This is a genomic window from Mycolicibacter heraklionensis (genome assembly GCF_019645815.1).
In the GTDB taxonomy this organism is placed as follows: Bacteria; Actinomycetota; Actinomycetes; order Mycobacteriales; family Mycobacteriaceae; genus Mycobacterium; species Mycobacterium heraklionense.
Genome location: NZ_CP080997.1, coordinates 4230806 through 4344462, shown reverse-complemented (window position 1 = coordinate 4344462; position 113657 = coordinate 4230806). Strand labels below are relative to the sequence as shown.

Annotated in this window: 105 protein-coding genes and 1 tRNA gene (2 of these 106 running past the window's edge); 70 read left to right on the top strand and 36 right to left on the bottom strand. The window is 68.1% G+C overall.

Annotation, left to right across the window (positions count from 1 at the left end; all coding sequences use genetic code 11):
- A protein-coding gene (locus tag K3U94_RS20645) for a cytochrome P450 (RefSeq protein WP_109519655.1) crosses the window boundary here: on the top strand, positions 1-438 show its final stretch. The gene continues 795 nt to the left of window position 1, outside the view; only the last 438 of its 1233 coding nucleotides appear in the window; its start codon lies off the left edge, out of view; the stop codon is at positions 436-438.
- A gap of 64 nt (positions 439-502) precedes the next feature.
- Here the strand turns inward: K3U94_RS20645 and K3U94_RS20640 are convergent, their stop codons facing one another.
- Both K3U94_RS20640 and K3U94_RS20635 read right to left on the bottom strand, forming a co-directional pair.
- Positions 503-1504 carry an NAD-dependent epimerase/dehydratase family protein gene (locus K3U94_RS20640; protein WP_047320566.1) on the bottom strand — a complete coding sequence of 334 codons (1002 nt, stop codon included), beginning with the start codon at positions 1502-1504 and terminating at the stop codon, positions 503-505.
- Positions 1504-2304 carry a crotonase/enoyl-CoA hydratase family protein gene (locus tag K3U94_RS20635; RefSeq protein WP_047320565.1) on the bottom strand — a complete coding sequence of 267 codons (801 nt, stop codon included), beginning with the start codon at positions 2302-2304 and terminating at the stop codon, positions 1504-1506. Before K3U94_RS20635 ends, K3U94_RS20640 begins: the two co-directional genes overlap by 1 nt.
- Positions 2305-2373: 69 nt before the next feature.
- On the opposite strand from K3U94_RS20635, the gene fadD19 reads away from it, so the two are divergent.
- A complete protein-coding gene (fadD19, locus tag K3U94_RS20630; protein WP_047320564.1) occupies positions 2374-4026 on the top strand; it encodes a medium/long-chain-fatty-acid--CoA/3-oxocholest-4-en-26-oate--CoA ligase in 1653 nt (550 codons plus the stop codon).
- Positions 4027-4090: 64 nt separating this feature from the next.
- On the top strand, positions 4091-5506 hold the full coding sequence (locus K3U94_RS20625; protein ID WP_047320563.1) for a WS/DGAT/MGAT family O-acyltransferase: 1416 nt from the start codon (positions 4091-4093) through the stop codon (positions 5504-5506).
- A 3-nt stretch (positions 5507-5509) separates the two neighbouring features.
- Here the strand turns inward: K3U94_RS20625 and K3U94_RS20620 are convergent, their stop codons facing one another.
- Together K3U94_RS20620 and K3U94_RS20615 are read right to left on the bottom strand one after the other, a co-directional pair.
- A complete protein-coding gene (locus K3U94_RS20620; RefSeq protein ID WP_047320562.1) occupies positions 5510-7063 on the bottom strand; it encodes a succinic semialdehyde dehydrogenase in 1554 nt (517 codons plus the stop codon).
- A gap of 42 nt (positions 7064-7105) precedes the next feature.
- Positions 7106-7894: a serine hydrolase gene (locus tag K3U94_RS20615; RefSeq protein ID WP_230987253.1), complete on the bottom strand. Its 789-nt coding sequence runs from the start codon at positions 7892-7894 to the stop codon at positions 7106-7108.
- A 109-nt stretch (positions 7895-8003) separates the two neighbouring features.
- Between K3U94_RS20615 and K3U94_RS20610 the strand changes: the two genes are divergently transcribed.
- Positions 8004-8231 carry a ribbon-helix-helix domain-containing protein gene (locus tag K3U94_RS20610; RefSeq protein ID WP_230987251.1) on the top strand — a complete coding sequence of 76 codons (228 nt, stop codon included), beginning with the start codon at positions 8004-8006 and terminating at the stop codon, positions 8229-8231.
- A complete protein-coding gene (locus K3U94_RS20605; RefSeq protein ID WP_350355360.1) occupies positions 8207-8644 on the top strand; it encodes a type II toxin-antitoxin system VapC family toxin in 438 nt (145 codons plus the stop codon). Before K3U94_RS20610 ends, K3U94_RS20605 begins: the two co-directional genes overlap by 25 nt.
- A gap of 102 nt (positions 8645-8746) precedes the next feature.
- Here the strand turns inward: K3U94_RS20605 and fadD17 are convergent, their stop codons facing one another.
- Positions 8747-10264, bottom strand: coding sequence for a long-chain-fatty-acid--CoA ligase FadD17 (gene fadD17, locus K3U94_RS20600; RefSeq protein ID WP_220694854.1), 1518 nt, complete (start codon positions 10262-10264; stop codon positions 8747-8749).
- Between the two features lie 29 nt (positions 10265-10293).
- Between fadD17 and K3U94_RS20595 the strand changes: the two genes are divergently transcribed.
- Positions 10294-10767 carry a nuclear transport factor 2 family protein gene (locus tag K3U94_RS20595; RefSeq protein WP_220694853.1) on the top strand — a complete coding sequence of 158 codons (474 nt, stop codon included), beginning with the start codon at positions 10294-10296 and terminating at the stop codon, positions 10765-10767.
- Between the two features lie 18 nt (positions 10768-10785).
- Here the strand turns inward: K3U94_RS20595 and K3U94_RS20590 are convergent, their stop codons facing one another.
- Together K3U94_RS20590 and K3U94_RS20585 are read right to left on the bottom strand one after the other, a co-directional pair.
- On the bottom strand, positions 10786-11883 hold the full coding sequence (locus K3U94_RS20590; protein WP_220694852.1) for an acyl-CoA dehydrogenase family protein: 1098 nt from the start codon (positions 11881-11883) through the stop codon (positions 10786-10788).
- A 34-nt stretch (positions 11884-11917) separates the two neighbouring features.
- The gene (locus tag K3U94_RS20585; RefSeq protein ID WP_125078923.1) at positions 11918-13096 is read right to left on the bottom strand and encodes an acyl-CoA dehydrogenase family protein; all 1179 of its coding nucleotides are present in this window, start codon (positions 13094-13096) and stop codon (positions 11918-11920) included.
- A 192-nt stretch (positions 13097-13288) separates the two neighbouring features.
- On the opposite strand from K3U94_RS20585, the gene K3U94_RS20580 reads away from it, so the two are divergent.
- From K3U94_RS20580 to K3U94_RS20520, 13 genes are all read left to right on the top strand, one after another.
- Complete coding sequence (locus tag K3U94_RS20580) at positions 13289-13483, top strand: ferredoxin (protein WP_047320557.1); 195 nt, start codon at positions 13289-13291, stop codon at positions 13481-13483.
- A gap of 79 nt (positions 13484-13562) precedes the next feature.
- Entirely contained in the window at positions 13563-14474 is a 912-nt protein-coding gene (locus K3U94_RS20575; RefSeq protein WP_047320556.1) for a 3-oxoacyl-ACP reductase, read from the top strand.
- A 240-nt stretch (positions 14475-14714) separates the two neighbouring features.
- Positions 14715-15479, top strand: coding sequence for an MlaE family ABC transporter permease (locus K3U94_RS20570; protein ID WP_046286802.1), 765 nt, complete (start codon positions 14715-14717; stop codon positions 15477-15479).
- A 49-nt stretch (positions 15480-15528) separates the two neighbouring features.
- The gene (locus K3U94_RS20565; RefSeq protein WP_047320555.1) at positions 15529-16371 is read left to right on the top strand and encodes an MlaE family ABC transporter permease; all 843 of its coding nucleotides are present in this window, start codon (positions 15529-15531) and stop codon (positions 16369-16371) included.
- A gap of 40 nt (positions 16372-16411) precedes the next feature.
- On the top strand, positions 16412-17584 hold the full coding sequence (locus K3U94_RS20560; protein ID WP_047320554.1) for an MCE family protein: 1173 nt from the start codon (positions 16412-16414) through the stop codon (positions 17582-17584).
- Complete coding sequence (locus K3U94_RS20555; protein ID WP_047320553.1) at positions 17584-18621, top strand: MCE family protein; 1038 nt, start codon at positions 17584-17586, stop codon at positions 18619-18621. The genes K3U94_RS20560 and K3U94_RS20555 overlap by 1 nt, the downstream gene beginning before the upstream one ends.
- Positions 18608-19666, top strand: a complete 1059-nt coding sequence (locus tag K3U94_RS20550) for a virulence factor Mce family protein (RefSeq protein ID WP_047320620.1) — start codon at positions 18608-18610, stop codon at positions 19664-19666. Before K3U94_RS20555 ends, K3U94_RS20550 begins: the two co-directional genes overlap by 14 nt.
- Complete coding sequence (locus K3U94_RS20545) at positions 19663-20997, top strand: MCE family protein (protein ID WP_047320552.1); 1335 nt, start codon at positions 19663-19665, stop codon at positions 20995-20997. The genes K3U94_RS20550 and K3U94_RS20545 overlap by 4 nt, the downstream gene beginning before the upstream one ends.
- On the top strand, positions 20994-22181 hold the full coding sequence (locus K3U94_RS20540; protein WP_047320551.1) for an MCE family protein: 1188 nt from the start codon (positions 20994-20996) through the stop codon (positions 22179-22181). Before K3U94_RS20545 ends, K3U94_RS20540 begins: the two co-directional genes overlap by 4 nt.
- A gap of 6 nt (positions 22182-22187) precedes the next feature.
- The gene (locus tag K3U94_RS20535) at positions 22188-23885 is read left to right on the top strand and encodes an MCE family protein (protein ID WP_047320550.1); all 1698 of its coding nucleotides are present in this window, start codon (positions 22188-22190) and stop codon (positions 23883-23885) included.
- The gene (locus tag K3U94_RS20530) at positions 23882-24553 is read left to right on the top strand and encodes an Rv1363c family protein (protein ID WP_047320549.1); all 672 of its coding nucleotides are present in this window, start codon (positions 23882-23884) and stop codon (positions 24551-24553) included. Before K3U94_RS20535 ends, K3U94_RS20530 begins: the two co-directional genes overlap by 4 nt.
- Positions 24550-25038 (top strand): hypothetical protein, encoded by a 489-nt coding sequence (locus tag K3U94_RS20525; RefSeq protein ID WP_047320619.1) that lies wholly within the window; start codon positions 24550-24552, stop codon positions 25036-25038. Before K3U94_RS20530 ends, K3U94_RS20525 begins: the two co-directional genes overlap by 4 nt.
- Before the next feature lie 17 nt (positions 25039-25055).
- Positions 25056-25595: a hypothetical protein gene (locus K3U94_RS20520; protein WP_047320618.1), complete on the top strand. Its 540-nt coding sequence runs from the start codon at positions 25056-25058 to the stop codon at positions 25593-25595.
- A 4-nt stretch (positions 25596-25599) separates the two neighbouring features.
- On the opposite strand, the gene K3U94_RS20515 is transcribed toward K3U94_RS20520, so the two are convergent.
- Together K3U94_RS20515 and K3U94_RS20510 are read right to left on the bottom strand one after the other, a co-directional pair.
- Complete coding sequence (locus K3U94_RS20515) at positions 25600-27105, bottom strand: alpha,alpha-trehalose-phosphate synthase (UDP-forming) (protein ID WP_230987250.1); 1506 nt, start codon at positions 27103-27105, stop codon at positions 25600-25602.
- Entirely contained in the window at positions 27106-27279 is a 174-nt protein-coding gene (locus tag K3U94_RS20510) for a hypothetical protein (RefSeq protein WP_164517933.1), read from the bottom strand. It lies immediately after the preceding gene.
- 99 nt (positions 27280-27378) lie between these two features.
- Here K3U94_RS20510 and K3U94_RS20505 point away from each other — a divergent pair, with 99 nt between their 5' ends.
- From K3U94_RS20505 to K3U94_RS20495, 3 genes are all read left to right on the top strand, one after another.
- Entirely contained in the window at positions 27379-28311 is a 933-nt protein-coding gene (locus tag K3U94_RS20505) for an enoyl-CoA hydratase (protein ID WP_047320547.1), read from the top strand.
- Between the two features lie 164 nt (positions 28312-28475).
- Complete coding sequence (locus K3U94_RS20500) at positions 28476-29297, top strand: SDR family oxidoreductase (RefSeq protein ID WP_047320546.1); 822 nt, start codon at positions 28476-28478, stop codon at positions 29295-29297.
- Positions 29297-30217 carry an SDR family oxidoreductase gene (locus tag K3U94_RS20495; protein WP_082134184.1) on the top strand — a complete coding sequence of 307 codons (921 nt, stop codon included), beginning with the start codon at positions 29297-29299 and terminating at the stop codon, positions 30215-30217. Before K3U94_RS20500 ends, K3U94_RS20495 begins: the two co-directional genes overlap by 1 nt.
- On the opposite strand, the gene K3U94_RS20490 is transcribed toward K3U94_RS20495, so the two are convergent.
- On the bottom strand, positions 30153-31169 hold the full coding sequence (locus K3U94_RS20490) for an Lrp/AsnC family transcriptional regulator (RefSeq protein WP_082134183.1): 1017 nt from the start codon (positions 31167-31169) through the stop codon (positions 30153-30155). The genes K3U94_RS20495 and K3U94_RS20490 overlap by 65 nt on opposite strands.
- A 98-nt stretch (positions 31170-31267) precedes the next feature.
- Here K3U94_RS20490 and K3U94_RS20485 point away from each other — a divergent pair, with 98 nt between their 5' ends.
- The gene (locus tag K3U94_RS20485) at positions 31268-32698 is read left to right on the top strand and encodes a M28 family peptidase (protein WP_125078922.1); all 1431 of its coding nucleotides are present in this window, start codon (positions 31268-31270) and stop codon (positions 32696-32698) included.
- Positions 32695-33708, top strand: a complete 1014-nt coding sequence (locus K3U94_RS20480; RefSeq protein ID WP_125078921.1) for an alpha/beta hydrolase family protein — start codon at positions 32695-32697, stop codon at positions 33706-33708. Before K3U94_RS20485 ends, K3U94_RS20480 begins: the two co-directional genes overlap by 4 nt.
- A gap of 19 nt (positions 33709-33727) precedes the next feature.
- Here K3U94_RS20480 and K3U94_RS20475 read toward each other — a convergent pair whose 3' ends face one another.
- Positions 33728-35329, bottom strand: coding sequence for a flavin-containing monooxygenase (locus K3U94_RS20475; RefSeq protein ID WP_125078920.1), 1602 nt, complete (start codon positions 35327-35329; stop codon positions 33728-33730).
- A gap of 100 nt (positions 35330-35429) precedes the next feature.
- Here K3U94_RS20475 and K3U94_RS20470 point away from each other — a divergent pair, with 100 nt between their 5' ends.
- Together K3U94_RS20470 and K3U94_RS20465 are read left to right on the top strand one after the other, a co-directional pair.
- Entirely contained in the window at positions 35430-36206 is a 777-nt protein-coding gene (locus K3U94_RS20470) for an SDR family oxidoreductase (protein WP_047320614.1), read from the top strand.
- Between the two features lie 23 nt (positions 36207-36229).
- Positions 36230-37051 (top strand): IclR family transcriptional regulator, encoded by an 822-nt coding sequence (locus K3U94_RS20465; RefSeq protein WP_047320543.1) that lies wholly within the window; start codon positions 36230-36232, stop codon positions 37049-37051.
- 5 nt (positions 37052-37056) lie between these two features.
- Here K3U94_RS20465 and K3U94_RS20460 read toward each other — a convergent pair whose 3' ends face one another.
- Complete coding sequence (locus K3U94_RS20460; protein WP_125078919.1) at positions 37057-38148, bottom strand: acyl-CoA dehydrogenase family protein; 1092 nt, start codon at positions 38146-38148, stop codon at positions 37057-37059.
- 64 nt (positions 38149-38212) lie between these two features.
- Between K3U94_RS20460 and K3U94_RS20455 the strand changes: the two genes are divergently transcribed.
- Positions 38213-39034 carry an acyl-CoA dehydrogenase family protein gene (locus tag K3U94_RS20455; protein ID WP_220694851.1) on the top strand — a complete coding sequence of 274 codons (822 nt, stop codon included), beginning with the start codon at positions 38213-38215 and terminating at the stop codon, positions 39032-39034.
- On the opposite strand, the gene K3U94_RS20450 is transcribed toward K3U94_RS20455, so the two are convergent.
- On the bottom strand, positions 38951-40402 hold the full coding sequence (locus tag K3U94_RS20450; RefSeq protein ID WP_125079653.1) for a wax ester/triacylglycerol synthase family O-acyltransferase: 1452 nt from the start codon (positions 40400-40402) through the stop codon (positions 38951-38953). The two genes, K3U94_RS20455 and K3U94_RS20450, sit on opposite strands and share 84 nt — an antisense overlap.
- A gap of 135 nt (positions 40403-40537) precedes the next feature.
- Between K3U94_RS20450 and K3U94_RS20445 the strand changes: the two genes are divergently transcribed.
- From K3U94_RS20445 to K3U94_RS20430, 4 genes are read left to right on the top strand one after another with little or no spacing between them, the layout of a single operon-like run.
- Complete coding sequence (locus K3U94_RS20445) at positions 40538-41503, top strand: alpha/beta hydrolase (RefSeq protein WP_230987248.1); 966 nt, start codon at positions 40538-40540, stop codon at positions 41501-41503.
- Entirely contained in the window at positions 41494-42291 is a 798-nt protein-coding gene (locus K3U94_RS20440; protein WP_125079654.1) for an SDR family NAD(P)-dependent oxidoreductase, read from the top strand. The genes K3U94_RS20445 and K3U94_RS20440 overlap by 10 nt, the downstream gene beginning before the upstream one ends.
- A gap of 4 nt (positions 42292-42295) precedes the next feature.
- Positions 42296-43105 carry a glucose 1-dehydrogenase gene (locus K3U94_RS20435; protein ID WP_220694850.1) on the top strand — a complete coding sequence of 270 codons (810 nt, stop codon included), beginning with the start codon at positions 42296-42298 and terminating at the stop codon, positions 43103-43105.
- 8 nt (positions 43106-43113) lie between these two features.
- Positions 43114-43974, top strand: a complete 861-nt coding sequence (locus K3U94_RS20430; protein ID WP_047320538.1) for an alpha/beta fold hydrolase — start codon at positions 43114-43116, stop codon at positions 43972-43974.
- 80 nt (positions 43975-44054) lie between these two features.
- Here K3U94_RS20430 and K3U94_RS20425 read toward each other — a convergent pair whose 3' ends face one another.
- From K3U94_RS20425 to K3U94_RS20415, 3 genes are all read right to left on the bottom strand, one after another.
- A complete protein-coding gene (locus K3U94_RS20425) occupies positions 44055-45251 on the bottom strand; it encodes an IS481 family transposase (RefSeq protein ID WP_220694849.1) in 1197 nt (398 codons plus the stop codon).
- Between the two features lie 112 nt (positions 45252-45363).
- Positions 45364-45438: transfer RNA gene (locus tag K3U94_RS20420), tRNA-Thr, on the bottom strand.
- Positions 45439-45472: 34 nt separating this feature from the next.
- The gene (locus tag K3U94_RS20415; RefSeq protein ID WP_047320537.1) at positions 45473-46216 is read right to left on the bottom strand and encodes a hypothetical protein; all 744 of its coding nucleotides are present in this window, start codon (positions 46214-46216) and stop codon (positions 45473-45475) included.
- Positions 46217-46324: 108 nt separating this feature from the next.
- Here K3U94_RS20415 and K3U94_RS20410 point away from each other — a divergent pair, with 108 nt between their 5' ends.
- A complete protein-coding gene (locus K3U94_RS20410) occupies positions 46325-47044 on the top strand; it encodes a response regulator transcription factor (protein WP_047320536.1) in 720 nt (239 codons plus the stop codon).
- 69 nt (positions 47045-47113) lie between these two features.
- Positions 47114-48571 carry a sensor histidine kinase gene (locus K3U94_RS20405; RefSeq protein ID WP_047320611.1) on the top strand — a complete coding sequence of 486 codons (1458 nt, stop codon included), beginning with the start codon at positions 47114-47116 and terminating at the stop codon, positions 48569-48571.
- Positions 48572-48574: 3 nt separating this feature from the next.
- Here the strand turns inward: K3U94_RS20405 and K3U94_RS20400 are convergent, their stop codons facing one another.
- Positions 48575-48979 carry an HIT family protein gene (locus K3U94_RS20400; protein ID WP_164518020.1) on the bottom strand — a complete coding sequence of 135 codons (405 nt, stop codon included), beginning with the start codon at positions 48977-48979 and terminating at the stop codon, positions 48575-48577.
- Positions 48980-49091: 112 nt separating this feature from the next.
- Here K3U94_RS20400 and K3U94_RS20395 point away from each other — a divergent pair, with 112 nt between their 5' ends.
- Positions 49092-49622 (top strand): YceI family protein, encoded by a 531-nt coding sequence (locus K3U94_RS20395; protein ID WP_047320609.1) that lies wholly within the window; start codon positions 49092-49094, stop codon positions 49620-49622.
- Between the two features lie 139 nt (positions 49623-49761).
- Here the strand turns inward: K3U94_RS20395 and K3U94_RS20390 are convergent, their stop codons facing one another.
- The 10 genes from K3U94_RS20390 to K3U94_RS20345 all read right to left on the bottom strand — a co-directional run bounded on the left by K3U94_RS20390 (position 49762) and on the right by K3U94_RS20345 (position 59001).
- Positions 49762-50889: an NDMA-dependent alcohol dehydrogenase gene (locus K3U94_RS20390; protein ID WP_220694848.1), complete on the bottom strand. Its 1128-nt coding sequence runs from the start codon at positions 50887-50889 to the stop codon at positions 49762-49764.
- 133 nt (positions 50890-51022) lie between these two features.
- Positions 51023-52264, bottom strand: coding sequence for a cytochrome P450 (locus tag K3U94_RS20385; protein WP_047320608.1), 1242 nt, complete (start codon positions 52262-52264; stop codon positions 51023-51025).
- 77 nt (positions 52265-52341) lie between these two features.
- Positions 52342-53082, bottom strand: a complete 741-nt coding sequence (locus K3U94_RS20380) for a glucose 1-dehydrogenase (protein ID WP_047320607.1) — start codon at positions 53080-53082, stop codon at positions 52342-52344.
- A 43-nt stretch (positions 53083-53125) separates the two neighbouring features.
- Positions 53126-54208, bottom strand: coding sequence for an NAD(P)H-dependent amine dehydrogenase family protein (locus K3U94_RS20375; RefSeq protein ID WP_047320534.1), 1083 nt, complete (start codon positions 54206-54208; stop codon positions 53126-53128).
- A gap of 26 nt (positions 54209-54234) precedes the next feature.
- Positions 54235-54780, bottom strand: a complete 546-nt coding sequence (locus K3U94_RS20370; protein ID WP_047320533.1) for a nuclear transport factor 2-like protein — start codon at positions 54778-54780, stop codon at positions 54235-54237.
- Positions 54781-54783: 3 nt separating this feature from the next.
- The gene (locus K3U94_RS20365) at positions 54784-54993 is read right to left on the bottom strand and encodes a ferredoxin (RefSeq protein ID WP_047320532.1); all 210 of its coding nucleotides are present in this window, start codon (positions 54991-54993) and stop codon (positions 54784-54786) included.
- Between the two features lie 11 nt (positions 54994-55004).
- Positions 55005-56360 (bottom strand): lanosterol 14-alpha demethylase, encoded by a 1356-nt coding sequence (gene cyp51, locus K3U94_RS20360; protein ID WP_220694847.1) that lies wholly within the window; start codon positions 56358-56360, stop codon positions 55005-55007.
- The gene (locus tag K3U94_RS20355; protein WP_047320530.1) at positions 56357-57184 is read right to left on the bottom strand and encodes an SDR family oxidoreductase; all 828 of its coding nucleotides are present in this window, start codon (positions 57182-57184) and stop codon (positions 56357-56359) included. The genes cyp51 and K3U94_RS20355 overlap by 4 nt, the downstream gene beginning before the upstream one ends.
- Positions 57185-58402, bottom strand: a complete 1218-nt coding sequence (locus tag K3U94_RS20350; RefSeq protein WP_220694846.1) for a cytochrome P450 — start codon at positions 58400-58402, stop codon at positions 57185-57187.
- Positions 58399-59001: a TetR family transcriptional regulator gene (locus K3U94_RS20345; protein ID WP_047320528.1), complete on the bottom strand. Its 603-nt coding sequence runs from the start codon at positions 58999-59001 to the stop codon at positions 58399-58401. The genes K3U94_RS20350 and K3U94_RS20345 overlap by 4 nt, the downstream gene beginning before the upstream one ends.
- Before the next feature lie 182 nt (positions 59002-59183).
- Here K3U94_RS20345 and K3U94_RS20340 point away from each other — a divergent pair, with 182 nt between their 5' ends.
- The 11 genes from K3U94_RS20340 (at position 59184) to K3U94_RS20290 (ending at position 76885) form a co-directional block, all read left to right on the top strand.
- Positions 59184-60653: an aldehyde dehydrogenase gene (locus K3U94_RS20340; protein ID WP_220694845.1), complete on the top strand. Its 1470-nt coding sequence runs from the start codon at positions 59184-59186 to the stop codon at positions 60651-60653.
- Between the two features lie 31 nt (positions 60654-60684).
- Complete coding sequence (locus K3U94_RS20335) at positions 60685-61437, top strand: SDR family oxidoreductase (protein WP_220694844.1); 753 nt, start codon at positions 60685-60687, stop codon at positions 61435-61437.
- A complete protein-coding gene (locus K3U94_RS20330; protein ID WP_220694843.1) occupies positions 61434-62297 on the top strand; it encodes an NAD(P)-dependent oxidoreductase in 864 nt (287 codons plus the stop codon). The genes K3U94_RS20335 and K3U94_RS20330 overlap by 4 nt, the downstream gene beginning before the upstream one ends.
- Positions 62298-62307: 10 nt before the next feature.
- A complete protein-coding gene (locus tag K3U94_RS20325) occupies positions 62308-62733 on the top strand; it encodes a carboxymuconolactone decarboxylase family protein (RefSeq protein WP_047320525.1) in 426 nt (141 codons plus the stop codon).
- A complete protein-coding gene (locus K3U94_RS20320) occupies positions 62730-63605 on the top strand; it encodes an SDR family NAD(P)-dependent oxidoreductase (protein ID WP_220694842.1) in 876 nt (291 codons plus the stop codon). Before K3U94_RS20325 ends, K3U94_RS20320 begins: the two co-directional genes overlap by 4 nt.
- A gap of 1013 nt (positions 63606-64618) precedes the next feature.
- Positions 64619-66451, top strand: a complete 1833-nt coding sequence (locus K3U94_RS24180) for a hypothetical protein (RefSeq protein ID WP_220694841.1) — start codon at positions 64619-64621, stop codon at positions 66449-66451.
- A complete protein-coding gene (locus K3U94_RS24175; protein WP_220694840.1) occupies positions 66390-68945 on the top strand; it encodes a PE family protein in 2556 nt (851 codons plus the stop codon). Before K3U94_RS24180 ends, K3U94_RS24175 begins: the two co-directional genes overlap by 62 nt.
- A gap of 21 nt (positions 68946-68966) precedes the next feature.
- Positions 68967-69200, top strand: coding sequence for a hypothetical protein (locus tag K3U94_RS20305; protein ID WP_220694839.1), 234 nt, complete (start codon positions 68967-68969; stop codon positions 69198-69200).
- Positions 69140-74851, top strand: a complete 5712-nt coding sequence (locus K3U94_RS24170; RefSeq protein WP_267878328.1) for a PE family protein — start codon at positions 69140-69142, stop codon at positions 74849-74851. Before K3U94_RS20305 ends, K3U94_RS24170 begins: the two co-directional genes overlap by 61 nt.
- Before the next feature lie 135 nt (positions 74852-74986).
- Complete coding sequence (purD, locus tag K3U94_RS20295) at positions 74987-76255, top strand: phosphoribosylamine--glycine ligase (protein ID WP_047318156.1); 1269 nt, start codon at positions 74987-74989, stop codon at positions 76253-76255.
- Positions 76256-76285: 30 nt separating this feature from the next.
- Complete coding sequence (locus tag K3U94_RS20290; protein WP_131721472.1) at positions 76286-76885, top strand: hypothetical protein; 600 nt, start codon at positions 76286-76288, stop codon at positions 76883-76885.
- Positions 76886-76903: 18 nt separating this feature from the next.
- Here K3U94_RS20290 and K3U94_RS20285 read toward each other — a convergent pair whose 3' ends face one another.
- Together K3U94_RS20285 and K3U94_RS20280 are read right to left on the bottom strand one after the other, a co-directional pair.
- Positions 76904-78676 (bottom strand): hypothetical protein, encoded by a 1773-nt coding sequence (locus tag K3U94_RS20285; protein WP_220694838.1) that lies wholly within the window; start codon positions 78674-78676, stop codon positions 76904-76906.
- A 250-nt stretch (positions 78677-78926) separates the two neighbouring features.
- Complete coding sequence (locus tag K3U94_RS20280) at positions 78927-79769, bottom strand: alpha/beta hydrolase-fold protein (protein ID WP_220694837.1); 843 nt, start codon at positions 79767-79769, stop codon at positions 78927-78929.
- A gap of 79 nt (positions 79770-79848) precedes the next feature.
- Between K3U94_RS20280 and K3U94_RS20275 the strand changes: the two genes are divergently transcribed.
- From K3U94_RS20275 to pntB, 3 genes are all read left to right on the top strand, one after another.
- Entirely contained in the window at positions 79849-80466 is a 618-nt protein-coding gene (locus tag K3U94_RS20275) for a TetR/AcrR family transcriptional regulator (RefSeq protein WP_047318159.1), read from the top strand.
- 126 nt (positions 80467-80592) lie between these two features.
- On the top strand, positions 80593-82116 hold the full coding sequence (locus K3U94_RS20270) for a Re/Si-specific NAD(P)(+) transhydrogenase subunit alpha (RefSeq protein WP_220694836.1): 1524 nt from the start codon (positions 80593-80595) through the stop codon (positions 82114-82116).
- 35 nt (positions 82117-82151) lie between these two features.
- A complete protein-coding gene (pntB, locus tag K3U94_RS20265) occupies positions 82152-83573 on the top strand; it encodes a Re/Si-specific NAD(P)(+) transhydrogenase subunit beta (protein ID WP_047318161.1) in 1422 nt (473 codons plus the stop codon).
- On the opposite strand, the gene K3U94_RS20260 is transcribed toward pntB, so the two are convergent.
- On the bottom strand, positions 83570-84256 hold the full coding sequence (locus K3U94_RS20260) for a TetR/AcrR family transcriptional regulator (protein WP_047318162.1): 687 nt from the start codon (positions 84254-84256) through the stop codon (positions 83570-83572). The genes pntB and K3U94_RS20260 overlap by 4 nt on opposite strands.
- A 78-nt stretch (positions 84257-84334) precedes the next feature.
- On the opposite strand from K3U94_RS20260, the gene K3U94_RS20255 reads away from it, so the two are divergent.
- Genes K3U94_RS20255 through K3U94_RS20245 form a run of 3 tightly spaced genes read left to right on the top strand, consistent with a single transcriptional unit; the run spans position 84335 to position 87562 of the window.
- Entirely contained in the window at positions 84335-84889 is a 555-nt protein-coding gene (locus tag K3U94_RS20255; RefSeq protein ID WP_220694835.1) for a hypothetical protein, read from the top strand.
- Between the two features lie 25 nt (positions 84890-84914).
- Entirely contained in the window at positions 84915-86333 is a 1419-nt protein-coding gene (purB, locus tag K3U94_RS20250) for an adenylosuccinate lyase (protein ID WP_220694834.1), read from the top strand.
- Positions 86334-86338: 5 nt separating this feature from the next.
- Positions 86339-87562 (top strand): cytochrome P450, encoded by a 1224-nt coding sequence (locus tag K3U94_RS20245; RefSeq protein WP_220694833.1) that lies wholly within the window; start codon positions 86339-86341, stop codon positions 87560-87562.
- 20 nt (positions 87563-87582) lie between these two features.
- Here the strand turns inward: K3U94_RS20245 and K3U94_RS20240 are convergent, their stop codons facing one another.
- Complete coding sequence (locus K3U94_RS20240) at positions 87583-88218, bottom strand: hypothetical protein (protein ID WP_220694832.1); 636 nt, start codon at positions 88216-88218, stop codon at positions 87583-87585.
- Between the two features lie 75 nt (positions 88219-88293).
- Between K3U94_RS20240 and K3U94_RS20235 the strand changes: the two genes are divergently transcribed.
- The 6 genes from K3U94_RS20235 (at position 88294) to K3U94_RS20210 (ending at position 95596) form a co-directional block, all read left to right on the top strand.
- On the top strand, positions 88294-89190 hold the full coding sequence (locus tag K3U94_RS20235) for a phosphoribosylaminoimidazolesuccinocarboxamide synthase (RefSeq protein WP_047318167.1): 897 nt from the start codon (positions 88294-88296) through the stop codon (positions 89188-89190).
- 5 nt (positions 89191-89195) lie between these two features.
- A complete protein-coding gene (locus K3U94_RS20230) occupies positions 89196-91304 on the top strand; it encodes a S9 family peptidase (protein WP_434084882.1) in 2109 nt (702 codons plus the stop codon).
- A 10-nt stretch (positions 91305-91314) separates the two neighbouring features.
- On the top strand, positions 91315-91803 hold the full coding sequence (locus tag K3U94_RS20225; protein WP_047318169.1) for a glutathione peroxidase: 489 nt from the start codon (positions 91315-91317) through the stop codon (positions 91801-91803).
- Entirely contained in the window at positions 91803-93146 is a 1344-nt protein-coding gene (locus K3U94_RS20220; protein ID WP_047318170.1) for a DUF2254 domain-containing protein, read from the top strand. Before K3U94_RS20225 ends, K3U94_RS20220 begins: the two co-directional genes overlap by 1 nt.
- A gap of 61 nt (positions 93147-93207) precedes the next feature.
- Positions 93208-93921, top strand: coding sequence for a DUF2334 domain-containing protein (locus K3U94_RS20215; RefSeq protein WP_047318171.1), 714 nt, complete (start codon positions 93208-93210; stop codon positions 93919-93921).
- A gap of 19 nt (positions 93922-93940) precedes the next feature.
- The gene (locus K3U94_RS20210) at positions 93941-95596 is read left to right on the top strand and encodes an FAD-binding dehydrogenase (protein ID WP_220694830.1); all 1656 of its coding nucleotides are present in this window, start codon (positions 93941-93943) and stop codon (positions 95594-95596) included.
- 106 nt (positions 95597-95702) lie between these two features.
- Here K3U94_RS20210 and K3U94_RS20205 read toward each other — a convergent pair whose 3' ends face one another.
- On the bottom strand, positions 95703-96341 hold the full coding sequence (locus tag K3U94_RS20205) for an MBL fold metallo-hydrolase (RefSeq protein WP_220694829.1): 639 nt from the start codon (positions 96339-96341) through the stop codon (positions 95703-95705).
- A gap of 85 nt (positions 96342-96426) precedes the next feature.
- Here K3U94_RS20205 and purS point away from each other — a divergent pair, with 85 nt between their 5' ends.
- Together purS and purQ are read left to right on the top strand one after the other, a co-directional pair.
- Positions 96427-96666, top strand: coding sequence for a phosphoribosylformylglycinamidine synthase subunit PurS (gene purS / locus K3U94_RS20200; RefSeq protein WP_024441898.1), 240 nt, complete (start codon positions 96427-96429; stop codon positions 96664-96666).
- Positions 96663-97337, top strand: a complete 675-nt coding sequence (gene purQ / locus K3U94_RS20195; protein WP_220694828.1) for a phosphoribosylformylglycinamidine synthase subunit PurQ — start codon at positions 96663-96665, stop codon at positions 97335-97337. The genes purS and purQ overlap by 4 nt, the downstream gene beginning before the upstream one ends.
- Positions 97338-97360: 23 nt before the next feature.
- On the opposite strand, the gene K3U94_RS20190 is transcribed toward purQ, so the two are convergent.
- Both K3U94_RS20190 and K3U94_RS20185 read right to left on the bottom strand, forming a co-directional pair.
- Positions 97361-98155 carry a family 1 encapsulin nanocompartment shell protein gene (locus tag K3U94_RS20190; RefSeq protein WP_047318175.1) on the bottom strand — a complete coding sequence of 265 codons (795 nt, stop codon included), beginning with the start codon at positions 98153-98155 and terminating at the stop codon, positions 97361-97363.
- On the bottom strand, positions 98152-99177 hold the full coding sequence (locus K3U94_RS20185; RefSeq protein ID WP_220694827.1) for a Dyp-type peroxidase: 1026 nt from the start codon (positions 99175-99177) through the stop codon (positions 98152-98154). The genes K3U94_RS20190 and K3U94_RS20185 overlap by 4 nt, the downstream gene beginning before the upstream one ends.
- Positions 99178-99229: 52 nt before the next feature.
- Here K3U94_RS20185 and K3U94_RS20180 point away from each other — a divergent pair, with 52 nt between their 5' ends.
- The 10 genes from K3U94_RS20180 to K3U94_RS20135 all read left to right on the top strand — a co-directional run bounded on the left by K3U94_RS20180 (position 99230) and on the right by K3U94_RS20135 (position 110866).
- Positions 99230-100498, top strand: coding sequence for a M18 family aminopeptidase (locus K3U94_RS20180; RefSeq protein ID WP_220694826.1), 1269 nt, complete (start codon positions 99230-99232; stop codon positions 100496-100498).
- Between the two features lie 22 nt (positions 100499-100520).
- Entirely contained in the window at positions 100521-102815 is a 2295-nt protein-coding gene (purL, locus tag K3U94_RS20175; RefSeq protein ID WP_220694825.1) for a phosphoribosylformylglycinamidine synthase subunit PurL, read from the top strand.
- Between the two features lie 10 nt (positions 102816-102825).
- Positions 102826-104523, top strand: a complete 1698-nt coding sequence (locus tag K3U94_RS20170; RefSeq protein ID WP_220694824.1) for an alpha/beta hydrolase — start codon at positions 102826-102828, stop codon at positions 104521-104523.
- Positions 104524-104586: 63 nt separating this feature from the next.
- Positions 104587-105429, top strand: a complete 843-nt coding sequence (locus tag K3U94_RS20165) for an alpha/beta fold hydrolase (protein WP_220694823.1) — start codon at positions 104587-104589, stop codon at positions 105427-105429.
- A 3-nt stretch (positions 105430-105432) separates the two neighbouring features.
- Complete coding sequence (locus K3U94_RS20160; protein ID WP_220694822.1) at positions 105433-105837, top strand: sterol carrier family protein; 405 nt, start codon at positions 105433-105435, stop codon at positions 105835-105837.
- 51 nt (positions 105838-105888) lie between these two features.
- Positions 105889-107406, top strand: coding sequence for an amidophosphoribosyltransferase (gene purF, locus K3U94_RS20155; RefSeq protein WP_047318182.1), 1518 nt, complete (start codon positions 105889-105891; stop codon positions 107404-107406).
- Between the two features lie 133 nt (positions 107407-107539).
- Positions 107540-108805, top strand: coding sequence for an aromatic ring-hydroxylating oxygenase subunit alpha (locus K3U94_RS20150; protein ID WP_220694821.1), 1266 nt, complete (start codon positions 107540-107542; stop codon positions 108803-108805).
- Between the two features lie 14 nt (positions 108806-108819).
- Positions 108820-109140, top strand: coding sequence for a hypothetical protein (locus K3U94_RS20145; protein WP_434084937.1), 321 nt, complete (start codon positions 108820-108822; stop codon positions 109138-109140).
- An 8-nt stretch (positions 109141-109148) separates the two neighbouring features.
- Positions 109149-110399 carry a metal-dependent hydrolase family protein gene (locus tag K3U94_RS20140; RefSeq protein ID WP_220696885.1) on the top strand — a complete coding sequence of 417 codons (1251 nt, stop codon included), beginning with the start codon at positions 109149-109151 and terminating at the stop codon, positions 110397-110399.
- Between the two features lie 14 nt (positions 110400-110413).
- Positions 110414-110866 (top strand): MarR family winged helix-turn-helix transcriptional regulator, encoded by a 453-nt coding sequence (locus K3U94_RS20135; RefSeq protein WP_047318184.1) that lies wholly within the window; start codon positions 110414-110416, stop codon positions 110864-110866.
- An 8-nt stretch (positions 110867-110874) separates the two neighbouring features.
- Here the strand turns inward: K3U94_RS20135 and K3U94_RS20130 are convergent, their stop codons facing one another.
- Both K3U94_RS20130 and K3U94_RS20125 read right to left on the bottom strand, forming a co-directional pair.
- Complete coding sequence (locus K3U94_RS20130; protein ID WP_047318185.1) at positions 110875-112086, bottom strand: cytochrome P450; 1212 nt, start codon at positions 112084-112086, stop codon at positions 110875-110877.
- Positions 112083-113249 carry a spirocyclase AveC family protein gene (locus K3U94_RS20125; protein ID WP_220694819.1) on the bottom strand — a complete coding sequence of 389 codons (1167 nt, stop codon included), beginning with the start codon at positions 113247-113249 and terminating at the stop codon, positions 112083-112085. Before K3U94_RS20125 ends, K3U94_RS20130 begins: the two co-directional genes overlap by 4 nt.
- 99 nt (positions 113250-113348) lie before the next feature.
- Between K3U94_RS20125 and K3U94_RS20120 the strand changes: the two genes are divergently transcribed.
- Positions 113349-113657, top strand: partial view of a TetR/AcrR family transcriptional regulator gene (locus K3U94_RS20120; RefSeq protein ID WP_047318187.1) — the 5' portion only. Its footprint extends 294 nt past the window's final position; only the first 309 of its 603 coding nucleotides appear in the window; it begins with the start codon at positions 113349-113351; the stop codon falls past the right edge of the window.

Below are 113657 nucleotides of genomic sequence, written 5' to 3'. Positions count from 1 at the left end.
GATCTGCTGCAGCGCGATCCCGATCGGGTGCCGGTGGCAATCGAGGAGATGCTGCGGTGGACCTCGCCGGTGAAGAACATGTGCCGCACCCTGACCCAAGACACGGAGTTCCACGGCACGCAGCTGCGCGAGGGCGAGAAGATGCTGCTGCTGTTCGAGTCGGCCAACTTCGACGAGTCGGTGTTCGACGAGCCGGAACGCTTTGACATCACCCGAGACCCCAACAGTCACGTGGCATTCGGCTTTGGCACGCACTTCTGCCTGGGCAACCAGCTGGCCCGGCTGGAGTTGCGGCTGATGACGCAGCGGATCCTGCAACGGCTCCCCGATCTGCGGCTGGCTTCCGACGACACGTTGCCGCTGCGTCCGGCGAACTTCGTCAGTGGCCTCGAGTCGATGCCGGTGGTGTTCACCCCGAGCAAGCCGGTGCTGGCCTGACGCGACCTTCACGCCCAGCGTGTACTCGGACCGAGAAATTCGCCCTCCCGAAAAGGCGGGCTGATTACACGTTCGGCGAGCAGGGAGGCGTCGCAGGGACCCGCAGCGACTCGATGATCGCCTCGGTCGGTGACCGCCAGGCCAGGCCCAGATCGGCCAGCGTGGCCGAGTCGTCGGTCGGGGTGGCCGAGGTCAGCAGCCAGGCCGCCTCGTAGCTCAGCGACTCGGGCAGCGGCAGCAGCTTGCTGGCCAGGTCGCTGACCCGCCCGATGCCCTTGAAAACGCTGGGAGCAATAGGGATTCGCCGCACCGGCTTGCCCAGGCCCTGTTCCACCGCGGCGATCATCTCGTCGAAGCTGACCATGATCCCGCCGCACAGGTAGCGGTGCGGACCGCGGCCGGGCCGCATCAGCGCCTCGTGCACCAGCCCGATGTCGCGCACGTCGACCATCGCCATGCCGCCGCGCACCACCGGCGCCACCCGATACTTGACGATCGGCGCCCAGCCCCGTTCGGTGACGCCGGGCGCGGTGTGAAACGCCGGGCCGACCACGCTGGAGGGATAGGTGACCACGACCGGGGCGCCCTCGTCCTGCAGCCGGCGGGCCACCCGCTCGCCGTAGGCCTTGGTGCGGGCGTACGCGCTGCGCCCGGGCACCGTGGGCGAATCAGGGCCGATGATCCCGTTCGGCGGCGGAAAGAGCGCGCTGTAGCTGCTGACCGACACCACCGGGTCCAGACCGGCGGCCACGGCACGGGTCAGGATCGCCTCGGTGGCGTGGGCGTTGATGTCCCACATCAACTTTTCCTGGCGGTCGTTGGTCCCGACCACCCCGGCGGCGTGCAGCACCGAGTCGCAGCCGTCCAGCAGTGCGGTCACCACCGCGGTGTCGCGGATGTCGCCGTCGAGCACCTCCAGTGCGCCCAGGTCGCGCAGCCGGGGAATGACGGGCTCGTCAGCGCAGCCCGGGGCGACCAGCAGCCGTACCGAGTGTCCGGCTTCCAGCAGTGTCTTGACAGTGTGGGCGCCGAGGTAGCCGGTGCCGCCGGTGACTGCGACGCGCATCAGCGGTTCTTGAACTCCGGCTTGCGCTTCTCGGCGAACGCCCGCGGGCCTTCCTTGGCGTCCTCGCTCAAGAACACCTTGATGCCGATCTTGGTATCGATCTTGAAGGCGTCGTTCTCGTGCAGGCCCTCGGTCTCGTGGATGGTGCGCAGCATGGCCTGCACCGCCAGCGGCCCGTTGTTGTTGATCTGCTCGGCGATCTCCAACGCCTTGGTCAGCGCCTGACCGTCCGGCACCACGTGGCCGATCAGGCCCATGTCGAGCGCCTCGGCGGCAGTGATGTGCCGACCGGTGAACAGCAGGTCACAGGCCATGGTGTAGGGAATCTGGCGAACCAGCCGCACCGCGGAGCCGCCCATCGGGTACAAGCTCCACTTGGCCTCGGAGATCCCGAACTTGGCGCTTTCACCGGCGATGCGGATGTCGGTGCCCTGCAGGATCTCGGTGCCCCCGGCGATGGCCGGGCCTTCCACCGCGGCGATCAACGGCTTGGTCAGCCGGCGGCCCTTGAGCAGGCCGTCGATACGCGACGGGTCGTAGCTGCCGTCTTTGAAGGAGTCGCCCGGCGCCTTCTTGTTGGCCGCCTTGAGGTCCATGCCCGCGCAGAAATAACCACCGGCGCCGGTCAGGATGCACGAGCGGATCTCGTCGTCGTTGTCGACACGGTCCCAGGCCTCGACCATGATCGCCAGCATTTCGCCGGAGAGCGCGTTGCGGGCCTCTGGCCGGTTCAGGGTCAGGATCAGGGTGTGTCCGCGCTGCTCAATGAGGGCGTGGGGCTGTTCTGACGACTCGCTCACCGGCGTCCGCCTTTCCGGGTGGGAACCTCGACTTGAAATCGAAATGTAACACGTTCTAGTTTGTGTGTTGTGGCTCTCAACATCGCCGACTTAGCCGAACACGCCATCGACGCCGTACCGGATCGGGTTGCCCTGATCTGTGGGCCTGACCAGCTGACCTATGCGCAGCTGGAGGAGAAGGCCAACCGGCTGGCCCATTACCTGATCGACCAGGGCGTCAAGAAGGACGACAAGGTCGGCCTGTACTGCCGCAATCGCAACGAGATCGTCGTCGCGATGCTCGGCATCATCAAGGCCGGCGCCATCCTGGTCAACGTCAACTTCCGCTACGTCGAGGGCGAACTGCGCTACCTGTTCGACAACTCGGACATGGTTGCGCTGGTGCACGAGCGCCAGTACGCCGACCGAGTGGCCAACGTGCTGCCCGACACCCCGAACGTCAAGACCATCCTGGTGGTCGAGGACGGCTCCGATCTGGACTACCAGCGCTACGGCGGCGTGGAGTTCGAGGCCGCCCTGGCGCAGGGATCGCCGGAGCGTGACTTCGGGCCGCGCAGCGCCGACGACATCTACCTGCTCTACACCGGCGGCACCACCGGGTTCCCCAAGGGCGTGATGTGGCGCCACGAGGACATCTACCGGGTGCTGTTCGGCGGCACCGACTTCGCCACCGGTGAGCCGATCGCCGACGAGTACGACCTGGCCAAGCAGGCCGCCGCCAACCCGCCGATGGTCCGCCACCCGATCCCGCCGATGATCCACGGCGCCACCCAGTCGGCGACCTGGATGTCGCTGTTCAGCGGCCAAACCGTGGTGCTGGCACCGGAATTCGACGCCGATCAGGTGTGGCGCACCATCCACGACCACAAGGTCAACCTGCTGTTCTTCACCGGGGACGCGATGGCGCGCCCGCTGCTGGACGCGCTGTTGGCCCATCAGGATGCCGGTAACGAGTACGACCTGTCGTCGCTGTTCCTGCTGGCATCCACCGCGGCGCTGTTCAGCCCGAGCATCAAGGAACGCCTGCTGGAGCTGCTGCCCAATCGGATCATCACCGACTCCATCGGGTCGAGCGAGACCGGTTTCGGCGGCACCAGCATCGTCGCCAAGGGTGAAGCGCACACCGGCGGCCCCCGGGTCACCATCGACAAGACCACCGTGGTGCTCGACGAGGACGGCAACGAGGTCCAGCCCGGCTCCGGCGTGCGTGGCATCATAGCCAAGCGCGGCCACATCCCGGTCGGCTACTACAAGGACGAGAAGAAGACCGCCGAGACGTTCCGCACCATCAACGGCGTGCGTTACGCGATCCCCGGCGACTTCGCGCAGGTCGAGGCCGACGGCACCGTGACCATGCTGGGCCGTGGGTCGGTGTCGATCAACTCCGGTGGCGAGAAGATCTACCCCGAGGAGGTCGAGGCCGCCCTCAAGACCCACCCCGACGTCTTCGACGCACTGGTGGTCGGGGTGCCCGACCCCCGCTACGGCCAGCATGTGGCCGCGGTGGTTCAGGCGCGCGGCGACGCCCGGCCCTCGCTGGATGAGATCAACGCCTGCGCGCGCACCGAGATCGCCGGCTACAAGGTGCCCCGCAGTCTGTGGTTCGTCGACGAGGTCAAACGTTCTCCGGCCGGCAAACCCGACTACCGCTGGGCCAAGGAGCAGACCGAAGCCCGCCCCGCCGACGAGGTGCACGCGAAGCATGTGGCGGCCGAGAGCTAGATTCACCGAATCTTTTGACGGTGAGCCGCTCCCGGCGAACCGGTGTCCGGGCTAGTCTCTGTCGATGCAGCGACTTTCGGGCGTCGACGCGGCGTTCTGGTCCGCCGAAACGGCGGGCTGGCACATGCACATCGGTGGGTTGGCGATCTGCGACACCACCAATGCGCCGAACTACAGCTTCGAGCGGGTTCGCCAGCTTCTGATCGAGCGATTACCGCAATTGCCGCAGCTGCGTTGGCGGGTCACCCCTGCTCCGCTGGGGCTGGACCGGCCGTGGTTCGTGGAGGACGAGAATCTCGACATCGACTTCCACCTGCGTCGCATCGGCGTTCCCGCCCCGGGCGGGCGGCGCGAGGTCGAGGAGCTCGTGGGACGGCTGATGTCCTACAAGTTGGATCGGTCGCGCCCGCTGTGGGAGATGTGGGTGATCGAAGGCGTCAACGGCGGCCGGGTCGCGACCCTGACCAAGATGCATCACGCGATCGTCGACGGCGTGTCCGGCGCGGGACTGTTCGAGATCATGTTGGACGTCACCCCTGAGCCACGGCCGCCGGACCCGGAGGCGATCGGGTCATCCAATGGCTCCGCCATGCCCAGCTACGAGCGCCGTATCGTCGAGGAGTTGGTCAACGTCGCGGTGAAGACGCCGTACCGCATCGGCCGGCTGCTGCAGCAGACCGTTCGCCAGCAGATCGCCACCGTGGGACTGGGGCTGCCCCGCAAACCACCGCGTTACTTCGACGCCCCGGTGACCCGGTTCAACGCCAGCGTGTCGCCGCACCGGCGGATCAGCGCCACTCGCATCGAGCTGGCCCGGATCAAGGCCGTCAAGGACGCCTACGGGGTGAAGCTCAACGATGTCGTGCTCGCCATGGTCGCCGGCGCCGTCCGTGAGTACCTGCGCGAGCGCGGGGAACTGCCAGACAAGCCGCTTGTCGCCCAGATCCCGGTATCGACCCGCACCGAGGAGAGCCAGGGCGAGGTCGGCAACAAGGTCAGCTCGATGACGGTATCGATGGCGACCGACATCGAGGGAGCGGCCCAGCGGCTCAAGACGATTCACGCCAGCACCCAGAGCGCCAAGCAGATGGCCAAGGCGCTGTCGGCGCACCAGATCATGGGACTGACCGACACCACCCCGCCGGGGCTGCTGCAGCTGGCCGCCCGTGCCTACACCGCGACCGGGCTGTCGAATCGGCTGGCTCCGATCAACCTCGTCGTCTCCAACGTGCCGGGCCCGCCGATTCCGATCTACATGGCCGGCGCGGAACTGGAGTCGCTGGTGCCGCTCGGCCCGCCGGTGATGGACGTGGCGCTGAACATCACCTGCTTCTCCTACCGCGACCACCTGGACTTCGGGTTCGTGACCACCCCGGAAGTCGCCGAGGACATCCACAAGATGGCCGACGCGATCGAGCCCGCACTGGCCGAGCTGGAGCGCGACATCGACCGGGGGAAGAACCGCACCGGCCGGCGCTGAGCGCTACCGGCCGGGCAGCGCCTGCACCGCGCGGATCATCGGGGTCAGCAGCTTCTGCCACACCGGGGCCGAAATGCCCAGCGGCGGATCCAGATTCAGGATCCGGGCGGTGGAGACCGTCTGCGACTCGGTGTACTTGAGGATTCCGTCGGCGCCGTGGCGACGGCCCACCCCGGAGGCCTTCATGCCGCCCATCGGCGCGGCGGTGCTGCCGAAGGCCAGCGCGTAGCCCTCGTCGACGTTGACCGTGCCGGAGTTGATGCGCGCGGCGATCGCCTCACCCTGGGACTTGCTCGCGGCCCACACGCTGGCGTTGAGCCCGTATTCGGTGTCGTTGGCCTTGGCGATCGCCTCGTCGACGCTGTCGACGGGGTAGATGGAGACGACCGGGCCGAACGTCTCGTTGCGTCCGCACTCCATCTCGTCGGTGACGTCGGTCAGCACCGTCGGCTCGTAGAACAGCGGCCCGATGTCCGGGCGGGCGTTTCCACCGGCGATCACCTTGGCGCCCTTGGCCTTTGCGTCGTCGACGTGGTTGGAGACGGTCTTGATCTGGTCTTCGGAGATCAAGCTGCCCATATCGGCGGTGAAGTCATACGCGGCCGAGAGCTTCATGGCGCGCACCTGCTCGGCGAACTTCGCGGCGAACTCCTCGGCGACGTCGCGCTCGACGTAGATCCGCTCGATCGAGATGCACAACTGCCCGGCGTTGGAGAAACAGGCGCGGGTGGCGGCCTTGGCGACTTCGGACAGGTTGGCGCCCTTGGTGACGATCATCGGGTTCTTGCCGCCCAGTTCGGCGGAGAAGCCGATCAGCCGGGAACCGCACTGCTCGGCCAGGGTGCGGCCGGTGGCGCTGGAGCCGGTGAACATCAGGTAGTCGCACTGCTGCACGATCGCGGTGCCGACCACCGATCCCGGGCCGGGCACCACCGCGAACAACTCGCGCGGCAGGCCGGCCTGATACAGCAGTTCGGCGTTGGCCAGCGTGCAGTACGGGGTCTGGCTGTCCGGCTTGACCACCACCGCGTTGCCCGCCAGCAGGGCGGGGATGGCGTCGGAGATCGACAGGGTCATCGGGTAGTTCCACGGCGCGATCACGCCCACCACACCCTTGGGGTGGTGGTTGATCACGGTCTTGACGATGCCGGGCAGCAGCCCCGGAACCCGCTTGGAAGCCAGTAACTTGGTGGCCTGGCGCGCGTAGTAGCGCGCGTTGAGCATGATGTCGAGGATCTCCTCCTGGGCCGCTGACCGCGCCTTGCCGGTTTCGGCCTGGCAGACGTCCATCAGGAAGTCCCGGTTGGCGATCACCAGATCGCGGTAGCGCTCGATGATCGCGCTGCGCTCCTTGACGCTGCGCGCCGCCCAGGTGCGCTGGGCCTCGCGGGCCTTGGCGAACGCCGCCGTCACGTCCTCGGCGTTGCCGACCGGGATGGTGGTCAGCGGCTTACCGGTGAAGACCTCGTCGATGGTCTTCGACTGCCGCGCGTCGATGTCGGCGATGGCGGACAGTTGACGCAGCCGGTCGAAGTCTGCGGCGGATGGGGCGGGCATGGGTGTCTCCTACTCGCGGGTAACACGTGGCTAGCGGCCAACCTACCCCGCGCAGCGGCCACCCGGTAGCTCGGCGGCATGGGCACTGAGCCACTGGGTCATCTGGTTGAGCGCCGCGATCCCGGATCCGAAGCTGCCGTCTTTGGGTTCGGCGGCCAGCGCCACCGCTAGGTCGCCGGCCGGTGCGTGCACGATGCCGAACTGCCGCACCAGGTAGCCGCCGCCCTGGCCCGGACCCCAGCCGCCCTTGGTCGGGGCGCCGATGCTGGCCAGGCCCCAGCGCTGATCGGGAACCGTGTTCTTCATCAAGCTGTAGACGGGTGCGGCAGCGGGCATGCACGGCAGGTGGGCGGCGAACACGGCCTGGCGGTTCAGCGGCCACTGGGTCTGGCCGAACGCGCTGAACTCAGGCCGGAGTCGCCGGGATTCGACCGCGGTGCCGGTGTCGCCGCCGGCCCGCAGCACGGCCTGCACCTGTTGGGCGGCCTGCGGCGCCGGCCCCAGCGAGGACCACAACTGCTCGGCGGCGTCGTTGTCGGATGCCGTGACGGCCTTGGCGGCCAGCTCTTGGGCGTTCGGGCGGTTGGCGTGCAGCGCCGCGATCGCCAGCGGCACCTTGATGGTCGACCAGGCGACGCCGTTCTGCAGGGACCCGAGCGTGCCCACCTGGTTCTGGCCGACCGGGGCATAGGCGATGCCGACGTTGCCAGGGATGGTGTTGGCCAGCTGCGCGAAGCTGGCCTGCAGGGGCTCGGCGGAGGCGGGGGAGGCCAGCAGCAGGGTCAGGGCGGCGGCTAGGGCCGCGACGAGAACTCGGCGGGCAGCGGGCATTGATTCAGTATTGCGTGCGGGGGCCCAGAACCGTGGCGGCTGACGGGGTGTCGCCGCGGGTTGTGGATGCCCCGATGCGGAGATGGTGACCGAAGGTATGCTGGCATACATGAAACGGACGACGGTCAAGATTCCAGATGCGCTGGATGCTCGTCTGCGGCATGAGGCCCGCCGACGGAATTTGACCATCTCGGAGGTCAGCCGTGAAGCACTTGAGGCGTACCTGGGAGAGCCCGGTGGCCGTCGGCGCCTGAATGCAGCAGCTGCCGGCCGTAGCGGCCGTAGCGATGTCTCCGATCGTATCGAGGAGATATTGGCTGCCGAGGTCGGACGATAGCGGCAATTGTCGTCGACGCGGGTCCGCTGTATGCCTACGTCGACGCGGACGACGCCCACCATTCGTCAGCGCTGGAGCTTCTGCAGACCCATCCGGGCCCGTTGATCGTCCCAACGCTCGTCATCACCGAGGTGGTCTATCTACTGGGTACCCGGCTGGGCGTCGAGCCTGAAGTGCGATTCCTCGGCGACTTGGCCGGTGGCGCGTTCACCGTCGAGCCGGTAGCGGCGGCGGATTGGCTACGTATCGCCGAACTTGTTGCGCAGTACCGTGACCTGCCGCTTGGCACCGTAGACGCTTCCGTGGTGACCACCGCAGAACGGTTAGGCATCAACGAGATCGCGACCGTCGACCATCGTCACTTCACTGTCGTCCGTCCGCGCCACATCGAGTCCTTCACTCTGCTTCCGTGAGTTTTCGGCGCCGCCATCGCCCTGTATGTCTGCGGACCGGTAGCCGCTACCAACGCTGATATCAGACGATCCGCCTTCTGGGGATCGCGAAAGTCCCTGCGACTACCGCGAGATCCGGTACACCGGATCGGCGCACTCGGTGCCCTCGGCGGACAGCACCCGCTTGAGCACCTTGAACGTCTCAGTGCGCGGCAACTCGTCGGCCACCCGCACATAGGACGGCCACTGCTTGGGACCCAGATCGGGCTGTTCGGCCAGGAAGGCACGGAAGTCGTTGGGGTCAAACGAGGCTCCGCGGGCCAGCACGAGCGCGGCCATCACCTGATCGCCCACCGTGGGGTCTGGGATGGGATATACCGCTGCTTGGGCGACGGCGTTGTGGCGCAGCAGGATCCGCTCGATCGGTGCGGTGCCCAGGTTCTCGCCGTCCACTCGCATCCAGTCGCCGAGCCGGCCGGCGAAGTAGGCGTAGCCGGCCTCGTCACGGTAGGCCAGGTCGCCGGAGTGGTAGATCCCGCCGGCCATCCTTTGCGCCTCGGCCTCGGGATCGCGGTAGTAGCCGCGGAATTGGCCACGCCCACTGGCATTCACCAACTCCCCGACCACGCCGGGCGGGCACTCCTCACCCGTCTCGACGTCGATGATGGTGTTCCCGTCGATCAGCGGTCCCAGCGCGCCGGCCGGGGTGTCCGGGGTGCGTCCGATCGCCACCCCGCCCTCGGTGGAGCCAAAGGCGTCGATCACGGTGCACCCGAACCGAGCCGCGAACCGCTCCAGGTCCCGGGGCGCACCCTCGTTGCCGTAGAGCAGTCGCAGCGGGTTGTCGGCGTCGTCGGGCTGGGCCGGAGTGGCCAGCACGTAGGACAGCGGCTTGCCCACGTAGTTGGCGTAGGTCGCGCCGAAGCGGCGCACATCGGGAATGAAACCGGAGGCGGAGAATTTGCGGCGCAACGCGATCGACGCGCCAGCGGCCACCGCCACCGACCAGCCCGCCATCACCGCGTTGGAGTGGAACAGCGGCATCGACAGATAGCAGACATCCGACGGCCCCAATCCGAACCGCTGCGAGAGCATCACCCCCGGGAACGCCGCCTTCCACTGGGTGCAGCGCACCGCCTTCGGGTCGCCGCTGGTGCCCGAGGTGAAAATCAGCATGAACAGCTCGTCGGGGTCGGCGTCCCGGAATGTCACCGGGGTGTCGTCATAACCGGCCAATTCCGCAGCCCACGAGGGTGATTCGACATCGATCATGCCGGGGATCGTGACGTCGGCGGTGTTGTCGGCCAGCACCAGCTGACAGTCCGCGTGGGCCACATCGCGCTCCAGGGCGGCGCCCCGGCGGGTGGGGTTCAAGCCCACCGGCACGATCCCGGTCAGCGCGGCCGCCACCAGCATCATCGAGAAGAACGGCGTATTGCCCAGCAGCACACCGACATGCGGCGGCTTGTCCGGATCGAGGCGGGCTCGCAGCGCGGCGCCCAATTGCGCCCCCGCCGCAATGTGGTCGCGCCAGCTGACGAACTCGTCGTCGTAATAGACGCCGCGGTCGTCCGCGTCGGCCACCCGCGCCAGCAGTGCTGTGACGGTGGACTGTTCGTCTACGAGGGTCGGTGCTGACATGGTGGTCAGATTAGTGCTGCAATAGGGCGGTGACTGATTTCGAGGCCATAGACGCCATCAAGCAAGTCAAGTACCGCTATCTGCGGGCACTGGACACCAAGCACTGGGACGACTTCGCGGCCACGCTGACTGAAGACGTCACCGCCGACTACGGCAAGTCGATGGGCAGCGATCACACTTTCACCGACCGCGACTCGCTGGTGGAGTTCATGCGGACCTCCCTGCCGGGGAACCTGATCAGCGAGCACCGGGTCAACCACCCCGAGATCACCCTCGCCGGCCCGGACAGTGCCACCGGCATCTGGTATCTGCAGGACCGGGTGATCATGCCCGACTACAACCTGATGCTGATCGGTGCCGCGTTCTATCACGACACCTACCGAAGAACCGCCGACGGCTGGAAGATCAGCTCCACCGGCTACCAGCGCACCTATGACGCCACCGTGCCGCTGACGGACATTCCCGGGTTCAAGGTGACATTCGGGGATGCGCTGAACCGCTGAAGCGTCCCGCCCGGCCAACTACGCCGGCGTCTCGGCCAGTTCCCGGCCGATCGCCAGCAGCTGACCGGTGGCGCCGCCGAGCGCGAACTCGGTCTGCTTGGCGGCCAGGAAGTAGCGGTGGATCGGGTGGTCGATGTCGATGCCGACCCCGCCGTGAATGTGAACGATGCTGTGCGCCACCCGGTGTCCGGCCTCGGCTGCCCAGAACGCGGCGGTGGCCACCTGGGTGGTCGCCGGCAGACCCTCACTGACCCGCCACGCCGCCTGAGTCAGCGTGAGCCGCAGCCCCTTGACGTCGATGTAGCCGTCGGCCAGCCGCTGCGACACGGCCTGGAAGCTGCCGATCGGCTTGTCGAACTGCTCGCGCTCGCGGGCGTATTCCGCGGTCAGGGCCAGGCCGCGCTCCAGCACCCCCAACTGGTAGGCGCTGTGGCCCAACGCCGCCACGCTGGTCAGGTGGTCGAGCACCTCGGCGCCGCCGACCAGGCGACCGGCCTCCACCTCGACCCCGGACAGCTCCAGGTGGCCCACGCTGCCCCGCCCGGTGGTGGCCAGCGACGTCACCGTCACTCCGGGATCGGCGGCAGCGACCAGGAACACCGCTGCGCCCGAATCGGTTTCGGCCGCCACCAGGAAGGCGTCAGCCACCGAGGCGAAGCCGACCTGGGTGCGGGTGCCGGTGAGGCGGAAGCCGCCGTCGGTGGTGGCCGCCCGGACCGGGCCCTCGCCCATGTCGCCGTCGAGGGCGGCGGTGAGGATCTTCTCGCCGGCCACGGCCGGGGCGCCCCAGGCCTGCTGCAGCTCGGCCGAGCCGAACTTGGCCAGCGTCCCGGCGGCCAGCACCACCGACTCCAGGTAGGGCACCGCGGCAAGCTGACGGCCGAGTGCGGTCAGGATCGACGTCTGTTCGAGCACGCCGAACCCGCCGCCGCCCAGCGACTCGCTCGCCGCGCTGGACACGACGTCGGCGTCGATGAGCTTGCGCCACAGCTCGGTGTCGAAGCGCCCGTCCAGACCGTCCAGCTCACGCTGGTGCTCCGGGGTGCACACCGCGTCCACGATGGTGCCGACCAGGCCCGAGAGGTCGTCAGATGCTTCGGTAGTGGTGAAGTCCATGGGTACTTGCCTCCAAAGTCTTTGGGGTGTTTGGTCAGCGGTTTCGGGGCAGGCCCAGGGCGACCATGCCGATGATGTCGCGCTGCACCTCGTTGGTGCCGCCGCCGAACGTCAGGATCAAGCACGCCCGGTGCATCCGTTCCACCCGACCGCGCAGCAGCGCGCCGAGGGAATCCTGGCGCACCGTGGCGGCGGTGCCGAGCACCTCCATCAACAGGCGGTAGGCCTCGGTGGCCAACTCGGTGCCGAACACCTTGGCCGCCGAGGCGTCCGCCGGGGACGGCGCGGCCTTGTCGGCGGAGGCCAGCTCCCAGTTGATCAGCTTGAGCACTTCGACCTTGGCCAGCACCCGGGCCAGGTTGAGCTGGACCCACTGCGAGTCGATGATCCGGTTGCCGTGGGCGTCTTTGGTGTTCTGTGCCCACTCGCGGACCTCTTCGAGAGCCAGGAAGATCGGCTGGGCCGACACCAGGGCAACGCGCTCGTGGTTGAGCTGGTTGGTCACCAGCTTCCAGCCCGCGTGCTCTTCGCCGACCAGGTTGGTCACCGGCACCCGCACGTCCTGGTAATAGGTGGCGCTGGTGTCCGGGCCGGCCATGGTGGGTACCGGGGTCCAGGAGAAACCCTCGGCGCTGGTGGGCACGATCAGCATCGAGATGCCGCGGTGCTTCTTGGCCTCCGGGTTCGTCCGGGCCGCCAGCCACACGTAGTCGGCGTAGGCGATCAGCGACGTCCACATCTTCTGGCCGTTGATGACGTACTCGTCGCCGTCACGTACCGCGGTGGTGCGCAGCGAGGCCAGGTCGGTGCCCGCGCCCGGTTCCGAGTAGCCGATCGCGAAGTGCAGCTCGCCGGCGGCGATCTTGGGCAGGAAGAACTTCTTCTGCTCTTCGGTGCCGAAAGCCATGATCGTCGGCGCGACGCTGTTGATGGTCAGAAACGGCACCGGGGCGCCGGCGACCGCGGCCTCGTCGGTGAAGATCAGCTGATCCATCGTCGAGCGTGCCTGGCCGCCGTACTCCTTCGGCCAGCTCAGCGTCAGCCAACCGTCGTGCCCCATCTGGGCGACGGTCTCGCGGTAGACGTTGCCGGTGCCGTACTCGCCCTGCGTCGAGCTCAGAGCCTCGCGGCGCTCTGGCGTCATCAGCGTGGTGAAGTAGGACCTCAGTTCGCTGCGCAGCTCTTCTTGTGCCGGCGTGTAGCTGATCTGCATCAGGGGAGTCCTTCGCTGGTGATCGGTGTCACGATAAGATTCTGTTCGACAGCCCGTTGTAACACGTTCTAGTCCCGGGGTCCAACGGCCCTAGCGCCTCGTGTGTGAAAGCTGTCGGATCGTATGGTGACACTAGTTGACGACGACGGTCGGAAATGCTCCGCCGGCGCACGGTTTTTACAGGAGAATGTCATGCGAGTTGAAGTAGATCTGGATCGTTGCGAGGGCAACGCGATTTGCGTCGGAATCGACCCCGAGCTGTTCGATCTCAACGACGACGAGCAGGCAGAGGTCAAATTCGCTCCGGTCCCGGCCGACCGGGAAGCCCACGCCGAGCAGGCCATCGCCGAGTGCCCGCGGGCCGCGCTGCGCCGCGTCGACGACTAGCCTCCCACTGGCAACGACTAGAGGTATTCATAACCGCCGGTGACGACGAGTGCGCCGGTGACGTAAAGGAGCGGCGTACATGACTGACAACGCGATCGACCTGACCGGCAAGGTCGCAGTGGTGACCGGCGCGGCCGCCGGCCTGGGCCGAGCAGAGGCGATCGGGTTGGCCCGCTCCGGGGCGACGGTGGTCGTCAACGACATCGCGTCGGCGCTGGAGTCCTCGGACGTCATCGACGAGATCGCCGCGGCTGGCGGCAAGGGTGTGCCGGTGGCCGGTGACATCAGTCAGCGGTCCACCGCCGACGAGCTCGTCAGCACCGCCGACGGCCTGGGCGGGCTGAACATCGTCGTCAACAATGCCGGGATCACCCGGGACCGGATGTTGTTCAACATGTCCGACGACGACTTCGACGCCGTGATCGCAGTCCACCTTCGTGGACATTTCCTGCTGACCCGAAACGCGGCCGCCTACTGGCGGCAGAAGGCCAAGGACAGCGATGGGACCGTTTACGGCCGCATCATCAACACTTCCTCGGAGGCCGGCCTGATGGGTCCGGTCGGGCAGGCCAACTATGGCGCGGCCAAGGCGGGGATCACCGCGCTGACGCTCTCGGCCAGCCGGGCGCTGAGCCGCTACGGCGTGACTGCCAACGCGATCTGCCCGCGGGCCCGCACCGCGATGACCGCCGATGTATTCGGCGAGGCCCCGGAAGGCGCTGCGGGAGATGTCGATCCTTTGTCGCCCGAGCACGTGGTGACATTGGTCCGGTTCTTGGCATCGCCGGCCTCGGCTGCGGTCAGCGGTCAGGTTTTTGTGGTCTACGGACCTGAGGTAACCCTGATGGCCGCGCCGACCGTGGAACGGAAGTTCGGCGCGGACGGGCAGGCGTGGGATCCAGCCGTGTTGTCCGACACGCTGGCCAATTACTTCGCCGGCCGTGACCCGGCCCGGACGTTCTCCGCGTCCGAACTGATGTCCGGCGATTAGAACAAAATTAGAACGCGTTACAGCGAGACGTGGGTCACAATCCGCTGTGACCAGCGCGGATATCTCGGGAATCCCGCCGAAACGTGTCCTTTGACACTGAGAACGTGTTCTAGTTAGTATGATCCGGCTCACGCAGTGCGGCGTCTGAATTGCACGAATGACGCCGGTCGCAGGAGGTTGCCGGATACAGTTTTGCGACCACCGATGCCCCGGAAGCCCGACCTGAGGGAAGGACGTGTCTTGATCGAACAGCTCACGGTTCCGGCTCGGGCCGTGGGCGGGTTCGTCGAGATGTCCCTGGAGACCTTTCGGGCGATGTTCCGCCGGCCCTTCCAGTACCGTGAGTTCCTCGACCAGACCTGGATGATCGCCCGGGTGTCGCTGTTGCCGACAGTGCTGGTCGCGATCCCCTTCACCGTGCTGGTGGCCTTCACCCTCAACATCCTGCTGCGCGAGATCGGCGCTGCCGACTTGTCCGGTGCCGGAACCGCGTTCGGCACCATCACCCAGTTGGGCCCGGTCGTCACCGTGCTGGTGGTGGCCGGCGCGGGCGCGACCGCTATCTGCGCGGACCTGGGCGCACGGACCATCCGCGAAGAGATCGACGCGATGCGGGTGCTCGGTATCGACCCGATCCAGCGATTGGTGGTGCCCCGGGCCCTGGCGTCGACGTTCGTCGCCTTGCTGCTCAACGGGCTGGTGTGTGCGATCGGCCTGGTCGGCGGCTATGTGTTCTCGGTCTTCCTGCAGGGCGTCAATCCCGGTGCCTTCATCAACGGGCTGACCGTGCTCACCGGGCTCGGCGAGCTGGTGATGGCCGAGATCAAGGCGCTGCTGTTCGGCACGGCCGCCGGTCTGATCGGGTGTTATCGCGGGCTGACCGCCAAGGGCGGGCCCCAGGGCGTAGGCAACGCGGTCAATGAGACCGTCGTCTACGCCTTTATTTGTCTGTTCGTCATCAACGTCGTCATGACCGCGATCAGCGTCCGGGTGCTGGTCAAATGAGCCCGCGAGTGCTCCGGCAAGCGAAGAACGAGCGAGTGGGAGTCGAGCCATGAGCTACGACGCCACATTGCGGTTCCGGCGGATGTTCCGCGGGGTGCCCAAGGCCGTCGACACCTTCGGCGAGCAGGCCCTGTTCTACGCCGAATCGATCCGGTACGTCCCCAACGCGCTGACCCGGTACCGCAAGGAAACCGTCCGGCTGATCGCCGAGATCACCATGGGTACCGGCGCGCTGGCCATCATCGGCGGCACGGTCGGGGTGGCCACCTTCCTCACCCTGGCCTCCGGTGGAGTTATCGCCGTCCAGGGCTTCTCTTCGCTGGGCAACATCGGCATCGAGGCGCTGACCGGCTTCCTGTCGGCGTTCCTCAACGTGCGGATCGTTGCGCCGGTGGTCGCGGGGATCGCGCTGGCCGCCACCATCGGGGCCGGCACCACCGCCCAGCTCGGCGCCATGCGTGTCGCCGAGGAGATCGACGCCGTCGAGTCGATGGCGGTCCATGCGGTGTCCTATCTGGTGTCCACTCGGCTGGTGGCGGGCCTGATCGCGATCATCCCGCTGTACTCACTGTCGGTGCTGGCCGCCTTCTTCGCCGCCCGGTCCACCACGGTGTTCATCAACTCGCAGTCACCGGGCCTCTATGACCACTACTTCGACACCTTCCTGATCCCCACCGACCTACTGTGGTCCTTCCTGCAGGCGATCATCATGTCGGTCGCGGTGATGCTGGTGCACACCAACTACGGCTTCAACGCGGCCGGCGGCCCCGTCGGGGTAGGCATCGCGGTCGGTCAAGCCGTGCGGACGTCGTTGGTCGTGGTGGTCGTCATTACGCTGTTCGTTTCACTTGCCGTCTACGGCGGCTCTGGCAACTTCAACCTCTCGGGCTAGCAAGGGAATACAGGTGCAAACGGGATCGACGCGTACCCAGGTGAGGCTTGCTGCGGCAATCCTCGGTGCGATCCTGCTTGCCGCCACCGTGTTCACCTACCTGTCCTACGTGTCGGTGTTCAGCTCCACCGATAAGGTCACCGTCACCTCGCCGCGCGCCGGCCTGGTGATGGAACAGGACGCCAAGGTCAAGTACCGCGGTATTCAGGTCGGCAAGGTCAAGTCGATCAAGTACTCCGGCGACCAGGCCAAGCTGTTCCTGGCCATCGACAGCTCCGCGATGCGCCAGATCCCGTCGAACGCGGCGGTGCATATCGCCGGCAACACCATCTTCGGGGCCAAGTCGGTGGAGTTCGTTCCGCCGCCGGTGCCCTCGGGTGCGACGCTGCGCAACGGCGCGAACGTGCAGGCATCCGACGTGCAGCTGGAAGTCAACACCCTGTTCCAGAAGCTGACCGACGTGCTGGACAAGATCGACCCGGTTCAGCTCAACGGGTCGGTCAGCGCGCTGGCCGAGGGCCTGCGGGGCAACGGTGACAACCTGGGCGGGCTGCTCTCCGGGCTGAACAGCTACCTCGGAAAGTTCAATCCGAAACTGCCCCAGTTGCAGTCGGGCTTCGCCAAGACCGCGGTCGTCGGCAACATCTACGGAGATGCCGCCCCGGACCTGGCGACGACCATCGACAACGTCCCGGCGATCAGTAAGACCCTGGTCGATCAGCGGGAGAACCTGAACAAGGCATTGCTGGCGACCACCGGGCTGGCCAACAACGGCTACGACACCTTCGCCCCGGCCGCCGACGACTTCATCGCCGGGATCCAGCGCTTCCGCGCCATGACCAGCCTGCTCGCCGAATACTCGCCGGAGTTCGGCTGCCTGTTCAAGGGAATTCAAAATGCCATGGAGCGATTCGGTCCGTCGCTGGGCGGCACCAAGCCGGCTTTGTATGTGCAGTCCAGCTTCATCCCGGGCGTACCGGCCTACACCTACCCGGAGAGCCTACCGGTGGCCAACGCGACCGGCGGACCGAACTGCCGCGGCTTGCCGGACATCCCCAGCAAGCAGTACGGCGGCTCCTGGTTCCGCTCACCGTTCCTGGTGACCGACAGCGCCTACATCCCGTTCCAGCCCAACACCGAGGTCCAGTTCGACGCACCCTCCACCGCGCAGTTCCTCTTCAACGGCGCCTTCGCGGAACGGGATGAATACTGATGAGTCCGCGCAGCACCCTGGTCAAGGTCACCATCTTCGCCGTCGCCATGCTGTTGGTATCGGCCGGTCTGGTGGTGGTGTTCGGCGAATTCCGGTTTGCCTCGAACCACACCTACCACGCCGATTTCGCCAGCGCTTCCCGGCTCAAAGGCGGCGAGGACGTGAGGATCGCCGGTATTCCGGTGGGTACGGTGAAACGCGTCGAGTTGACGCCGGACAACAACGTCAGTGTCACCTTCGACGTGGACAAGCGCTACCAGATCTACGACTCGACCCGCGCGCTCATCCGCTACGAAAACCTGGTCGGCGACCGGTATCTCGAGATCGCCTCGGGCGCCGGGGAACTGCACAAGCTGCCGCCCGGCGGCACCATCGCCCGCGACCACACTCAGCCCGCCCTGGACCTGGATGCACTGTTGGGCGGGATGCGCCCGCTGCTCAAGGGCTTGGACGGCGGAAAGATCAACGAGATCAGCAACGCCCTCATCGAGCTGCTGCAGGGCCAGGGCGGTGCGCTGTCGCAGATGCTGGCCAGCACCAGCTCGTTCACCACCACGCTGGCCTCCCGCGACCAGCTCATCGGCGACGTGATCAACAACCTGAACACGGTGCTGACCACAGTCGACGACAAGAGCGAACAGTTCGACGCCACCGTCGACCGGCTACAGCAGCTGATCACCGGCCTGGCCCTGGGCAAGGATGCGATCGCCGGCGCGATCGGGCCGCTGGCCTCGGTGGAGAACGACCTCACCGACACGCTGCGCCGCACCCGTCGGCCACTGCAGGGCGTGCTCGAGAACGCGCGGCCGCTGGCCACCGTGCTGGACAAGCGCAGGCAGGAGCTGAACGACGTCATCGACCCGCTGGAAGAGAACTACCTGCGGCTCAACGCACTTGGCGCCTACGGCTCCTTCTTCAACATCAACTACTGCACCGTCGCCCTGAAGCTCAACGGCCCCGCCGGCAGTGACATCACCTTGCCCATGGGCGGCCAGAACGACACGAGCAAGGGGAGGTGCTCTCCTGTCAAAAATTGACGGCGTAAACCCGGTTCGCACGGGTACGTTGGGCATCGCACTGGTGGCATGCCTGGTCTTGGTGTCCTTCGGTTACACCAGCCTGCCGTTCTGGCCCCAGGGCAAGAACTACCACGCCTACTTCGCCGACGCCGGCGGCATCATCCCCGGTAGCGACGTGACGGTCTCCGGTATCCGGGTGGGCAAGGTCAAATCGGTGGGACTGGCCGGAGCCAGCGCGAAAGTGGATTTCACCGTCGACCGCAAGGTCCGGGTGGGGGACCAGTCGCTGGCCGCCATCCGCACCGACACCGTGCTGGGTGAGAAGGCCCTGTCGATCACTCCTGCCGGCGGCGGTTCGGTGACCTCGATCCCGCTCGAGCGCACGCGTGCCCCGTACACCCTCAACAACGCACTGCAGGACCTCGGCGGCAACGTCCGCGATCTGGACAAGCCGCGCTTCGAGGAAGCGCTGCAGGTGCTCACCGACTCCATGCGCGAGGCGACCCCGCAGCTGCGCGGAGCGCTGGACGGGGTGGCTTCCCTGTCGCGCAGCCTCAACCGTCGCGATGAGGCGTTGGGCCAGTTGTTGTCGCACGCCCAGGTTGTCACCGGTGTGCTCAACCAGCGCGCTGCCCAGGTGAACAGGCTGGTGCTCGACGGTAACCAGCTCTTCGCTGCGCTTGATGAGCGCCGGCAGGCGCTCGGCGCGCTGATCGGCGGCATCGACGATGTGTCGCAACAGCTTTCCGGAGTCGTGACCGATAACGAGAAAGGGATCGGTCCGACCTTGAAGAAGCTGAACCTGGTGCTGGACAACGTGATCGAGCGCAAGGATCGGATCGCCGGCGCCCTGGAGCGGCTGCCCGGATACGCCACCACACTCGGTGAGGTGGTGGCCTCGGGTCCGGGCTTCCAGATCAACCTGTACGGCCTACCGCCGCCCACGATGTCGGAGGTCATGGTCGACATGTTCTTCCAGCCGGGCAAGCTGCCCGACAGCTTGGCCGATTACCTGCGCGGGATGATCTCCGAGCGCACGATCATTAAGCCGAAGTCACCATGACACGCCGAACTTCACGCCTCGTCCTCGCCGGCCTGCTGGCGGTACTGTTGGCCGCCGCGGCATACGTGGTGCTGCCCGCGCAGCGCAGCTACCGCATCACCGGCTACTTCGCCTCGGCGGTGGGCCTCTACCCGGGTGACGACGTCCGGGTGGTCGGGGTTCCGGTCGGCCGCATCGAGTCCATCGAGCCGCGTGCCGAGAACGTCAAGATCACCATGTCGGTGAGCAAGGATGTGCCGCTGCCGGCCGACGTGCATGCGGTGCTCATGGCACCGAACATCGTCTCCGCGCGGGTCATTCAGCTGGCCCCGGCCTACACCGAAGGTGACAAGCTCGCCGACGGATCGGTACTGAGTGAAGACCGCACCGCGGTCCCGGTCGAATGGGACGAGGTCAAGCAGGAGCTGACCCAGCTCAGCTCCCAGTTGGCACCCGAGCAGGGCAAGCTCAACGGGGCACTGAGCGCCTTCGTCAACCAGGCCGCCGACACCTTCGACGGCAACGGCGACTCGTTCCGCAACGCGCTGCGTGAACTGTCGGCGATCACCGGGCGCCTCGGGGACTCGCGCACCGACCTGTTCGGCACCGTGAAGAACCTGCAGGTACTGGTCGATGCGCTCTCCGGCAGCAACGAGCAGATCGTGCAGTTCACCGACCATGTCGCGGCGGTGTCGGCAGTGCTGGCCGAGAGTTCGGTCGACCTGGATGTCACGCTGGGCACGCTGAGCCAGGCACTGCGCGACGTTCGCGGTTTCCTGCACAACAACAATGACGCGTTGATCGCCCAGGTCAATAAGCTGGCGGAGTTCACCAAGGTGCTGTCCGACCAGAGCGACAACCTCGAACAGGCGCTGCACATCACCCCGCACGGCCTGGTGAACTTCTACAACATCTACAATCCTGCGCAGGGGACCTTGAGCGGGCTCCTGTCGCTGCCCGACTTCGCCAATCCGGTGCAGTTCATCTGCGGCGGCGTCTTCGACGTCGGTTCGGTGCCCGACAACTTCAAGCGGGCGGAGATCTGCAAGGAGCGGATGGGACCGGTCATGCGGCGCTGGTCTATGAACTTTATCCCGTTTTTGTTCCACCCGGTCAACTCGATCACCGCCTACAAGGGCCAGATCATCTACGACACCCCGGCCACCGAGGCGAAGTCTCAGACGCCGGTGCCGTACCTGAAGTGGCTGCCGGCTCCCGGTGTCACGCCGCCGAGCACCGAAGATGTCGCGGCCCTGTTCCTGCCGCCGCCCGCGCCGGGGCAGCTGGGCAAGGCGCCCGGCCCGACGGGTCCGGCTCAGCCCGGTGCCGGTGCACCACGGGAGGGCGGATGAGCGTGAAGTCTCTTGGCGGCGCGCTGCACCGGGTCGGCCGCCGCGGTGCGGTGCTCGGTGCCGGGGCGTTGGTGTTGTCCGGTTGTCAGTTCGGCGGGCTGAACTCGCTGAACATGCCGGGAACCGCAGGCCATGGTCGCGGCTCCTACAGCATCACGGTGCAACTGCCGGACGTCACCACGCTGCCGCAGAACTCGCCGGTGATGGTCGATGACGTCACGGTCGGCAGTGTGTCGGGGATTCGGGCCGTGCAACGGCCCGACGGCAGCTTCTACGCCGCGGTCAAGCTGTCGCTGGACGGCAATGTGCACCTGCCGGCCAATGCCATCGCGAACGTCGCGCAGACCTCGCTGCTGGGTTCTCAGCACATCGAGCTGGCCGAGCCGACCGACCAACCTCCGGTCGGCACCCTCGCCCGAGGCGATGAGATTCCGCTCAGCCGGACCGGGCGCTACCCCAGCACCGAAGAGGTGCTGTCGTCGTTGGGTGTGGTGGTCAACCAGGGCAATCTCGGTGCGGTGCAAGACATCACCGAAGAGGCCCACGCCGCGGTCGCCGGCCGGGCCGGTACCTTTGCCGAGCTGGTGCCGAGGCTGGCCGAACTGACCGCCTCGCTGGACCGCCAGGCACGCGACATCGTCGCGGCGGCTGAGGGGCTGAACCGGGTCGGGGCGACCTTGGCCCGTAGCGCTCCCAGCCTGGCGCGGGCGCTGGACACCATGCCCGCGGCATTGGCGGTGCTCAACGACAACCGCAGCAACATCGTCGACGCGTTCGGGGCGCTGCAGCGGCTGGCCGTGGTCGGAGCGCGGATCATGAGCGAGACCAAGGAAGACTTCGCCGCCGACATCAAGGACCTGTACCCGGTCATCAAGGCGTTCGCTGACAACGCCAACGAGTTGGTGACGGCGTTCCCGTTCATCCCGACGTTCCCGTTCCCGTCGATGTATCTGCGTAACGCCGTGCGTGGCGACTTCCTCAACGTCTACGTCACCTTTGACATGACACTGCGTCGATTCGGCGAAACCGTGTTCACCACCGGCGGTTTCGACCCGAACATGCCGCACATGCACGACGTTCTGAACCCGCCCGATTTCTTGATCGGAGAGATGGCGAACCTGTCCGGACAGGCCGCCGACCCGTTCAAGATCCCGCCCGGAACGGCTCCCCACTATGAGGAATGACCTGCGATGCTGACCCGCCTCGTTCGAATCCAACTCGGGATCTTCGCCGTGGTCACCGTGCTGGCCGTCGGTGCCATCTCGATCCTCTACCTGCACGCGCCGAGCCGGATCGGTATCGGCACCTACAAGGTGACCGCCGACTTCATCGGTGGCGGCGGTATCTACCAGAGCGCCAATGTCACTTACCGCGGCGTGACGGTGGGCCGGGTGGAATCTGTTCAACTCAGCGACCACGGCGTCGACGCCGCAATGCGGCTCAACAGCAGTACCAAGATCCCCGGGAACGTCACCGCCACCGTCAAGAGCATGTCCGCGATCGGTGAGCAGTACATCGACCTCGTGCCACCCGCCGGGGATGCGGCCGCAGGCGCGTTGCGCAACGGCGCGCGCATCGGCCAGGACCGCACCGCTATTGGTCAGGACATCGCCGGACTGCTCGACCAGGCGCAGTCGCTGGTCAACAGCGTCGCCAACAGCCGTCTTCGCGATCTGCTGCGCAGCGCGTTCGAGGGGTTCAACGGCTCCGGGCAGGAGCTGGCGCGAATGATCGCCTCGTCGCGGCAGCTGGTCGACGAGGCCAACGCCAATTTCGACGCGACCTCGGCATTGGTCGACCAAGTCGAGCCCTTCTTGGACGCCCAGATCCGCAGCGGTGACGACATCAGGAAACTGGCACGGTCGCTGGCGGCGGTCACCACCGAGGTGCACAAGGCCGACCCGCAGCTCCGCGAGGTGCTGCAGACCCTGCCCAGCGTCGCCGACGAGGCCAACACCACTTTTGACGGAATCCGCGCGTCCTTCCCCACGCTGGCGGCCAGCATCGCCAACTTCGGTCGGGTCGGGGTCATATACCGTAACTCCATTGAGCAGGCGTTGGTGGTGTTCCCCGCGCTGATGGCGGCACTGATCACCGTCGCCGGCGGCGTGCCGATGGATGAAGGCGTGAAGCTGGACTTCAAGATCGACATGCACGACCCGCCGCCATGCACGGTCGGCTTCCTGCCGTTCACCGAAATGCGCACACCGGCCGACGAAACCGTCCGGGAACTGCCCAAGGACCTGTACTGCAAGGCCGCGCAGAACGATCCGACCGCGGTCCGTGGTGCCCGCAACTACCCCTGCATGGAATATCCCGGCAAGCGGGCGCCCACCATCCAGCTCTGCCGCGACCCGCGGGGCTTCGTCCCGATCGGCAGCAACGCGTGGCGCGGGCCGCCCGTCCCGTATGACACTCCGATCACCGATCCGCGGATGCTGACGCCGATGAACAAGTTCCCCTACATCCCGCCGTCGGCGGACTACGACCCGGGACCGCCGGTCGTTGCGCTGCCGCCGGGCGTGCCCGCGGGCCCCGGCCCGGCTCCCAACCCGCCGTTCCCGCTGCCGTACCCGCCGAATCAGCTCGGACCCAACCCGCCGGCGCCGTGGCCTTACTACGCGCCGCCGGATCAGAACATGCCGACCAGCCCGGGGGGCAACGGCGGCCTGCCCGCCTATGGCCGCGACCCCGCGCCGGGACCGTCGCCCGCGCCCGCTCCGGGACCGTTGCCCGCCGAGGCAAACGGTGTCGCGTACAGCACCTACGACCGGTCCGGAAAGTTCGTGGATCCGGCCGGCAACAGCGGAGTGTTCGTCTCCGGCTCGGACAAGTGGCTGCCCGCGGAGAACTGGGCTGATCTGATGCTTGCGCCGAGGCAGACGTGAGCGGACCCGACGACGCGAAGGTCCGGCGCCGGGCCTCGCGGGCTGCGGGACCAGCGGGTGATGCCGGCGAAACGACGCCGAGCGCCGTACGTATTCCGGCACCGAGCCGCGCCGCCGTGCGGGCGGTCCGGCCGGCCGGACCGCCCGCACGGCGGCGGCCCAACGCCCGCAAGACCGCGCGGCTGGCGGGTGCGGTCGGACTGGCGGCGTCGGTCCTGCTGGGTGGGCTGGTCGCCACGCTCGGGGTGCAACACCGGCATGCCGACGCGGCGCAGCAGCGCGACCAGCGATTCATCGACACCGCGGTCCAGACCGTGCTGAACATGTACACCTATACGCCCGACACCATCAGTGATCAGGTGGACCTGTTCGTGGCGGGCACCAGCGGCCCGCTGCGCGACACCATGGCCGCCAACGCCGAGAACCTCAAAGCGTTGCTGCGCGAGACCAAGCACAGCTCGGAAGCCGTCATCAACGCCGCGGCTCTCGAAGGAGTCGACGATGTCGCGGCGAACGCTTCGGTGTTGGTGGCGATGCGGGCTACCGCCACCGATGTCGATGGCGTCAACAAGCCGTCGCAGCCCTACGCGTTGCGGGTGATCGTGCACGAAGACGACGCGGGCAACATGACGGCCTACGACCTCAAGTGGCCGGACGGCAGCCGATGACGCGCCGGTGGATATGGCTCGCGGTCCTGGCCGGGGTACTCGCGGCGTTCGTGGGTTTCGGTGCCGCGGCGGGATCGCTGTATTGGAGCAGAGTCGAGACGCGCGGAGAGCAGGCGGCGCGCTCGGAGTTGGTCAGGCTGACCGCCGACGAGATCCCGAAGGTGCTCGGTTATGAGTACAAGACCGTGGAGCGCAGCCTGACCGAGACCTACCCGATGTTCACCGGGGATTACCGCCGCGAATTCGAGGCTCGTGCCGTGAACGAGATCATCCCGCAGGCCCGCGAGAAGCAGTTGGTGAACCAGGTCGACGTCGTCGGCGTCGGCGCCATGGCTGCGCGCCGGACCTCGGGATCGGTACTGGTGTTCGTCAACCGCACCGTGACGGGCAAGTCCAAGGAGAAGTACTACGAGGGCAGCCGGCTGCGGGTCGACTTCCGCAAGATCGACCGCAAGTGGCTGATCAGCAATATCGTGCCGATCTAGCTGAAAGGATGAGCGCCATGGGGAAACTCGTTCGTGGTCTGGTCGCCTTGGCTGCGGCGATGACGGCGGCCACCGGGCTGGCAGTCCAGGCCGGCGCCGACGACGATGCGATTCCGGAAGGCACGCTGGAGGGCATCTACACCTACAACGACGGTGCCAAGACCGCGACCTGGAAGATCTATCCGCTGTGCGTCCCCACCGTCGGCGATGGCCGGGTGCCACTGCACTTGGCAGTGGGTTGCAAGCTGCAGGTCGAGAGCAACGGCCCGCCCGGACAAGCCGGGGCCTACCGGCTGGCCAACGGCCAGTGGACCTACAAGACGCCGCTACTGGCGGGCACCCGGTGCTCCGACGGCAGCACCGCCGGCAGCGACGAGATGTACCAGTTCGACGTCTCCCTCCGCGGTACCTACACCACCGCGCACAATGCGGTGTGTGGTCTGCAGCCCGGGTTGGAGAAGCGCGCGTTCACGCTGACGTTCGTGTCGCCACTGCCGTACCCGGTCATCCACTACCCGCTGACCTGTCAGGACAACCCGGTCCACCTGTGTAGCTGAGTTACTACTCCGCGGAGTCGGCTAGCGCGCCGAGGAAGGACCGGGCCCAGCGGTCCACGTCGTGGGCCAGCACCTGACGGCGCAGGGCCCGCATCCGTCGGCGCCCTTCCTCCGGGGTCTGGTTGATCGCAGCCTCGATGACGTCCTTCACGCACTCGAGGTCGTGTGGGTTGACCAGGTAAGCTTGACGCAATTCCGCTGCGGCGCCGGTGAATTCGCTGAGGACCAGGGCGCCGCCCAAGTCACTGCGGCACGCCACGTATTCCTTGGCGACCAGATTCATCCCGTCGCGCAACGGGGTGACCAGCATGACGTCGCTGGCCACGAAGAATGCGATCAGCTCGTCGCGCGGGACCGGGCGGTGCAGATAGTGCACCACCGGATGGCCGACCTCGCTGTACTCGCCGTTGATATGGCCGACTTGGCGTTCGATGTCGTCGCGCAGGATTTGGTAGCTCTCCACCCGTTCCCGGCTCGGGGTCGCCAGTTGCACCAGCACGGTGTCGTCCCGCTTGGCACGTCCCTCGGCCAGCAGTTCGTTGAACGCCTTGAGCCGGACGTCGATGCCCTTGGTGTAGTCCAGGCGGTCCACGCCGAGCAGAACCTTGCGAGGATGGCCCAGTTCGGCCCGAATCTCCTTGGCGCGCCGCCGGATCCCGCGTTCCCGCGCCTTGCGGTCGAGTTCGCCGGAGTCGATCGAGATGGGGAAGGCCCCGACGCGTACCGTGCGCTCGGTCAGCCGCACCTCGCCGAACCGGCTGCGCACCCCCACCGAACCCCGCGAGGTGACGGCGCCGGCCAGATGGCGGGCCAAGAACAAGAAGTTCTGGGCGCCACCGGCCAGGTGAAAGCCGACCAGGTCGGCGCCGAGCAGGCCGTCGACGATCTCGGCGCGCCATGGCAGCTGCATGAACAGCTCCACCGGCGGGAACGGGATGTGCAGAAAAAAGCCGATGGTCAGGTCGGGCCGCAGATCCCGCAGCATCTTGGGTACCAGCTGCAGCTGATAGTCCTGGACCCAGACCGTGGCGCCCGGCGCGGCGGCTCGCGACGCGGCCTCGGCGAAGCGGCGGTTGACGTCGACGTAGCGGTCCCACCACTGCCGGTGGTAGATCGGTTTGACGATCACGTCGTGATACAGCGGCCACAGGGTGGCGTTGGAGAAGCCTTCGTAGTACTCGGCGATATCGGTGGCGTCCAGCGGAACCGGATGCAGCCGCAGGTCTTCGACGTCGATCGGCCCTTCGGGCGCATCCTGGCTGCCGGGCCAGCCGACCCAGGCGCCCCGGCGCTTACGCAGCAGGGGCTCTAGCGCGGTGACCAATCCGCCGGGGCTGCGCTTCCACGCCGTCGTGCCGTCCGGGAGTACCTCGATGTCGATCGGCAGCCGGTTGGCCACCACGACGAAATCGGACTCGCCCGGTGGAGCCGGCGGGCCCCCGGGCCCATGCGACGGTCCCAGTTTCGGCTCTCCTTCGTCGAGCCTCGCTGAACCGCCGGCCTCCGGCATTTACGCCCCGTTCTTGTCGGGTGTTGCGGGCCCGATTCCCAGCATGGACAGGAACACCCGACACTCGTCGGCGTCCTCGGCGTAGGCGGCAACCACTCGCCGGGCCTGGCGCGCGGTGCTGTCGGCCAGGGGTTCCACGTCCTCGATGTCGGCGGGTTCGGATTTAGCAGGCATGACTTGACTCTAGCGAAGTGCGCGCTGTGTCACACCTGGCTCGGGCAGCTCAGGCCTGCCGCCGTAGCCTGTGATGCGAATACGACGAGGGCGGAGGCAATGGTCACATCGGACACCGCATCGGATCAGGCCGGCGACACGTCGGATCGCCTGGTCGACTACGAAACGCTCGACAACGGGCGCATCGCCCGGATCTGGCTGAACCGCCCCGACGTGCACAACGCGCAGAATCGCACCCTGCTGGTGCAGCTCGACGAGGCATTCGGCCGCGCCGAAGCCGATGACACCGTCCGGGTGGTGATTCTGGCTGCGCGGGGCAAGAACTTCTCGGCCGGCCACGACCTGGGGTCCGAGGCCACCTTGCTCGAGCGGCGCCCCGGACCGGCGCAGCACCCGACGTTCCGATCCCATGGCGCCACCCGGGAGCCGATCGTGGAGAAGACGTATCTGCAGGAGTGGCACTTCTTCTTCCAGAACACCTGCCGGTGGCGGGACCTGCGCAAGATCACCATCGCGCAGGTGCAGGGCAACGCCATCTCGGCCGGCCTGATGTTGATCTGGGCCTGCGACCTGATCGTGGCCGCCGACAACGCCCGGTTCTCCGACGTGGTCGGGGTGCGGCTGGGCATGCCGGGTGTGGAGTACTACGCCCACCCTTGGGAATTCGGCCCCCGCAAGGCCAAGGAGCTGCTGCTCACCGGGGACTCGCTGGACGCCGACGAGGCCTACCGGCTGGGCATGGTGTCGAAGGTGTTCCCGACCGATGAGCTGGCGGACCAGACGCTGGAATTCGCCCGGCGCATCGCGAAGCTGCCGACCATGGCCGCGCTGCTGATCAAGGACTCGGTGAACGGCGCCGCCGACGCGATGGGCTTCACCGAGGCGCTGCGGCACGGCTTCCACATTCATCAACTGGGTCACGCCCATTGGGCGGCTCACAATGAAAACCGGGCGCCGTTGGGGTTGCCGCCGGATGTCGAGGACTGGCGTACTGCCGGGCCCACCGCCGTGGCCCGCCGCGACCAACCCTGACTTAGGCGCCTTGCCCAACGGCCTTGTTCGGTCGTCCCTCTTTCGCCGAACGTGTACTCGGCCCGGGAATTTGGCCCGAATTTCGTGCTGAATGCACGTTGGGCGATGAGGGCGCCATGGTTCCATAGGTAGAACCTGTTTCAGTTTCGATGTGAGGGGTCGGTGTGCAGCTTTCCTTTGAAGACCGCAGCTACCTGGTCACCGGCGGTGGCAGTGGCATCGGCAAGGCGGTGGCCGCCGGGCTGGCTGCCGCCGGGGCCGACGTCCTCATCGTCGGGCGAGACGCCGATCGATTGGCGAAGGTGGCCGCCGAGCTCGGCGGCACGGTCCGTCACCTGCCGACCGACGTCACCGACGAGGACAGCGTGATCGCCGCCGTCGACGCCGCGGTGGACAAGCACGGCCGGTTGCACGGCGTGGTGCACTGCGCCGGTGGTTCGCAGACCATCGGGCCGATCACCCAGATCGACTCGGAGTTGTGGCGGCGCACCGTCGACCTCAACGTCAACGGCACCATGTACGTTCTCAAGCACGCCGGCCGGGCGCTGGTGCGCGGCGGCGGGGGCTCGTTCGTCGGGATCTCCTCGATCGCGGCCAGCAACACCCACCGCTGGTTCGGTGCCTACGGCCCGACCAAATCGGCGCTGGACCACATGATGCAGCTGGCCGCCGACGAGCTGGGCGCCTCCTGGGTGCGGGTGAACAGCATCCGCCCGGGCCTGACCCGCACCGAGCTGGTCGCCCCGATCCTGGACTCGCCCGAGCTGAGCGAGGACTACCGCGTCTCGACGCCGCTTCCGCGGCCCGGCGAGGTCGAGGACGTCGCCAACCTGGCGCTGTTCCTGCTCAGTGACGCGGCCGGTTACATCACCGGTCAGGTCATCAACGTCGACGGCGGGCAGATGCTGCGCCGCGGCCCGGACTTCTCGTCCATGCTGGAGCCGGCGTTCGGGGCCGACGGGCTCCGCGGAGTGGTCGGCTCCTAGTGGGCGTCTATGCGGTGACCGGGTCGGCGTCGGGCATGGGCCGGCAGGCGGCGGAGAAACTGCGGGCGGCCGGCCACACCGTCATCGGGGTCGACCTGCGCGACGCCGAAGTCGTTGCGGACCTGTCCAGCCCAACCGGACGATCCACGGCAGCCGAGCAGGTACTGGCGTTAGGCGGGGGCCGGCTGGACGGTGCGGTGCTGGCGGCGGGCATCGGACCCACCCCGCAGGCGACGCGGCTGATCCTGCAGATCAACTACTTTGGGGTGGTCGACCTGCTTCAGGCGTGGCGCCCGGCGCTCGCGGCCGCTGAGCGCGCCAAAGTCGTGGTCATTGCCAGCAATTCGACCACCACGGTCCCGGCGGTGCCGCGGTCCGCGGTGCGGGCCTTGCTGGCCGGCAAGGCGGCCAAGGCGGCGCGGCGGCTGGGCCTGTTCGGACCGGGTGCGCCTTCACTCGCGTATGCGGCTTCCAAGATCGCGGTGTCGCGCTGGGTGCGCCGGCATGCGGTCGAGCCGTCGTGGGCGGGCGCGGGTATCCGGCTCAACGCGCTGGCGCCGGGTGCGATCATGACGCCGCTGCTGGAAAAGCAGCTCGCCACCCCGGGGCAGGAGAAAGCCGTCCGCAGCTTCCCGGTGCCGGTGGGAGGTTTCGGCGACCCAGGCCAACTGGCCGACTGGATGCTGTTCATGCTCTCGGACGCCGCGGAGTTCCTGTGCGGCAGCGTGATCTTCGTCGACGGTGGCACGGACGCCTACTTCCGTGCCGACGACTGGCCGACCGCCGTGCCGGTACGGCGTGTCGTGCGTTACCTGTTGCGGATGAGGTCGTTTGCCAAGACGCGTCAGGTGAAGGTCAGTCGCTGCGCACTCGGCCGTCCGGATCGAGTAGCCGACCCTGACGCTTCACCGCGTGGGTGATGGTGGCGCGGTCGCGGACCCGCCAGCCGGGAGCCACGGCGGCCGCCGCGGACTCGAACCCCGCCAGGTTGGCCAGCGATACGAATCGCGCCACCAGCACGAGGTTCGCCGGACCGACGACCGTGGCACAGCGCAGCACGGGCGACAGTGCGGCGATCGCCCGCCCGGCGGCGTGCGGATCGTCGACCTCGACCTCGAGCAGAACGGCCCGTCCCGCGCCCACCGCCGGCGCCACGACGTCACAGCCCAACCGGATCGAATGGGTCCGCAGCGCCCGGTCGAGCAGTCGCCGGGCGGTGACTTCGGAGGTGCCCAGGCGTCCGCCGAGGTCAGCCAGACTCATCCGGGCATCTTCGGCGAGGGCGGCGGTCAGGTCGGCGACGACCTCGGGACGTGGTGGCCGCCCGCGGTCGGCCGTGTCCGTCTGGGGGCGCGCGAGGCGGGCCTGCTGGCCTGGGGACAGCACCCGAAGCCGCCATTGGGCGTCCTCGTGGTGCACGGCGCTGAGGAAGGCCACGCGCGTCGTCGTCACGTCGTGATGTGCGGCGCTAAGCCGTTCGACCTCGTCGTGCAGCGGAGCAAGGCCACGGCCGAGCACGATCGCGGCGACGGCGTCGGCTCCCGCCAGCACGTCGACGGCCAGGACGTCCTCGCGTTCGGCGATCCCGGTCGCCACCGCCGCCGCTGAGCCCGGGCGGCACGCCAGGCGGACCAGCGTCGCGTCGCGATCGGGGGCCAACTGCTGCGCGCTCGGCCGGACGACGAGCCACGCGAGTCGGTCGTCGACGAGTCGTTGCCATCGGCGCGCTGCGGTCGCGGGGTCGACGCCGAGGGCCGCCCCGATCGCACGCCAGGGAGCCCGCGGCCACACCTGGAGGGCGTGAACGAGGGCGAGGTCGATCTCGGCCAGGGGGTCGGGGGGCTGCCACGCCGCAGGCAAGGGCCCATTCACCAGCCTGAGAATAGCGGAATCCTGTACTAGTGATCATTTGCCTGTCAGAAAGGCGCATAGTTGCAGGGAAAAGCGTTGGATCAATTTAAGGTCGCAACGTGATCCGCACCGACGAACTCGTCGCCACCATCGCCGACCTCGTCGACCTCGCCCCCCGCGCCACCGGCACCCCGGGCGGCGTCGCGGCGGCCGAGTACGTGCGGGACCGGCTGACCGCCGCCGGCCTCGACGAAGTCTGGATCGAGCCGGACGAGGCATTCCGGTGGCAGGCATCACGCGTGGGTGTGCGGGTCGGTCACCAGGAGGTGCCCGCCGCACCCGTGCTGCACTGCCAGTTGCCGGCCCACGACGCCGTGGGGGCGTGGTCGACCGGACCCGATGGGCTCACCGCCCAGGTCGTCGACGCACGCTCCGGCCGGGTCGCACGCCACGACGTGCGGGGACGCCTCGTGCTGTTCGACCTGCGGTTCACCATGAGCCAGGCCAGCCTGCTGCCGCTGACCGAGTACGTCCACGACCCCGGTCGGCGGATGCTGCGCCGCGAGGTGCTCACCTCGCGCAACCCCTACGTGACGACGCTGACCCGGGTCATGACGGAGGCGACGGCAGCTGGTGCCGTCGGCGTGATCGGTGTGCTGGCCGAGTACCCGGAGTCCCTGGCCTACCACAACGAGTACTACCGACGCGCGCTCATGGAACTGCCGGGTGTCTGGGTCACCCGTGCCGGCGGCGCGCGCCTGCGCACCCTGTTGCGCGAGGACCCGCGCGCGACCCTCACCCTCGACTCGACCCGCGAACGCGTCCGATCGTCGACGGTCGTCGGCGTCCTGAGGGGCCGCTCCGCCGAGACGATCATGGTGCAGTCCCACCACGACTCGGTCGGTCCCGGCGCCGTCGAGGACGCCAGCGGCACCGCCGAGGTCATCGCCATTGCCGAGGAGGAGGTCGCTCGCGCCCGCCTGGCCGGCCCCCGCGAGAAGACCCTCATGTTCGTCACCTTCGACACCCACTTCACCGGCTACCAGGCCCACCGACGCTTCGCCCGCCAGTACGCCCTGGACCCGCAGAGCCCGTTCCCGCTGGCGCTGAATCTCACGGTCGAGCACGTCGGCCTGCGGTCTCGCGTCGGCCCTGACGGCGGGTTCGAGACGCTGCGCGACACCGAGCCACGCGCCTTCTTCGAGAACGTCGCTCCCGCGTTGAAGTGGCGGTTGGTTCGCACGATCCGCCGCCGCGGGCTGCACTCGACCTCGGTGCTGAACGCGACGGTCCCGGAGTTCCTCGTCGGCGGCATCCCCACCGACGCCTCGTTCACGCTCGCGGCGGGCGTGCCCACCATCAGTCTGGTCTCGGGCCCTTTGTACCTCTACGACGATGCCGACACCATCGAGCAGGTGGACGTCGACCAACTCGAGGCCGTGGGCCGGGCGTTCGTCGACCTCATCGACGCCGCCGACCACCGGCCGGCGGGCCGGATCGGCTTCGTCCCGCGGCGCCTACGTCGCCTCCTCCCGCGGGGCCGCTGGTGATCGTCGACCCGGTGGAGTTCGGGTCGACGTCGATCGATGGCGAACCGATGACGCAGACCGGACTGGTGTGGTTGCCGGACGGCCCGCCGCCGGCATCCGGCTGGCCGGTCGTGACGTACGGCCACATGACGACCGGTGGTTCGGACCGGGCCGCGCCGAGCCTGGCCACGACGGGCCATCCCGAGTCGCGCCGCATCCACCAGGGTGATGCGTTTGTCTCGCGGCTGGCCGCCGCCGGCGCGGTGGTCCTGCAACCGGACTACGAGGGCCTGGGCAGCCCGGGCCCGCACCCGTACCTGCGCGGCGCCTCCCTCGGGCGCAGCGTGCGTGACCTGCTGATGTGGTCCCGCGAGCGATGGCCGCTGGACGGTCGGTGGATCAGCGCCGGCCACTCCGAGGGGTCGCTCGCCGCGTTGCACGCCGTCGCCGGCGGACCCGTCGAGGGGTTCGACCTGCGCGCCGTGGTGGCCTTCACGCCCGTGACCCGGATGGGCCAGACGATCGGGGCGGCCCTGCGACTGCCGGTCGTGCTGCCCGGATTCCAGGTGGTGACGGCGCTGATCGCCCTGATGATCGACGGCGCGGCGACGACGACGGAGCCGTTGCGGACGCTGTTGGACAGCGGCGGGCTGAGCCGCGAGGCGCTGGCCCTGTGGCCGCACCTGGGCGAGCGCAGCCTGAACGAGCTGTGCGAACGGGACTCCTTCGGCGGGCTCGCGCCCCGCGCCCTGCTGGGGCCGCGGGGCACCGAGGTGCGCCGGCACCTGCTCGACTCGTTCCGCGCCGACGAGGTGGCCGACCTGCGTCTGCCCGCCGGCGTTCCGCTGCGCGTCGATGCCGGCCGGTTCGATGAGGTGGCGCCCTTCTGGCTCACCCGCGGCCTGGCCCGGTCGCACCGCGCACGCGGCACGGACGTCGAGCTGCACTGGTGGAACGGGATGCACTCGCGCACCGTCGACCTCGCTGCGGCCGCTGCCGCGGAGTGGTGTCGGGGGAAGCTCTGGCCGTGACGCTCGAGGGGTGGTCCGGCTACCTGGTTCCGACTATGTCGAAGCCCTTGTAGCCCGCGGCGGCCACGTCGGCGATGATCGCGCCGTAGGTGCCGAAGCCGCCGACGAACGGCATGAAAACGCGCGGCCGACCGGCGATGTTGGCGCCCAGATACCATGAATTCGCCTGCGTCATCAGGGTTTCTGCTGCCCGCTGCGCGCACTCGGCGCCCCAGTCGGCGGCCGCGTCGGGGCGGGCCTCCAAGGCGGCCGCGCCGTGCGCGTCCAGGTAGGCGATCGCCTCGGCAACCCAGTCGACATGCAGCTCGGAGTGCAACACCATGTTGGCCAGCACCGACGGACTGCCCGGGCCGGTCATGTTGAACAGGTTCGGGAATCCCGGGACGCTCAACCCCAGGTAGGTGAGTGGCCCACCGGCCCAGGCGTCGTTGAGAGTCACTCCGCCGCGCCCGACGATGTCGATCTTGGCGACCGACCCGGTCATGGCGTCGAAGCCGGTCGCGAAGACCAGGACATCGAGATCGTGGTGCGCCTCGGTGGTGCAGATGCCGCGTTCGTCGATCCGCTCGATCGGGGTGGCACGCAGGTTCACCAGATGCACGTGGTCGCGGTTGAAGGTCGCAAAGTAGTTGTCGTCGGTGCAGATTCGCTTGGCGCCGATCGGATGGTCCTTGGGGATCAGCAGTTCGGCGGTCTCCGGGTCATCGACGATCGCGCGAATCTTGTTCTCCCAGAACAGGCGTGCCGTGTCGTTGGCCGCCAGGGTGACCAGCTGATCGGGAAAGGTCTTGGAGAACAGCACCCCGCCGAGTTGCCAGCGGCGCTCGTAGGCGGCGTCGCGCTCCTCGGCGCTCAGCTCAAGCGCCGAGCGCGGGTGCGGCTCATGCGGCGAGCCGCCGCCGCTGGCCCGCGACAGCCTCCGGCGTTCGGGGTAGCCGGCCTTCTGCGCCGTGCGGGTGGCCTCGTCCAGCGGCGTGTTTCCGGCCGGAATGCTGTAGTTGGCGGTGCGCTGAAACACCTCCAAGCGGCTCGCCTGCGCGGCGATCGGCGGGATCACCTGAATGCCCGAGGAACCGGTGCCGATCACCCCGACCCGCTTGCCGGTGAAGTCCACGCCGCCGTGCGGCCAATGCGCCGTGTGATAGGTCTCGCCGGCGAACGACTCCAGCCCGTCGATCGCCGGGATATTGGCATTGGACAGCGGCCCGACCGCGAGCACGCAGAACCGGGCGGTCACCACCTCGCCCGTGTCGGTGCGGACCTGCCAGGCCAAGGTGGCCTCGTCGAGGACCATGCTGATCACCCGCGTCCCGAACGAGATGTCGCGTCGCAGGTCGAAGCGGTCGGCGACATGATTGAGGTAGCGCAGGATCTCCGGTTGGGTGGCGTACTTCTCGGTCCAGTCCCAGTCCTGCTCCAGCTGGGAGTCGAAGGAGTAGGAGTAGTCCACGCTTTCGACGTCGCAGCGGGCGCCGGGGTAGCGGTTCCAGTACCAGACTCCACCCACGCCGTCGGCGGCCTCGAACACCCGCACGCTCAACCCGTCACCGCGCAGGCGGTGCAGCGCGTAGAGGCCGGCGAAGCCCGCCCCGACCACCACCACATCCACGTTCGTCTCCATGACCGGCGATGCTAGGAAGCCTCACCGGCCCCACCCACCGGCTGTCCCGCTGGGTGGGACAGGCTGTGACGTGCGGCGCTCGCCCCCTGAAGCTATGGCCATGCTCACCAACACGGCCCGACTGGCCGGCAAAGTCGTCCTCATCACCGGCGGTGCACGCGGCCTGGGTGCCGCGTTCGCTCAGCACGTCGTGGCCGGCGGTGGCCGGGTGGTGGTCGGCGACCTCCTCGACGACGACGGGGCACGGCTCGCCGCCGAACTCGGCGACGCCGGGCGCTATGTCCACCTCGACGTCACCGACCCGGCCGACTGGGAAGCCGCGGTGCAGTCGGCGGTCACCGAGTTCGGCGGGCTGACCGGGCTGGTCAACAACGCCGGTGTGGCGACCGGGCAACTCGTCGAGCACGAACCCGTCGCGCACTTCCGCAGCGTGCTGGAGGTCAACCTGGTGGGCGTGTTCAACGGCATCCAAGCCGTCATCGCGCCGCTGCGGGTCGCCGGTGGCGGCTCGATCGTCAACATCTCGTCGGCCGCCGGGCTGATGGGCCTGGCGCTGACCGCCGGGTACGGCGCGTCCAAGTGGGGAGTGCGCGGCCTGTCGAAGATCGCGGCGGTCGAACTGGCCGGCGAGAAGATCCGGGTCAACTCGGTGCACCCCGGCATGACCTACACCCCGATGACCGCACAGATCGGCATCCAGCCCGGGGAGGGGCACTACCCGAACACCCCGATGGGCCGCGTCGGCCTGCCCGAGGAGATCACCGGTGCCGTCAGCTTCCTGCTGTCCGACGAGGCCGCCTACATCACCGGCGCGGAGATCGCCGTCGACGGCGGCTGGACCGCGGGACCCACCGTGAAATACGTGATGGGGCAGTGACGTCGCGCGGATAATGCCCTCGTATGGACGCGACGTCGATGGTGGCGCGGGTGGCGCTGATCATCAACCTGTTCGACGAGCCCGGCAAACGGCTGCGCCTCGACCAGGTGGTGGCCCGCACCGGGCTGCCGCGATCGTCGGTGCATCGAATCCTGACCCAGCTGGAGTCGGCCGGTCTGGTGCGGCATCGGCCCGACGGCTACGGCATGGCCTCCTCACCGTTGCCGGTGTCGCAGATCGTCGAGCATGCCGAACTGCGGGGCGTGGCCTCGCCGACCCTGGCTCGCCTGCACTCTGACACCAGGCTGGTGGTGCACCTCGGGGTGCTGCTCGGCGCCGATGTGGTCTACCTCGACAAGGTCGCCGGCGACGGCGGCGCACTGGTACCGACCCGGGTGGCTGGACGCACGCCGGCGTACGCGAGCGCGCTGGGCAAGGCGCTGCTGGCGCAACTGCCGGCCGAGGATGTGGATGCGCTCGTCGGCGACCGGCTGCCCAAACGGACCCGGGCCACCATCGGCGACCGGGCCACCCTGCACCGCGAACTGGCTCGGATCCGCAGCCGGCACGGGCTGGCCTACGACACCGAGGAACTGGCGGTCGGCCTGTCCAGTGTCGCCGCGCCGATCCGAGCGGGCGAGGGTCTGATCGCCGGCTTGTCGCTGACGGGCGCGGTCCCGATGCACCGGCTGCAGCGCACCGCGCCGTTCGTCATGCGCGCCGCGGGCCGGATCTCCCACGAGTTGAGCGGTTCCACCCCGGCCGACGGTCAGCAGCGCGAGGCCGAGACCGACAGCATGCTGTCCCGGGTGTTGCGCACCATCTCCGCCGACGCCTGGGTGTGACCGCCTCACAGGATGAGGTCGTCGACGGGCAGCCCGAAGGCGAACTGTCCCACCGCGGTCAACACCCGCTCGACGTCGTTGGCGGCGTGTAGCCGCGCGGTCTGCATGTCGCGCCAGACCCGGTCCAGCCGGGCATCCGCAGCGGCGCCGGCCTGCTCGACGCAGCGCTTGACCGCCTGCATCGCCCGCTCGAATGCCAGCACCTGGTCGCGGCGTGCCCGCAGCATCAGCTCGGCGTCGGGGACGGTGCCCGCCCGAGCGCATTCGCCGAGATCGGCCAGGTTGCGATGGATCTGCAGCGTGGACACCTCCAGTCCCGCAGCGGCCATGGCGAGTTCACCCAGCGGGTTGGTCATCTGATCGCGGTGTGCGTCGAGCATCGCTGCGGCGGCGCCGAGCAGCGGTGCGGTGCCGGCGTGGGTGTACAGCGTGGGCTGGGGGAGGCGGTACAGCGGTGCAAGTGTGGCCCGCTGTGCGTCACTGACCCAGCCGAAGCAGTGCCGGGCTGGTACCGGAGCACCGGACACCACCACGTCGTGTGCGCCGATCCCGCGCAGCCCCAAGCTGTTCCAGGTCGGTTCGACGGTGTAGTGCTCGCGGGGCACCAGTGCCACCGTGAAGTCCTCCGCGGCGCCGTCCGCCCCGACCACCAGCGCCCCGGCGATCAGCCAGGAGGTGTGCTGCACCCCGGCGCAGCGGCTCCACCGCCCCGACAGCCGGAAACCGTCGCCCACCCGCTCCAGGCGGCCGGTGGGGGCGTAGGCCGAACAGATCAGCGCGCCCGGATCGTCACCCCAGACATCGCGCTGGGCCGCACCGTCGAACAAGGCCAGGTGCCAGGAGTTGACCGCCAGCGCTGCGGCCAGCCATCCGGTCGACGTGCAGGCCCCCGAGATCGCTTGCGCAACAGTCAGATAGGTTTCCGGTTCCGACTGGTGCCCGCCGAAGTCCTCGGGTTGCAGCAGCGCGAACACACCCGCATCGCGCAGGGCCGCGACGGTATCGGAGGCCACCGCACCGTCCCGGTCGACCGTTGCGGCGGCCGCGGCTATCGCCGGCAGTAGCGGCCGTACCGCCGCCGAGACGTTCTCGGCCATCCGCACCGCCCTTCGTCGTTAGCATTCATTGTGGTGCTGGGCCTGCGTCAGCGAGGAGATATCCATGGGTGCGATGCGGCAGCCCAGGCGATTCGGCGGTCAGGCGATGCCCGCCGAGGAATTCGTCGCGGAGGTGGCGGCCCTGGCCGCCCGCGACGGGTCGCAAGGTTGGCGCGCCGCCATGGCCAACGCGGCCGACATCTGGGGTGTCGAGGGTGGTGAGGGGGTGGCGGTGGGCTTCGGCCCGGGCGGCCGGCTGGAGGATGAGCGGCTGAACGGGCGCTGGTGCGACGTCACCGGCGCCGACACCGCGGACTGGCTGCTGCTGCCCGCAGACGGTGACCGTCTGGTGCTGGTTCCACGCGCCGACGTGACGGTGTCGGCGCCCTCCACACCGGCCGGCATGTCCGGGGCCGGTCTGGCCGACGTGGCGGTCTCGGCGCTGCCGATCGCCGGTGAGCGGGTCTTCGCGACGCGCGACGACGGTGCCGTCGTGGTCACCGGTGCGGCCGCAGCCGCCGCGGTGGCCGGTGCCGCCGACGGACTGTGGCAGGCGCACGTCGCCCAGGTTCGGGAGAAGCTGGCCGCCTCCTACGGCAGCGCGGAGGCCGACGACCTGACGGTGTCGACCCGGCAGGCGGCCCGGGCTGCCGCCGATATCGACGCGGCCACGCTGCAGATCGTCGCGTCGCTGTCCCAGGACCCGCGGGCCGCGGCGCGGGCTCAGCGCCAGGCCGCCGTCCGGGCGCGTGACGCCGCCGACCGCGTGCTGGGCAGCAGCCGCGGCCACGCGCTGGACGCCTCAGACCCGGTCGCCCGCTTGTGGCGTGACGTCCACACCGGATGCCGGCTGGCGCTGCGGCTGCTCGACGACCTCGACCGCTGAGGCCGCACTCGCCAGCTCGGCCAGTGCCGCGGGCAGGCCGTCGGCGATCTGCCAGGGGTCGGGCAGGTGCGCCGCACAGCTCAGCACCCCGATCGTCAGCTGACCCTCATAGCTCCACCCGGTGAAGTTCAACCCCATCGGGAACACCAGCGGGCCTGATGAGATCAATCGTTCGACCGGCGCACCGCCGAAGCAAAGCTGTTGCGGCCCTCGCATATTCGACGCGATCAGGCTGAACGTCGGCCGGTGGGTGGTTCGCTCACCGATCAGCGGCAGGGCGCGCGAGTAGAACCAGAACAGCGGCCAGTACTCCATCCAGTCGTGCTGCAGCCATAGGTCGCGTTCGGCCTGGACCTCGCGGGCGGTCCGAGTCGCCGCGGCGATCGCGCTCAGCCGCTCAAGCGGATCGGCGATGTCGGTGGCCAGCGCGACGTTCCACCGGGCCACCTTGTTGCCCCAGGGGTCGCCCTCCGGCGGGCGCATCGACACCGGCACCACCGCGGTGAGGGCTTCCTCGGTCAGTTCGCCGTGCCGGTCGAGGTAGCCGCGCAACGCCCCACTGCAGACCGCGAGGAACACGTCGTTGACCGTCACGCCGCAGGCCCGAGCGACCTGCTTGATGACGGTCATGTCGCAGCCGCGGAAGGCAAAGCGTCGCTCCGCGGTCAGTGGCGCGTTGAAGCGAGCCCCGGGTGCGGCAAACGCGGCGGCGTAGCCCGGCTTACCGGCGCGGCGGCGCGCCAGGATGACCCGGCTCACCGCGACGGTGCGGGCCACCACCCGCGGCAGGCCGACCGCTGCGGCGAGCTGATGGCGCGCCACCATCGGCAGCCAGTGCCACGGCGCCGGCCGCCGCTCGTCGCGCCGGGGATTCGACGCGGTCATGTCCGTGCCGCAGAGGGCCTCCAGGATGCGCAGCGAGGCCGTCCCGTCGGCGACGGCATGGTGGATCTTCCAGATCAACGCGATCCTGCCGTCGGCCAGGCCGTCGACGTAGAACAGTTGCCAGGCCGGGCGGCTGCGATCGAGCCGGTCGTGGAAGATCGCGTCGATCGCGGTCGCCAGTTCGTGATCACCACCGGGCGCGGCGAGAGTGACCCGCTGGACGTGGTGAGCGACGTCGATGTGAGGCCGGGCCACCCACCAGGGCCGGCCGAGCCGCAACCGGGGCATCAGCAGCTGCCACTGCAGCGGCTCGACCCGCTCGACCAGGGCCGGAACCATGGCCCGGACCGCTTCGAAGGTGAGTGGCTGCTGGCTGTGTTGTCCCTGGCTCGGGTCGAGCACCATCACCTTGATGGTGTGCTGCGGTTGGGCGGCGTTCTCCCACGCCAGAAAGCTGTTGTCCTCGCCGGTCAGGCGCCGCATATGTCGCTCCACTCGCTATCGCAGTGATGTGGTCCGGTTCACTTGTATGCCTGCGGTGTGCCCGGCCCGACACGTTGTCTCACACAGTGGGACATCGGGATTTGCCGGCGGCGCCGACGTCCTACGTTGCGCTGCGTGAGCGATATCGCCTCGATGCAGACCGAGCTGGCCGACCGGATGAGCGCGGCCTTCGCATCCATCGCGGCCGGTGACGGCAACGCGGTCCAGGTGCGGGCCAGCCTGAAAGCCAGCCGGCGCCCGGCCAGACCCGTCCCGGTGGGCTGGGTCGACGAGCGCCACATACCCGGCCCCGCCGGCCCGATGCAGGTGCGCATCTACTTCCCCCTCGACCCGGGCACGCCCCGCGAGAAGCTGCCGGTGCTGGTCTACTTCCACGGCGGCGGCTTCGTGCTGTGCGACCTCGACTCGCACGACTCCTGCTGTCGCCGGCTCGCCAACGGCGTCGGGGCGATCGTGGTGTCGGTCGACTACCGGCTGGCGCCCGAATCGCCGTTCCCCGCCGCGATCGATGACGCCTGGGCGGCCACGCGGTGGGTGGCCGCCCACCTCGCCGAGCTCGGCGGCGATCCGGCGCGGTTGGTGGTCGCCGGTGACAGCGCCGGAGGCAACCTCGCCGCGGTGGTCGCCATGCTCGCCCGGGACCGCGGCGGGCCGGCGATCGCGTTCCAGTTGCTCATCTATCCCGTCGTCGACCAGCGACGCAAGCAGACGCCGGCGTCCGGTGCCCGACCTGCCCCCAACGGGACCCTCACCGCGGCCCACATGCAGTGGTTCACCGAGCAGTACCTGGGCCGCGACGGCGACCGAACCGACGTGCTGGCCTCACCGATCCTCGGTGACTTCACCGGGCTGCCGCCGGCCCACGTCGTCACCGGCGCGTTGGACCCACTGTGTTCCGAGGGCGAGGAGTACGCCCGGCGACTTGAGGACGCGGGTGTTGCGGCCAGCGTCACGCGCTACGCGCAGGGCTTCCACGGCTTCTTCAACCTGGCGGACCATCTGCCCTTCGCCGCTCAGGCCAGCGACGACGTCTGCGCGGTGCTCCGTGCGGCCCTACCGGAAGGATCACCATGCAACTGAGGAACGCTCGGGTCTTGATCACCGGCGCCAGCCGTGGTCTGGGCAGGAGCATCGCCCAGGTGGCAGCCGAGCGTGGCGCCGACGTCGCGCTGGTGGCACGCGATGGTGCGGCCCTGGAGATCCTGGCCAAGGAGCTCGACGGCAAGGCCTACCCGACCGACCTGTCCGACCCCGCGGCCGTGGAGACCTTGATCGAGCGGGTGGAATCCGACGGGCCGGTGGACGTGCTGATCAACAACGCCGGCCTGGACCACGTCGGTCTGCTGCCCGACACCTCGGCGCAGTCGGTGCGAGAAGTGTTGCAGGTCAACCTGGCTGCGCCGATGGAGCTGAGCCGTTCGCTCATGCCGCGGCTGGTGTCTCGCGGTCGGGGCCACATCGTCAACGTGTCGTCGATGGGCGCGCTGAGCATCACGCCGGGCCTCACCCTGTACGGCACCTCGAAGGCCGGTCTGAGCCAGTTCACCCACGGACTGCGCCAGGAACTGCGCGGTACCCCGGTCGGCACCACGCTGGTTCAGCTCGGGTCGGTCAAGACCGACATGATCGACAACATCCGTGAATTCGGCCCGACGCGTCGGGTGATCGAGCGCTTCGAGCGGTGGCGGATGCAGCCGCGGGAAGCACTGGATCCGGTGTTCGTGGCCAACGCGGTCGCCGATGCCGTCGAGCGGCGCCGCAAGTATGTGAACCTGCCGCGCCAGATCGTGGTGACCGCGGCACTCACCGAAATCCCCCGCCGGCTCAGTGAAGTCCTGATCACCGGCCTCGACGTGAAGACGGTCTGAGGAGATGACGTTGGTGGATCTGAAGGGCAAAGTCGCGATCATCACCGGGGCGGCGCGCGGGCAGGGCGCCGCTGAGGCCCGGCTGTTCACCTCGCTGGGCGCTCAAGTGGTGCTGACCGATGTGCTGGAGGAGGGGGAGCGCGTCGCCACCGAACTCGGGGCCCGGTTCGTGCGGCACGACGTCGGGGACGAGGCCGGGTGGGAGACCGTGGTCGAGACGGCGGTCAGCGAGTTCGGGCGACTGGACGTACTGGTCAACAATGCTGCTATCTGCCAGTCGGTTCCGCTCGTCGAGCAGTCCGCCGCGGGCTTCAAGGCGATGCTGCGGGTCAACCTCATCGGGGCGTTTCTGGGCGTCAAGGCGGTGGTGGAGCCGATGCGGGCGAGCGGCGGAGGGTCGGTGATCAATGTGTCGTCGCAGGCCGGGTTGCAGGGCCTGGCCGGCTACAGCGCCTACGGGGCATCGAAGTGGGGGCTGCGCGGCATGACGAAGGTCGCTGCAATCGAGTTGGGGCCCTACGGGATTCGAGTCAATTCGGTGCATCCCGGCATGATCGACACCCCGATGGTCGCGCATCTGGGCATCCGGCCCGGCCCGGGCCGGCATCCGGCAGCGCCGCTGACCCGCATCGGAATGCCCTCCGAAGTCGCCGACGTGGTCGCCTTCTTGGCCTCGGACGCCTCGGCGTATATGACCGGAGCCGAGCTGGCCGTCGACGGCGGGGCCAGCGCGGGCAAGGTACCGACCCCGACCCCGGCACCGCGACGGGCAGCGTCCGGCGTTAGCGTGTCTAAAGAGTTTCGGGATCTTTGAGGAGACACATGCCGGCCGAGTTGAGCCACGACGAGACCCTGCGCGAGGTGACCACCGAGCAAGGGGTCCTGCGCTACCACGAAGCCGGTGACGGACCGACGCTGCTGATGCTGCACGGTTCTGGGCCGGGTGTGACCGGATGGCGCAACTACCGTGGCGTGCTGCCCGCCTTCGCCGAGCACTTCCGCTGCCTGGTGCTGGAATTCCCGGGGTTCGGGGTCAGCGACGACTTCGGCGGGCATCCCATGGTGACCGCGTTCGGCGCGGTGCCGGCCTTCGCCGAAGCGCTGGGGCTGGACCAGTTCAGCATCGTGGGCAACTCGATGGGCGGCGGCGTCGGCATCGGCTACGCGATCGGCAACCCCGACAAGGTGAGCAGGCTGGTGACCATCGGCGGCATCGGCACCAACCTGCTCAGCCCGGGACCGGCCGAGGGCATCCGGTTGCTGCAGGACTTTGTCGACAACCCCAGCCGCGACGCACTGGTGCGCTGGCTGCACTCGATGGTCTACGACCCGTCGGTGATCACCGAAGAACTGATCGAGGAGCGGTGGGCACTGGCCACCGACCCCGACACCCTGGCCAGCGCCCGGCGGATGTACGGCAAGGAAGCCTTCGCAGGCATGGTGAAGATGATGCAGGCGTCCAAGGGGCCGCTGCCGTGGGCGATGATGCACCGGCTGAAGGCGCCGACACTGGTCACCTGGGGCCGCGACGACCGGGTGAGCCCGCTGGACATGGCGCTGATCCCGATGCGGACTATTCCCAACGCCGAGGTGCACGTGTTCCCCAACTGTGGGCACTGGACCATGATCGAGGCCAAGGACGCCTTTACCCGCGTGGTGCTGGAGTACCTGACCCGCGACTAGTCAGCGCTTGGTCAGTGGTGGAGCCCCTGTTCAACCTCGGTTGATGCTTGACGGATCTTCTTCGGTTGATCGTTGACACTCTAGGTTAGTGATTGGGCCTGTTCGCGGGTGCGGAAGGCCCGTTTGTTTCTTACCTCGCCGCGGCTGGTTCGTGCGGCGGTCTTGACCAGATCGTCGCCGATGTAAAACCGCAGTAGATCCCCGTCGACGTGGATGTCGCAGCGTGAGCCGGCGTGGTGGGCGCCGACGCTGACTTGCTGCCAGGCGACACTGACGACCCCGTTGGTGGTGACCCGACGCGACACCCAGTCATCACCGCTGCGATCGGTGCGGTTGATCGGTGGGCTCACCGCCGTGCCGGTCACGCCCGGGGTGAATCGTTGGGCCGGGGCGAGCATGTCGATTCCTTGGTGCGGGCGGGCGGTGTTGTAATAGTCGACCCACTCATTCAACGCCAGCTGCGCGGCCCTGAGATTGCTGAAAGGCTTCTGGGTGCTCAGGAATTCAGCACGCAAGCTGCGGTGGAAACGCTCAATCTTGCCCGTCGTCGTGGGACTGCGGGGTTGGGTCAACAGATGTTCGATGCCGCTGTGGCGGCAGATCGCATCGAAGAGCACCTCCACCGGTGGGTGATGGAATCGCCCGGTGAACACCTTGCCGTTGTCGGTCAGGATCTGCTCGGGAGCCCCATAACGCGCCAGCGCCGCCCGTAACCCCTCGCAGACCGCCCGGGTCCGTTCCCGGCTCATCAGGTGCGCACAGACGCACATCCGGGAATGATCATCGACACCGGTCAGTGCCTTGGCGCTGGTGCCATCGGCCAGCGGGAACCCGCCGACGACGTCCATCTGCCACAGTTGCATCGCCGCGCCGCGTTCCCAACGTTTCCACTTACGCGAACGCCGATCACGCACGCCCGGGTCGATCATGGCTGCCCGCACCAACGCCCGATAGGCCGCCGACTCCGAAGGCACCGGCCTAACACCACGCTTGGCCAACTCGAACACCAACCGGCGCGGCCCCCAATACGGCCGCGACCGACGCAACTCCAACAACTGCGCCTCGACATGGGCATCCATCTGATGCGGACAGCCCCGCGGCCGATGCGAACGATCCTTGAGCCCGTCGAGGCCCTCGGCCTCATACCGGGCCAACCAGGCATGCAGCGTCTGCCGCGACACCCCCACCTTCTCGGCCACCTGCGAGATCGACAACCCATCACCGATCACCGCCATCACGGCCTGATACCTCTGCTCAACCACGCTCAACTCCCTCATCCAGGGAGTGTCAAGGATCAACCGAAACAGCTGACAAGCATCAACCGAAACACCGTCAAGAATCAGCCGAAGCCGAAACGTCAAGCATCACCCGACGTAATACACCCAGTGGTGGAGCCCCCTGTCAGGATTGAACTGACGACCTGCGCTTTACAAGAGCGCTGCTCTGCCACTGAGCTAAGGAGGCGGGTCTAGCGCTGCCAGCTTAGCGGCCAGCGGCCTCAACTCTGGGGATCGGTCGGGTCCTGGTCGATCACCCGTTGGGAGCGCACCGTCCGCGGCGAAGAGCGCCGGCTGGACCGGCGCGGCAGCAGCGGGATGCGTTCGGCGATGTTGCTCAGCGGATTGACCACCAGCGTCAGCGCGATCACCGCTTCCTGCAGGGTCTCGATCGCCGGCTCCAGAGCCTCCATGCCGGGGGCCAGCCGCCCCAGGGTGTCGGCGAGACCGGCGAGCTGCTCCAGGGGCCCGTTACGGGCCGTCAGCTTGTCGATCAGCCCGCCCTCGGACAGCAACCGGTCGGCCAACCCGTCCTCGGACAGCAGTCGTTCGATCAGCCCGTCTTCGTCGGTCAGCTGATCGACCAGGCCGCCGGGCTGCAGGGCCCGCTGCAGCCCGCCGCCCTCGGCGGTGAGCCGGTCAACGACCCCGCCTGGTCCGGTCAGCTGGTCGACCAGGCCGCCCGGAGCCAGCAGGCGGTCTACCGGGCCGCCCGGTGCCAGCGCACGCCCCAGCGGTGCGTCGTCGTCCATCAACTTGGCCAGCCGGTTAGCCCTGGCGATGGTGTCGTCCAAGCCCAGCATGTGCGCCATGGAGCTGTTCGAGCCCTGCTTACCGGCCTCGCCGAGGGCCTGGCGGGCCAGCCCGAGCGCCGTCGTGGCGACGCCGAGACTGGCGTCGGCGATCGACAGACCGATGCGCGCCGGAGCGGTGGACACGGCAATCAGCTGTTTGACCAGGCTCACCAGGCCAGTCTAGGGGTCGTTCGGAGCGGGTATCAGCTAGTTTGATTGACAACAAACGTACAGCCAATATCCAGGTCATTTTCACCAGGCCGCGAGGGAATTGACGCTATGGGAGCAACAGCCGCGCAAGACGCCGCACCGGAGGCCCGAGTTCTCGTCGTCGATGACGAGACAAACATCGTCGAACTGTTGTCGGTCAGCCTGAAATTCCAGGGGTTCGAGGTCTACACGGCCTCCAGCGGGCCGGCGGCGCTGGACCGCGCGCGCGAGGTCCGGCCGGACGCGGTGATCCTCGACGTGATGATGCCGGGCATGGACGGATTCGGGGTGCTGCGCCGGCTGCGCGCCGACGGCATCGACGCGCCGGCGCTGTTCTTGACCGCCCGCGACTCACTGCAGGACAAGATCACCGGGCTGACGCTGGGCGGCGACGACTACGTGACCAAGCCGTTCAGCTTGGAGGAGGTGGTGGCCCGGCTGCGCGTCATCCTGCGTCGGGCGGGCAAGGGCGCCCAGGAACCGCGCAACTCGCGGCTGACGTTCGCCGACATCGAACTCGACGAGGACACCCACGAAGTGTGGAAGTCCGGCCAACCGGTGTCGTTGTCGCCCACCGAGTTCACCTTGCTGCGGTACTTTGTGATCAATGCCGGCACGGTGCTGAGCAAGCCGAAGATCCTCGACCACGTCTGGCGCTACGACTTCGGCGGCGACGTGAACGTGGTGGAGTCCTATGTCTCCTACCTCCGGCGCAAGATCGACACCGGCGAAAAGCGCCTCCTGCACACGCTGCGCGGGGTGGGTTATGTGTTGCGCGAGCCGCGATGAGAGCAAACCGCGACGAACGACTGTGGCCGGTGAAGGCCGGAAACGGGTTATAGGTCGACGCATATGGGGATGGTCAAACCCCTTCGGGACATCTTGCCGCTGAAAGTCAGCCTGGTCGCCGCGACCCTGGCCATGGTTGCCATCGGGTTGCTGGCGCAGGGCTACGCCGTGACCACGATTTTGCGGCACCGTCTGATCGGCAGGATCGACGCCACGCTCATCGACGCCGCCCACGGCTGGGCCCTGGAACAGCGCGGGCGGCTGCCGTCGAGGGAGGGGGAGGACCCCAATCCCGGTCGGCCGCCGACCAGCTTCTACGTCCGCGACGTCGACCCCGACGGCAGCATCTGGACCGTCGTCAATGACCAGAACGCCGAGCCGTTGCTGCCGCCGGACAACGACGTGGGATCGGTGCCGATCACGATCGGCTCGGTCGACGGGTCGGGCGTGCAGTGGCGGGCGTTGTCGGTGCACGGCGAGAACGGCAGGCTGATCACCGTGGCCAGGGACCTGTCCGATCCCCGGGCCACGCTGCGCTACCTGGCCTGGTGGCGGGTGACGATCGGCGTCGGGGTGCTGTTGGTACTGGGCGCCGCCGGCTATGTGGTGGTCAACCGCAGCCTGCGGCCGCTGGCCGAGGTCGAACGGACCGCGGCGGCCATCGCCGCCGGTCAGTTGGACAGCCGTGTGCCTGAACGTGATCCACGTACCGAAGTCGGACGGCTCACGTTGGCGCTCAACGGCATGTTGGCGCAGATCCAGGAGGCGGTGGCCTCCTCGGCGGCCTCGGCCGAGAGCGCACGCATCTCCGAAGAGCGGATGCGGCGGTTCATCACCGATGCCAGCCACGAGCTGCGTACCCCGCTGACCACGATTCGCGGCTTCGCCGAGCTGTACCGGCAGGGTGCGGCCCGCGATGTGGAGTTGTTGATGTCGCGCATCGAAAGCGAAGCCCGCCGGATGGGTCTGCTCGTCGAGGACCTGCTGCTGTTGGCCAGAACCGATGCTCAGCGTCCGCTGGAGCGGCACTGGGTCGACCTGTTGGTGTTGGCCACCGACGCGGTGCACGACGCCCGGGCCACCGCACCGAATCGCGCTGTCGAACTCGAGGTCTTCGACGGCCCGGGAACCCCGGAGGTGCTCGGCGACGAAGCCCGGCTGCGGCAGGTGCTGAGCAATCTGGTCTCTAATGCGCTGCAACACACTCCGGACGGGACCGCGATCACCGTGCGGGTCGGGACGGAGGGCGACGACGCGATCCTCGAGGTCGTCGACCAGGGCCCCGGAATGAGCGAGCAGGATGTGGAGCGGGTTTTCGAGCGGTTCTTCCGGACCGACTCGTCGCGGGCGCGGGCCAGCGGTGGCACCGGATTGGGGCTGTCGATCGTTGACTCGCTGACCCGGGCGCACCACGGCTCCGTGACCGTCAGCTCTCCGCCGGGTCAGGGTTGCACGTTCCGGGTCTCGCTGCCGCGTCTTGCCGACACCTCGGCTCGCTCCGCCGAGCTGCCCGCTGAGATCGTCTGAGCCTCAGCCTAGTTCGGCCAGGGCGGCCTTGATCTTGGCCTGCGCCTCGTCCAGCGATTCCGCTGACGGGTTGCGATCCACACCGGCGAAGCCGAAGTCGGACAGGCTGCGGGTCGGAAAGACGTGGACATGCAGGTGCGGAACTTCCAGGCCGGCGATGATCACGCCCGCGCGCTCGGTGTCGAACGCTCGGCACACCGCTTTGCCGATCTTCTGCGTCACCGCCATCACCTGGGCGAAGACGGCGCCGTCGATGTCCTGCCACTGGTCGATCTCGGCGCGGGGCACCACCAGCGTGTGGCCCTGGGTCATCGGCTCGATGGTCAAGAAGGCGACGACGTCGTCGTCCTCGTAGACGAACCGACCCGGCAGCTCCCGGTTGATGATTTTGGTGAACACGGTGGTCATGGGGTTCAGCATATGCGCCGAGTGCCAGATTAAACGGGCGCTGCTGCGTATTATCGAGGACGAGCTGATACCCATCGTGCGGGCTTGCTACGCCGGAGGCGGAGGAGATGAGATGTCATCTGTCGCAACATTTCTCAGCAGTCCTAAGGCAGTCGGAACCTGGAATCTGGATCCTGGGCAGTCCAGCATCCGATTCGAGAACGGGACCATGTGGGGCGCGCTGAAAGTTCGGGGCGCGTTCACCGAATTCACCGGCAGCGGCGAGATCAAGGACGACAAGACGGTGTCCGGCAGGGTCGATATCAAGGCCGCCTCGATCAACACCGGCTTGGGCACCCGTGACCACGACCTGCGCCGATCGAACTTCTTCAACACCGACCATTACCCCGACATCACCGTCGTGGTCAGCGGTGGGGAGCCGGCCGGCGGCGATGTCGCCCGGCTGGACGCCGAACTGACCGTCAAGGGCATCACCGGACCGTTGCCGCTGAAGGTCGAGGTGTCACCACTCGACGACGGCGGTGTACGACTGACCACCGAGACCACCGTCACCCGTAAACAGTTCGCTGTGGAAGGGAACTTTCTGGGCATGGTCGGCAACAAGACCAAGCTCAAGGCCAGTCTGGTGTTCCGGCCCGCCTAATCTTTCGTTGACTCTGCGCTGAGGGCGGGTGCTTCTCGCACTTCTTCGCCCTCAGCGCAGAGCCAACTGGTACGCGGCTCCGCCGCGCTAGCGGTCCGCTGTGCTGTAACGCGGACCCGCTTCGCCCGGCTCCGCCGCGCTAGCGATCCGCGTCGGTGTAGCGGATGATGCCGCGAATGTTCTTGCCGTCCAGCATGTCCTGGTAGCCCTCGTTGATCTGCTCCAGCTTGTACTGGCGGGTGACCATGTCGTCCAGGTTCAGCTTGCCGACCTTGTACATCGACAGCAGCTGCGGGATGTCGTACTGCGGGTTTCCGCCGCCGAAGATGGTGCCCTGCAGGTTCTTCTGCAGCAACGTCAGCATCGCCAGGTTGAGCGTGACCTGGTTCTCCAGCATGGACCCCATCGCGGTGAGCACGCAGGTGCCGCCCTTGGCGGTCAAGATCATGTAGTTGTCGACGTCGGCGCCGTGCACCTCGCCGACGGTGACGATCACCTTGCGGGCCATCAGGCCGGCGGTGACCTCCATCATGCCGCCCATCGCGGCGAAGATGTCCGGGTAGACGTGGGTGGCGCCGAACTTCAGCGCCTGGTCGCGCTTCCAGTCCACTGGGTCGATGACGAAGATGTTGCGGGCGCCGGCGTTGACCGCGCCCTGCAATGCCGACATACCCACCCCGCCGACACCGACGATCGCGACGTCTTCACCCGGGCGGATGTCGGCGCTGCGGACAGCCGATCCGTAGCCGGTGGTGACACCGCAGCCGACCAAGCACGCCACCTCGAACGGAATCGACGGGTCGATCTTCACCACCGAGGACTTGTGCACCACCATCCACGGCGAGAAAGTGCCGAGCAGTGTCATCGGGTAGACGCCTTGGCCGCGCGCGGTGACGCGGAAGGTGCCGTCGCTGACGGCCACCCCGTTGAGCAGGCCGGCGCCCAGGTCGCACAGGTTACGCAGTCCGGACTGACAGGTCGGACAGCTGCCGCAGGACGGGATGAAGGACAGCACCACGTGGTCGCCGGGGGCGATGTTCTCTACCCCGGGGCCGACTTCGGTGACGATGCCGGCGCCCTCGTGCCCGCCGAGGACCGGGAAGCCGGCCATGGGGATGCTGCCGGTCATCAGGTGGTGGTCGGAGTGGCACATGCCCGCCGCCTCCATCTGAATCTTGACCTCGTCTTTCTGGGGGTCACCGATCTCGATCTCCTCGACCGACCACGGTTTGTTGAACTCCCAGAGCAACGCACCCTTTGTCTTCACCGCAAACCTGCTTTCCTCTTGAATTTCCGGACGTCCGGCAGTCCCCTGCTCGGAGCCTATAGCCCGCTACCGGGCGGCGGGAAGGTTCTTTCGAACCCCCGCGCCCACACCGCCTGGCCGCGCCGCCGACGGCTCAGCCGTGGTAGGCGACCTGCAGATCCTTGACACCGTTGATCCAGCCGGACCGCAGTCGTTGCGGTTCGGCCAGCTTCGCGATATCCGGGAGCTGGTTGGCGATTTCGTCGAAAATCAGCCGGATCTCCATCCGGGCCAAGTTGGCGCCGATGCAGTAGTGGGTGCCCTGCCCGCCGAACGCCAGGTGCGGGTTGGGGTCGCGCAGGATGTCGAAACTGAACGGCCGGTCGAAGACCTCTTCGTCGTAGTTGGCCGAGCTGTAGAACAACCCGACCCGCTGCCCTTTGCCGATGGCCACCCCGCCGATCTCGGTGTCGACCTTGGCGGTGCGCTGGAAGCAGTGCACCGGGGTTGCCCAGCGCACGATCTCGTCGACAGCGGTCTCGGGCCGCTGCCGCTTGTAGAGCTCCCACTGATCGGGGTTCTCCGCGAACGCGTTGATGCCGTGCGTCATGGCGTTGCGGGTGGTCTCGTTGCCCGCCACCGCCAGCAGGATGACGAAGAACGCGAACTCGGTTTCGCCGAGCGATTCGCCGTCGATGTCAGCCTGGACGAGGCGGGTGACGATGTCGTCGGCCGGGCAGCGCCGCCGCTGCTCGGCCATGGTGTAGGCATAGCCCATCAACTCGGCGTTGGCCATCGCCGGATCGGAGTCGAAATCCGGGTCATCGGTGTTCATGATCGAGTTGGTCCAGTGAAACAGCTTCTCCCGATCGGCCTCGGGAACCCCGAGCAGGTCGGCGATCGCCAGCAGCGGTAGTCGCATCGCGATGTCGTCGACGAAATTGCCGCTGTCCTTCTCGGCCGCCGCGGCGACGATCTCGCGGGCCGACTGGGCCAGTTTCTCCTCCAGCGCAGCGACGGACCGCGGCGTGAACAGCCGCGACACCAACTTGCGCAGCCGAGTGTGCTCGGGCGGGTCGTGGTTGATCAACAACGCTTTGGTCAAGTCCAACTGGTCGGCGGTGATGCCGTCGGGCAGCCGCATGACCGCACCCTTGGCATTGGTCGACCACACGTCGTTGTCGCGTGAGATCTCTTTGATGTGTTGGTGTTTGCTGATGACCCAGTAGCCGCCGTCGTCAAAGATGTTGCTGTGCGACGGCTGTTCGTTCCACCAGACCGGTGCCGTCTTGCGCAGCTCGGCGAACTCGGTGATCGGCATGCCGTGCAGCAGGACATCCGGGTCGGTGAAGTCGAAACCTGAACCGAACGGACAAGCTGATTGCGTTGATGTCAAGACGAACACCTTTGGTTGTCGCTGGAACACGAACCTCGCTCGGACATACACATGATGGCTAGGTGTATGACCAGGTGTCAACCGGTCTTGTGCGGAACATCGGTGACCAGACCGCCGTCCATGACGAACTCCGAGCCCGTGGCGTAGGAGGACTCGTCACTGGCCAAAAACACCACAAAGGTGGCGACTTCCTCGGATGTGCCGGGCCGGCCCAGCGGGATCGTCACCATGTCCTCGGGTAGATGCTCGGTCATCGGGGTACGGATGAAACCGGGGTGCAGCGAGTTGACCCGAATGTTGTGGCGCGCCAGTTCGAGAGCGGCGGATTTCGTCAGTCCGCGCACCGCCCATTTCGAGGCCACGTAGGGGTGCACCATCGGGGCCCCGCGCAGACCCTCGATCGATGACACATTGATGATGGACCCGCCGCCGGCGGCGATCATCGAATCGATGGAGGCCCGCATTCCCAGGAATGTGCCGTTGAGGTTCACGTCGATGACGTTGTGCCACTGGTCCAGATCGAACTTGCGCAGCGGCCCCAGCGCGACGGTCCCGGCATTGTTGACCAATACGTTCAGCTTCCCGAACGTCTCAACCGCGGTTGTCACCGCGGCAGTCCACTGCTCCGGGTCCCGGACGTCGAGATGCACATACCGCGCGGCGTCACCGAGTTCCGCCGCGAGCGCTGCGCCTTCGGTGTCCAGCACGTCGCCGATGACGACTTTGGCGCCCTCGCCGACCAACATCCGGGCGTCCGCCGCGCCCATGCCGCGTGCGCCCCCGCTGATCAGAGCTACCTTTCCGTCTACACGCCCCATCCGCATTCCGCCTTTCAGTCCAATGGTGGTTGTCTTCGGTGCCTCAGTCGCCGGTTCCCGCGATGACGGCAGGCGCGCCGACCAACGGCAGATCGAGGGTCGTGACGATGCCCGCCGGTGCTGCGACCACGGCAGGAATCGCGTTGACGACACGGCCCACACCAACGGCGATCGCGGCGTAGTTGTGATCACCGTGCCGGCTGGTCGGGCAGATATCGACGGCGTAGGACGGTTCGCCGGTGATCTCCAGCCGATAGGAGCCACCCGGCTGTGCCGGCTGCGCCCAGTCCGGCCGCAGGTCGCTGCGCAGCCGGGTGACGTGCTCGACCACGATCAGCGGCTTGCCGTCGACGATGCCGTTGATCTCGAATTTGAGTGCGGCGACACCGCCCTGGGGGATATGTCCGGCGGCGATATCGAAGGCCTCCGGGGCGGGTTCGCGTTCGCTGGCGTCGGTGATGGCATCCAACGTCACCCCCAGGCCGGCGGCCAGCTCGCGGATCGTCGCACCCCACGCGATGCTCAAGATGCCGGGCTGCAACAGCATCGGCACCTCGTCGAGGGAATTACCGAAGCCCATCACGTCGAACATGACCTCGGCCCCGTCGTAGGTCGCGTAGTCGGCGATCTCCAGGCAGCGGATCTGCTCGATGCGCTCGCAGGTGCTGGCGAATGCCAGCGGCACCAGATCAGTCACGAAGCCGGGATCGACACCGTTGACATAGACCGTCGAATTACCCTGTCGGGCCGCGTCTTCGATAGGCGCGATGAACTTGTCCGGGATGACGCCCCAGGGATATTGCAACACGCCCGGGGCGGTCCCAATAACGTTGATGCCGGCGGCCAACAGTCGGCAGACGTCCTTGAGCGCGTTGGGCAGCCGGGTGTCGCCCATCGCGCAGTAGACCGCGGCCTCGGGCAAGGCGGCGATGATCGCCTCGAAGTCGTCGGTGGCGGCGATGCCGGTGTGGACGTCGAGACCGGCGAGCTCGCCGGCATCTTGGCCCACCTTGGCTGCTGTCGAGACCCACACGCCGGTGAGCTCATAGGCGGGATTGGTGATCAGCCCGCGCAGGGCGATGCGCCCGGCATTGCCGGTGCCGATCAGGGCGACGCGTATGGCCACGAGTTCTCCTGGAAGTGAGTTGTGTTCTACCAGAGGGGAACCGGAGACTTGCCCAGCGGGTAGTAGCCGGGGAGCTTCTCGCCGGCCAGGCTGCGCTCGATGCGCTTCTGCATTCCGCTGGAGAGCTTGCCGGCGGTCATCAGATCCAGGTAGAGCTTCTGGACGTGACCGAAGTCGAAGAAGTCACGCTGCCACTCGATCTTGGCCTCGGCGTTCAGTCGAAACCAGCTGCCGCCGATGCCGTAGATCTCCGACTGGGCACCGTCGGCGTCGGTCGCGACCTGCTTCCAGAAGCCGACGATCTCCCCCTGCTTGTCGTCGATGAGCACCTTTTGGTACGGGTACTGCCAGTTGTCCAGCCCCTCCATCTCCAGTCCCAGGGCGATGTCGCGGATCTCGTCGATCCCGACGCACATGACGTCCTCTTTGGGGCCGATATTCCAGCCGTAGGTGGCGTCGTCGGCGTAGAAGTCAGCCAGTGGCCGCCAGTCGCCGGCCGCTTCGGCGTCGCGATTGGCCTGCAGCCAGCGCTCGACCCATTCTTCGAGTTGTTCGCGGGGAAAAGAGGGCATGGTTCAATCCTGTTTCTCTTCGATGGACAGAGCTCGGGTCGGGCAGGACCGCACCGCCAACTCGATCTGGCGGCGGTCGGAGTCGGGCGGCTCGGAGTCGAGGATCTCGACCTTGCCGTGCTTGGGCACCTGGAAGTAATCGGGTGCCTCCAGCTCACACATGGCGTGGCCCTGGCACAGGTCCAGGTCCACCTTCACCCTGTAGCTACCCATTTGCCGATTCCCTACTTGCTGCGTCGGCGGTAGCGGACTTTGGCCGGCCGGGCCAGCTGCACGACCATCTTGGAGTGGTCGTTGCGGTAGGTCTCGGGTGGCTGGGCCATCTCGAATTCGTACTCGCGCAGCAGAACCGAGAAGATCGCCTTGATCTGCATGGTGGCGAACGCCGCCCCCACGCAGCGGTGCCGGCCGGCGCCGAACGGGATCCACGTCCAGCGGTGGATGACGTCTTCCTCGCGCGGCTCGTTGTAGCGCTCCGGCACGAAGGCGTTCGGCTCAGGGAAGTCTTCCGGGATCCGGTTGGAGACCGCCGGTGAGGCCGCCACCATGTCGCCCTTGTGGATCGGGTAGCCGCAGACCTCGAACTCGTCCTGGGCCACCCGCATCAGGACGATCAGCGGCGGGTGCAGTCGCAGCGTCTCCTTGAGTACGTTCTCCAGATTCGGGATCTGGCGCAGCGCATGGAAACTCACCTCGGCGCCGTCGGCATAGAGCTCGTCGAGCTCCTTGATTACCGCGGCCTGGGCGTCCGGATGGCGCAACAGCTCGATCAGCGTCCATGCGGAAGTCCCCGAGCTGGTGTGATGTCCGGCGAACATCAGCGAGATGATCATCCCGGTGATCTCGTCCGCGGAGAACCGCGGGTTGCCGTTCTCGTCGGGGATCGTCACCATCACGTCGATCATGTCCCGGCGCCGCTTGTCGGTCTCCGGGTTGGCGATTCGGCCGTTCATGATGCCCTGCACCAGTTCGACCAGCTTGACGCGGGCCTCGTCGCGGCGGCGGAAGCTCTCGATCGGCAGGTACGGATCCACGTAGCACAGGGGATCGGTGCCGTTCTCCAGATCGTAGTAGGCCGCGGCGAACCGGCCGTCCAGCTCGTCGCGGAACTTCTTGCCGATCAGGCAGGCCGTCGAGGTATAGATGGTCAGCTCGGCGAAGAACTCCAACAGGTCGATCTCGCCCTCATCGCCCCAGCCTGCGATCATCTGCCGCACCTCGTGCTCGATGGTGCTGGCGTGCCGTTTCATGTGCTCGCCGCGAAGGGCGGTGTTGTGCAACATCTCCGCACGCCGTTCCGGCGACGCATCGAACACCACGCCGTTGCCGAAGATCGGGGTCATGAACGGGTAGGCCGCGGCCTGATCGAGGTCGTCGTCGGAGGATCGGAAGAAGAACTCGTTGGCTTCGGCGCCGGTCAGCAGCACCACCTTGCGGCCGGCAAGGTCGAACCAGCCGACGTCGCCGCACTCGTCGCGCACGCGCTGCATCAACGCGATCGGGTCGGTGCGGAACTCCTCGAGGTGGCCGTGCTCGGCCTCGCCCCCGGAGACCCGGGGAACCTCAGTCGTGACGCTCATGACGGCATTCCTTCCTCACCCAATTGCAGGTGTTGGCGATCGGAGGCGGTGTCGCGCAGCGGGGCCTCGGGCTGCACCTCCATGTCGACGATGTGTGCGCCGCGCGGAGTCTCGGCGACGAACGCGATGGCGCGAGCCAGGTCTTGCGGACGAAGAAAGTAGCTGTGCCGAGCCTGACCCCATTTGGCCCAGTCCTCCAGCATCGGCCCCACCTGCTCGGCCGACAGCTTCCAGCCCATCTCGGTCAGGGTCGGACCGGGGTGGACGATGGAGGCGCGTACCCCGGTGCCTTCCAACTCCATTCGCAGGTTGCGCACCATCGCGACCAGCGCGGCTTTGGCCGCGCCGTAGGCGCCCATATGCGGGCGCTGCTGCAACGCCACATCGGAGCCGACGAAGATCACGTCCCCGCGCTGGCGGGCGACCATGTCCGGCAGCACCGCGGTGGCCAGCCGGTTGGCGCCGATCAGATGGACCTGGATCTGATCGTTGAACGCCTCGGTGGGCAGCTCGTGAATGCGTCCGGGGTTCATGTCGCCAGCACCGGAGACCAGCAACTCGATCTCGCCCAGCGCGTCGATACTCTGCGCCACAAAGGATTTGACGGAGTCGGCGTCGGTCACGTCCAGGCTGAATGCCACCGCTTCGCCGCCGTTGTCGCGGATCTTGCTGACCAGGTCGGTGAGCCGGTCGGTGCGCCGCGCGCCCAGCGCGACCGGGAATCCGCGGCGCGCCAACTCTTCTGCGGTGGCGGCGCCGATACCCGAGGACGCGCCCGCCACGATGGCGGGCCGCCGGGCCGGTGATGGGTCAAAACGTGGCATTTATGCCTCCTTGACGGTGATCGGGAGGTTGGCGAAGCCGCGCACGTTGGATGAATGCACCCGCACGGCATTGGCCTCGTCGACCTGGTAGTCGCTGATCCGGCTGAACAGTTCGTCGAGCGCCACCCGGGCCTCCATCCGGGCCAGGTGCGCGCCGAGGCAGAAGTGGGCGCCGCTGCCGAAACTGAGTAGCTTGGAGCCGATGTCGCGTCCGATCTGGAACGCGTCGGGGTCATCGAAGACCCGCTCGTCGCGGTTTCCGGAACCGGGCAGCAGCAGTACCACCGAGTCGGCCGGGATGGTGGTGCCATGCAGGGTGTAGTCCTGCGCGACGGTGCGCGCCAGGATCTGGCTGGGGGTGTCGTAGCGCAGTGTCTCCTCGACCCACAGCGGGATCCTGGAGCGGTCGGCGTACAGCGGCGCCAGCTGGTCGCGGTTGCGGTGGCCCCAGTAGATGGAACTGCCCAACAGCTTGGTGGTGGTTTCGTTGCCGGCAATCACCATCAGGAACAAGAAAGCCAGAATCTCCTGGTCGCCGAGCCGGTCCCCGTCGACCTCGGTCTCCAGCAGCGCCGAGGTCAGATTGTCGGCCGGGTTCTTCTTGAAGCCGGCGATCATCTCGTTGTAGTAGGTCATCAGGTCCATCGACGCCTGAATCGCCGACTGTGGGACATCTGTCACGCCGTCCTCGCGGTGCAGCACCCCGTCGGCCAGCTCCCGGATCCGCGCCCGGTCGGCCTCCGGCACGCCCATCAGCTCGGAGATGACGTCCATCGGCAGCTTGCCGGCGAAGTCGTTGATGAAGTCGAACGAGCAGGTGCCGTCGGCGCCGGGCTGGATCGCGTTGTCCAGGTGCTGGCGCGCCAGCCGCACCACCTGCGGTTCGAGCTCGCGGATCCGGCGCGGGGTGAAGCCCTTGGACACCAGGGTGCGAAGCCGCAGATGCTGTGGGTCATCCATGGCCAGGAACGACATCACCAGCTGGGCATGCGGGCCGCGGGAGACCGGGTCCAGGGACACCCCGTCCCGGTTGGACAGCGCTTCGCTGTTGCGGAACCCGTGCAGCACATCCTGGTGGCGCGAGATCGCCCAGAAGTTGAGCTCTTCGTTGTGATAGACCGGGGCCTCGTCGCGTAGCCGCCGGTAATACGGGAACGGGTCCTCGTGGAAGTCGTAGTCGTACGGGTTGAGGACCGGTGGGGCCGTCTGCAGGCTCATCGCGATGCTCCTGATTCGAGGATCAGGCTGACCACGTAGGCCAGCCGATCGGTGATCTGGTGGTAGGTGAAGGCGCCGCTGCCGGCGTTGACCAGAGCGCCGAAGAAGGTCATCTCCAGGGCGGAGACCTTCTCCGGCTCCGCGTCCGGGCCGAACGCCGAGGTGATGCGGCGGTGGATCTCCGCGCCGATCCGATCGCGCACCGCGCGGACCGCTGGGTCGCTGTTGCCGCTGAGCAGCGCCGCCGTGCAGGCCGCGGCGACCTCAGGTTCGTCGGCGACCACCAGTGCAAGGTGCCGTAGTGCCTGGTTGACCCGACTCGGCATCGGCTCGTTGACGTCGGTGAAGTACGGGACCTGGCGCACCAGGTCCAGGTACACCTCGGCGATCAGATGGTTCTTGGACGAGAAGTAGGTGTAGGCGGTGGCCGGGGCGACCTTGGCGCGCGCGGCGACCGCGCGGACGGTCAAGTCTGCGTAGGACGTTTCCCGCAGCATCTCGACGCCGGCACGCAGCACCTTGCGGAAGGTCTCCTCCTGGCGCCGGTTGCGTGGGGCCGGATCAGTCACTGTGACTGCCGCCACCGATTCGCTGGACACGTGTCCAACGTAGCTGAAGGTGGATTTGTTAGGCAAGTCCCCAGGGAAACAAGGGTTTCAGGCTGGGAGGGTTGCGGGGGCGCCGACTGTGGGTCTAGGGTTCGAGCCGGTGATAACGGACAAGTGTCCATTTTCGCAGTGTTTCTTCACGGGGGACTGCGACCAAGCTCTGGGAGTGACTGATGGCGTTACTGGCCGACGGCGTGAGCCGGCTGCTTATCGACGGCAAGCTGACCTCGGGCGGAGCCGGCGGCTTCGCCACCGTCAACCCGGCCACCGAAGAGGTGCTCGGTGAGGCGGCCAATGCCGACACCGCCGACATGGATCGCGCCATCGGCGCGGCGCGGCGGGCCTTCGATGAGACCGGCTGGTCGACCAACACCGAACTGCGGGTGCGCTGCGTACGTCAGCTGCGTGACGCGATGCGCGAGCATGTCGAGGAGCTTCGCGATCTGACCATCGCCGACGTGGGCGCGCCCCGGATGCTGACCGCCGGGGCGCAGTTGGAAGGGCCGATCAACGACCTCAGTTTCGCCGCGGACACCGCCGAAAACTACGAGTGGACACAGGATCTCGGCCTTGCCTCGCCAATGGGCATTCCCACTCGGCGCTCGGTGGTGCGGGAGGCGGTGGGCGTCGTGGGCGCCATCACCCCGTGGAACTTTCCGCACCAGATCAACCTGGCCAAGCTAGGCCCGGCGCTGGCCGCCGGCAACACCGTCGTGCTCAAGCCCGCACCCGACACCCCATGGGTCGCCGCGGTGCTCGGCGAGCTGATCGCCGAACACACCGACATTCCACCGGGCGTGGTCAACATCGTCACCTCGACCGACCATGCGCTGGGCGCCATGCTGGCTAAAGACCCTCGGGTGGACTTGGTTTCGTTCACCGGCTCGACCGCCACCGGCCGCAGCGTGATGGCGGACGCCGCCGCCACCATCAAGAAGGTGTTCCTGGAGCTGGGGGGCAAGTCCGCCTTCCTGGTGCTCGACGACGCCGACCTGGCCGCGGCCTGCTCGGTCGCCGGGTTCTCGGTCTGCCTGCACGCCGGGCAGGGCTGCGCGATCACCACCCGGCTGGTGGTGCCGCGAGCCCGCTACGACGAGGCGGTCGCCATCGCCGCGGGCACCATGGGCTCGATCAAGCCCGGCGACCCGTCCAAGCCCGGCACCATCTGCGGCCCGGTGATCTCGGCGCGCCAGCGCGACCGGGTACAGAGCTACCTGGATCTGGCGATCACCGAGGGCGGCGAGTTCGCGTGCGGTGGTGGTCGCCCGGCTGACCAGCCCGCCGGTTTCTTCATCGAACCCACGGTGATCTCCGGGCTGACCAATGAGGCGCGGGTGGCCCGCGAGGAGATCTTCGGGCCCGTGCTCACCGTGATCCCGCATGACGGCGACGACGACGCGGTGCGCATCGCCAACGACTCGCCCTACGGGCTGTCCGGCACCGTCTACGGCGCCGACCCCGAGCGGGCAGCGGGGGTCGCGGCGCGGCTGCGGGCCGGCACCGTCAACGTCAACGGCGGAGTCTGGTACTCCGCGGATATGCCGTTCGGCGGGTACAAGCAGTCCGGCAACGGCCGCGAGATGGGCATCGCCGGGTTCGAGGAGTACCTGGAAATCAAAGCCATTGCGACAGCAGCCAACTGAGGACAATCACCGGATCAAGGAGAACAAACAGATGGGTCAATTCGACGACAAGGTGGCTATCGTCACCGGCTCCGGTGGCGGGATCGGGCAGGCCTACGCCCAGGCTCTGGCCGCCGACGGCGCCGCGGTGGTGGTCGCTGACATCAACATCGATGGCGCCAAGACCGTCGCCGACCAGATCGTCGCTGACGGCGGCAAGGCGATCGCGGTGCCGGTCGACGTCTCAGACCTCGAGTCGGCGCAGGCCATGGCGGATGCGGCCGTCGCCGAGTTCGGCGGAATCGACTACCTGGTCAACAACGCCGCGATCTTCGGTGGGATGAAGCTCGACGGCCTGCTGACCGTGCCATGGGACTACTACGAGAAGTTCATGCGAGTGAATCTCGACGGCGCACTGATCTGCACCCGGGCGGTTTACGAGCACATGACCAAGCGCGGTGGTGGCGCGATCGTCAACCAATCCTCCACCGCGGCATGGGTGTACTCAAATTTCTACGGTCTGGCCAAGGTCGGGGTCAATGGTCTGACCCAGCAGCTCTCCCGCGAACTGGGCTGGCGCAACATCCGGATCAATGCGATCGCGCCCGGGCCGATCGACACCGAGGCCAACCGGACCACCACCCCGCAGGCCATCGTGAAGCAGATGGTGCAGCAGCTGCCGTTGGCCCGGATGGGCACGCCGGAAGATCTCGTCCCGATGTGTCTGTTCCTGCTGTCAGACCAGGCGTCGTGGATCACCGGCCAGATCTTCAACGTCGACGGCGGACAGATCATCCGCTCATGAGCACGTCCGAGGAAGCTCCCCGCCTGGGCTACATCGGTCTGGGAAACATGGGTGCGCCGATGGCCAAGCGTTTGGTCGACTGGCCTGGCGGCGTAACGATTTTCGACCTGCGGACCGAGGCGATGACGCCACTGGCTGAGGCCGGGGCCGGTGTCGCCGGCAGCGTTGCCGAGGTCGGCGCGAACACCGACATCATCAGCATCACGGTGCTCGACGACGCCCAGGTCCGCCAGGTGGTCGCCGAACTGGTGCCGACGGCGAAGCCGGGCACCGTCATCGCGATCCACTCGACGATCGCCGATACCACGGCCGCTGAGCTGGCCGAGGAACTCAAGCGCCACGGCATTCACGTCGTCGACGCACCGGTCAGCGGTGGTGCCGGGGCGGCCGAGAAGGGCCAACTGGCAACCATGGTCGGCGCCGATCGCGCCGTCTACGAGCAGATCAAGCCGGCATTCAAGCAGTGGGCATCATTGGTGATCCACGCCGGGGAACCTGGCGCCGGAACGCGAATGAAGTTGGCGCGCAACATGTTGACGTTCACCGCCTACGCAGCGGCCGGCGAAGCCATGAAGTTGGCCGAGGCGGCCGGACTCGACTTGCAGGCGCTGGGCCGGGTGGTGCGTCACACCGATGCGCTCACCGGTGGTCCCGGCGCGATCATGCTGCTGGACTCGACCACACCCCTGGCGCCCGACCACTTCCTGTACAACGCCTTCACCCACACGCGCGGACTTGGGGAGAAAGACCTCAGCCTGGCACTGGGATTGGGCCAGGCTACCGGTGTCGACCTTCCGCTTGCCCGGGTTGCGCTGGCCGAACTCGCCGCCGGCCTGGGCGTTCCGCACTCCAAGGACTAGGAGAGATCTGATGGACGAACTGCGCCGTACCGGGCTGGCCAAGATGAACGAGGTCTATGCCTGGGAGATGCCCGACATGCCGGGTGAGTACTTCGCGCTGACCGCCGATCACTTGTTCGGCCGAATCTGGAGCCGCCCGGGGCTTTCCATGCGCGACAAGCGCCTGATGACGCTGACGGTGGTGACCGCGGTGGGGGAGAAGGACCTGGCCGAGATCCAGGTCAACGCCGCGCTGCACAACGGCGAGCTTACCGAGGACGAGCTGCGCGAGATGGCCATCTTCATCACCCACTACGTCGGTTTCCCGCGCGGATCAGGGCTGAATGCCGTGGTGGAAAAGGTAATAGCCAAGCGGAACAAGGCCGCCGCCGAGGGTAAGTCGGAGGACAAGAAGGCCAACGTGGCGGCCGTGCTGGATAAGCAGAAGGGCGAGTGACCGACACCTTGCTCGCCCGGCGGGCAGCCGTCGTGGTCGGCGGCAGCCGGGGCATCGGCCGAGCGGTGGCTGAATTGCTGGCGGCGTCCGGAGCCGGGGTGGTGGTGAATGGCCGGGACCCGGATGCGGTGGACGACACCGTCGGGGTGATCACCGGCTCGGGTGGGCGGGCGATCGGTCTGGCCGGCGCCGCCCATGTCGAGGCGACCGCCGTGGCGCTGGTCCAGGCCTGCCGGGACGAGTACGGCAGCGTCGATGTGCTGATCAACTGCGCCGGCGTCGCCGAGCCGCCCGGCTCCTCGATCCTGTCGGTCTCCACCGAGCAATTCCAGAACCTGCTCGACGCACATTTGGGCACGGCTTTTCAGACGTGCCGGGCGGCCGCCCCGATCATGGCCGAGCAACGCCGCGGCTCGATCGTCAACAGCGGTTCGGTGGCATTCCTGGGCGATTACGGCGGTACCGGTTATCCCGCCGGCAAGGGCGCGATTAATGGCCTGACCGTGGCGGTGGCCGCCGAGCTCGCGCCCTACGGGGTGCGGGCGAACGTCGTCTGTCCCGGCGCGAAGACACGGTTGTCCACCGGCGATGAGTATGAGAAACACATCCGTGACCTGAACGCCAGGGGCCTGTTGGATGAGGTCAGCATGCGGGCGTCGCTGGACCCGGCCCCCGCCGATTACGTCGCCCCGCTGTACGCCTACCTGGCCAGTGACTTGTCTGTCGGGGTGAGCGGGTCGGTGTTCCTGGCTTCGGGAGGCTTCCTGGGCCGTTTCGAGCGGCCGGTCCCCGCGGTGCTGGGGTATCGCGATCACCAGCGCTTTTCGCCGTGGTCTCTCGACGAGCTGCACGCGATGGTGACGAACCGCTGACACGACGGGACGTGGGCGATGGCCTTCCCGACGTCGTGGCGCAGACACCTTAGGGGCTTTGGCGGGCTTTCGCATCAAGGGGCACGCGATCGGCCTGCCCTCGAGCCGTCTTCGACCCACCTACGTCGGGGCGGGGCCCATCGGACCTGAGAGTCGTGTGTGGGCGGCGCCTGGGCGTGCTAGTCGGCTATCTGGTCGGCGGGGCAGCGACCGGCCGAAACGTCACCTTTTGGCTGGAGCGCCGCCTGAAACCCGTGGTGGCTGAGATGACAGAGAAGTGGAAAAAAGTCGCGAACCACTTACCGGGTGTGGCGGCCGGTGTCTACCCCATTACGCTTCCGTCGAAGGATTGACTACCTGCGTGCCCGGCACCTCTTAGGGCAAATCGATGATTCCGTTAGTAAACCTATGATAAACCTCACTTTTGCGGTCTATTGTGATGGACTTCATTCGCCAAGTGAACGCGACCTGGTCTTTTAGGGCTATTTCGGTCATGTTTTTTCCACGGCAGGACACTTCTCTCCCGTTTCGAGTGGCGGGCTCCAGTACTCGTCGGTAACTTCCGTCTTCGCGGAATCTTTCCGCATCCTCAGGTAGAGGACACGCCATCCGGGAGCAGGTACGACGTGACTCGTCAGCGCAACAGCAAGGGCAATGGTCGATCGCAGGGCCAGCACGTGTGCGGTGACGCTGTTCGTTCGCCTCGTGGTCGGCGTGTGGTGGGGGCGTCGAGTGTTGTGGCGGCGTTTTTGGGGTTTGGGGTGGGGTCGGTGCCGGTGGCGTCGGCGGATGGTTTTGATTTGTTGGATCCGGTGTTTTGGTCGGAGTTGTCGGATCCGGGTTCGGCGTTGTGGGTGGGGTGGGCGGAGCCGGGTGCGGCTGATGGTGGGTTCATTGTTGATGCGTTTGAGCAGTTCGATGTGGCGGTGGCGTCGTTCTATCACGAGGATCTGTATCTGCCGCTGTATGACCTGACGCAGGATTTTATTGCTGGTAATCAGCAGTTTTTGGACTTGATCAACCAGCCGTTTGTGGACTTGTTCGGTCGGGAGTTGATCGGTAACGGTGTTGATGGGTTCACCGGGTCCAATGACTCGTTGTTCGGGTCGTTGGGGTGGTTCGGCAATCTGGGTGATGGCGGGTTTTTGTTTGGTGATGGTGGTGTCGGTGCTGCGGGGGTGGCCGGGATCGCTGGTGGTGCCGGTGGTGTGGGTGGCGCTGCGGGCATGTTCGGCAATGGCGGCGCCGGTGGTGTGGGTGTTGAGGGTGGTGATGGTGGCGCTGGTGGTGTGGGTGGTTGGTTGTTCGGTGATGGTGGCGCCGGTGGTGCGGGTGGGGCCTCGGTTGATGCGTTGCTGGCCGGCGGTAATGGTGGTGCCGGTGGTGATGTGGTCAGCCTGTTGGGGTTCGGTGGTGCGGGGGGTGCTGGGGGTGCGGGCGCGGTCGGTGCGGCGGGTGTAGCGGGTGTTGATGGGGTGGTGGGGGCGCTCAATGGCACCGCTGGTGGTGATGGGCTGGTCGGTGGCTTGGGTGGCAATGGTGGTGCTGGTGGCGCGGCCGGGTGGGTGCTGGGTATCGGTGGTGTGGGTGGCGCTGGTGGTGTGGGTGGCACCGGTGGCGCCGGTGGTGGCGGTGGCGCGGGTGGGGTGAGTCTGGATGATCTGGGCGGCAATGGTGGTGCCGGTGGGGTGGGTGGCGATGGTGGTGCGGGTGGTCGTGGTGGTGTCGGGGGTGTGGGTGGGCATTTCGGTGCTGCCGGTGATGGTGGTGTGGGGGGTAATGCGGGTCTGGCTGGTGATGGTGGCGCTGGGGGTCTGGGTGGTGATGGCCTCCTGGGTGGTGGTGATGGTGGTGATGGCGGCGCGGGCGGGCAGATCGGCACTGTTGTCGGTCTCGGTGGTGCTGCGGGTGAGAAGTTCATGTCGTGGTTGTGGGGCAATGCGGGGCGCCCGGGTGCTGATGGGCAGGTCCCGTCGGGGATCAGTGGCAATGGTGGGGTCGGGGGTGCTGGTGGTAACGGCACCGGCGTGTTGGCTAATGGTGATGGCGCTTCTGGTGGTGCGGGTGGTGTCGGGGGTGATGGTGGTGCGCACGGCAACGGCGCTACCGGTGGTCTCGGCGGTAATGGTTTCGCCGGCCTGACCGGCGCGGATGCCACCACCGCGGGGGGTTCCGGGGTTTCGGGCGGCAACGGTGGGGCCGGTGGCGCGGGTGGTGCGGGTGGCTCCGGTGGTGCGGTGGTCGGTAACGCTGGCTCCGGTGGTGCTGGTGGTAAGGGCGCTGCGGGTGGTGCTGGCGGTGCGGGTGCTGAGGGCGCGGCGGGCTCGTTCGCTGATGGTGGTGATGGCAACGGTGGGGCCGGTGGGGACGCCGGCAATGGTGGCGCCGGGGGTGCCGGTGGTGCCGGCGGTGCGGCCGGTAGCGCCAGCAATGGCGCGGCCGGTGCTGCCGGTGGTGGTGGTGCGGCCGGGGATGGTGGTAATGCCGGTGCTGCGGGTGCTGGTGGTGCGGGTGCCGCGGGTACGGCGGAGCATCCGGATGCCGGTGCTGGTGGTGTTGGTGGCAACGGTGGGGACTTCGGTGCCGGCGGTGCTGGCGGCGCTAATGGTGATGGCAGCACCACGGTCGCTGATGGCCTGGACGGGTCGGGCAGCGCCGGGGGTAATGGTGGTGTGGGTGGGGATGGGTTCTTGGGCACCAATGGTGTCGCGGGCAGTGTTAATGGCACCGGTGGTGGCCAGGGCGGGGCTGGTGGTGATGGTGGCGCCGGCGGTTTGCAGGCTGATGGTTCGTCCGCCGCGCAGGGTGTTGGTGGTGCTGGTGGTGATGGTGGCGCCGGGCGGTAACGGCTTCAACGGGTTCAACGGGGCGGTGCCGGGTGGGGATGGCACCAACGCCGGTGATGGTGGTGCTGGTGGTCACGGCGGTGTGGGTGGGCACGGTTCGGTTGACGGCGCCCACGGCATCGGTGGTTTGGGCGGTAACGGCGGCAATGGTGGTAACGGCGCTGATGGTGGTGACGGCGCGAACGGCGATGGCCAGCATGCGGGCGGGTATGCCGGCCAGGACGGCGGCCATGGGGGCAATGCGGGTAAGGGGGGTGCCGGCGGTGACAGTGGTGGCGGCACCACCTCGGCCAGCGGTAGCGATGGTGTGGCCGGGGTCGGCGGTAACGGTGGCCGCGGCGGCACCGGATTGGATGGGGTCAACGGCACCGCGCAGAATCCTGATGGCACCGCCGGTGGGGCGGGTGGGGCCGGGGGTAACGGCGGTCAGGGTGGTCTGGAGGCCGACGGCACCACGGCGGCCACGACCGGCAATGGTGGTGCCGGTGGCTTGGGTGGCCGTGGTGGTAACGGCCTTAACGGTGCTAATGGGGATGAGCCGGGCTCGGCGGGCACCCGCGGTGGCAATGGTGGCGCCGGCGGCGCCGGCGGTGTCGGGGGGACCGGCACGGTCGAGGGTGCGCACGGTGCCGGTGGGGTCGGTGGTAACGCCGGCAATGGTGGCAACGGTGCCGCCGGCGCTAATGGCGCCGACGGCACTGCCCAGCACACCGCCGGTTATGCCGGTCAAGACGGCGGCGCCGGCGGTAACGCCGGTGTCGGGGGTGCTGGTGGGGACAGTGGTGGCGGTGCCACCGCCGCGGACGGTAGTGACGGGATCGCCGGGAAGGGCGGTGCCGGTGGCCTGGGTGGTACCGGTCTGGATGGGGTCAACGGTGACGCGCAGAACCCGGATGGGACTGCCGGTGGGGCGGGTGGCGCCGGGGGTAACGGTGGCGCTGGTGGCCTGGAGGCCGATGGCAGCACGCAGGCCACGGACGGTGCTGGTGGTGCTGGTGGTGCGGGTGGCCGTGGGGGTAGTGGCTTCAACGGTGCTAATGGGGCGACCCCGGGGGCTGATGGCACCCGGGGGGGCAATGGTGGCGCCGGGGGCGCCGGTGGGGTTGGGGGCACCGGTAGCTCTACTGGTGCGCATGGGACTGGGGGTGTGGGGGTAACGCTTAACAATGGTGGTGCCGGCGCTGATGGCGCGGACGGCGCGAACGGCACGGCCCAGCACACCGGCGGGTATGCTTACCAGGACGGCGGCAAGGGCGGCAACGCCGGCATCGGGGGTGCTGGGGGTGACAGTGGTGGCGGCACCACCGCCGCGAACGGTAGTGACGGCACCGCCGGCAAGGGCGGTAACGGTGGTGTGGGTGGCACCGGCCTGGACGGCGCCAACGGCACCCTCCAGAATCCCGACGGCACCGCCGGCGGTGCCGGTGGTGTCGGCGGTAATGGTGGCGCTGGGGGTGTGAACACCGACGGCTCGCACGCCACCACCGGCAATGGTGGTGCCGGTGGCCAGGGCGGCCGCGGTGGTAACGGCATCAACGGCAGCAATGGTGATGCGCCCGGCGCCGACGGCACCCGTGGTGGCAATGGTGGCACTGGTGGGGCCGGCGGGGTCGGGGGTAGCGGCACCCAGGCCGGTGCGCACGGCGCCGGGGGGGTCGGGGGTAACGCCGGCAACGGTGGTGCCGGCGCGGACGGCGCCAACGGCGCCAACGGTGATGCGACCCACCAGGCCGGTTACGCCGGTCAAGACGGTGGTGCTGGGGGCAACGCCGGTAAGGGCGGCGCCGGGGGTGACAGTGGGGGCGGCACCACCGCCGCCGGCGGCACCTCCGGCATCGCCGGACAAGGCGGCAACGGTGGTATCGGTGGCACCGGCCTCGACGGCACCAACGGCACCGCCGCCAGCATCAACGGCACCGCAGGCGCAGCCGGCGGCGCCGGCGGCAACGGCGGCAAAGGCGGCGTGCAGGCTGACGGCACCTCCCAGGCGACCGACGGCAATGGTGGCGCCGGTGGTGCTGGTGCTGGTTCCAATGGTGGTGACGGGACTGCGGGTTCGCTCAACGGTGGTGCGGGTGACCGGGGCGAGGACGGCACGGATGGCTCGCGTGGTGGCAATGGTGGTGCCGGTGGTGCTGGGGGTGTGGCGGGTACCGGTGCTCACAATGGTGTTGCTGGTGTTGGTGGCGTGGGTGGTAACGCGGGCAGTGGTGGCAACGGTGGCGATGGTGGTGCCGGTGGCAGCGGTGGTAGTGGTTTTGCGCAGTCCGGTGCGGGCTTGGCTGGTGGCGATGGTGGCGCTGGTGGTGCCGGTGGCGATGGTGGTGCCGGTGGTTTGGCGGGCGTTGCGGGTGCTGGTGGTGTCGGTGGTGATGGCACGCGGGCTGCTGATGGGGCTGCGGGCAGCGATGGTGTGCAGGGCCTCGGTGGTGTGGGTGGTAACGCGGCAATGGTGCCGATGGCACTGATGGGGCGGCGGGTCGTGATGGCCTGAGCAACGGCAACCCGTCGGTTGATGGGGAGGCCGGTCAGGCCGGTGGTGCTGGGGGTAACGCCGGTGCCGGTGGTGCTGGGGGCTCCGGGCGTGGGGGCCAGGCCGCTTCGGGTGTCGATGGCACTGCGGGTGTGGGTGGCAATGGTGGTGCCGGTGGTCGGGGTGCTGATGGTGTCGATGGCGTTGCCGGTGCGGTGGATGGCACCGCGGGTGGCAATGGTGGTGCCGGTGGCAATGGTGGCCAGGGTGGTCTGAGCGCCGACGGGGTGACCCGGGTTGCTGATGGTGATGGCGGCAATGGTGGTGTCGGTGGTGCGGGTGGTCACGGCGCCAACGGTGGTGCCGGTTCCCAGGGTGGGGCTGGTTCCAATGGTGGTGACGGGACTGCGGGTTCGCTCAACGGTGGTGCGGGTGACCGGGGCGAGGACGGCACGGATGGCTCGCGTGGTGGCAATGGTGGTGCCGGTGGTGCTGGGGGTGTGGCGGGTACCGGTGCTCACAATGGTGTTGCTGGTGTTGGTGGCGTGGGTGGTAACGCGGGCAGTGGTGGCAACGGTGGCGATGGTGGTGCCGGTGGCAGCGGTGGTAGTGGTTTTGAGCAGTCCGGTGCGGGCTTGGCTGGTGGCGATGGTGGCGCTGGTGGTGCCGGTGGCGATGGTGGTGCCGGTGGTTTGGCGGGCGTTGCGGGTGCTGGTGGTGTCGGTGGTGATGGCACGCGGGCTGCTGATGGGGCTGCGGGCAGCGATGGTGTGCAGGGCCTCGGTGGTGTGGGTGGTAACGCCGGCAATGGTGCCGATGGCACTGATGGGGCGGCGGGTCGTGATGGCCTGAGCAACGGCAACCCGTCGGTTGATGGGGAGGCCGGTCAGGCCGGTGGTGCTGGGGGTAACGCCGGTGCCGGTGGTGCTGGGGGCTCCGGGCGTGGGGGCCAGGCCGCTTCGGGTGTCGATGGCACTGCGGGTGTGGGTGGCAATGGTGGTGCCGGTGGTCGGGGTGCTGATGGTGTCGATGGCGTTGCCGGTGCGGTGGATGGCACCGCGGGTGGCAATGGTGGTGCCGGTGGCAATGGTGGCCAGGGTGGTCTGAGCGCCGACGGGGTGACCCGGGTTGCTGATGGTGATGGCGGCAATGGTGGTGTCGGTGGTGCGGGTGGTCACGGCGCCAACGGTGGTGCCGGTTCCCAGGGTGGGGCTGGTTCCAATGGTGGTGACGGGACTGCGGGTTCGCTCAACGGTGGTGCGGGTGACCGGGGCGAGGACGGCACGGATGGCTCGCGTGGTGGCAATGGTGGTGCCGGTGGTGCTGGGGGTGTGGCGGGTACCGGTGCTCACAATGGTGTTGCTGGTGTTGGTGGCGTGGGTGGTAACGCGGGCAGTGGTGGCAACGGTGGCGATGGTGGTGCCGGTGGCAGCGGTGGTAGTGGTTTTGAGCAGTCCGGTGCGGGCTTGGCTGGTGGCGATGGTGGCGCTGGTGGTGCCGGTGGCGATGGTGGTGCCGGTGGTTTGGCGGGCGTTGCGGGTGCTGGTGGTGTCGGTGGTGATGGCACGCGGGCTGCTGATGGGGCTGCGGGCAGCGATGGTGTGCAGGGCCTCGGTGGTGTGGGTGGTAACGCCGGCAATGGTGCCGATGGCACTGATGGGGCGGCGGGTCGTGATGGCCTGAGCAACGGCAACCCGTCGGTTGATGGGGAGGCCGGTCAGGCCGGTGGTGCTGGGGGTAACGCCGGTGCCGGTGGTGCTGGGGGCTCCGGGCGTGGGGGCCAGGCCGCTTCGGGTGTCGATGGCACTGCGGGTGTGGGTGGCAATGGTGGTGCCGGTGGTCGGGGTGCTGATGGTGTCGATGGCGTTGCCGGTGCGGTGGATGGCACCGCGGGTGGCAATGGTGGTGCCGGTGGCAATGGTGGCCAGGGTGGTCTGAGCGCCGACGGTTCCGCGCATGCTGCGTCGGGGGCGGGTGCTGACGGTGGTGCTGGTGGTCAGGGCGGCAACGGTGTTGATGGTGCGGCCGGCTCGTTTGTGACCGGTGATGGCAATGGTGGCGCCGGTGGTAGCGGTGGCTCCGGTGGTAACGGTGGCGCTGCCGGTACGGGGTCGACCAATGGTGTTGTGGGTGCTGCGGGCTCGGGGGGCAATGCCGGTAACGGTGGTGTTGGTGCTGCCGGTGATGCGGGCAGTGCCGGTGTCGCGGGTGTGAACAACGGTGCCGGTGGCGCCGGGCATGACGGTGGTAACGGCGGCAACGCCGGTATCGGCGGTAAGGCCGGCACCGGTACCGGCGCGGCCACTGACGGCACCAACGGTTCGGCGGGTGTCGGTGGTGCCGGCGGTAAGGGCGGTGACGGTGCCGCGGGTGTCAACGGTGTCAACGCCGGTGACAGTGGTACCTCCGGGGGTAACGGTGGCAAGGGCGGCAATGGTGGCCAGGGTGGTCTGAGCGCCGACGGTTCCACGCATGCTGCCTCGGGTGCGGGTGCTGATGGTGGTGCTGGTGGTAAGGGCGGCAACGGTGTTGATGGTGCGGCCGGCTCGTTTGTGACCGGTGATGGCAATGGTGGCGCCGGTGGTAGCGGTGGCTCCGGTGGTAACGGTGGCGCTGCCGGTACGGGGTCGACCAATGGCGTTGTGGGTGCTGCGGGCTCGGGTGGCAATGCCGGTAACGGTGGTGTTGGTGCTGCCGGTGATGCGGGTACGACCGGTGTCGCGGGTGTGAACAACGGTGCCGGTGGCGCCGGGCATGACGGTGGTAACGGCGGTAACGCCGGTATCGGCGGTAAGGCCGGCACCGGTACCGGCGCGGCCACCGACGGCACCAACGGTTCGGCGGGTGTCGGTGGTGCCGGCGGTAAGGGCGGTGACGGTGCTGCGGGTGTCAACGGTGTCAACGCCGGTGACAGTGGTACCTCCGGTGGTAACGGTGGCAAGGGCGGCAATGGTGGCCTGGGTGGTCTGCAGGCCGACGGTTCCACGCATGCTGCCTCGGGTGCGGGTGCTGATGGTGGTGCCGGTGGTAAGGGCGGCAACGGTGTTGATGGTGCGGCCGGCTCGTTTGTGACCGGTGACGGCAACGGCGGCGCCGGTGGTAGCGGTGGCTCCGGTGGTAACGGTGGCGCTGCCGGTACGGGGTCGACCACGGGTGTTGTGGGTGCTGCGGGCTCGGGTGGCAATGCCGGCAACGGTGGTGTTGGTGCTGCCGGTGATGCGGGCAGTGCCGGTGTCGCGGGTGTGAACAACGGTGCCGGTGGCGCGGGGCATGACGGTGGTAACGGCGGCAACGCCGGTATCGGCGGTAAGGCCGGCACCGGTACCGGCGCAGCCACCGACGGCACGAATGGCACCGCGGGTGTCGGTGGTGCTGGCGGTAAGGGCGGTGACGGTGCCGCGGGTGTCAACGGTGTCAACGCCGGTGACAGCGGTACCTCCGGTGGTAACGGCGGCCAGGGCGGCAATGGTGGCCTGGGTGGTCTGACCGCGGACGGGGTGACCCGGGCCGCTACCGGTGCGGGTGCTGATGGTGGTGCTGGTGGTCAGGGCGGCAACGGTGTTGACGGTGCGGCCGGCTCGTTTGTGACCGGTGATGGCAATGGTGGCGCCGGTGGCAATGGTGGCTCCGGTGGTAACGGTGGCGCTGCCGGTACGGGGTCGACCAATGGTGTTGTGGGTGCTGCGGGTTCGGGTGGCAATGCCGGTAACGGTGGTGTTGGTGCTGCCGGTGATGCGGGTACGGCTGGTGTCGCGGGTGTGAACAACGGTGCCGGTGGCGCCGGGCATGACGGTGGTAACGGCGGTAACGCCGGTATCGGCGGTAAGGCCGGCACCGGTACCGGCGCGGCCACCGACGGCACCAACGGTTCGGCGGGTGTCGGTGGTGCCGGCGGTAAGGGCGGTGACGGTGCTGCGGGCACCGATGCCAGCAGCTCGGCCAACCCCAACGGTGGCACCGGTGGTAACGGTGGCAAGGGCGGCAGCGGCGGTGTCGGTGGTTTGCAGGCCGACGGTGCTACGCGAGCTGCTGATGGTCAGGGTGCTGATGGTGGCGCCGGTGGTCGGGGTGGTAATGGCTTCACCCAGGCGGCGGGCAGCTCGGCCAACGGTGGCAACGGTGGCCAGGGTGGCGTCGGTGGTGCCGGTGGTGACCGGGGCGCGGTGGCGGCCAGTGGCGGCGCCGGTGGCCAGGGCGGCAACGCCGGCAACGGCGGCAGCGGTACCGATGGCAGCACCGGTACGAACGCCACGACTGCCGGGGCTACCGGCGGCAAGGGTGGTGATGGAACCAACGGCGGCAATGGCGGCAACGGCGGCAAGGGCGGTGCGGGCGGGGCCAGTGGCACCGCCAGTAACGGCACGGCCAACCACCACGGTGTTGGTGGTGTCGGCGGGAACGCCGGCAGCGGCGGCAACGCCGGTAACGGTGGCGCCGGTGGCAACGGTCTCGGTGGCGGTACCGGCGCGGCCGCGGGCAGTGGTGGCGTCGGTGGTACCGGTGGTAACCGGGGCGCTGCGGGCACCGCGGGTGCCGGTGGCGACAGCGGTGGTGGGCAGTCGGCCGCCAGTGGCCAGGCGGGTGTGGCCGGTACTGCCGGTGGCAATGGTGGTAAGGGCGGTGCCGGTGGTGACGGCACCACGCTGGCCAGTGGCGTCGGCCAAAACGGTGGTGCCGGCGGTAAGGGCGGCAGCGCTGGCTCGATCGGTGATGGCGGCGACGGCGGTGACGGCGGCAAGGGCGGAACGGGTGCCAACGGCACCAGCCCCGGGGGCACTCCGGGGGGCACCAACGCCACGGCCGGTAAGGCCGGTGGTAACGGCGGCGCCGGTGGTGTCGGCGGTAACGCGACCTTCGGCGACGCTGGCGACGGCGGTAACGGTGGCGTCGGTGGCACCGGCGGCAACGGCGGTCAGGCCGGCTTTGAGGACCACCAGCTTCCCGGCGCGGACGCCACTCAGAACTCCGGCGCCCTGCACGCGGCCGCGGCCGGTAACGGTGCCAACGGCGGTAACGGTGGCGCTGGCGGCGCCGGTGGCACGACCGCTGGTGGCGGCAGCAACGGCACCCTCGGCAACGGTGGTGACGGTGGCAAGGGCGGCAACGGCGGCGACGCCTTCAACCCGCTGCTGGGCAGCACCGGCAATGGTGGCGCCAAGTTCATCGACCCGAACGGCAATGGCCAGGGAGCGGCCGGTACCGGTGGTAACGGCGGGACCGGTGGCACCGGGTATCACGCCGGCGCTGGTGGTGCCGGTGGCAACGGTGGTAACGGCAACACCGGCGCTGGCGCTGACGGTGGCAAGGGCGGCAACGGTGGTGTCGGCGGCGCGGCGACTGCGATCGCCAGCGGCGGTGACGGCGTGGGCGGCAAGGGTGGCAACGGTGGCGATGGCGGTGCCGCGGGCACCATCGTCTGGGGTGACCCGAGCAAGAGCACGTCCACCAACAACGGCAACATCTCCGGGCCGACCGGTCGCGGAACGGGCGCAGTCGGTGCTGCCGGGGCCAGGGCCACGGTCGGCGGTGCAGGTGGTGTCGGCGGTGCGGGTGGTTCCGGCGGCGCCACCGGAATCGGCGGCGATGGCGGCACGGGCGGCAACGGTGGCGGCGCGAACCAGCCGACCATCTCCAGCAGCGCCTACCCGACACCTAACGGTGGTGCCGGCACCACGGAGGGTAAGGCCACGGCCGGTGCCGGTGGCGCCGGTGGTGCCGGCGGCAACGGCGGGGGTGGCGGAGGCCAGGGCGGTTCTGGCGGTTCCGGCGGCAACTCGACGGCCACTACCAACGCCGGCGGCAAGGGTGGTGCCGGCGGTGCCGGCGGCGGCAAGAGTTCCACCGGCAGCGGCGGGGGCGCCAGCGGCACCAGCGGTTCGTCCGCCAGCGGCAACACCGGCGGCAAGGGCGGTACCGGAGGCGGCTAAGGGACTGCGTAGGCCCGACCTACAACGCGAGAGCCCCGCACACACCAGGCGCGTGCGGGGCTCTCTCCTTATATATCCTTTGTCTCGCGTCCCGCCGATGACGAAGCGAGGCGAACTCAGAGAGGAGTAGCGCCCATGCGCGTCCTGGTGATCGGTTCCGGCGCCCGGGAACATGCGTTACTCCTAGCCCTTCGCAACGACCCGAAGGTCGATCACTTGGTGATCGCGCCCGGCAACGCCGGTACTGCGGCCCTGGCAGAGCAGCGCGACATTGACATCACCTCGGCGGCGGCGGTCACCGCCTTGGCCCGCGACGTCGAGGCCGACCTGGTGGTGATCGGCCCGGAGGTGCCGCTGGTCTTGGGTGTGGCAGATGCGGTGCGTGCCGCCGGCATCGCCTGTTTCGGCCCGTCGCAGGACGCCGCTCGCATCGAAGGTTCCAAGGCGTTCGCCAAGGACGTGATGGCCGCCGCCGGGGTGCGCACCGCCCGCTCGGAGATCGTCGACAGCCCCGCTGACCTGGACGCCGCCCTGACCCGGTTCGGTCCTGATGCCGGAGAGGCGGCCTGGGTGGTCAAGGACGACGGGCTGGCGGCCGGCAAGGGCGTAGTGGTGACCGCAGATCGGGCAGCGGCCCGGGCCCACGCCGCCGGGCTGCTCGACAGTGGCCATCCGGTGCTCTTGGAATCCTTCCTGGACGGTCCCGAGCTGTCCCTGTTCTGTGTGGTCGACGGCGCCACCGTGGTGCCGCTGCTGCCGGCGCAGGACTTCAAGCGGGTCGGCGACGGCGACAGCGGACCCAACACCGGCGGCATGGGTGCATACGCCCCGCTGCCGTGGTTGTCGCGGGAGGCGGTGGCCGGCATTGTCAGTGACGTCGTCGAACCCGTCGCGGCCGAACTGCTCCGGCGGGGCAGCCGGTTCACCGGTTTGCTGTACGCAGGTCTGGCGATGACCTCGACCGGACCGGCGGTGGTCGAATTCAATTGCCGCTTCGGCGATCCGGAGACCCAGGCGGTGCTGGCACTGTTGGAATCGCCACTCGGGCAGTTGCTGTATGCCGCCGCCACCGGCGGACTGAGCGAGTTCGGCGCGTTGCGCTGGCGGGATGCCGCGGCGGTGACAGTGGTGCTGGCCGCGGAGAACTACCCAGGCCGGCCGCGCGTCGGCGACGTGATCGTGGGCGCCGAGGCCGACGGGGTGTTGCACGCCGGTACCGCGCGTCGCGACGACGGGGCGGTGGTGTCTTCCGGTGGGCGGGTGCTGTCGGTGGTGGGCGTCGGAGACGACCTGAGTGCTGCGCGTGCCGATGCCTACCGGATCCTCAATTCAATTCGTTTGCCGGGAAGTCACTTCCGCAGCGACATCGGCGCGGCTGCCGCCGAGGGGAAGATCCAGGTCTGACCGCGGGGGCCTACCGCTATCCTGGGTGACATGGCTGACGAAACTGAACCGGAGTCCACCGAATCCGTAAAGCAGGATCCCCCGGCGAAAAGTGCCGGTACGGACAAACGGCGGTCAGCTCCCACCCCGGCCCCGGTGCCGGCGCCGTCGAGCCTTCGCCCCCTGCTGATCGCTGGGGCGGTCGGACTGGTTGCCGGTCTCATCGGCGGCGCGGCCGTCGCCGGTTTCTGGCACCCGTCGGGTGGTTCGTCCTCGGGTGGTTCCGGCAAGTTCAGCGGTGAGCAGGTCGACAGCGCGAAGAAGGACGTGTGCGGCGCGGTCGTGCTTGCCCGTCAAGCGGTGGCCAACAACATGCACATGAAGAACCCGGACCCGGAGAACCCCATCGCCCAGCTCGCGGTGGCGGCCAACGCCCGGTTGTCGCTGACCGCGGGTGCGGCGTATCTGCGTGGCCGGCTGGAGGCGGACCCTGCGACACCGCAAGACATCGCGGACACCACCGAGAAGATGGCCGGTGCGCTGGAGCGTCTGAACCTGAGCTACCTTGTCGGACAACCGAATTCGGAGCGCGAGCAGCTGGGTCATGACCTCGATTCGCACATCACCGCGCTGGGCAAGCTCTGCCAGTAACCCCGTTGGGGTTATCCCTCAGAGCCCGAACAGGGCCAGTGGGTCTGTTGCGAACATGGCGCCTGCGTCATCGAGGCCGGTAAAGGCGTCGCCCGGGTCGAGTGGGTTCGCGGCGGAGAACATGTCGAACCATGAGCTCAGATCGACATTGCCGAACGGCGTTACCAGGGTGTCGGTGACGGTGCCGTCGTCGCCGGGCGTGGCGATGTAGATGTTCTGCCAACCGCCGCCGAAGTTCAGGACGTCGTAGACCGTTCCTGCCGCGGGCAGCAGCGAGGCGTCCACGCCGTCGGCAGCGGCGATGCTCGCCACGGTGAACTCGGTGTTGGCCATCCCCAACAAGTTCGACACATTCACGCCGGTGGTGATGCTCCCGAGGTCGGTGGGGCTTGACCCGGAGTCGTCGTAGACAGTGAAGACCTGCGGGGCGAAGTCGATCGGTGTACCTCCACCGATGCCGACCGAGGCACCGCCGAGGGCCAGCAGCGGCCCGACACCGAACAGCGCGGGCACGATGTTGAAACCCTCTTCGGAGCCGGTCAAGCCGAGAGTCGGGTCGAAGACGTACCCGCCGAGGCTGAAGGCGTCATCGCCGAGGCTGCTGTCGCCGACCTGCAGCCCGGTGAACGCGTCACCCGGGTCGAGCGGATTGGCGGCATTGATGCCGCCGAACAGCGAGTCCAGGTTCATGTTGCCGAACGGCGTGACCAAGGTGTCGTGGACGGTGCCGGGGGTGACGGTGCCGTCGACGGTGACGTCCGGTGTCGCCGTGTAGACATTCACCCATCCGCCGCCGAGGTTGAAGGCGTCGTAGACCGATCCCAGTACCGGTAGCTGCGAGTCCTCCACGCCGTCGGCCGGGGTGACACCTTGGATGATCAACTGTGTGTTGGTCATGCCCAGCAGGTTCGCCACGTCCACCGCGGTCTTGACGCTGCCGAGCTCGCTGCCGCCGCTTCCGTAGACGTCGAAGTCCTGCGGCGCGAAGGCTTGTGGCTGGGTTCCGGGATACCCCAGGCTGAACACCAGTTGGCCGCCGCCGAGGTTCAACAGCGGTGGCAAGCCGGCGAGGGAGTCGACCGGGGTGAAGCCCTCGGTCACGGTGCCGTCAGCCCCGGTGCTGAACGGGTTGAACGTGAAGTCGCCGATGGTGAAGGCGTCGGCTCCGATGCTGCTGTCGCCGGCCTGCAGCGGGGTGAACGCGTCGCCCGGCTGCAGCGGGTTGGCAGCGTTCATGTCGGCGAACAGCGAGCTCAGGTCGGTGTTGCCGAACGGTGTCACCAGGGTGTCGGTGACGGTGCCGTTCTCGCCCGGGGTGGCGACATAGACGTTGTAGAAGCCATTGCCCAGGTTGAGGACGTCGTAGACCGTTCCCTTCACCGGTAGTGCCGAGGCCTCGACGCCGTCCGCGGGCGTGGTGTCGAGGACGGTGAACGCGGTGTTGGACAGGCCCAGCAGGTTCGCGACGGTCTCGTTGGTGCTGATGCTGCCGAGCGCTTCGGTGCCGTCGTACAGATCGAAGGTCTGCGGGGCGAGGTCCAAGCTGGTGGGTCCAATGTTCACCGACCCGCCACCGAGGCCCAACAGCGGCGGAGCCAGGCTGAGCGGACCGACCGGGTCGAAACCTTCGGCGCCCGATGAGGTGATGGGGTCAAATACGGTGCCGTCGATGGTGAAGGCGTTGTCACCGGGCGCAGCGGCGCCCAGCGCGGCCTGCATCAGTGCCGCGGTGACCAACCCGCCGCCGGCGGTGGCCGCAACGGTAGCCGTCTGAATACGTCGATTTGTCATCACAGGCCTTCCAATTCGTTCGGTTGGACTGGCATTTGGTGGGACCCAGAATCAGTTGAGTTACTGGTGAGTACTTTTTGACGCTACCGCGCGTGTTCTTCGTCACACAAGGTTTCATTTGGCCTAAATATCGGACAAATCCGACGATTTAGGAGACAATGCGGCCGAATTTCGGGACATGCACCCAGATCCGCGGTAGCAGCCGCCCGCTTGCTTTTCGTGCCAGCGGTGTTTGGAGACTGAACGGCGCTTAGGCAGTCAGCAGCGGAGCGATCCAGGTCAACTCAGCGGGCAGCTGAGAACTCCAGTACGACCCGTCATGTCCGCCAGGCGAGAAACCGCCCGCCGGGGGGTTGGGCAGCTGGGCGATGAAGGCTTGCGTCGCCGAATAGAACGGGTCGTCGTTTCCGCAGTCCACCCGGATCGGAATCGAGGCATGAGCCGGCATCCCGAACACCGAGTTGGCCGAGAAGTCCGATGCGCCGTCGAACGCACCCGGCGCCGTCGCCCCGGACGACAGCCACAGTGCGGGGCTCACCGCGCAGATCGCCGCGGTCCGGCGCGGGCCGAGCCGGCCGCCCAGCAGCAGCGCGCCGTAGCCGCCCATCGACCAGCCGATGAATCCCACCCGGGAGGTGTCGAGCCCCTGCTCGGCCAGCAACGGCAACAACTCGTCGGTCACCATTGCCCCCGAATCCTCCCCGGATGCGCGGCGGTGCCAGTAGCTCCCACCGCCGTCGACGGCGACCACCGCGAACGGGGGGAGTCCCGCGCCGACGGCCTCGGCCAGGCCCTGCTCCACGCCACCGGCCATCACGGTCGCGGCGTCACTTCCCTTGCCGTGCAACGCGATCAGCGGACGCAACGCGCCGGTCTGGCCGGGTGGCCGGGCGATCGCCCAGTTGGTGGTGATTCCACCGCGCGCCGCCGAGGGGAACGAGCCCGTCGTCATCGTGGGCGCGGCCTGCAGCGGGGCGGCCTGCGTCGGTCGCGCGTCAAGTAATGAGCTCGCCCCCAGCGCGCCCGCGGTCCCCATCGCGGCCCCGAGGCGCAGTACCGTTCGTCGGCTCAACTCCGGCATGGCGGCCATCATGCCAGCGGGGCGGGGTTTGTCCGAAAAGGCGGAAACGCATGATGCGGCGCTACCCGGACTGGCAGCATCTCTAGGCGTGATGACAGCAGTGACGCCGAAGGGCGAACGACGGCGGTATGCGCTGATCAGCGCCGCCGCCGAGCTGCTGCGTGAGGGCGGTTTCGAAGCGGTGCGGCATCGCGCCGTGGCGCAGCGGGCCGGTCTGCCGCTGGCGTCGACGACCTATTACTTCTCCTCACTCGAAGACCTCATCGCCCACGCGGTCGAACACATCGGGATGTTGGAGGTCGCCCAGTTGCGTGCCCGCATCACCGAGCTGTCCCGGCGCCGGCGCAGCGCCGAGACCACTGCGGACATCCTGGTGGAACTGTTGGTGGGCGACGAGAGCGGTGAACAGATCACCGAGCAGCTCATCTCCCGCTACGAGCGCTATATCGTGTGCTCCCGCCAGCCGGCGCTGCGCGACATTCAGCGCCGTATCCTGCATCAACGGTCCGATGCGGTCACCGAGGCCGTCGAACGCTCCGGGCGGATCGCGCGCGTCGAGATGGCATATGCCCTGGTCTGCATGGTCGACGGCGCGGTGATGGCCGCACTGGTCGATGACCTGCAAGGGCCGCGGGCGGCCGCCCGGGCCGCGGTCATCGACGTCATCGATATGCTCGCTCCACTGGATCAGCGCGCGGTGTCGGCCTGAGAAGCACACACGGTATGCTGCCTCGATCCCTTTGTCGCTCCTTAGCTACTGGCGGGTAACAGGGGGAAGAAGACGCCTGCAAGCGCCTGAAGACGGCGAAGAAACGCGAATGTGGAGAGCTACGTCATGAATATCGGTGTCCTATCCGAGGCGCAGCCCGGTGAGACGCGTGTGTCGGCGACGCCGACGACGGTCGCTGCACTGACCAAGCTCGGTTACGACGTCGTAGTGGATTCCGGTGCGGGAGACGCATCGTCCTTTTCCGACGCGGCATACACCGAGGCCGGCGCCACCATCGGCGACGCGCGCAGCGCCGACATCGTCTTCGGTGTCAACGCCCCGTCGACCGAACAGCTGGACGGGATGAAGCCGGGCGCGACGCTGATCAGCCTGCTGGCACCGGCACTGAACCCGGATCGGGTGGAGGATCTGGCCCGGCGGCCCATCACGGCGCTGTCGATGGACGCCGTACCCCGGATCTCGCGCGCGCAGTCCCTGGACGTGTTGAGCTCGATGGCCAACATCGCCGGCTACCGCGCCGTGGTGGAGGCCGCCCATGCCTTCGGCCGGTTCTTCACCGGTCAGGTGACCGCTGCGGGCAAGGTGCCCCCGGCCAAGGTGCTGGTGGTAGGCGCCGGCGTCGCGGGCTTGGCCGCGATCGGCGCGGCCGGCAGCCTGGGCGCCATCGTGCGGGCCACCGATCCGCGCCCGGAGGTCGCCGACCAGGTCCGCTCGCTCGGCGGTGAGTACCTGTCCATCGAAGACCCCGAGGCCGAGGTGTCTGCCACCGGCTACGCCAAGGAGATGGGCGACGACTACAAGGCTCGCGAGGCGCAGCTCTACAGCGAGCAGTGCAAAGACGTCGACATCATCATCACCACCGCGCTCATCCCCGGTAAGCCCGCGCCGCGCATCATCACCGCCGACATGGTGGCGTCGATGAAGCCGGGCAGCGTGATCGTGGACATGGCCGCCGCCAACGGCGGCAACGTCGAGGGCACCGTCAAGGACCAGGCCGTCGTCACCGACAACGGCGTGACGATCATCGGCTACACCGACCTGGCCGGCCGGCTGCCCGCGCAGGCCTCCCAGCTCTACGGCACCAACCTGGTCAACCTGATGAAGCTGATGACCCCCGGCAAGGACGGCCAGCTGGTGCTGGACTTCGACGACGTGGTGCAGCGGTCGATGACCGTGGTGCGCGACGGCGAGTCGACGTGGCCCCCGCCCCCGGTGCAGGTCTCGGCCGTTCCGGCCAAGGTCGCCGAAGCCCCGGTGGTCGCGAAGGCGGCCAAGGAACCGATGTCGGCCGGACGCCGGCTGGGCCTGGTCGTGGGGTGCGCCGCGGTGCTGTTCGCGCTGGTCGCGATGGCGCCGGCGGCGCTGCAGGTGCACCTGACCGTCTTCGCGTTGGCGATCGTGATCGGCTACTACGTGATCGGCCACGTGCACCACGCGCTGCACACGCCGCTGATGTCGGTGACCAACGCGATCTCGGGAATCATCGTGGTGGGCGCGCTGCTGCAGATCGGCCACGGCGACCCGGCCATCACGAGTTTGGCCGCCGCGGCGATCCTGCTGGCCAGCATCAACATCTTCGGTGGTTTTGCGGTGACCCGCCGCATGCTCGCCATGTTCTCCCGCAGCTAGGCGCTGCGCACCCCGACTTGGAGTAGACCCCGCTTATGTTTTCAGTTGAGACCGCCGCCTCGGCGGCATACATCGTCGCGGCGCTGCTGTTCATCCTGGCCCTGGCCGGGCTGAGCAAGCACGAGACGTCCAAGGCCGGCAACAGCTTCGGCATCCTGGGGATGGCGGTGGCGCTGGCCGCGACGATCACCTTGGCGGTTCATCACGACATCAATCCGACCGGCTTGGCGTTGCTGATCGGGGCCACCGTGGTGGGTGCGGCAATCGGGTTGTGGCGCGCCAAGGTCGTCGAGATGACCGGCATGCCCGAGCTGATCGCGCTGCTGCACTCGTTCGTCGGCCTGGCCGCCGTGCTGGTCGGCTGGAACGGCTACCTGCACGTCGAGAACCGTCCGTGCGGTGCTGAGGCCCGCGAACTGGCGGCCTCGGGACTGTTCGGCATCCACTCGGCCGAGGTGTTCATCGGCGTCTTCATCGGCGCGGTCACCTTCACCGGCTCGATCGTGGCCAACCTCAAGCTCTCGGCGCGGATGAAGTCCAATCCGCTGATGCTGCCCGGCAAGAACTTCCTCAACATCGGCGCCCTGGTCGCGTTCTTCGCGCTGACGGTGTGGTTCGTGCACGAGCCGAAGCTGTGGTTGCTGATCGTGGTGACCGTGCTGGCGCTGGCGCTGGGCTGGCACCTGGTGGCCTCCATCGGTGGCGGCGACATGCCGGTGGTGGTCTCGATGCTCAACAGCTACTCCGGCTGGGCGGCGGCCGCGTCGGGCTTCCTGCTCTCCAACGACCTGCTGATCATCACCGGCGCGCTGGTCGGCTCCTCGGGTGCCTACCTGTCCTACATCATGTGCAAGGCGATGAACCGCTCGTTCATCTCGGTGATCGCCGGCGGCTTCGGGATCGAGGCCGGCCCGGCCGAGGACAAGGACTACGGCGAGCACCGCGAGATCACCGCGGAAGGGGTGGCCGAGCTGTTGGGCGGCGCCGACTCGGTGATCATCACCCCCGGCTACGGCATGGCCGTCGCGCAGGCCCAGTACGGCGTCGCCGAGCTGACCCGCAAGCTGCGGGACCGCGGCGTCAACGTGCGATTCGGCATCCACCCGGTCGCCGGCCGGCTGCCCGGCCACATGAACGTGCTGCTGGCTGAGGCCAAGGTGCCCTACGACATCGTGCTGGAGATGGACGAGATCAACGACGACTTCGGTGACACATCGGTGGTCCTGGTGATCGGCGCCAACGACACCGTCAACCCGGCCGCCGCCGAAGACCCGTCCAGCCCGATCGCGGGGATGCCGGTGCTGACCGTGTGGGACGCCGACAACGTGATCGTCTTCAAGCGCTCCATGGCTTCCGGCTACGCGGGCGTGCAGAACCCGCTGTTCTTCCGGCAGAACTCCGCCATGTTGTTCGGTGACGCCAAGGACCGGGTCGAAGACATCCTGCACGCGCTCTAAGGCGCTGCCTCCTCGGCCGTTTGTGGTCGGGCAAAACCCAACCGCTTGGTTTGGCGCGCCGGCTGCGTCGGTTCGCGATGCAGGCCGTTCAACAAGGCGAACAGCACCGGTTCGATCTCGCTGACCGCTTGGGCGGGGTCGGCGGCGGCGGCGATGATGGGCCCGGTCTTGCTGAGCAGGGCGTAGAGCAACTCGGCGGTCACGCCAACAGGCACCGCCACGATCTCGCCGGCCTCGATCAGCTCACCGAGCACGCCGCGCAGCAATGGCAGCGCCAGTTCCTCATCGACGGTCTGCTTGCGGTCCCAGCCCAAAGCGCTGGCCGATTCCCGCAGCAGCACCCGCGCGTCGTGATTGTGGACGTAACAGCGCAGCACTGCGCTGATTGCCAACAGCGCCTGTTCCCACGGGCTGGCGTCGCCGGGCATGGACTCCAGGGCGCCGGGTAGCACGGCCTGCATGACGTCGGCCTGGCTGGCCCGGAAGACCTCGGCGAAGATCGCTTGCTTGTCCCGAAAGTGGTGGTAGACCGCGCCCTTGCTGGAGTGCGACGCCTGCGCGATTTCGTCGACCGAGGTCGCTTCGAAGCCCTTGGCGACGAAAAGTGTCCGGGCGGCGTCGAGCACAGCGGTCCGCGTGAGCTCAGCATGCATGTCCCGCCGGGTTGGCCTCCCGTTACCCATTGGCAAAAGCGTACTCACAGACCGGCAGTCTGTGGCAGACTACGGGCCTGTCCATTCTTCTCGACATGTGGAGTCGTCATGTTGACGGTTGGCGGCGCCAACTGGGGTAATGCACCGTTGGTGCATCACGAGTGGCCGCCGGCAGCGCGGATAGCGGTCGAGGTTTTCCTTGAGTTCATGCGCCAGAACCGGGTGCGCCCCTACGACATCGCCGCCCGGTGCCGGATCCGATCGCTCACCCGACACGTGCCCGTCGGGCCGCGGCGAGAGATAGTGCACTCCTTCGATCTGACGCCGCCCTTCTGGCCGCTCACCATCGACCCAGACGACGCCAGGGTGACCGGCTATGGGATTGACCGCACCGGAGCGTGTATTCGCTACGCCCAGAACCCGTACCCGCTCGCCAATCGGGCTGACGAGGAGACAGTGCTGCGCGTGCAATTCGCGCCGGGATGCCACAACCTGATGCGTCGGGCCACCCGAACCAATCCCGCCTTCATCTGCGAACCGCTGCCTTCGTGGCATGCCGTCCAGATCATCACCGAACACCTCATCGATGCCGCGATATCGCTGTCGGAAGGCCGCGGCCCCGTCGCTGCCCGAACCACGGCACCGTCGCACACAACCCGCTGACGGAGCGACCGTAAGCTAGCTGCTCGTGAGCATCCCCAATGTGCTGGCCACCCGTTACGCCAGCACCGCGATGACAGACATCTGGTCGCCGCAGGCCAAGATCGTCGCCGAACGCCGACTGTGGCTGGCCGTGCTGCGCGCCCAGTCCGAGCTTGGCGTGCCGGTCCCCGCGCAGGCGATCGCCGACTATGAGGCCGTCCTCGACGAAGTGGACCTGGCGTCGATCGCCGCCCGCGAGCGGGTGACCCGCCACGACGTCAAGGCCCGCATCGAGGAGTTCAATGCGCTGGCCGGTCACGAGCACATCCACAAGGGCATGACCAGCCGGGACCTGACGGAAAACGTTGAGCAGCTGCAGATCCGCCAGTCGTTGCAATTGGTCCACGACCACGGGGTCGCGGTCGCGGCGCGCCTGGTCAACCACGCGGTGGCCTATCGCGACCTGGTGATGGCCGGACGCAGCCACAACGTCGCCGCGCAGGCCACCACGCTGGGTAAGCGATTCGCCTCGGCTGCCGAGGAAACCCTGCTCGCGCTGCGGCGGGTGCGCGAGCTGATCGACCGCTACCCGCTGCGGGGCATCAAGGGTCCGATGGGCACCGCGCAGGACATGCTGGACCTGTTCGACGGTGACACCGCCAAACTGAGCGAGCTGGAACGCCGGGTCGCGGAATTCCTGGGGTTCTCCGCGGTGCTGACCAGTGTCGGACAGGTGTACCCTCGTTCGCTGGACCACGACGTGGTCTCCGCGCTGGTGCAACTGGGCGCCGGTCCTTCCTCGCTGGCCCACACGATCCGGCTGATGGCCGGCCACGAACTGGTCACCGAGGGCTTCGCGCCCGGCCAGGTGGGCTCGTCGGCGATGCCGCACAAGATGAACACCCGCAGCTGCGAGCGAGTCAACGGCCTGCAGGTGGTGTTGCGCGGCTACGGCTCGATGGCCGCTGAACTGGCCGGCGCGCAGTGGAACGAGGGCGACGTCTTCTGCTCGGTGGTGCGGCGCGTCGCGCTGCCCGACGCCTTCTTCGCCGTAGACGGGCAGACCGAAACCTTCTTGACCGTGCTCGATGAATTCGGGGCCTATCCGGCGGTGATCACCCGCGAACTGGACCGTTACCTGCCCTTCCTGGCCACCACCAAGGTGCTGATCGCCGCGGTGCGTGCCGGGGTGGGCCGGGAAGCCGCCCACGAGGTGATCAAGGAACACGCGGTGGCCGTCGCGCTGGCGATGCGCGAGCGGGGCGCCGAGCCCGACCTGCTGGACAGGCTGGCCGCCGACGAACGGCTGCCGCTGGACCGGGCTGCGCTGGACGCGGCCGTGGCTGACCGCCAGGCATTCACCGGCGCGGCCGCCGACCAGGTCGACCGAGTGGCGGCCGAGGTGGCCGAACTCGTCGAGCGGTATCCGGCCGGGGCTGCCTACATCCCGGGCGCGATCCTGTAGCCGTCATGGAGGTCCAGGAGCTCGCGAGCATCGACTTCACCGATCTGGACAACTTTGCCGACGGCTTCCCGCACGAGCTGTTCGCGCTGCACCGCCGCGTGGCCCCGGTGTTCTGGCACGAGCCCACCGCACACACCCCGGACGGCGAAGGCTTCTGGTCGGTGGCCACGCACGCCGAAACGCTTGAAGTGCTGCGCGATGCGCAGACCTATTCGTCGGTCACCGGCGGGGACCGGCCGTTCGGCGGCACCGTGCTGCAGGACCTGCCGATCGCGGGCCAGCTGCTGAACATGATGGACGACCCGCGGCACGCGCAGGTCCGGCGGCTGGTCAGCTCCGGGCTGACGCCGCGGATGATCCGCCGCGTCGAGACCGACCTGCGGCACCGGGCGCGGGCGCTGCTGGACGCCGTCGAGCCCGGGGTTCCCTTCGACTTCCTGGTCGACATCGCCGCCGAGGTGCCGATGCAGATGATCTGCATCCTGTTGGGTGTTCCCGAGGCCGACCGGCACTGGCTGTTCGAGGCGATCGAGCCCAGCTTCGACTTCCGCGGCTCGCGCAAGGCGGTGGTGTCGCGACTGTCCATCGAGGACGCCGGTAACCGGGTCTACACCTTCGGGCGGGACTTGATCGCGGCCAAGCGCGCCGAGCCCGCCGACGACATGCTCTCGGTGGTGGCCAACTCGACCGACCCCGAGCTCAGCGACCTCGAGGTATATCTGTTCTTCCAGTTGCTGTTCAGTGCCGGCGCCGAGACCACCCGCAACGCCATTGCCGGCGGGCTGCTGGCGCTGTCTGCGTACCCCGACCAATATCGTTTGTTGCGTGGCGATTTCGGTCTGCTGCCGACTGCCATCGAGGAGATCCTGCGCTGGACCTCACCGGCTCCGTCGAAACGGCGCACCGCCGCCCAGCGCGCGGTACTGGGCGGGCAGACCATCGAGGCCGGCCAGAAGGTGCTGGTGTGGGAAGGCTCGGCCAACCGCGACCCGGCGGTCTTCGACCGGGCCGATCAGTTCGACATCACCCGTAAACCCAACCCGCACATCGGGTTCGGCCACGGCGCACACTTCTGCCTGGGCGCACATCTGGCCCGTTTGGAACTGCGGGTGCTCTACGAGGAGCTGCTGGGCCGGTTCGGCGAATTGGCGGTGGTGGCACCGGTGGAGTGGACGCGCAGCAACCGGCACACCGGGATGCGGCACATGATGGTGGAACTGCGGCCGTAGTCTCGGCGCACCACCACCGGTCAGCGGGCGGGACCGCGCCGAGATCGCCGGGCCAAGCCCGCGGAGTGCAGCTCAAGGGCGGCCAGGCCCCCGATCACCGCGGGGTCTGCGTGCCGCCAGGCACCGACGGGGTCGGGACTGACCGCGGTCAGCTTGCCCAGCGGTCGGTTGGTCAGCGCGCGCAGTGCCAGCAGCTGCTCACCGGCCGGGGTGGCGGCCAGCGTCAGCACCGCCCGCTTGCGCAGGAAGAAGCGCAGCCGCAACGCCAGCCACGGCATCGCCACCGCCAGAATCGGCGGGGCCGCGACCGCGGCCGCCAGCAGATAGGCCAGCCAGCCGGCGGTGGTGTCGAGGTTGTGGCCGGCGCCGGCGATGTCGACCGCTGCGTGTCCGGCCGCGGTGAGTGGCTTGCTCACGGCGTCGCCCACCAGCGGGATACGGTCCGCGCTCTTGCCGGCCGAGGCCAAGCTGTCGGCCACGCCGTTGGCGCCGCGTTCGAACTGTCGGCCGACACCGGCGATGGTGGTGACTGCCCCATGGACGGCGAGCGCGACCAGTACCCACAGGGAGGTCCATGCCGCGACGACGATGTCGCTGAACAGTTGGGCCAGCAAGCGGCCGGGGGAGGTGGCATAGGGCAGCAACCGGGACGTCATGGTCCGATCCCAACACACCTGGCGGCCCGCTGCGCCCGGCTTCGGCGGTCTTGCGGTCACCGATAGGCTGACGCAATGTCGCGACCCGCGCTCTCCGATTACCAGCACCTGGCCAGCGGCAAAGTCCGCGAACTCTACCGGATCGATGATCAGCATCTGCTGTTCGTCGCGACCGACCGGATCTCGGCGTTCGACTACATCCTCGACAGTGAGATCCCGGACAAGGGCCGCATCCTGACCGCGATGAGTGTCTTCTTCTTCGACCTCGTCGAGGCCCCCAATCACCTGGCCGGCCCGCCCGACGACCCGCGCATCCCCGATGAGGTGCTCGGCCGCGCGCTGGTCGTGCGCCAGCTGAAGATGATGCCGGTCGAGTGTGTGGCCCGCGGCTACCTGACCGGCTCGGGTCTGCTGGACTATCAGCGCAACGGCGCCGTGTGCGGCATCCCGTTGCCGCCCGGACTGGTGGAGGCCAGCAAGTTCCTCAACCCGCTGTTCACTCCGGCGACCAAGGCCGAGATCGGCGAGCACGACGAGAACATCTCGTTCGCGCAGGTGATCGACCTGGTGGGCCCGGTGCGCGCCGGCCAGCTGCGCGACCGCACCCTACAGACGTACGTGCAGGCGGCCGACCACGCGCTGACCAAGGGAATCATCATCGCCGACACCAAGTTCGAGTTCGGGATCGACGAACACGACAACCTGGTGCTCGCCGACGAGGTATTCACCCCCGACTCGTCGCGGTACTGGCCGGCCGACCACTACCGGGCCGGGGTCGTGCAGCAGAGCTTCGACAAGCAGTTCGTCCGCAACTGGCTGACCGGCCCGGAATCCGGCTGGGACCGGGCCGGAGACCAGCCGCCTCCGCCGCTGCCGGACGACATCATCGCCGCGACACGAGCCCGCTATATCGAGGCTTACGAACGTATTTCAGGCCTGTCCTTCGACGACTGGGTCGGCCCCGGAGCATGACCGACGTGTCGCAGGATCGTCCGGGCCCACCTTCGGCCAAGCGGGTAGACAGCACGCGCACGCACCACGGGGACGTCTTCGTCGACTCCTATGAGTGGCTGCGCGACAAGTCTGATCCCGCGGTGATCGCCCACCTGGAAGCCGAAAACGCGTACACCGACGCTGCCACGGCACACTTGGAACCCTTGCGGCAGGCCATTTTCGACGAGATCAAGGCCCGCACCAAGGAGACCGACCTGTCGGTGCCGGCCCGTCGCGGCGACTGGTGGTACTACGCGCGCACCTTCGAAGGAAAGCAGTACGGCGTCCAATGCCGTTGCCCGGTCAGCAGCCCGGACGACTGGGACCCGCCGCAGCTCGACGAGGCCACCGAGATCCCCGGCGAGCAGGTGTTGCTTGACCAGAACGCCGAGGCCGACGGGCACGACTTCTTCGCGCTCGGCGCCGCCAGCGTCAGCCCGGACGGCAACATCCTGGCTTACTCCGTCGACGTCGTCGGCGACGAGAGGTACACCCTGCGGTTCAAGGACTTATCCACGGGCGAACTGCTTCCCGACGAGATCGCCGGGATCGGCGCCGGGGTGACCTGGGCGACCGACAACTCGACCGTCTACTACGTGACTGTCGACGAAGCCTGGCGCCCGGATACTGTGTGGCGCTACCGAATCGGTGCCTCGGCAGCGCCCGCCGAGCAGGTTTACCATGAGGCCGACGAGCGATACTGGCTCTCGGTGGGGCGTACCCGCAGCGACGCCTACGTGTTGATCGCAGCCGGTTCGTCGATCACCACCGAGGTGCGCTACGCCGACGCGGCCGACTCGCACGCCGAGTTCACGCTGGTGCTGCCCCGCCGCGAAGGCGTCGAATACTCCGTGGAGCACGCCATCATCGGCGGCCAGGACCAATTCCTGATGCTGCACAACGACGGTGCGGTCAACTTCACCTTGGTGCAGGCCCCGGTGAGCGACCCGGCCGCGCAGCAGACCCTGATCGCCGGACGTGACGATGTGCGGCTCGACGCGGTGGATGCCTTCGCGCACCACCTGGTGGTCGGGTACCGTGCCGAGGGCCTGCCCCGAATCCAGCTGTGGCCGATCGGCGCCGACGGTGACCTCCAACCGCCGCAGGAGATCACGTTCGACACCGAGCTGACGTCGTCGGGTCTGGCCAGCAATCCGAACTGGGATGCCCCGAAACTGCGGGTGGCCGCCACGTCGTTCATCACCCCGGTGCGGGTCTACGACATCGACCTTGCCACCGGTGAACGCACCCTGCTGCGCGAACAGCCCGTGCTGGGCGAATACCGCAGCACCGACTACGTCGAATACCGCGACTGGGCCTACGCCGAGGACGGCACTCGGATCCCGGTGTCGATCGTGCACCGGGCCGGTATCGAACTTCCCGCTCCGACACTGCTTTACGGATACGGAGCCTACGAAGCGTGCGAGGACCCGCAGTTCTCGATCGCTCGGCTGTCGCTGCTGGACCGGGGCATGGTGTTCGCCGTAGCCCACGTTCGCGGCGGCGGTGAGATGGGCCGGCTGTGGTACGAGCGCGGCAAGCTGCTGGAGAAGAAGAACAGCTTCACCGACTTCGTCGCCGTCGGACGTCACCTGATCGATGCGGGGGTCTGCCGGCCCGGGCATCTGGTGGCGATGGGCGGCAGCGCAGGCGGGCTGCTGATGGGGGCGGTGACCAACCTGGCGCCGGACCTGTTCGCCGGAGTGGTGGCGCAGGTCCCGTTCGTCGACCCGCTGACCACCATCTTGGACCCGTCGCTGCCGCTGACCGTCATCGAGTGGGACGAGTGGGGAAACCCGTTGGACGACAAGGACGTCTACTTCTACATGAAGTCCTACTCGCCGTACGAGAACATCACCCGCCGGGAGTACCCGCCGATCCTGGCGATGACCTCGCTGCACGACACCCGGGTGTACTACGTCGAACCGGCGAAGTGGGTCGCGGCGCTGCGGCACACCAAGACCGACGGCAACCCGGTGTTGCTGAAAACCGAGATGAACGCCGGCCACGGCGGTATCTCCGGGCGCTACGAACGCTGGAAAGAGATCGCGTTCTCCTACGCCTGGCTGCTGGCGGTGGTCGGCTGCGGGTAACGTCGCGGCCATGAGCCTCGCCGATATCCCGCTGACCACCCTTGACGGCCGTTCCACCTCGCTGGCCGACTACGCCGACCGCGCGGTCCTGGTCGTCAACGTCGCGTCCAAATGCGGACTCACCCCGCAGTACGGTGCGCTGGAGAAGCTTGCCCAGGACTACGGCGACCGCGGCCTGACCGTGCTGGGCGTGCCCTGCAACCAGTTCATGGGTCAGGAGCCCGGCACTGCCGAGGAGATCCAGACCTTCTGCTCCACCAGCTATGGGGTGACGTTTCCGTTGCTGGCCAAGACAGACGTCAACGGTGCGGACCGACACCCGCTGTATGCCGAGCTGACCAAAGCCGCCGACGCGGAGGGCGCCGCCGGCGACGTGCAGTGGAATTTCGAGAAGTTCCTGCTCGCACCGGGTGCCACCGTGGTCAACCGCTTCCGGCCCACCACGGTGCCGGATGCGCCCGAAGTGATCGCCGCCATCGAAGCCGTCCTGCCTGGCTGATGCATACCCGGTCGGAACGCTTCCCCAGCGTGCGGGCAGCGGCGCTGGCCTACCGGTTCCGCGAGAGCCTGTTCGCGTTGCCGTTGGTGATCGTGTTCGGCGGGATGGCGCTCGCCGTCGCCACCCGGGTCGCGGACCGCAACATCGGCCCGTCGCCGCGCTACCTGCTGAAGATGGACAGCAGTGTGGCCACCACACTGCTGTCCACCATCGCCGGCGCGACGATCACCACGGCGGGAGTCATCTTCTCGCTGACCATCGTCAGCCTGCAGCTGGCGAGTTCGCAGCTGTCGCCCCGAGTGATGCGGTGGTTCATTCGCGACCGGCTCAGCCAGGTTGTCATCGGGCTGCTGGTGGCGACGTTCGTCTACTGCGTGCTGAGCCTGCCGGACCTCAAGGGGTCTTCGCCGGTCCCCGCGCCGCCGCTGACGGTGACGGTTGCGGTCGTGCTGACGATCGCCACCGTCATCACGATCATCGCCCACGTCGACCATCTGGCCCACCGGCTGGAGGTGGGACAGGTGGTGCGCGAGATCGCGGCCGAAGGCTCGATGGTGATCGACGCCGTCGCGGCCGCCGCCGCCCACGAGCAACCCGCTCCCGAAGACGACCTGGATGTTCCCCCGGACGCACTGCGGTTGACCTCGCCCGGCAACGGCTGGGTCAGTCAGGTCAACCCCCAGCGGCTGCTGGCTGCGATCCCGGCCGGCACCACAATCCGGTTGGACACCCGTGTCGGCGCCTACATCCACCTGGGCCAGCCGCTGGTCACCATCTGGCCGGTGCCGGCCAATCCGGATCGGGTGCGGGACAAGCTGTCTCGGGCCGTCGTCGTCAGTGACAGCCGCACCATGCAGGAAGACGTGGACTTCGCCTTCCGTCAGCTGGTCGATATCGGGCTGCGTGCACTCAGTTCGGCGATCAACGACCCGACGACCGCGGTGGAGGCCACACTGCGGGTGGGCAGCCTGTTGCGCCGTGTACTGACGGTGCAGCCGCGACCGCGGGCGGTGGCCGGCCCGGACGGGCGAATCCTGTTGCGACCCTGGGATCTCGACCCCAAGGAGTACATCGGGCACGGTTTCGACCAACTTCGGCAGGTGGCGCCCAGTCAGCCCCTGGTGGCTGCGGCGATCCTGCGGGTGCTGCGGATGCTGGTCGCCCATGTCAAGGAATACGGCCGGCCCGAGCACCTGCCGGCGCTGCGGGAGCAGACCGACCTGCTCCTGGAATCGCTGGAGAGGGCGCCGGATCTGCATCCCCGCGATCTGGCCCGGCTCAAGGCGATCGCCGCCGACACCACCGATCCGGCTGACCACAGCCGCCGTCGGGCGACTCCGTAGCGCTATCTGACGTCTTCCTTGATGTCACCGACTGGACACCTGCCCTGGTCACACTGATGTTGTGACCGGACAACTGATCGTCTCCGTCTCCGGGATCGGGGCAACCACTCGCGCCGATGCCGAGGCCTTCTGCGCACAGCTGGATGCCCGCGGCGTACCGGTCTCGCTGCTGGTGGCGCCGCGACTGGGTGCCGACTACCGGCTCGACCGCGACCCCGGCACCGTCGACTGGCTGACGCAGCGGCGCGCCGACGGCGCGGCGATCGTGCTGCACGGCTTCGACGAGGCCGCCACCAAGAAGCGCCGCGGCGAGTTCGCCACGCTGCCCGCCCATGAGGCCAATCTGCGCCTGCTCGGCGCCGACCGCGTACTGGAGCACTTGGGACTGCGCACCCGGCTGTTCGCCGCGCCCGGCTGGACCGTGTCGCCGGGAACGGTGATAGCGCTGCCGCGCAACGGTTTCCGGCTTCTGGCAGGTTTGCACGGCGTCACCGACCTGGTGCTGGAGCACACCGTGCGGGCCCGGGTGATCGGCGTGGGGGCCGGATTTCTCACCGCGCCTTGGTGGTGCCGGATGGTGGTGGCGACCAGCGAGCGCATCGCGCGCCGCGACGGCGTGGTGCGGCTGTCGGTAGGCGCGCGCCAGCTGAGGAAGCCGGGCGTGACCGAGGCCATGCTGGAGGCGGTGGACACCGCGCTGGGACACGGTTGCCGGCCGGAGCGTTACCGCTGGCCGCTCGCACCGGTGGACGTGGCCGCGGAGCTGAGCGCCTGAGTCGTTACCCTGGGACGCCATGAGCGGTAGGGCGGACGCTGACGCGATCGTCGTCGGGGCGGGTCTGGCCGGCCTGGTGGCGGCCTGCGAACTGGTAGAACGCGGCCAACGGGTGTTGATCGTGGACCAGGAGAACAGCGCGAACCTGGGCGGGCAGGCGTTCTGGTCCTTCGGCGGATTGTTCTTCGTCGACAGCCCCGAGCAGCGCCGGCTGGGGGTCCGCGACAGCTACGAACTGGCGCTCCAGGATTGGCTGGGCACCGCCGGTTTCGACCGGGCGTGCGACCACTGGCCGCGCCAATGGGCGCATGCCTACGTGGACTTCGCCTCGGGCGAGAAGCGCAGCTGGTTGCGGGCCCGCGGGCTGAAGGTCTTTCCGCTGGTGGGTTGGGCCGAGCGTGGCGGGTACGGCGCGATCGGGCACGGCAATTCGGTGCCCCGGTTCCACATCACCTGGGGCACCGGACCGGCTTTGGTGGAGATCTTCGCGGGCCGGCTGCGGGGCCGCTCGAAGGTCCGGTTCGCCTTCCGGCACCAGGTCGACGAGCTGATCGTCGAAGGCGGCAGGGTGAGCGGGGTGCGGGGCAGTGTCCTGGAACCCTCGGCCGCGGAACGTGGAGTGGCGTCATCGCGGAACACGGTGGGACAGTTTGAGTTCCGTGCCCCTGCGGTGCTGGTCACCAGCGGTGGCATCGGCGGCAATCTCGATCTGGTGCGGCAGAACTGGCCGGAGCGGATGGGTCGCGTCCCCGCGCAACTGCTGGCCGGGGTGCCCGCCCACGTCGACGGCCGGATGATCGGGATCACCGAGGCGGCCGGCGGCCGGGTGATCAATCGGGACCGGATGTGGCACTACACCGAGGGCATCACCAACTACGACCCGATCTGGCCCGGCCACGGCATCCGAATCATCCCGGGCCCGTCGCCGCTGTGGCTCGACGCCGCCGGCGTGCGGCTGCCCGGGCCGCTGTATCCCGGATTCGACACCCTGGGCACGCTGGAACACATCGCGCGCTCCGGCCAGGACTACACCTGGTTCCTGCTGAACCGGCGGATCATCGAGAAGGAGTTCGCGCTCTCGGGCCAAGAGCAGAATCCCGACCTGACCAGCCGTAGCCTGCGTCAGCTGGCCGCCTCACGTGCCCGGTCCGGGCCGCCCCCGCCGGTGCAGGCGTTCATCGACCGCGGGGTGGATTTCGTGCACGCCACGTCGCTGCGTGACCTGGTCGCCGCGATGAACGACCTGCCCGACGTGGTGCCGTTGGACTACGCGACGGTCGAGGCCGAGGTCACCGCGCGCGACCGCGAAGTGGCGAACCGATTCAGCAAGGACGGTCAGCTCACCGCGATCCGCGGCGCCCGGGCCTACCTGGGCGACCGGATCGGCCGGGTGGTGGCCCCGCACCGGCTGACCGATCCATCCGCCGGTCCGTTGATCGCGGTCAAACTGCACATCCTGACCCGTAAGACGCTGGGCGGCTTGGAAACCGACCTGGACTCCCGGGTGCTGGGCGCGGACGGCAAGCCGATCGACGGGCTGTATGCCGCCGGCGAAGTGGCCGGCTTCGGGGGCGGCGGCGTGCACGGCTACCGGGCGCTGGAGGGCACGTTCCTGGGCGGGTGCATCTTCTCCGGTCGTGCTGCCGGCCGGGGCGCCGCGAGCGATATCGCCTGACGCCGGTTTCCCCGCGAGCGTGGTGACGCGAGCGTGCACAGATGTACGGCGTAGCCGGCGTGTCGCGGTACAGACACGCCCGCTCGCGCAAGAGGCTAGCAAGAGGCTAGAAGGTGACAGCGCTTTCCTGCGGCAGCACCTGGAAGTCGGCGCGCCCCATCTCGGCCAGGCGGCCGTGATAGATCCCGCGGGCCTCGGTGGCGATGATGCCCTGGTGGATCGGCACCGCGGCCCGCGGCGCCACTGCCCGCAGGTAGTCGACCGCCTCGGAGATCTTCATCCACGGCGCCGCCGCCGGGGTGGCCAGCACGTCCACCGGTTCGCCGGGCACGAACAGCGCGTCGCCGGGGTGCATCAACCGGGCCGGATGCGCGTCGTCGCCGATCAGGTAGGAGATGTTGTCGATCATCGGCAGCTCCGGGTGGATCACCGCGTGCTGCCCGCCCACCCCGCGCACCCGTAGCGGCCCGACGCCGAAGGCATCCCCGACGTGCACCGGCTGCCAGGGCGGGCCCAGCTGGGCGGCGGTCTGCGGGTCGGCGTAGAGCGCGGCGCCCGGGTTCGCGTCGATCAGGGCCGGCAGCCGCGCCACGTCGGCGTGATCCGGATGCTGATGCGTGACCAGGATGGCCGCCAGACCGGTGATGCCCTCGAAGCCGTGCGAGAAGTTGCCGGGGTCGAACAGCACCGTGGTCCCGCCGAAGTCGGCGAGCAGGCAGGAATGGCCGAAGTGGGTCAGTTGCATACCTAAAGATTGTGCGCTCCGGAGCCGCGGGTGGGCATCGGTATTGTTGACCCGACCGATTCCCCGTCGACAGTAGGGAGCACCCGTGGCCCGGGTGGTTGTTCACGTGATGCCCAAAGCCGAGATCCTCGACCCGCAGGGGCAGGCGATCGTCGGAGCGCTTTCTCGGCTTGGACACACCGGAGTGTCGGATGTGCGGCAGGGCAAGCGTTTCGAGCTCGAGGTCGACGATTCGATCGACGACGCCGCGCTGGCCGAGATCGCCGAATCGCTGCTGGCCAACACGGTGATCGAGGACTTCACCGTCAGCCGGGAGACCTCGTGAGCGCCCGGGTCGGGGTCATCACCTTCCCCGGCACCCTCGATGACGTCGACGCCGCCCGCGCGGTCCGGTTCGTCGGTGCCGAGCCCGTCAGCCTCTGGCACGCCGATGCCGACCTCAAGGGCGTCGACGCCGTCGTGGTGCCCGGTGGCTTCTCCTACGGCGATTACCTGCGCTGCGGGGCCATCGCCCGGTTCGCCCCGGTGATGGGCGAGGTCATCAAGGCTGCCGGTCAGGGCATGCCGGTGCTCGGCATCTGCAACGGCTTCCAGGTGCTGTGCGAGGCCGGATTGCTGCCGGGTGCGCTGACCCGCAACGTCGGGCTGCACTTCGTCTGTCGCGACGTCTGGCTGCGGGTGACCTCCACCTCGACGGCCTGGACCTCCCGGTTCGAGGCCGACGCCGACCTGCTGGTGCCGCTGAAGTCGGGCGAGGGCCGCTACGTGGCCTCCGAAGCGGTGCTCGACGAGCTGGAGGGCGAAGGCCGGGTGGTGTTCCGCTACCTCGACAACATCAACGGCTCGCTGCGCGATATCGCCGGGGTGAGCTCGGCCAACGGCCGGGTAGTCGGGCTGATGCCGCACCCCGAGCACGCCATCGAGGCCCTGACCGGGCCCAGCGACGACGGCCTGGGGCTGTTCTACTCCGCGCTGGACGCGGTGCTGGCGGCCTGAGCCGCGCCCGGCTCAGCCGCTGGTCAGGTCAGTGCGACTGCGGCTTCGGCGGTGTAGCACAGGAATGTCAGCGTCTCCTGCAGATAGAGCTGCACATTGTCGGCGTCGTGGGAGAGGTAGCCGATCGACACATCAGTGCCCAGCTGCAGGTCGAAGTCGCCGCCGCGGGTGGTGAGCACGAACGCGCCGTCGATTGCCGGTGCCCAGATGATGTCGCCGGTGACCAGCCGGCGCAGGTGTTCGAGGATGGGGTAGCCGTGGTCGGAGGTCTCGGCGACCTTGGTGTAGGCGTCGGCCGACAGCAGCACCGAGTAGGGGCCGTCCACCCCCGCCAGTCGCAGTGACGAGAGCGCCTGGCTGATCACGTCCGGGATGTCGCGCGGGTCCTGCGGCAGGGTGAGTTCCGGATTCGAGCTCGCGGCGCGGATGCCCTGCACCGAGGCGGCCGGGTAGCCGCCGAAGATGATCCGGTCTTCGGCGAACGCCAGCTTCTTGGCCGCGGCTTTGACCGGGTCCCAGTCGGGGTCTTGGGAGCCGCGCTCGACGCCGTCGATCTCTTCGCGCGAGAGGGTGAACGGAACCCGCAGGCGTACCAGTGGTTTGCTGTCGCGCAGATCCGCTTGGACGCCGTCGGCCGGGGCGCCGATGCCGGTAAGCCGCCCGGTGCCCACCGCGGCTGCGGTCGGCCCGGCGGGTTCGCTGACGTCGACGACTCGGCGCCCGGCGATGTGCCGCTTGAAGGTGCGGGTCGCCTCCTGCTCGAAGTCGGCCCAGGCCGATTCGGTGACCGGGGCCAGATCGCGATACAGGTTGTTCATTGCGAGATTCCTTTCAGGCTGCCGATGTTCAGTGAGCCCTCACCCTCGGGGCTGGTGGGTTCGGCGGTGATGGCCGGGGCTGGTGTCGCTGAGCCCGGAAGTGGCGGGGGGTCATCGAGGAAGTCGGTGGAGGGGGCGAAGAACAGTCCGCCGGTCAGCGCGGTGGAGAAGTCCAGGATGCGGTCGGTGACCCCGGGTGGGTCGCCGAGGAACATGTTGCGCAGCATCCGCTCGGTAACCTGCGGACTGCGCGAGTAGCCGATGTAGTAGGTGCCGTGATCGCCGGAGTTGGCGGTGCCGAAGGGCATGTTGGCGCGCACGATGTCGAGTTCGTTGCCGTCGTCGTCGGTGATCACGTTGAGTTTGATGTGGGCGTTGGCGGGTTTGTCGGCGTCGTCGAATTCGATGTCGTCGGCTTTGGTACGGCCGATCACGCGTTCTTGGTCGTCGACGGCCAGCGCGTCCCAGGCGGTCATGTCATGCAGATATTTCTGGATGTGCACATAGCAGCCGCCGGCGAAGTCGGGGTCTTCGTCGCCGACCGCGGTGACGGCGAGGGCGTCGTCGCCGGTGGGGTTCTCGGTGCCGTCGACGAAGCCGAGCAGGTCGCGATTGTCGAAGAACCGGAAACCGTGCACCTCGTCGGCCACGGTGACCGCGCCGCGCAGGGTCCGCAGGATGCGCCGGGCCAGCTCGAAGCAGACGTCCATGGTTTCGCCGCGGATATGAAACAGCAGATCGCCCGGGGTGGCCGGGGCGGTGTGTCGCGGACCGACCAGCTCGACGAACGGATGCAGCTCGGCCGGCCGCGGCCCGGTGAACAACCGGTCCCAGGCATCCGAGCCGATCGAGATCACCAGCGACAGCTGTTTGGTCGGGTCGCGGAAGCTGATGGCCGACGCCATTCCGGGCAGGTCCGCCAATGCGTCGTGTACCTGTGTCTCACCGCCCTCATCGATGGTGACGACCAGAAAAATGGCCGCACAGGTCAGGGGAGCGGTGACGGGCTGAACGGACGGCACGGTATCGACCCTAACGCCCCCGTCGGCGTCCGGATGCGAAAGACTTGAGCCCATGGCGGCCACCGCAACCGGATTATGCGAGTTCATCGACGCCTCACCGTCGCCGTTTCACGCCTGCGTGACCGTGGCCGAACGGCTGCGGGCCGCCGGCTACACCGAGGTCGCCGAGACCGACCGATGGCCGCAGGCGCCCGGTCGGTACTTCACCGTCCGGGCCGGTTCACTGATCGCGTGGGACAGTGGCGCAACGAGCCCGGCCACCCCGTTCCGGATCATCGGCGCACACACCGACAGCCCGAACCTGCGGGTCAAGCAGCATCCGGCCCGGGAGGTCGCCGGTTGGCAGCTGGTGGCCCTGGCGCCCTACGGCGGCGCCTGGCTGAACTCCTGGCTGGACCGTGACCTGGGCATCAGCGGGCGCCTGTCGGTACGCGACTCTTCTCGGGGCACCGGGATCAGCCACCACCTGGTCCGTATCGACGAGCCGATCCTGCGGGTGCCGCAGCTGGCCATCCACCTGGCCGACGACCGCAATTCGGTCACCCTGGACCCGCAACGCCACGTCAACGCGGTGTGGGGAGATGGCCGGTCTCCGGACTTCCTCGAGTACGTAGCCGAACGCGCCGGCGTGGAACCCCGCGACGTGCTGGGATTCGACCTGATGACCCACGACCTCGCGCCGTCGGCGGTGACCGGGGTGGGCCGGGAGTTCGTCAGCGCGCCGCGGCTGGACAACCAGACCAGCTGCTACGCCGGGCTGGAAGCGCTGATCGCAGCCAAGCCTGGTCGCCACCTGCCGGTGCTGGTCCTGTTCGACCACGAGGAGGTCGGGTCGACATCGGACCATGGTGCCCAGTCCGATCTGCTGCGAGGCGTCCTGGAGCGGATCACGCTGGCCGCCGGCGGCGACCGGGAGGACTTCCTGCGCCGGCTGACCGCCTCCACGCTGGCCTCGGCGGACATGGCGCACGCCACCCATCCGAACTACCCGGACCGTCACGAACCGGGCCACCAGATCGCGGTCAACGCCGGCCCGGTGCTCAAGGTCCAGCCCAACCTGCGTTACGCCACCGACGGCCGCACCGCCGCCACTTTCGCGCTGGCCTGCGACCAGGCCGGGGTGGCACTGCAGCGCTACGAGCACCGCGCCGACCTACCCTGCGGATCGACCATCGGCCCGATGAGCGCCGCGCGCACCGGGATCCCCACCGTTGATGTGGGCGCTCCGCAGCTGGCCATGCATTCGGCGCGGGAACTGATGGGCGCCCGCGACGTGGCCTCGTATGCGGCGGCTCTGACGGCATTCCTGGCCCCCGACTGAGCCGAAATCGGTGCCATAGACTGTGCCCGTGACGCCCCCGACCACGCTGGACACCGTCGAACACGCCGCTGCGACGCCGGATCACCCGCAACCGTTCGCCGAGTTGGGTCTTAAGGACGACGAGTACCAGCGCATCCGCGACATCCTGGGCCGCCGCCCCACCGACGCCGAGCTGGCCATGTACTCGGTGATGTGGAGCGAGCACTGCTCCTACAAGTCCTCCAAGGTGCACCTGCGCTACTTCGGTGAGACCACCACCGACGACATGCGCAAGGCCATGCTCGCCGGCATCGGCGAGAACGCCGGCGTGGTCGACATCGGCGACGGCTGGGCGGTCACCTTCAAGGTGGAGTCGCACAACCACCCGTCCTACGTCGAGCCCTACCAGGGTGCGGCCACCGGGGTGGGCGGCATCGTGCGCGACATCATGGCGATGGGCGCCCGCCCGGTCGCGGTGATGGACCAGCTGCGTTTCGGCGCCGCCGACGCCCCCGACACCCGGCGGGTGCTCGACGGGGTGGTGCGCGGCATCGGCGGCTACGGCAACTCCCTGGGGCTGCCCAATATCGGCGGCGAAACCGTCTTCGACCCGTGCTACGCGGGCAACCCGCTGGTCAACGCCCTGTGCGTCGGCGTGCTCAAGAAGGAAGACCTGCACCTGGCGTTCGCCTCCGGTGCCGGAAACAAGATCATCCTGTTCGGGGCGCGTACCGGCCTGGACGGCATCGGCGGGGTGTCCGTGCTGGCGTCGGACACCTTCGGCGGGGACGAGAGCGGCGCGGGCCGCAAGAAGCTGCCGTCGGTTCAGGTCGGCGACCCGTTCACCGAGAAGGTGCTCATCGAGTGCTGTCTGGAGCTGTACGCCGCCAAGCTGGTGGTCGGCATCCAGGACCTGGGCGGTGCCGGATTATCTTGTGCCACTTCCGAGTTGGCTTCCGCCGGCGATGGCGGTATGGCGATCGAGCTGGAGAAGGTGCCGCTGCGCGCGGCGAACATGACCCCCGCCGAGGTGCTCTCCAGCGAGTCGCAGGAACGCATGTGCGCGGTGGTGGCCCCGGAGAACGTCGACGCCTTCATGGCGGTCTGCGACAAGTGGGACGTGCTGGCCACGGTGATCGGCGAGGTGACCGACGGCGACCGGCTGCAGATCACCTGGCACGGCCAGACCGTCGTCGACGTGCCACCGCGCACGGTGGCCCACGAAGGCCCGATCTATCAGCGCCCGGTGCAGCGCCCCGACACCCAGGACGCGCTCAACGCCGACCGTTCGGACAAGCTGCCGCGGCCGGCCACCGGGGAGGAGCTGCGCGCGACTCTGCTTGCGCTGCTGGGCAGCCCGCACCTGTGCAGCCGGGCGTTCATCACCGAACAGTACGACCGTTACGTGCGGGGCAACACCGTGCTGGCCGAGCACGCCGACGGCGGGATGCTGCGCATCGACGAGGCTTCCGGGCGCGGGATCACGATCTCCACCGACGCGTCCGGCCGCTACACCAAGCTCGACCCCTACACCGGGGCGCAGCTGGCGCTGGCCGAGGCGTACCGCAACGTTGCCGTCACCGGAGCCACGCCGATCGCCGTCACCAACTGCCTGAACTTCGGTTCCCCGGAAGACCCCGGGGTGATGTGGCAGTTCGCCGAGGCTGTTCGCGGTCTGGCCGACGGCTGTGCGGCACTGGGGATTCCAGTGACCGGCGGCAATGTGAGCTTCTACAACCAAACCGGCGCCACCCCGATCCACCCCACCCCGGTCGTCGGCGTGCTCGGTGTCATCGACGATGTGAGCCGGCGTCTTCCGACCGCATTCGGCGTCGAACCGGGCGAGACGCTGATCCTGCTCGGCGACACCCGCGACGAGTTCGACGGGTCCATCTGGGCGCAGGTGACCGGCGATCACCTGGGCGGGCTGCCGCCTAAGGTCGATCTGGGGCGCGAGCAGCTGCTCGCCGAAGTGCTGAGCGCCGCTTCGCGTGACGGCCTGATCTCGGCAGCCCACGACTTGAGCGAAGGCGGACTGATCCAAGCCGTGGTCGAGTCGTCGATCGCCGGTGAAACCGGTTGCCGCGTCTTGCTTCCCGAGGACGCCGATCCGTTCGTGTTCCTGTTCTCCGAGTCGGCGGGCAGGGCGCTGGTGGCGGTGCCGCGCACCGAGGAGAGCCGGTTGCGTTCCATGTGCGAGGCGCGTGGCCTGCCGGCCATCCGAGTCGGCGTGGTGGACCAGGCCTCGCAGGACGTGGAAGTCCAAGGTCAGTTCAGTGTGTCGCTGGCGGAACTGCGCAGCACCTCCGAAGCGGTGCTGCCGGGGATGTTCGGATAGTCAGACCGGCATGCTGCAGGCACCGGCGAGACACCCGCTGCTGGTGTGGGCGTGGAGCCTGCTGCGGCTGGGGTTCGTCGGGGTGGCGTTCGGCGCGCTGTTCTTCTGCCTGTCGCTGACCCCCTCGTTGCTGCCGCGCGACTGGCTGTTCCAGGGGCTGATCGGCGGTATCAACGCGGCCTTCGGCTACGGCCTGGGGGTGCTGGTCGGCGCAACGGTGGAGCGGTTCGTGTTGCGCGGCGCCAGCTGGTGGCCGCCGCCGCGACCGGTCTTGTTCTCGCTCAAGGCAACTGTGGTGGTGGCGGCGCCGGCCGCGTGCGTTGTGATGCTGATCCCGGCCGCCGGCTGGCAGCGCCAGGTCTCCGAGCTGCTGGGCATCGAGGGCCCGGCGACACTGGGCTACCTGCGCACGCTCGGCGTGGCGATCGGCGTGTCCGCCGCCCTGGTGGCGACGGTGCGGGTCCTGATCGACGCCAGTCGGCTGCTGGCGCGAGCACTGATCCGCCGTTGGCACCTGCACAACGAAGTCGCCATGTTCATCGGCAGCGCGATCGTCGTCGTCCTGCTGACCACCTTGATCAACGGCGTGCTGATCCGCGGTTTCTTCGCCGGCGCCAGCGCGGTGTTCCAGCCGGAGGACAGCGACACCCAGCCCGGGACGAGCCAGCCGCTGCAACCGGAGCGATCCGGCAGCCCGGAGTCGTTGGCGCCCTGGGCCACCCTGGGGAGTCAGGGCCGCAGCTTCGTCGCCGGGGGAGTGCACGCCGCCGAACTCACCCGGATCAACGGACGGCCCGCCCGTGAACCCATCCGGGTGTACGCCGGGCTGCACAGTGCGGGCGACGATCAAGCCCGGATGCAGCTGCTGCTCGACGAACTGGACCGCACCCACGCCTTCGACCGCCAGGCGCTGGTCGTGGTGCCCACCACCGGCACCGGGTGGGTCGACCCGGCCGCGTCCGACGCGATCGAGATGCTCTACAACGGCGACACCGCAATCGTCGCCGTGCAGTACTCCTACCTGCCGAGCTGGATCTCCTTCCTGGCCGACCAACGCAAGTCGATGGACTCCGGACGGCTGCTGGTGCAGACCATCGCCGAGCGCTGGCGAGGCCTGCCGGTCGACCATCGGCCCAAGCTGGTGCTCTACGGCGAGAGCCTGGGATCGATGGCCGGGCAAGCCGCGTTCGACTGGCTGCCCGACGTCGCCGAGATGGGCTACGAGGCCGTGCTGTGGGTGGGGCCACCGCAGGCCAGCCCGCTCTGGCATGCGCTGCTGGTGCGACGTGACCCCGGCAGCACCGCGGTGCTGCCGCGCTACGACAACGGCCGTACCGTGCGGTTCGCCCAGGGCACTTTGCCGGCCGAGATCGCCCGGATTGCCGCGCCGCCGTGGACCGGTACGCGGGTGCTGTTCCTGCAGCACGCTTCCGACCCGGTGGTGTGGTGGTCGCCGGATCTGCTGTTCGCCCGACCCGACTGGCTGACCGAGGCGCCCGGCCCGGACCGCACGGCGTCCATGCGCTGGTACCCGGTGGTGACGTTCTGGCAGGTCAGCGCGGACCTGTTCCACGGTGAGCAGATGCCTGCAGGGCACGGACACAACTACGCGGACACCATCCTGGACGGCTGGGTCGCGGTGCTGCCGCCTGACGGCTGGACGCCGTCGGACACCGAACGGATCCGCGCGGCCCTGCGACGCGGATAGGCCATCGGGTTCAGGCGCCGGGGCCGGGTACCGGCGCCCAGCGCCATGCGGGATGCTTCACCCATGGAGCGATACACCCGTGACGGCCTGGTCTTCGATGTTCGCGACGCCGGGCCGCCGGACGGGCCCGTGGTGGTGTTGCTGCACGGCTTCCCGCAGCGCAACGACAGCTGGAACGCCGTCATCGACCGGCTCACCGCCGCGGGCTACCGATGCCTGGCGCCCAACCAGCGCGGTTACTCACCAGGTGCCCGACCGCCCCGGCGCCGCGACTATCGCCTCTCCGAACTCGTCGCCGACATCGGCGCACTGATCGACGCCAGCGGCGCGCAGCGCGTGCACCTGGTGGGACACGACTGGGGTGCCGCGGTCGCGTGGGGAGTCGCAGCCGAACTGCCCGAACGGCTCGCCACCGTGTCGCCGGTCTCGGTGCCGCACCCCGCCGCGTTCGTGAAGGCGCTCGTCACCAGCCGCCAGGGCCTGGCCTCGTGGTACATGGGCTTCTTCCAGTTGCCGTGGCTGCCGGAATGGTTGATGACGCGCAGCGGCGGCGCCCGGGCGGCCAAAACCTTGCAGCGTGGCGGGCTGCCGGCGGCCGCGGCCGAACGCGATGCGCGGGCCATGACCGAACCGGGAGCGTTGACCGGCGGGCTCAACTGGTACCGGGCGCTGCCCCTGTCGGGGCCACGGGCCGCCGCCGGGCGCATCTCGGTTCCGACGATGTATGTGTGGAGCGACCGTGATTTCGCACTGCGGGACAAGGCGGCTCGCAACACGGCCCGCTACGTCGACGGGGACTACCGATTCGAGATACTGCCGGGCGTCTCGCACTGGATCCCCGACACCGAGCCGGACCGGCTCGCCGACCTGCTGCTCGACTGGTTTGCCGCACACCCAGTCGACTGACCCATGGCAGCCGCCCGCTCACGTCCGCAGCTGGACCCGGCGCAGACCCGCGCAGCGGTGCTGGCGCTCGCGGCATGGCTGCGTGACGGAAGCCGGCCGGCCCCCGAGCGTGCCGAGTTGGCGGCGGCGGTCCGTCTGACCGCCCGCACCCTGGCCGAGCTGGCCCCCGGCGCCAGCGTGGAGGTGCGGATACCGCCGTTCGTCGCGGTGCAGTGCATCGCCGGGCCGCGGCACACCCGCGGCACCCCGCCCAACGTGGTCGAGACCGACCCGCGCAGCTGGCTGCTGCTGGCCGCAGGACTGCTGGAGACGGGCGAGGCGACTACTGCCGGAAAACTGCGGCTGTCCGGTTCGCGCGCCGCCGAGATCGCCGAATGGCTGCCGTTGGTGAAACTTGACGGATGTTGACCGTAGACTGAACACCGTCACTGTGGCCCGTCCCCCTGGAGCAGCTGAAACGTGCCGGACCAGCAGGTAGTAGACCTCGAGAACGCACCCCGTGAAGAGTGCGGCGTATTCGGCGTATGGGCCCCCGGCGAAGAAGTAGCGAAGCTCACTTATTACGGCCTGTATGCGCTGCAACACCGTGGCCAGGAGGCCGCCGGCATCGCCGTCGGCGACGGCTCGCAAGTGCTGGTCTTCAAAGACTTGGGCCTGGTCAGTCAGGTTTTCGAGGAGCAGACGCTGGCAGCCATGCCCGGGCACGTGGCCGTCGGGCACTGCCGCTACTCCACCACCGGCGACACCACCTGGGAAAACGCCCAGCCGGTGTTCCGCAACACCGCGGCCGGCACCGGGGTGGCCCTCGGTCACAACGGCAACCTGGTCAACACCGCCGAATTGGCCCGTCGTGCCCGTGAACTGGGCCTGATCGACACCCGCCGTCCCGGCGTGGCCACCACCGACTCCGACATCCTGGGCGCGCTGCTGGCGCACGGGGCCGCCGACAGCTCCCTGGAGCAGGCGGCGCTGGAGCTGCTCCCGACGGCGCGCGGCGCCTTCTGCCTGATCTTCATGGACGAGAACACCCTGTACGCGGCCCGCGACCCATGGGGTGTGCGGCCACTGTCGCTGGGCCGGCTCGACCGCGGCTGGGTGGTGGCATCTGAGACTGCCGCGCTCGACATCGTCGGTGCCTCGTTCGTCCGCGACATCGAGCCCGGGGAGCTGCTGGCGATCGACGCCGACGGCGTGCGCTCCACCCGATTCGCCAACCCCACCCCGAAGGGGTGCGTCTTCGAATACGTCTACCTGGCCCGGCCCGATTCCACCATCGGCGGTCGGTCGGTGCACGCCACTCGGGTGGAGATCGGTCGTCGGCTGGCCCGTGAACACCCGGTCGAGGCCGACCTGGTCATCGGCGTGCCGGAGTCCGGCACCCCGGCCGCGGTGGGCTACGCCCAGGAGTCCGGCATCGACTATGGGCAGGGCCTGACCAAGAACGCCTACGTCGGGCGAACCTTCATCCAGCCCTCGCAGACCATCCGTCAGCTCGGCATCCGGCTCAAGCTCAACCCGCTGCGGGAGATCATCCGCGGCAAGCGGCTGATCGTCGTCGACGACTCAATCGTGCGGGGCAACACCCAGCGCGCCCTGGTGCGGATGCTGCGCGAGGCCGGCGCCGTGGAGGTGCATGTGCGGATCGCGTCTCCGCCGGTGAAGTGGCCGTGCTTCTACGGCATCGACTTCGCCTCGCCGGCCGAGCTGATCGCCAACGCCGTCGAGGACGAGACCGAGATGGTCGAAGCGGTACGGCGCGCCATCGGCGCCGACACCCTCGGCTACGTCGGGCAGGAAGACATGATCGCGGCCACCGAGCAGCCCAAATCGCGGCTGTGCTGCGCCTGCTTCGATGGCAGCTACCCGATCGAGCTGCCCCACGACAGTGCCCTGGGCAAGAACGTGATCGAGCAGATGTTGACCAACACCGCGCTCAAGGCCGAGAGCGACAGCGACGCTGCGCTGAGTCAGTCCTAACCCGAAGTCCGTTCTTCCGTAACGGCTGACACTGGCTTCCGGCCCCAAGTATCAACTACTTGACACTAATCGGGCCACTCGATAGCGTCGGCGCCAACGAGACTCGTGACCCGGCGTGAGGACAGGAGTGGTTGTGGCGCGTTTTCCCAAGCCGCCCGAGGGCAGTTGGACCCAGCACTATCCCGAACTCGGTACCGAACCGGTGTCGTATCGCGATTCGGTCAGTCCGGATGTGTACGAAAAGGAGCGCGCGGCGATCTTCCGGCGTGCCTGGCTGAACGTCGGTCGGGTAGAACAGCTTCCGCGAAAGGGCAGCTACTTCACCAGGGAACTGAAGGTTGTCAACACCTCGATCATCTTGGTGCGCACGGGATCTGACGAGATCAAGGCGTACCACAACGTCTGTCGGCATCGGGGCAACAAGTTGGTGTGGGACACCATGCCGTTGGAGGAGACGAGCGGGAACTGCCGCCAGTTCACCTGCAAGTACCACGGCTGGCGCTACGACCTGGACGGCAACCTGGCCTTCGTCCAACAGGAGGAGGAGTTCTTCGACCTCGACAAGAGCCGCTACGGGTTGGTCGGCGTGCACTGCGACGTCTGGGAAGGATTCATCTTCGTCAACTTCGCCGCCGCCCCGGAGCAGTCGCTGCGGGAATTCCTGGGGCCGATGGTTACGGCCTTGGAAGGCTACCCATTCGGGCGTATGACGTCGCGGTGGCAATATCGCTCGTCGGTCAACTCCAACTGGAAGCTCTTCCTGGACGCGTTCCAGGAGTTCTATCACGCGCCGGTACTGCACGGGAATCAGACGCCGACGGCCTTTCGGGTGGCGGCCGAGCAGGCCGGCTTCGAGGCGCCGCACTACCGAATCGAGGGCCCGCACCGCCTGGTGAGCACCTCGGGGGTGCGAGCCTGGGAGATGTCGGCCGAGATGCGCAAGCCGATCGAGGACATCTGCCAGAGCGGGTTGTTCGGCCCGTGGGACCCGCCGGATATCGGCCCGATGCCCGACGGCCTCAATCCCGCGAAATGCGATCCGTGGGGGTTGGATTCGTTTCAGATCTTCCCCAACTTCACGATCCTGTTCTGGGGCCAGGGCTGGTACCTGACCTATCACTACTGGCCCACCGCGCACGACTCGCACATTTTCGAAGGCACGCTGTACTTTCCACAGCCGCGGACTCCCCGCGAGCGAGTCGCCCAAGAACTGGCGGCGGTGTCGTTCAAGGAGTACGGATTGCAGGACGCCAGTACGTTGGAGGCCACCCACACGATGATCGGCACCGGTGTGGTGGACCGCTTTCTGCTCAACGATCAAGAGGTGCTGATCCGGCACTTCCACGCCGAGACCGCCGCGTGGATCGCCGAACACGAGCGCGCGGCGGCGAAGGTGTGAGAACCGTGTCCGCCATGCTGCCAAAGGAATTCGTCGACCTCGAACCATTCACCGATTGGTGCCTGCCCTCTGAGCCGGAGCGGTACGCCAAGCGCCTGAGCAGTTCCATGCGCGACATGCAAGCGTTCTACGACGCCATCACGGCCCGTGCCGAAGACGCGCTGGCCTACTGCGACAAGTTCAGCCTCGACGATATGCCCGAGGATGTGTTGAACCTGATGCACCTGCTGTATTCCATGATCACTGTGGCGTTTCCGGCCGAAGCCTGGAAGCAGCCGCGCGTTCCGGACTCCGGGGCCGCGGTCATCGAGTGCATCTCCGAGCCCTTCCCGTGAGCGGCCCAGTGAGTGAGGTCTCGGTACTGCGCGCCGCCCGCTGGCTCGACATCGACGCCGGGGTGGTGCGCTCACCCGCCGTTTTCGTGATCGAGGGTGACTGGATCACCTCCGTCAATCCCGATGTGCCGTTACCGGTTTCGGCCGATGACATCGACCTCGGCGACGTCACGTTGCTGCCGGGCCTGATGGACATGGAACTCAACCTGCTGATCGGCGGGCCGGGCAGCCCGGAAGGACTTCCCACCCCGTTGCACGGCGTGCAGGACGATCCCGCGTACCGCACGTTGCGGGCCGCGGTCAACGCCAAGACCACGCTGGAAGCCGGGTTCACCACCGTCCGCAACTTGGGGTTGATGGTCAAGACCGGTGGTTACCTGCTCGACGTCGCCCTGCAGCGCGCCATTGACCAGGGCTGGCATGCCGGTCCGCGGATCTATCCCGCCGGCCACGCCGTCACGCCTTACGGCGGCCATCTGGATCCGACGGTCTTCCAACGGCTCGCGCCCGGCGTCATGCCGCTGTCGGTCGCCGAGGGCATCGCCAACGGCGTGCCGGACGTGACCGCCTGCGTGCGCTACCAGATCCGGCACGGCGCCAAGCTGATCAAGGTGTCGGCCTCGGGTGGGGTGATGTCGCACAGCACCGCCCCGGGCGCGCAGCAGTACTCCGACGCCGAACTGGCCGCGATCGCCGATGAGGCACATCGGGCCGGGGTGCGGGTGGCCGCACACGCGATCGGCGACACCGCGATCCGGGCCTGCATCCGCGCCGGCATCGACTGCATCGAACACGGTTTCCTGGCCACCGACGAAACCCTCGCGATGATGGCGGACCACGGCACCTTCCTGGTCTCCACCACCTACCTGACGGACGCCTTGGCCGTCGACCGAATCGCTCCCGAACTGCGCAAAAAGGCCGCCGAAGTGTTCCCGCAGGCCAAAGCCATGTTGCCCCGGGCGATCGAGGCCGGCGTGCGGATCGCCTGCGGCACCGACGCGCCGGCAATCCCGCACGGTCAGAACGCCAGGGAATTGTGTGCGCTGGTGGAGCGTGGCATGACGCCGGTGCAGGCGCTGCGCGCCGCCACCGTCACCAGCGCTGAACTTGTCGACGCCGACCACGAACTGGGACGGCTGGCACCGGGCTACCGCGCCGATATCATCGCTGTACCGGGTGACCCGACCCGGGACATCAGCACCACCCTCGACGTGCGATTTGTCATGAAGGACGGCCGAGTCCATAAGCGCAGTAGTTGATAGGGAAGCAGGGCATGGATCTCACCGGTAACATCCTGTGGCTGCTCAAGCAGGCCTTTTACTACTCACTGACGACGGTGAACGAGGCGATCAGCACTTACGGCGTGAGCACCGCCCAGATCGGTTTGTTGCGCCAGCTCGCCGGCGAACCCGGTCTGTCCGGCGCCGAACTGGCCCGTCGGCTGCTTATCACCCCGCAGGGGGTGCAACTTGCGTTGAGTGCGCTCGAGCGCAGCGGCCTGGTCGAACGCAAGCAGGATCCCCGCCACGGCCGCATCCTGCGGGCCTACCTGACCGATGAGGGGCGCGCGGTGACTTCGGCGGCCGTCACCGACGCGATCGCCGCCCACGACCGGGTATTCGGCGTATTGACATCCGACGAGCAGGAGACCCTGCGAGGTCTGCTGGCTCGTGTCGTGGAGCAGGGCACCGGCCACACCCTGTTCGCCGACCATGTGGAGCCCTGAGGACGACGTCACACACTCCCGACCCGCGCGGGCATACTGTCCCAACCGCGGACGGCTGAGGAGGACGAGAAGATCGCAGCGTCGAGATCGACCTCCCAGTCCGGGAAGCGGTTGAGGATTTCATCGAGGGCGATCCGGCCTTCGAGACGGGCCAGGGCGTTGCCAAGGCAGTAGTGGGCGCCGACCCCGAAGGTGAGGTGTTGCCCCGGTGCCCGGGTGACGTCGAAGGACTCGGCAGTCGCTCCGAACCGGCGCTCATCGCGGTTGGCCGCGCCGATCAGGGTCAGTATGGCGGCCCCGGCTGGGACCACCCGGCCGTGGAACTCGACGTCGCGCGTGACGTAGCGCGCGGCCTGCAGCGCCGGCGGTTCGCAGCGCAGGATCTCCTCAACAGCATTCCCCAGCAGAGAGCGGTCGCCGGCGAGGAGCCGGCGTTGATCGGGGTGCTGGGACAGCAACTTGCCGGTCCAGCCGATCAGTCGGGTGGTGGTCTCGGCGCCGGCCACGGCGACGACGTTCATGAACATCAGCAACTCCTCGCGGCGTAAGCGCCGCGTGCTGCCGGTCTCGTCAGTGAACTCGACTTGCAGGAGCTCGGTGGTCAGGTCGTCGGCCGGATGGTTCATGCGCCAGTCGATGAAGTCGGCGAAGACCTCCCCGTCGGTGAGTGCGCCGCCGGGGTTGTCGGTCAACTGCCCGCCGCGCTGGGTGCGCAGATGCTTGTCGCCGTCTTGTTGAACGCGCCGCTGGTAGTCCTCCGGAATGCCGAACAGCATGCCCACCACCCGCAGCGGCATCACCGCGCCGAGGTCGGTGACGAAATCGATTCGGTCGGCGCCGATCAACGGGTCCAGGCATCGGACGGTGAAATCACGGATGGCGGCTTCGAGTGAATTGATCTTGCGCGGCGTGAAAGCTCGGGCCAACAGGCTGCGGTGGATGTCATGGATTGGCGGGTCCTCGAAGATCAGCATGCCCGGCGGGATCTCGATGCCGGACTTGAGGATCTCCAACACCACACCGCGGGCCGAGCTGAAGGTCTTGTGGTCGATCAGGGCCTGATTGACGTCCTCGAACCGGCTCACGGCGTAGAAGTCGTGAACTTCGTTGTAGTACAGCGGCACTTCGGCCCGCAGCCGTGCGAACATCGGATAGGGGTCGGCGTTGAGGGCGACGTCCCACGGGTCGTAGTACACGTCCTGGGTTGCGTTGGCGGTCATGACGTTCCGTTGTCGTCGCGCTCAAAGGGCACCACGGCTGGTAGGTCGACACCGTTGGGCATCACCAACCTGCCGTCGACGTCGATGTAGCCGGATCGGTTGGTCGGCAGCGGCAGAACAGGATTCGGGCAGGGCCGATCGGTGCCGTCGCCGCAGATCCCGCCGGTGAAGTACGACCGCTTCTGATGGTCGGCCGGCCAAGGGTCGGAGTGCAGGGCGATCCATTGCGCAGGAACCATGTAGAGCACGAAGAAGCACGCGCTGACTCCGGCGAAGATCGCCAGGAACCGGGTGAACTGCTGACGAGCCAAGCCGCCTCGCACGTGGTCGAGACCTCGTTCGACGACGGTGCGCCCGTGGTCGTCGGTGAAGAAACGCAGCGAACACAGTGCCGCCTGGACCGCGCCCCACATCAGGCCTTCGTAGAGGGGCCATTGGTAGTAGGTGTCGGCATGGATCGACACCGACCGGATGGCGCCCGGGTAGGTGTAGAAACCGATCGGCAGCAGGACCAAGCCCTCCATGACGAAGTCGAACACGATCGAGATCGCGTAGATGACGGCAATGAGCCGCAGGTTGCTGACGGAGGGCCAGCGCGCCTTGATCTTTCCCATGATCCAGCACCCGGCGATGGTGATCAGCAAAACGCCGTAGGCGTATCCCGGGATATTCGTCAGCAGGGGTTCGGCCACCTGGCGGCCGGGCTCCTCGGGCGATACCCAGCCGGGGATATGCGATGTCCACGAACCCCGGTTGAACAGCCAGGTGTTGTAGGTGCACCAGGTGTTGAAGTAGTTGAGCAACGGATCCAGGAAAAACATCAGGCCCATGGAGACAAACAGCAAGCCGTCCAACGTGATTCTGCGCTCGCGGCGCCACGGACGGACGAAGAACCACCACACGGCTACCGGCAGGCCGACCCAGAGCACGATGGCGTTGGCCATCAGGGGCACCTTCATGTACAGCGGCGGATCGTTCGGCCCGCCGGGGACGCGCTCGAAAAAGGGCCCGGTGATCCACCGGGCCCACACGTACAGCTGCAGTGTCAGCAGTGCTCCGCCGACCGCCGCCCACACCCTGATCGGCCCGCCGTCGACGTGGCCGCCGGGCTCCGGCCCGGTAGGGACGGACCCGGCCTGGTGGATCGACAATCCGCTACTCATCGCGCGGTCTCCTTCCGGGGTGGCCCAGCCCCGGCTAATATACTCATCGGTATCTGGGATGCCAATAGGTATCGAAGATTCTGTGGGACAATTCGGGCCATGGTGGAGCAGTGGACCCGCGAGCGCCGGCTTGAGCGCACGCGGTCGCTGCTGCTGGACGCCGCCGAGGAAGTCTTCGCCGAAAAAGGTTTCACCACTGCGACTCTCGATGACATCGCCCAGGCGGCCGGCTATACCAAGGGCGCCATCTACAAGCACTTCGCGGCCAAGGACGAACTCTTCCTGGCGGTCAGTGATCGCTACTGGCGCCGGTACTTCGAGAACTTCGCCGAGGTGATGGCGAACGCGACGCAGGTGGGGGTGCGTGAGCTCGACGACATCGCCGAGCGCTGGCAACGACTGAGCCGG

What these genes read in the sequence shown, in the direction of transcription:
- K3U94_RS20640 (WP_047320566.1), bottom strand. Translation starts at nt 1,504, where the DNA reads ATGCGCGTCGCAGTCACCGGCGGCACCGGCTACCTCGGCGCCCACACT.
- K3U94_RS20625 (WP_047320563.1), top strand. Translation starts at nt 4,091, where the DNA reads ATGCAGCGACTTTCGGGCGTCGACGCGGCGTTCTGGTCCGCCGAAACG.
- K3U94_RS20620 (WP_047320562.1), bottom strand. Translation starts at nt 7,063, where the DNA reads ATGCCCGCCCCATCCGCCGCAGACTTCGACCGGCTGCGTCAACTGTCC.
- K3U94_RS20615 (WP_230987253.1), bottom strand. Translation starts at nt 7,894, where the DNA reads ATGCCCGCTGCCCGCCGAGTTCTCGTCGCGGCCCTAGCCGCCGCCCTG.
- K3U94_RS20610 (WP_230987251.1), top strand. Translation starts at nt 8,004, where the DNA reads ATGAAACGGACGACGGTCAAGATTCCAGATGCGCTGGATGCTCGTCTG.
- fadD17 (WP_220694854.1), bottom strand. Translation starts at nt 10,264, where the DNA reads ATGTCAGCACCGACCCTCGTAGACGAACAGTCCACCGTCACAGCACTG.
- K3U94_RS20590 (WP_220694852.1), bottom strand. Translation starts at nt 11,883, where the DNA reads ATGGACTTCACCACTACCGAAGCATCTGACGACCTCTCGGGCCTGGTC.
- K3U94_RS20585 (WP_125078923.1), bottom strand. Translation starts at nt 13,096, where the DNA reads ATGCAGATCAGCTACACGCCGGCACAAGAAGAGCTGCGCAGCGAACTG.
- K3U94_RS20580 (WP_047320557.1), top strand. Translation starts at nt 13,289, where the DNA reads ATGCGAGTTGAAGTAGATCTGGATCGTTGCGAGGGCAACGCGATTTGC.
- K3U94_RS20575 (WP_047320556.1), top strand. Translation starts at nt 13,563, where the DNA reads ATGACTGACAACGCGATCGACCTGACCGGCAAGGTCGCAGTGGTGACC.
- K3U94_RS20565 (WP_047320555.1), top strand. Translation starts at nt 15,529, where the DNA reads ATGAGCTACGACGCCACATTGCGGTTCCGGCGGATGTTCCGCGGGGTG.
- K3U94_RS20555 (WP_047320553.1), top strand. Translation starts at nt 17,584, where the DNA reads ATGAGTCCGCGCAGCACCCTGGTCAAGGTCACCATCTTCGCCGTCGCC.
- K3U94_RS20545 (WP_047320552.1), top strand. Translation starts at nt 19,663, where the DNA reads ATGACACGCCGAACTTCACGCCTCGTCCTCGCCGGCCTGCTGGCGGTA.
- K3U94_RS20540 (WP_047320551.1), top strand. Translation starts at nt 20,994, where the DNA reads ATGAGCGTGAAGTCTCTTGGCGGCGCGCTGCACCGGGTCGGCCGCCGC.
- K3U94_RS20535 (WP_047320550.1), top strand. Translation starts at nt 22,188, where the DNA reads ATGCTGACCCGCCTCGTTCGAATCCAACTCGGGATCTTCGCCGTGGTC.
- K3U94_RS20525 (WP_047320619.1), top strand. Translation starts at nt 24,550, where the DNA reads ATGACGCGCCGGTGGATATGGCTCGCGGTCCTGGCCGGGGTACTCGCG.
- K3U94_RS20520 (WP_047320618.1), top strand. Translation starts at nt 25,056, where the DNA reads ATGGGGAAACTCGTTCGTGGTCTGGTCGCCTTGGCTGCGGCGATGACG.
- K3U94_RS20515 (WP_230987250.1), bottom strand. Translation starts at nt 27,105, where the DNA reads ATGCCGGAGGCCGGCGGTTCAGCGAGGCTCGACGAAGGAGAGCCGAAA.
- K3U94_RS20510 (WP_164517933.1), bottom strand. Translation starts at nt 27,279, where the DNA reads ATGCCTGCTAAATCCGAACCCGCCGACATCGAGGACGTGGAACCCCTG.
- K3U94_RS20505 (WP_047320547.1), top strand. Translation starts at nt 27,379, where the DNA reads ATGGTCACATCGGACACCGCATCGGATCAGGCCGGCGACACGTCGGAT.
- K3U94_RS20475 (WP_125078920.1), bottom strand. Translation starts at nt 35,329, where the DNA reads ATGGAGACGAACGTGGATGTGGTGGTGGTCGGGGCGGGCTTCGCCGGC.
- K3U94_RS20470 (WP_047320614.1), top strand. Translation starts at nt 35,430, where the DNA reads ATGCTCACCAACACGGCCCGACTGGCCGGCAAAGTCGTCCTCATCACC.
- K3U94_RS20465 (WP_047320543.1), top strand. Translation starts at nt 36,230, where the DNA reads ATGGACGCGACGTCGATGGTGGCGCGGGTGGCGCTGATCATCAACCTG.
- K3U94_RS20460 (WP_125078919.1), bottom strand. Translation starts at nt 38,148, where the DNA reads ATGGCCGAGAACGTCTCGGCGGCGGTACGGCCGCTACTGCCGGCGATA.
- K3U94_RS20455 (WP_220694851.1), top strand. Translation starts at nt 38,213, where the DNA reads ATGGGTGCGATGCGGCAGCCCAGGCGATTCGGCGGTCAGGCGATGCCC.
- K3U94_RS20450 (WP_125079653.1), bottom strand. Translation starts at nt 40,402, where the DNA reads ATGCGGCGCCTGACCGGCGAGGACAACAGCTTTCTGGCGTGGGAGAAC.
- K3U94_RS20440 (WP_125079654.1), top strand. Translation starts at nt 41,494, where the DNA reads ATGCAACTGAGGAACGCTCGGGTCTTGATCACCGGCGCCAGCCGTGGT.
- K3U94_RS20435 (WP_220694850.1), top strand. Translation starts at nt 42,296, where the DNA reads ATGACGTTGGTGGATCTGAAGGGCAAAGTCGCGATCATCACCGGGGCG.
- K3U94_RS20430 (WP_047320538.1), top strand. Translation starts at nt 43,114, where the DNA reads ATGCCGGCCGAGTTGAGCCACGACGAGACCCTGCGCGAGGTGACCACC.
- K3U94_RS20425 (WP_220694849.1), bottom strand. Translation starts at nt 45,251, where the DNA reads ATGAGGGAGTTGAGCGTGGTTGAGCAGAGGTATCAGGCCGTGATGGCG.
- K3U94_RS20410 (WP_047320536.1), top strand. Translation starts at nt 46,325, where the DNA reads ATGGGAGCAACAGCCGCGCAAGACGCCGCACCGGAGGCCCGAGTTCTC.
- K3U94_RS20405 (WP_047320611.1), top strand. Translation starts at nt 47,114, where the DNA reads ATGGTCAAACCCCTTCGGGACATCTTGCCGCTGAAAGTCAGCCTGGTC.
- K3U94_RS20400 (WP_164518020.1), bottom strand. Translation starts at nt 48,979, where the DNA reads ATGACCACCGTGTTCACCAAAATCATCAACCGGGAGCTGCCGGGTCGG.
- K3U94_RS20395 (WP_047320609.1), top strand. Translation starts at nt 49,092, where the DNA reads ATGTCATCTGTCGCAACATTTCTCAGCAGTCCTAAGGCAGTCGGAACC.
- K3U94_RS20380 (WP_047320607.1), bottom strand. Translation starts at nt 53,082, where the DNA reads ATGGGGCGTGTAGACGGAAAGGTAGCTCTGATCAGCGGGGGCGCACGC.
- K3U94_RS20370 (WP_047320533.1), bottom strand. Translation starts at nt 54,780, where the DNA reads ATGCCCTCTTTTCCCCGCGAACAACTCGAAGAATGGGTCGAGCGCTGG.
- K3U94_RS20365 (WP_047320532.1), bottom strand. Translation starts at nt 54,993, where the DNA reads ATGGGTAGCTACAGGGTGAAGGTGGACCTGGACCTGTGCCAGGGCCAC.
- cyp51 (WP_220694847.1), bottom strand. Translation starts at nt 56,360, where the DNA reads ATGAGCGTCACGACTGAGGTTCCCCGGGTCTCCGGGGGCGAGGCCGAG.
- K3U94_RS20355 (WP_047320530.1), bottom strand. Translation starts at nt 57,184, where the DNA reads ATGCCACGTTTTGACCCATCACCGGCCCGGCGGCCCGCCATCGTGGCG.
- K3U94_RS20350 (WP_220694846.1), bottom strand. Translation starts at nt 58,402, where the DNA reads ATGAGCCTGCAGACGGCCCCACCGGTCCTCAACCCGTACGACTACGAC.
- K3U94_RS20340 (WP_220694845.1), top strand. Translation starts at nt 59,184, where the DNA reads ATGGCGTTACTGGCCGACGGCGTGAGCCGGCTGCTTATCGACGGCAAG.
- K3U94_RS20335 (WP_220694844.1), top strand. Translation starts at nt 60,685, where the DNA reads ATGGGTCAATTCGACGACAAGGTGGCTATCGTCACCGGCTCCGGTGGC.
- K3U94_RS20330 (WP_220694843.1), top strand. Translation starts at nt 61,434, where the DNA reads ATGAGCACGTCCGAGGAAGCTCCCCGCCTGGGCTACATCGGTCTGGGA.
- K3U94_RS20325 (WP_047320525.1), top strand. Translation starts at nt 62,308, where the DNA reads ATGGACGAACTGCGCCGTACCGGGCTGGCCAAGATGAACGAGGTCTAT.
- K3U94_RS24175 (WP_220694840.1), top strand. Translation starts at nt 66,390, where the DNA reads ATGGTTCGTCCGCCGCGCAGGGTGTTGGTGGTGCTGGTGGTGATGGTG.
- K3U94_RS20305 (WP_220694839.1), top strand. Translation starts at nt 68,967, where the DNA reads ATGGGGAGGCCGGTCAGGCCGGTGGTGCTGGGGGTAACGCCGGTGCCG.
- purD (WP_047318156.1), top strand. Translation starts at nt 74,987, where the DNA reads ATGCGCGTCCTGGTGATCGGTTCCGGCGCCCGGGAACATGCGTTACTC.
- K3U94_RS20290 (WP_131721472.1), top strand. Translation starts at nt 76,286, where the DNA reads ATGGCTGACGAAACTGAACCGGAGTCCACCGAATCCGTAAAGCAGGAT.
- K3U94_RS20285 (WP_220694838.1), bottom strand. Translation starts at nt 78,676, where the DNA reads ATGACAAATCGACGTATTCAGACGGCTACCGTTGCGGCCACCGCCGGC.
- K3U94_RS20280 (WP_220694837.1), bottom strand. Translation starts at nt 79,769, where the DNA reads ATGATGGCCGCCATGCCGGAGTTGAGCCGACGAACGGTACTGCGCCTC.
- K3U94_RS20275 (WP_047318159.1), top strand. Translation starts at nt 79,849, where the DNA reads ATGACAGCAGTGACGCCGAAGGGCGAACGACGGCGGTATGCGCTGATC.
- K3U94_RS20270 (WP_220694836.1), top strand. Translation starts at nt 80,593, where the DNA reads ATGAATATCGGTGTCCTATCCGAGGCGCAGCCCGGTGAGACGCGTGTG.
- pntB (WP_047318161.1), top strand. Translation starts at nt 82,152, where the DNA reads ATGTTTTCAGTTGAGACCGCCGCCTCGGCGGCATACATCGTCGCGGCG.
- K3U94_RS20260 (WP_047318162.1), bottom strand. Translation starts at nt 84,256, where the DNA reads ATGGGTAACGGGAGGCCAACCCGGCGGGACATGCATGCTGAGCTCACG.
- K3U94_RS20255 (WP_220694835.1), top strand. Translation starts at nt 84,335, where the DNA reads ATGTTGACGGTTGGCGGCGCCAACTGGGGTAATGCACCGTTGGTGCAT.
- K3U94_RS20245 (WP_220694833.1), top strand. Translation starts at nt 86,339, where the DNA reads ATGGAGGTCCAGGAGCTCGCGAGCATCGACTTCACCGATCTGGACAAC.
- K3U94_RS20240 (WP_220694832.1), bottom strand. Translation starts at nt 88,218, where the DNA reads ATGACGTCCCGGTTGCTGCCCTATGCCACCTCCCCCGGCCGCTTGCTG.
- K3U94_RS20235 (WP_047318167.1), top strand. Translation starts at nt 88,294, where the DNA reads ATGTCGCGACCCGCGCTCTCCGATTACCAGCACCTGGCCAGCGGCAAA.
- K3U94_RS20225 (WP_047318169.1), top strand. Translation starts at nt 91,315, where the DNA reads ATGAGCCTCGCCGATATCCCGCTGACCACCCTTGACGGCCGTTCCACC.
- K3U94_RS20220 (WP_047318170.1), top strand. Translation starts at nt 91,803, where the DNA reads ATGCATACCCGGTCGGAACGCTTCCCCAGCGTGCGGGCAGCGGCGCTG.
- K3U94_RS20210 (WP_220694830.1), top strand. Translation starts at nt 93,941, where the DNA reads ATGAGCGGTAGGGCGGACGCTGACGCGATCGTCGTCGGGGCGGGTCTG.
- K3U94_RS20205 (WP_220694829.1), bottom strand. Translation starts at nt 96,341, where the DNA reads ATGCAACTGACCCACTTCGGCCATTCCTGCCTGCTCGCCGACTTCGGC.
- K3U94_RS20190 (WP_047318175.1), bottom strand. Translation starts at nt 98,155, where the DNA reads ATGAACAACCTGTATCGCGATCTGGCCCCGGTCACCGAATCGGCCTGG.
- K3U94_RS20180 (WP_220694826.1), top strand. Translation starts at nt 99,230, where the DNA reads ATGGCGGCCACCGCAACCGGATTATGCGAGTTCATCGACGCCTCACCG.
- K3U94_RS20170 (WP_220694824.1), top strand. Translation starts at nt 102,826, where the DNA reads ATGCTGCAGGCACCGGCGAGACACCCGCTGCTGGTGTGGGCGTGGAGC.
- K3U94_RS20165 (WP_220694823.1), top strand. Translation starts at nt 104,587, where the DNA reads ATGGAGCGATACACCCGTGACGGCCTGGTCTTCGATGTTCGCGACGCC.
- K3U94_RS20160 (WP_220694822.1), top strand. Translation starts at nt 105,433, where the DNA reads ATGGCAGCCGCCCGCTCACGTCCGCAGCTGGACCCGGCGCAGACCCGC.
- K3U94_RS20145 (WP_434084937.1), top strand. Translation starts at nt 108,820, where the DNA reads ATGCTGCCAAAGGAATTCGTCGACCTCGAACCATTCACCGATTGGTGC.
- K3U94_RS20135 (WP_047318184.1), top strand. Translation starts at nt 110,414, where the DNA reads ATGGATCTCACCGGTAACATCCTGTGGCTGCTCAAGCAGGCCTTTTAC.
- K3U94_RS20130 (WP_047318185.1), bottom strand. Translation starts at nt 112,086, where the DNA reads ATGACCGCCAACGCAACCCAGGACGTGTACTACGACCCGTGGGACGTC.
- K3U94_RS20125 (WP_220694819.1), bottom strand. Translation starts at nt 113,249, where the DNA reads ATGAGTAGCGGATTGTCGATCCACCAGGCCGGGTCCGTCCCTACCGGG.